This window comes from Burkholderia diffusa (genome assembly GCF_902499115.1).
In the GTDB taxonomy this organism is placed as follows: Bacteria; Pseudomonadota; Gammaproteobacteria; order Burkholderiales; family Burkholderiaceae; genus Burkholderia; species Burkholderia diffusa.
The window spans coordinates 1-115,343 of sequence record NZ_CABVPN010000018.1 but is presented as its reverse complement, the minus strand read 5'-3'; the positions used below and the strand labels follow the sequence as shown (position 1 = coordinate 115,343).

Below are 115,343 nucleotides of genomic sequence, written 5' to 3'. Positions count from 1 at the left end.
GCCACGGCCAAGTTCGCCGGCGACGTCGCGCAGACGATCGGCGACGACACGCACTTCGCGTCGCTTGTCAACGCGAGCGGCCACGGCCGATGCGTGATCACGCTCGACCCGGCCGAGAAGCTGCCGGGCCAGCAGCCGTACCAGGGCATCGTGCCGCTGAACGGCGTCGACGGTCCGCTCGAATCGGTGTCGCAAGTGCTCGAGCATTACATGCATCACTCGGAGCAGCTCGACACGCGGCTGTGGCTCGCGGCCGATCGCGACCGCGCGGTCGGCATGCTGCTGCAGAAGCTGCCGGGCGACGGCGGCATCGTGCCGCGCAACGCCGAGACCGACGCCGACACGTGGGAGCGCGTCTGCACGCTCGGCGGCACGCTGTCCGCGAAGGAATTGCTCGAGGTCGAACCGGAAGTCGTGTTCCGTCGGCTCTTCTGGCAGGAAAACGTGCAGCACTTCGACCCGGCCGGTACGCGCTTCCAGTGCTCGTGCTCGCGCGAGAAGGTCGGCGCGATGCTGCGCATGCTCGGGCGCGACGAAGTCGACAGCGTGATCGTCGAGCGCGGTCACGTCGAGATCCACTGCGAGTTCTGTAACCAGCGCTACGAGTTCGATCCCGTCGACGTCGCGCAGCTGTTCGCCGCGCCGGAACTCGCGACCGGCATCACGCCCGCGACCGATCAGCGTCACTGAGTGAGCGGCGCGCCCGTGCCGGCCATGCGCGGCGCGGGTGCATAATGACGCACGAGCGTCGCACGCACGGCCCAGGCGCCGGAGGTCCCGCCTTCGGCACAAACCGCTTTCCGCTGTCGGCGCGCTGCTGGAGAATCACATGAATCGCCCGTTCCGCACCCTCGTCCTGACCAGTGTCGCAGCCGGCACACTGGCCCTCGCCGGCTGCGCGGTGCAGCCGCCTTCGTCGACGATCCTGAGCCGTCTGCCCGAACCGGGCGCATCGGCCGGCCAGCCGCCCGCACTGTCGAGTGCGGAGCGCAAACGCTACGACGAGATCGACCGGCAAGTGCTGCGCGAGCAGAACGACGCGATGGCGGCGGAGGCCGCCGCGCGCGCGTGGGCGTATTACTCGCCGCCCCCCGTGACCGTCTACGGCGGCTATTACGGCGGCGGTTGGGGAAACCGGTGGGGCACCGGCATCGGATATGGCTACGGTTACCCGGGCTGGTGGTGGTGATGCGTGATCCGCGTCGACCGATTCGATTGACGACTGGCAGGAAATAAAAAAGCGCGGCATTTCCCGCGCTTTTTCAATGGTTCGGACTCCCGCGCTCAGTGATGCGCGGCCTTGCCCTTCTCGCCGCCATGATGCCGCGACGGCTTCGCGATCGACTGCGGGTTCGGCACGACACGCACGGGCGCGGCGGAAACGGTACCGCGCGTCGACATGCTCGAAGGCGTGTTGTTCAGCGGCGCCGCCGGCGCATTCGGCGACACGAACTGCACGAATACTTCGCCGTCCTTCACCATGCCCATCTCGTAGCGCGCGCGCTCCTCGATGGCAGCGGTACCGCCCTGCAGATCCTGCACTTCGCCCGCGATCCGCTCATTGCGCAGCTTCTCGTCCGCGTTCTTCTGCAGTTGATCGCCGAGCTGCTGGCGCAATTCATGCACCCGCAACCAGCCGCCGTGTCCCCACCATAGGGGGTACTGAATGAGCGCCAGCAAGGCAATCAGGACGACAGTGACAAGCCGCATGTAGAAGACGCAGATATAAGAAGCGCCGCTCCGCGCGACATGCACAGAGCGGCGTCGAGATGACGAACCCGATAGTAGCGCGTTAGCGCAGGTTATAGAAAGCCGATTTGCCCGGGTAGCTCGCGATATCGCCGAGGTCTTCCTCGATGCGCAGCAGCTGGTTGTACTTCGAGATGCGGTCGCTGCGCGACAGCGAACCCGTCTTGATCTGACCGGCGTTCAAGCCGACCGCGATGTCCGCGATCGTCGAATCTTCCGTTTCGCCCGAGCGGTGCGAGATCACGGCCGTGTAGCCCGCGCGCTTCGCCATTTCGATTGCCGCGAACGTTTCGGTCAGCGTACCGATCTGGTTGATCTTGATGAGGATCGAGTTCGCGATACCCTTCTCGATGCCTTCCTTCAGGATGCGCGTGTTCGTGACGAACAGGTCGTCACCGACGAGCTGCACCTTCTTGCCGAGGCGCTCGGTCAACAGCTTCCAGCCGTCCCAGTCGCCTTCGTGCATGCCGTCCTCGATCGACACGATCGGGAACTTGTCGGCGAGCGTCGCGAGGTAGTCGGTGAATTCGGCCGACGACAGTTGCAGGCCTTCGCCCGCGAGCTGGTACTTGCCATCGTGGTAGAACTCGGATGCCGCGCAGTCGAGCGCGAGCAGCACGTCTTCGCCCGCACGGTAGCCTGCCTTCTCGATCGCCTGCAGGATCGTCGACAGGCACTCGTCGTTGCTGCCGAAGTTCGGCGCGAAGCCGCCTTCGTCGCCGACTGCCGTGCTCATGCCGCGGTCGCTCAGGATCTTCTTCAGTGCGTGGAACACTTCCGCGCCGCAACGCAGAGCTTCACGGAACGTCGGCTGGCTCACCGGGACGATCATGAATTCCTGGATGTCGAGGCTGTTGTTCGCGTGCGCGCCGCCGTTGACGATGTTCATCATCGGGACGGGCAGCTGCATCGCGCCCGAGCCGCCGAAGTAGCGGTACAGCGGCAGGCCGGCTTCTTCAGCGGCTGCCTTCGCGACGGCCATCGACACGGCCAGCATCGCGTTCGCGCCGAGGCGCGACTTGTTGTCGGTGCCGTCCAGCTCGAGCAGCGTCTTGTCGAGGAACGCCTGTTCCGACGCGTCGAGGCCCATGATGGCTTCAGAGATTTCGGTGTTGATATGCTCGACTGCCTTCAGCACGCCCTTGCCGTTGTAGCGGCCGGCTTCGCCGTCGCGCAGTTCGATCGCTTCACGCGAGCCGGTGGACGCGCCCGACGGCACCGCCGCGCGGCCCATCGTGCCCGATTCGAGCAGCACGTCGCATTCGACGGTGGGGTTGCCGCGCGAATCCAGAATCTCGCGGCCGATGATATCTACGATTGCACTCATGGGTTTCCTCTGAGAATGACGATGGATTCTTCAAACTGCGACGGCGCGCGCGCCTGAACCGCTTTCGCTACTGACGCGCGAAGCCGTCGCAAGGTTCATTCGATCTTTAATTGAAATCGTTTTCCAGGAACGGATTGCGCTTCACCGCCTGATCGAGCGTGACGAGCGTCTCCAGCAGCGCACCCATCCGGTTCAGCGGCACCGCGTTCGGGCCGTCCGACTTCGCCTCGGCCGGATTCGGGTGCGTTTCCATGAAGAGGCCCGCGACGCCCGTCGCGACCGCCGCACGCGCGAGCACCGGCACGAATTCGCGCTGGCCGCCCGAGCTCGTGCCCTGCCCGCCCGGCAGCTGCACCGAGTGGGTCGCGTCGAACACGACCGGCGCGTTCGTCTCGCGCATGATCGCGAGCGAACGCATGTCGGACACAAGGTTGTTGTAGCCGAACGAGACGCCACGCTCGCACGCCATGAAGCGGTCTTCGGACAGACCGGCTTCACGCGCCGCGTCGCGCGCCTTGTCGATCACGTTCTTCATGTCGTGCGGCGCGAGGAACTGACCCTTCTTGATGTTGACGGGCTTGCCCGAGCGCGCGCACGCGTGGATGAAGTCGGTCTGGCGGCACAGGAACGCGGGCGTTTGCAGCACGTCGACGACCGACGCGACCTGCTCGATCTCTTCGATCGAATGCACGTCCGTCAGCACCGGCAGGCCGAGCTGACGCTTCACCTCGCCGAGGATTCGCAGCCCTTCGTCCATTCCGAGACCGCGAAACGACTTGCCCGAGCTGCGATTCGCCTTGTCGTAGGACGACTTGTAGATGAACGGAACGTTCAGCTTCTCGCAGATCTCCTTCAGGCGGCCCGCCGTGTCGATCGTCATTTGCTCCGATTCGACGACGCAGGTACCCGCGATCAGGAAGAAAGGCTGGTCGAGACCGACCTCGAAATCGCACAGCTTCATGCTTGCACTCCACGCGCTTGCTTGTTGGCGAGCGCGGCTTCGACGAACGACTTGAACAGGGGATGACCGTCACGCGGCGTGGACGTGAATTCCGGGTGGAACTGGACGCCGACGAACCACGGGTGCATCGAACGCGGCAGCTCCATCATTTCCGGCAGATCCTCGCTCGGGGTACGGGCGCTGATGATAAGGCCGCCGGCTTCGAGCTGGGGCACGAAGCGGTTATTGACTTCATAACGGTGGCGGTGACGCTCGTTCACGTCCTTGCCATAGATCTCTTCGGCCATCGTGCCGGGCTTGATCGGGCAACGTTGCGAGCCAAGGCGCATCGTGCCGCCGAGATCGGATTCCTCGGTGCGCGTCTCGACCTTGCCTTCGCGGTCGTACCACTCGGTAATCAGCGCGACCACGCGTTCCGGCGTATCCGGATCGAATTCCGTGCTGTTCGCCTGCTTCAGGCCGACGACGTCGCGTGCGAATTCGATCACCGCAAGCTGCATGCCGAGGCAGATGCCGAGGTACGGCACCTTCGACTCGCGCGCGTAGCGGATCGCCGCGATCTTGCCTTCCGTGCCACGACGGCCGAAACCGCCCGGCACCAGCACGGCGTCGAGATGCTTCAGGCTATCGACACCGTTCGTCTCGATCTCTTCCGAGTCGATGTACTCGATGTTGACCTTGGTCGACGTGTGCAGCGATGCGTGGCGCAGCGCCTCGATCAGCGACTTGTACGACTCGGTCAGGTCGACATACTTGCCGACCATGCCGATCGTGACTTCGTGCTTCGGGTTTTCCAGCTTCTCGACGAGCGCCGACCACATGCTCAGGTCGGCGTCCTTCGGCGACAGCTTCAGCTCTTCGCAGATGATCCGGTCGAGGCCCTGGTCGTGCAGCATCTGCGGAATCTTGTAGATGCTGTCGGCGTCCCACACCGAGATCACGGCGTCTTCCGGCACGTTCGAGAACATCGAGATCTTCTTCGATTCGTCGTCGGGGATGCGGCGATCCGCACGGCACAGCAGCACGTGCGGCAGGATGCCGATCTCGCGCAGCTTCTGCACGCTGTGCTGGGTCGGCTTCGTCTTCAGCTCGCCGGCCGTCGCGACGTACGGCACGAGCGTCAGGTGCACGAAGCACGCGCTGTTGCGGCCGAGGCGCAGGCTCATCTGGCGCGCGGCCTCGAGGAACGGCAGCGACTCGATGTCGCCGACCGTGCCGCCGATCTCGACGATCGCGACGTCCGGCTCGCCGCAGGTGGCAGATGCCGCCCCGCGCTCGATGAACGCCTGGATTTCGTTCGTGATGTGCGGAATCACCTGCACGGTCTTGCCGAGATAGTCGCCGCGGCGTTCCTTGCGGATCACCGATTCGTAGATCTGGCCGGTCGTGAAGTTGTTGGCCTTGCGCATCTTCGTGCTGATGAAGCGCTCATAGTGGCCGAGGTCGAGGTCGGTCTCCGCTCCGTCTTCCGTCACGAACACTTCGCCGTGCTGGAACGGGCTCATCGTGCCGGGGTCGACGTTGATGTAGGGATCGAGTTTGAGGAGGGTGACTTTCAGACCGCGCGATTCGAGGATCGCGGCGAGGGAGGCGGCGGCAATACCCTTGCCGAGGGAAGAAACTACGCCGCCGGTGACGAAAACATATTTGGTCATCGCTGAATGCTCGCGGGAAAAACGGATTATACCGTAAAGCCCGCCCTTCTCTCAGCAATTGACGCGATGATCCTGCCCTTTCGCGCTGTGCCGCGCCAACCGTGCGCGCCGGGGCGAACCGGCCGGCCGGTCGGTGCAACCGCGCACGCCGGCGCGGTGCACCGGACCGATGCGTCAGGCGCTTTTCGCGAGCGCCGCACTGTCGCGCGGCACGCCACCCTCCGCCATCTTCAGCGAACTCAGCATCCGCTGCAATGCGCGGGCCGTCTCGATCGGCCGCTCCATCGGGAACAGGTGGCTGCCCTCGAGCCATTCGATGCGCCCGCGCGCCGCACGACGCGTCGCATCGAGCCCGACCTGCCGCACTTCGCGCGAGCGCGTGCCGGCGAGAAAGCCTAGCGGCACCGGCGCGCCGTGCGCGAGCCGCGGGCCGAGCGTATGCGGCAGCGTCCGGTAGATCAGGTATTCGACCTGCCGGTCGAACGCGAGCACGCGTTCGCCGTCGGCGCCCGCCTGCGGAATGCCGTAGTCGATGTAGTCGGACAGCATCCGCTCGTCCCAGCGCGCGAACGCGGGTTTCTCGTGAAAATGCCGCCAGGCTTCGTCGCGGCTCACCCAGCGCGTACGCCGATTGCGCGTCGCGGCCGCCGGCGACAGCCGCTCGTCGAGCCCCGCCCACTGGCTCGCGCGCAATGCGCCGGCGCGCCATCCCGCGATGATCGGCGAATCGATCATCACCACGCCGCGCACCCAGTGCGGCTTCTTCAGCGCAGCCATCAGCGACAGGTAGCCGCCGAGCGAATGGCCGACGAGCCAGACCGGGCGCTCGTAGCGGCTGCCAATGTCGTCGAGCAGTTGCTCGACGAGATGCGGCCAGTCGCGCGTTACCGGGTAACGGCGGTCGTGACCGATGCGCTCGATGTAGCGCAGCTCGTAGTCGTCTGCCAGCTCGGCGAAGATCGTCCGGTACGTCGATGCCGGAAAACCGTTCGCATGCGAGAAATGGAGGATGTCCTTCAAACGCCGATGTCTCCTTTGCCGGCGGGAGTCAGTGCTTCAGCACTTCCTCCGGCCTCCTCATTCTTGACCCGCGCCATCGCGCCGCTCACCGGTCCATCCAGTACCGCCGCTGCGCATCGCGATGACGCTCAAACGCGAAACCGCCGCCCGTCGGGGCGACGTCGAACCTCACGGCCCCGTCGCGATCGGTGCGCGGCAGCGGAATCCCGCGCATTTCGTAGCGCGCAAGGACCGTCCGGTGCGGATGTCCGAATCGATTGCGATAGCCTACAGGAAATACCGCGACGCGCGGCCCGACCGAATCGAGGAAAGGCTCGACCGACGACGTGCGACTGCCGTGGTGCGGCACAACGAGGATCTGCGCGGCCAGCGCGTCGCGCGCATCGTCCACCAGCCGGCGCTCGGCGCGTGCCTCGATGTCGCCCGTCAGCAGCGCCGACGTGTCGCCCGCGTCGATGCGCAGCACGCATGATTGTGCGTTCGAGGAACCAGCGCCGGCACCACCCGGCGGCCACAACATCGTGAATACGACGCCGTCCCAGGTCCACCGCTGCCCGGCCGCGCACGGCAGCCGATCGGCCACGCCGGCCGCCCGCGCGTCACGCCACAGCCGGTGCTGCGGCGCAATGCCGGCGAGCAGCTGGCGGACCTCGGCGGCCGCATAGACGGCCGCCGCGCCGCCCGCGTGATCGGCGTCCGCATGACTCAGGACGAGCGAATCGACGGTACGGATTCGGCGGGCACGCAATGCCGGCGCGACGATCCGCGCACCGGCATGGGTCGACTCCGCCCCCGGCCCCGCATCGAACAGCAAGGTCCTGCGCGCGGTCTCCACCAGCACCGACGCGCCCTGCCCGACATCGAGCACGGTCAGCCGGAAGCCGCCAGGCGGCGGCGCATCGGGTGCCGGCGCGACCAGCGGCAGCCATGTCATCGGCGCCGCCCAGCGCAGCGGCCAGCCGCGCGGCATCAAGACCCATGCGACACCCACGCACGCAAGCGCCAGAACCGACCAGTCGGGCATGCGCAGCCAGAACACGCCAGCCGGCCAGTCGGCGAGGTGCCGGAGCAGCGCCATCATCGGTTCGAGCGCCGCATGCGCGAGCCGGAACGCATACGCGTCCAGCGGCGCGGGCAACCCGATCCCGGCGAGCACGATCGGCGTCACGACGGCGCTGACCCACGGGATCGCAAACGCATTGCCGAACGGGCCGGATACCGAGATCTGAGCGAACCACGCGGCCGTCAGCGGCGCAAGACCGATCGTCACCGCGTACTGCACGCGCGTCGCCTGTGCGACACGGTGCCCGGCACGCTTGCACCAAGCGCGCAGCCTGCGGCGGCGGTCGAGCGGGGCAGTACCGTCCGTCCCACGGTCGTCACCGCCGTCGAATTCGCGCACCGCGCCCCAGCCCGCCACGGACATCAGGATTACGGCGACCGCGCCAAAAGACAGCCAGAACCCGGCCGACACCACCGCCCACGGATCGACAAGCAGCACGCCGCCGAGCGCCGCGCACAACACGGCGGACGTCGGCACGCTGCGTCCGGCAAGACAGGCAGCCGCACCGGCCGCGATCATCCACCACGCGCGCTGCGCCGGCACGTTGAAGCCGGCAAGCGCCGCATAGCCGGCGGCGGCCGTCAGCGCCGCCATCGAAGCCGCATAGGGCGCCGGCATCACGAGCGCCGCGGCATGTCCACGCCAGCGCAGACGTCGCCAGACCCACGATACGATCCCGCCCGCGATCGCGCCGACGAGTCCGACGTGCAGGCCCGAAATCGCGACCAGATGACTCGTGCCCGTATTGCGCAGCACGCGCCACGCGTCGTCGCCGATGCCGGATTGATCGCCGACCGCGAGCGCGGTCACGATGCCGCGATGGCGCGCGTCGCTGCCGAGCGCGTCACCGATACCGTTGCGCAGCGCGTCGCGCAGCCGATCGATCGACGCGCGCCACCCCGATGCACGTGCGTCGAGCAGTTCCGCCCGCTCGGTCGCGACCACATAGCCGATCGCGCGAATGCCCGCGGCGAGCCACGCCGCCTCGCTGTCGCGCACGCCGGGATTCGCCTCGGCATGCGGGCGTTTCAGGCGCACGACGAGGCGCCAGCGCTGCGCGGCGCGCAAATCGGGCATCGCGTTGCGTGCGGCGGGCGCGCCGTACGTGCGCCACGACAACCGGATCAGCGGAGGGAAACGGGCCAGCCCCGCATCGTTCGATTCGACGGCCAACAGCAGTCGCGCGCCGGTGTCGTCGATCACCGGCAACCCGCTGATCACGCCCGTGACGACGATGTCGCGCCCTTCCCGCTCGACAGGCAGGCCGTCACGCAGCCGCCATTCGGCGCGTGCGGCCGCATAGCCGAATCCGATCGCGCAGGCGGCGCATGCGCACAGCATCCACCGGAGCGCGACGATCGAGCGGGTTCGACGGCGCCGTGCACACCATGCGAGCAGCGCACCGCAACCGGCAAGCACGACCGCGCCGCCTACCCAGCCGCCCATGCCCGGCAACGCCGCCTGCCGCTGCAGCACGACGACGCCGAGCGCAAACGCGATCCACCACACGCGCATCGCACCTCCTCGTCGACCTGGCGCCGCCGTCGATGCGGCACCCTCCAGCAACGATTATGCGGACGAAAGTGCGAGGCGCGGCAGCGCGGCGAGCGCGTTAGCCGTTGTGGATAGGGACAGCGCGTGCGCGTCGATCCCGCGCAGTTCGGCGAGCACGCCGCCGATGCGCGGCACCTGGTCGGGCGCGTTGCGGGACTTGTACGCCCACTCGGGCGCGATGTCGGGCGCATCCGTCTCGACGACGATCGCGTCGAGCGGCAACTGCGCGGCGAGCCGCCGGATCTGCAACGCCCGTCCGAACGTCACGTTGCCGCCGAAACCGAGATGCAGCCCCTGTGCGAGATACGCGTCGGCCTGCTGGAAACTGCCGTTGAACGCATGTGCGATGCCGCGCCGCACGCCGAAGCGGCGCAGCCCGGCGAGCACGCGGTCCTGCGACTTGCGCACGTGGCACAGCACCGGCAGGTCGAATTCGCGCGCGAGCTTGAGCTGCCCCTGATAGAAGAATTGCTGGCGGTCCTCGTCGAGCCCCGGCACGAAGTAGTCGAGACCGATCTCGCCGATCGCGACGAAGCGCGGATCATCGAGGCTCGCCTCGATCTCCATGCGCAGGCGGTCGAGATCCTCGTCGCGCGCGTGCGGCGTATACATCGGATGGATGCCGAGCGCATAGACCGCACCCGGCGTGCGCTGGGCCAGTTCGCGCACGGTCGTGAAATTGTCGCGCCCGACGCTTGGGATCACGATGCGCGACACGCCGGCCGCGCGCGCCGCATGCACGACGACGTCGCGGTCGGTGTCGAACTCGGCAGCATCGAGATGGCAATGCGTATCGATCCACATGGCGGCTTTCCTGCGCCCTCGCCGCCGTGCCGGGACTCGCCCGGCGGCACGGCGGGGCGTTCGTTCACACCGGCAGCGCCGGCTCCTCGTGCAGCACGCCGTCGCGCAGGCGCATGATGCGGTCGCAGCGCGCCGCGAGCTCGGGATCGTGCGTGACGATCACGAAGCTCGTTTCGAGCGTCTCGGACAGTTCGAGCATCAGGTTGAACACCGTGTCGGCGGTCGTGCCGTCGAGGTTGCCGGTCGGCTCGTCGGCGAGTACGCACGCGGGCTTCGTCACCAGCGCGCGCGCGATCGCCACGCGTTGCCGCTCGCCGCCCGACAGCTCGCCCGGCCGGTGCTTCGCACGCGGGCCGAGACCGACGCGTTCGAGCATCGCCTGTGCCTGCGCGCGCGCGTCCTCGGTCGTCATCCGGCGGATGCGCAGCGGCATCGCGACGTTGTCGAGCGCGGTGAATTCCGGCAGCAGGTGATGGAACTGGTAGACGAAGCCGAGCGCGCGATTGCGCAGCTCGTTGCGTTCGCGCTCGGCGAGTTGCGTAAACGGCTTGCCGAGCAGCGACACTTCGCCCGCGCTCGGTTCGTCGAGGCCGCCCAGCACGTGCAGCAGCGTGCTCTTGCCGGAGCCCGACGCGCCGACGATCGCGAGCTTCTCGCCGCGCCGCACCGTCAATTCGGCGTTGTTGAGCACCTGCACGTTGAAGCCGCCCTGCACGAACGCCTTTGTGATCCCGCGCGCCTGAAGCACGTATTCCTGCATACCTGCCGAATCCTGTCTGATGGGTTGTCGTGAATCCGCCAATGCGGTCGCGCGATCATTCATAGCGCAGCGCCTCCGCCGGCTTCACCTTTGCGCCGCGCCAGCTCGGATAGAGCGTGGCGACCGCCGACAGCACGAACGCGATCAGGCCGATCTTGATGACGTCGCCCGCGACGAGCTCCGACGGCAGCTCGCTGATGAAGTACACCGACGGCGGCAGGAACTGCACGCCGAACAGATGCTCGATCATCGGGATCAGCCACGGAATGCTCCACGCGATCAGGCAGCCGAGCGCGACGCCCGACGCGGTGCCGACGAAGCCGATCGTCACGCCCTGCACGACGAAGATCTTCATGATCGAGCCGGGCTGCGCGCCGAGCGTGCGCAGGATCGCGATGTCGGCCTGCTTGTTGGTCACCGTCATCACGAGCGACGACACGAGGTTGAATGCGGCCACCGCGATGATCAACGTGAGGATGATGAACATCATCCGCTTCTCGATCTGGACGGCCGAGAACCATGTCTTGTTCTGCTGGGTCCAGTCGCGAATGTACAGGCTGCCCGACAGCGTATGCGACAGCTCGACCGCGACCTGCGGCGCCTTCTGCATGTCGGTGAGCCGCAGCCGCACGCCGGTCGGCGCGGACATCCGGAACAGTGCCTCCGCGTCGCGGATGTTGATCATCGCGAGCGTGCTGTCGTATTCGTAGTGGCCCGACTCGAACACGCCGACCACCGTGAACTGCTTGAGTCGCGGCATCATCCCGGCCGGCGTGATCGTCCCTTCGGGCGCGACGAGCGTGACCTTGTCGCCGACCGTCACGCCGAGGTTGCCGGCGAGCGCGTCGCCGAGCACGATGCCGAACTGGCCGGGCACGAGCGCGGCGAGCTGGCCTGCCTTCATGTCCTTGCCGATGTCCGACACCTGCGGTTCGAGCGACGGCTCGACGCCGCGCAGCATCACGCCGCTCACCGCGTCCTGGCGCGTGAGCAGCGCCTGCGCGTCGACGTACGGCGCCGCGCCGACCACCGAAGTATTGCGCCGCGCTTCCTGCGCGGTCAGTTGCCAGTCGGGCATCGAGCCGGTCGGCGAGAACACCTCGACGTGCGCGAGCACCGACAGCATGCGGTCGCGCACTTCCTTCTGGAAGCCGTTCATCACGGACAGCACGACGATCAGCGCCGCGACGCCAAGCGCGATCCCGAGCATCGACACCAGTGCGATGAAGGAAATGAAGCCGTTGCCGGTCGTGCGTTTGCCGGCGCGCGTGTAGCGCCAGCCGATCTGCCATTCGTACGGAAGTTTCAAGCGAATCCTTTCTGCTGGTTACGGCGGGGATGGCGGCCCGTGGCCGGAGCGCCGTCCGGCGGCGGCCGGCCGCCCGGGCACGGCCGAAAAAACGGTCGCCGGACGCAATCGGGCCGTCCGCCGGCCCGATCACGCGCGCAGTTTGCCATACAATGCGCACCATCATGCACGACCGACGCCTCCATTTTCTCGTTCCGTTCGCGCTGCCGTCGGCGGCCGATGCGGCCTCGTCCCTGCACACGCTGGACAGCCCCGCGCTCGAAAAGTTGCTCGCCCGCGCCAACCTCGTCGAGCGCGTGGCAGGCGAGGACTTCCAGCGCACGCTGCCGCACGAGCGCTGGCTGGCCCGCCAGTTCGGCGCGACCCAGGGCAACGCCGCCGACGAGGCGCCGCTCGCACCCTACATGCTGCTGGCGGACGGCGGCGACCCGGGTACCCAGGCCTGGGCGTGCGTCGAGCCCGTCCATGTCGAAATCGCGCACGATCACCTCGTGCTCGTCGACCCGGCGAGCCTCGCGCTCGACGACGGCGACGCAGCCGCCTTGCTGGCAGTCGCGCGCCCGCTGATCGAGGAGCTCGGCGTGCGACTGGAGGCGCCGCAGCCAGCGCGCTGGTACCTGTCCAGCGAGCAGTTCGCCCGCCTCGCCGGCGCAGCGCCGCTGCGCGCGAGCGGCCGCAACATCGAGATCTGGCTGCCGCACGAAGCGCACACCGGCGAACGCTCGCGGATGTGGATGAAGCTGCAGAACGAAGTGCAGATGGCATGGTTCCAGCATCCGGTGAACGAAGCGCGCGAAGCGCGCGGGTTGCCCGCCGTCAATTCGATCTGGTTCCATGCGCAAGGCACGCTGAAGCCGGTCGGCAAGCCGTTCGCGCGCGTGCTGTCCGCGTCGCCCGCGGCGCTCGGCCTCGCGCGCGCGGCGCAAACCGAAGCCGGCGCCGTGCCGGCCGCATTCGACGCACTGCCCGCCGCCGCCGGCGCGTCGCTCGTCGAGCTGCCCACGCTGTCCGCCCCGTACATCGAGCAGGACTGGCCACGCTGGCACGATGCGCTCGCCGCGCTCGAGCGCGACTGGTTCGCGCCGTCCCTCGCCGCGCTGCAGAACGGCGAGCTGGCCGGCGTCGATTTCACGCTGTGCGGCGACACCAGCTCCGTGACGCTGCACGCGACGCGCGGCGACCTGCGCAAGTTCTGGCGCCGCCGCGCGCTGGCATCCCTGTTCGAATAACCCGACCTGTATGACCCGGATCGTTACCCGCCCCGTCGCGCCCGCCGACGCCGAAGCGCTCGCGCGCCACGGCCTGCATCCCGTCCTCGCGCGCCTGTATGCGTCGCGCGGCGTGCAGTCCCCGACCGACATCGAGACGGCCCTCGCGCGCCTCGTCCCGCCCACCGAACTGAAAGGCTGCGCGGACGCCGCGGCGCTGCTCGCCGACGCGATCGCCGACAAGCGGCGCCTGCTGGTCGTCGCCGACTACGACTGTGACGGCGCAACCGCCTGCGCAGTCGCGGTGCGCGGCCTGCGGATGTTCGGCGCGCAGATCGACTACCTGGTGCCGAACCGCTTCGAATACGGCTACGGGCTCACGCCCGAAATCGTCGAACTGGCGGCCGCGCGCAAGCCCGACCTGCTGATCACCGTCGACAACGGGATCGCGAGCGTCGCGGGTGTCGAAGCCGCGAACGCGCGCGGCATCGATGTGCTCGTCACCGACCACCATCTGCCCGGCGACGCGCTGCCCGCCGCGCGCGCGATCGTCAACCCGAACCAGCCCGGCTGCGCGTTCCCGAGCAAGCACATCGCCGGCGTCGGCGTGATGTTCTACGTGCTGCTCGCGCTGCGCGCCGAGCTGCGCCGCCGCGGCGCGTTCGCGAGCAAGGAGGCCGAACCCCGCCTCGACGGACTGCTCGACCTCGTCGCGCTCGGCACCGTCGCCGACGTGGTGCGGCTCGACGGCAACAACCGCGTGCTCGTCGCGCAGGGGCTGCAGCGCATCCGCAACGGCCGCATGCAGCCGGGCATCGCCGCGCTGTTCCGCGCGGCCGGCCGCGAGGCGCGCACCGCATCGGGCTTCGACCTCGGCTTCGGCCTCGGCCCGCGCCTGAACGCCGCCGGGCGGCTCTCGGACATGTCGCTCGGCATCGAGTGCCTGATCACCGACGACATCGGCCGCGCATGGGACCTCGCGCAACAGCTCGACACGATGAACCGCGAGCGCCGCGAGATCGAGGCCGGCATGCAGCAGCAGGCGCTCGCCGATCTCGCCGACGTCGATCCGGCCGACGCATGCACGATCACGCTGTTCAACCCCGAATGGCACCAGGGCGTGATCGGCATCGTCGCCGGGCGGCTCAAGGAGAAGTTCCATCGCCCGTCGTTCACGTTCGCGCATGCGGACGAAGCCGGCACGCGGGTCAAAGGTTCGGGCCGCTCGATTCCCGGCTTCCACCTGCGCGATGCACTCGACCTGGTGTCGAAGCGCGAACCCGACCTGATCGTCGCGTTCGGCGGCCACGCGATGGCGGCCGGCCTCACGCTCGACACCGGCAACGTGCCGCGCTTCGCGGCCGCGTTCGAGGCCGTCGCGCGCGAGTGGTTGTCCGACGACGCGCTGGCGCGCGTGATCGAGACCGACGGCGAACTCGAGGAAGCGTATTTCACGCCGCAGTTCGTCGGGCTGCTCGACGAAGCCGTCTGGGGCCAGGGTTTTCCGGCCCCGCTTTTCTCCGGGGAATTCGACGTCGTGTCGCAGTCGCTCGTGAAGGAAAAGCACCTGAAGCTGCAGTTGGCGCGCGGCCGCCAGCGCTTCAACGCGATCTGGTTCAATCACACCGAGCCGCTGCCGGCGAGCGCGCTGATCGCGTACCGCCTCGTGGCCGACACCTGGAACGGCGTGACGCGCGTCCAGCTGATCGTCGAACATGCGGCCGGCTGAACGCCGCCCGCCCGGCCAACCGGCCCGCGGCACTCGCGGGCCGCATGCGCGCCGCGCCGAACGCGCGGCTGCGGCGCACATGCAAGCACGTTCCGCGTCACCGGGAAACCCCGCCGATCGGCTATAATTCCGCTTTTTTACGAAGCAAGAATAGCGAACGATCATGGAAGCGGAACGTCTCAACGCGATCGAAAGCTCCCTGCTCGACCTGCGCACGCGCGCGGGCGAGCTTCGGGGGTATCTTTGACTACGACGCCAAATCTGCGCGTCTGACCGAAGTCAACAAGGAACTCGAAGACCCGAACGTCTGGAACGATTCGAAGAACGCCCAGGCACTCGGCCGCGAGAAGAAGCTGCTCGAAGGCGTCGTCACGACGCTGACGGCACTCGATAGCGACCTGCGCGATGCGCTCGACCTGTTCGAGCTGGCACGCGAGGAAGGCGACGAAGACACCCTCATCGCATCCGAAGACGACGCGAAGAAGCTCGAAGCGCGCGTCGGCGACATCGAATTCCGCCGGATGTTCTCGAACCCGGCCGACCCGAACAACTGCTTCATCGACATCCAGGCCGGCGCCGGCGGCACCGAGGCGTGCGACTGGGCTTCGATGCTGCTGCGCCAGTACCTGCGCTACTGCGAGCGCAAGGGCTTCAAGGCCGAAGTGCTCGAAGAATCCGACGGCGACGTCGCCGGCATCAAGAACGCGACGGTCAAGGTCACGGGCGAATACGCATACGGCTTCCTGCGCACCGAAACGGGCATTCACCGCCTCGTGCGCAAGTCGCCGTTCGACTCGTCGGGCGGCCGCCACACGTCGTTCTCGTCGGTGTTCGTGTATCCGGAAATCGACGACTCGATCGAAGTCGAAGTCAACCCGGCCGACCTGCGCATCGATACGTACCGCGCCTCGGGCGCCGGCGGCCAGCACATCAACAAGACCGACTCGGCCGTGCGGATCACGCACATGCCGACCGGCATCGTCGTGCAGTGCCAGAACGACCGCTCGCAGCACCGCAACCGTGCCGAAGCGATGGCCATGCTGAAGTCGCGCCTGTACGAAGCCGAAATGCGCAAGCGCCAGGCCGAGCAGGACAAGCTCGAATCGAGCAAGACCGATGTGGGCTGGGGCCACCAGATCCGCTCGTACGTGCTCGACCAGAGCCGCGTGAAGGACCTCCGTACGAACGTCGAAATGAGCAACACGCGAGCCGTGCTCGACGGCGATCTCGACGACTTCATCAGCGCGAGCCTCAAACAGGGCGTGTAAGCGCCGCGGCGCGGCCTCTCCGGTCGCGCCGCCCTTCCCGTTGCGTTGCCGCACCCACTCCGAATTCCGACCATCATGACCGAACCGACCCAAACGCAGCCCGCCGTCGCGGCGGACGAAAACCAGATCATCGCCGAGCGCCGCGAGAAGCTGCGCGCATTGCGCGAGCAAGGCGTCGCCTATCCGAACGATTTTCGGCCGACGCATCACGCCGCCGATCTCCAGGCGAAATTCGCCGACTCGGACAAGGCCGCGCTCGAGGCGAACCCGGTCGAGGTGTCGGTCGCCGGCCGCATGATGCTCAAGCGCGTGATGGGCAAGGCGAGCTTCGCGACGGTGCAGGACGGTTCGGGCCAGATCCAGTTCTTCGTGACACCGAACGACGTCGGCGCGGAAACCTACGACGCATTCAAGAAGTGGGACCTCGGCGACATCGTCGCCGCACGCGGCGTGCTGTTCCGCACCAACAAGGGCGAGCTGTCGGTCCAGTGCAAGGAGCTGCGCCTGCTGTCGAAGGCGCTGCGTCCGCTGCCGGACAAGTTCCACGGCCTCGCCGACCAGGAAATGCGCTACCGCCAGCGCTACGTCGACCTGATCGTCACGCCGGAAACGCGCGACACGTTCCGTGCGCGCACCAAGACCATTGCGTCGATCCGCAAGTTCATGGACAACGCCGACTTCATGGAAGTCGAAACGCCGATGCTGCACCCGATCCCGGGCGGTGCCGCGGCGAAGCCGTTCGTCACGCACCACAACGCGCTCGACATGCAGATGTTCCTGCGTATCGCGCCGGAGCTGTACCTGAAGCGCCTGATCGTCGGCGGCTTCGAGCGCGTGTTCGAGATCAACCGCAACTTCCGGAATGAAGGCGTGTCGCCGCGCCACAACCCGGAATTCACGATGATGGAGTTCTACGCCGCGTACACCGACTACCGCTGGCTGATGGACTTCACCGAGCAGCTGATCCGCCAGGCGGCGATCGATGCGCTCGGCACCGCGACGATCCAGTACCAGGGCCGCGAGCTCGACCTCGCGAAGCCGTTCCACCGCCTGACGATCACGCAGGCGATCCAGAAGTTCGCACCGCAGTACACCGACGGCCAGCTGTCGGACGACGCGTTCCTGCGCTCCGAACTGAAGCGCCTCGGCGTGGACGTGTCGCAGCCGGCCTTCCTGAACGCCGGCATCGGCGCGCTGCAGCTCGCGCTGTTCGAGGAAACGGCCGAATCGCAGCTGTGGGAGCCGACCTACATCATCGACTACCCGGTCGAGGTGTCGCCGCTCGCACGCGCATCGGATACGGTGCCGGGCATTACCGAGCGTTTCGAACTGTTCATGACCGGCCGCGAGATCGCGAACGGCTTCTCGGAGCTGAACGATCCGGAAGACCAGGCCGCGCGCTTCAAGAAGCAGGTCGAGCAGAAGGATGCAGGCGACGAGGAAGCGATGTTCTTCGACGCCGACTACATCCGCGCGCTCGAACACGGGATGCCGCCGACGGGTGGTTGCGGGATTGGCATCGACCGTCTCGTGATGCTGCTGACCGACAGCCCGACGATTCGCGACGTGCTGCTGTTCCCGCACCTGCGCCGCGAAGACTGACGGCCGAGCCCCCGCGTGCGCCGCGCCCCGCGGCGCACGCGTCAGCTTTGTAACCACGCGTAAATCCCGCTCGCCGGCGTTCGCCGGCTTTCGATCCTCCCCCGTTTTATCCCCTCGTCGCGACGGCCCTCTCCGGGTTTTCCCGATAAAGCCCGCCCGCTCCCCGCTGCAATTCGTTACACCTTGATACGGTGCGACCCTCGTCCGTGGACGACACTCCTGTTGCGTCACCACGCATGACCACGGGACCAGAACACGGCGCCGGAACGCCAAGTCTGCTCGCTCCCGAGCGTGGGATCCGGCCAGCGCCAACGTGCGAAGCCGGGTCGACACCGGAGAACAAAATGGACAACCAGAATCAAACCACCCCGCAAAAGCAACGCCTCCACCCGCTTATCGCGACCGCGGCAGGCGCCGTGATCGTCGCGAGCCTCGCGGCCACCGCAGCGATCACGGGCATCTTCCCGAAGGCCAACAGCAATAACGCGCAGAACGGCCAGACCCAGGCCGCGCTGATCGCGTCGCAGCCGGCCGTCGATACGGCCGCTGCAGCCAGCGCCGCGCTCGCCGCGCAGGCGCAGCAGCAGGCAGCCGAACAGGCCGCGCAGCAGAAGGCGGCTGCCGAGAAGGCCGCGGCAGCCCAGGTCGAACCGAAGCCCGCGCCGCGCCCGGCAGCCACGCACCGCCGCCATACGCCGGCGCCGCAACCGCCGCAATACGCGCAGCAGCCGTCCGCGCCCGCGCAGCCGGCCTATTGCCAGACCTGCGGCACGGTCGTCGCGATCACGCAGACGCGTACGCCGGGTCAGAGTTCGGGGATCGGTGCGGTCGGCGGCGCAGCGGCCGGTGGCCTGCTCGGCAACCAGTTCGGTCACGGCAACGGCCGCACCGCGATGACGATCATCGGCGCGCTCGGCGGCGGTCTCGCCGGCAATCAGGTCGAGAAGCAGGTGCGCGCGGAAACCGACTACCAGGTACAGGTCCAGATGGAAAGCGGCGCGACGCGCACGTTCACGTACCACAACCCGCCGCCGTTCGGCCAGGGCCAGCGCGTGCGGATCGAGAACGGGACGCTGGTCGGCGCCTGACGCCTGACGCATCGCCGGACAGCCCTTGCGCCGTGCCGGAAATGAAAAAGGCTCGTGAAGCATCACGAGCCTTTTCTTTTTGCGGGAGCCTTGCCGGAGCCACATGGCGCGGGGCGCCAGCGCGAACCTCAGTCTTCGTCGTCGAAGTCGGATTCATCGATCCAGTGGGCCTGGATCGCTTCGAGGATCTTCTCGCCCGAGTGCGCCGGGTCGTCGGTGAAGCCATCCAGATCGATGACCCATTGGCGCAGGTCGACGAAATTGATCTTCTGCGGATCGACGTCCGGATGCTTGTCTGCCAGCGCGATGGCAATTTCACGCGAATCGGTCCATTTCATGACTTGCTCTCCCGTGTACGCGGCGAGTCCGCCCCGCCGGTCCGTCAGTGATTTTCCTTCGCGTGGTTGATCGAGTACTTCGGGATCTCGACCACCAGGTCCGAATCTTCCTTCACGATTGCCTGGCACGACAGGCGCGACGTCGGCTCGAGGCCCCATGCCTTGTCGAGCAGGTCGTCTTCGTCCTCGTCGGACGGATCGAGATCGTTGAAGCCCTCGCGGATCACCACGTGGCAGGTCGTGCATGCGCACGACTTCTCGCATGCATGCTCGATCTCGATCCCGTTGTCGAGCAGGTTGTCGCAAATACTCTTGCCGGGCGTCGCGTCGATTACTGCGCCGTCCGGGCACAGTTCGACGTGAGGCAGCACCACCAGTTGAGGCATGTCCGTTCCGTCAGTCAGGGTGCGGCGGCTGGCGCCGCACGGTTCAATATCGCGCGGGCCGTCGCCGGCCCGCGTGCATTTCGTTCAGATCTCGTCGAGCCGTCGGCCCGACAGTGCGCGCTTGATGCTCTTGTCCATCCGGCGCGCCGCGAATTCGTCGGTGCCGTCGGCCAGCGTCTTGGTCGCGGTTTCGATCGCGTCCGTGTCGTCGCCCTGCGCGATCGTGCGCAGCGCCGCGACGAGCGCGTCGACCTGCGTGCGTTCGGCGTCATCGAGCAATTCGCCGTCGGTCGCCAGCGCCGCCTGCGTCGCCTCGATCATCCGCTCGGCCTCGACCTGCGCTTCGCGCAGCGCGCGCGCGCGCATGTCGATCTCGGCGGTCTTGAAGCTGTCTTCGAGCATCTTCGCGATGTCGTCGTCGGCGAGGCCGTACGACGGCTTCACGACGACCGACGCCTCGACGCCCGAATGTTGCTCGCGCGCGAACACCGACAGCAACCCGTCCGCATCGACCTGATAGGTCACACGGATGCGCGCCGCGCCGGCCGTCATCGGCGGGATGCCGCGCAGCTCGAAGCGCGCGAGCGACCGGCAGTCGGCGACGAGCTCGCGCTCGCCTTGCACGACGTGGATCGCCATCGCGGTCTGGCCATCCTTGAAGGTCGTGAATTCCTGCGCACGCGCGATCGGAATCGTCGAATTGCGCGGAATGATCTTCTCGACGAGACCGCCCATCGTCTCGACGCCGAGCGACAGCGGGATCACGTCGAGCAGCAGCCAGTCGTCGCCGCTGCCGCGATTGCCGGCGAGCAGGTCGGCCTGGATCGCCGCGCCGAGCGCGACGACCTGGTCGGGATCGAGATTGACGAGCGGCGGCTGGCCGAAATGCTTCGCGACCGCCTCGCGGATCACCGGCATGCGCGTCGCGCCGCCGACCAGCACGACACCCTTGATGTCGGCCGGCGTTACCTGCGCGTCGCGCAATGCCTTGCGGGTCGGCGTCAGCGTACGCTGCACGAGCGGCTCGACGAGGGCGGCGAACGTGTCGTGCGAGATCGTCTGCTCGAGCCGGGCACCGTTCGACAGCGTCACGTCGAGCGACGCCTGCGGCGCGGACGACAGCGCTTCCTTCAGCACGCGCACGCGATCGAGCAGCAGGCGCACGTCCTCGGGCGCAAGCGCCTTCGCATCGATCCCGGCATGCGCGAGCACGTGGCCGAACAGCGCGTGGTCGAAATCGTCGCCGCCGAGCGCGGAATCGCCGCCCGCGGCCAGCACTTCGAACACGCCCTTGGTCAGCTTCAGGATCGACAGGTCGAACGTGCCGCCGCCGAGGTCGTACACCGCGTAGAGGCCTTCGGCCGCGTTGTCGAGACCATAGGCGATCGCGGCCGCGGTCGGTTCGTTCAGCAGGCGCAGGACGTTGATGCCCGCGAGACGCGCGGCGTCCTTCGTCGCCTGGCGCTGAGCGTCATCGAAGTATGCGGGCACCGTGATCACCGCGCCGACCAGTTCGTCGCCGAGCGTGTCTTCCGCGCGGTAACGCAGCGTCGCGAGAATCTCGGCCGACACTTCGACCGGACTCTTCACGCCGTCGATCGTGCGGATCTGCACCATGCCCGGTGCATCGACGAATTCGTAAGGCGCGTTTGCCGCGCCTTCGACCTCGGCCTTGCCGCGGCCCATGAAGCGCTTGACCGACACGATCGTGTTGCGCGGATCGGTCGCGGCCTGCTCCTTCGCTTCGTGACCGATGCGGCGGCCGCCCTTCTCCAGATAACGGACCACCGACGGCAGCAGCACGCGGCCCGCCTCGTCCGGCAGCACTTCGGGCACGCTGTTGCGCACGGCCGCGACGAGCGAGTTCGTCGTGCCGAGATCGATCCCGACAGCGAGTCGCCGCTGGTGCGGCGCCGGCGCCATGCCCGGTTCGGAAATTTGCAGTAAAGCCATCTTGGTTCGTTCGGGCGCTCGGCCCGTTTGCTGCGCGTGCCGCGAGGCACGCGGTTAAGTTTCGAGGCGCTCGATCTGCGCGCCCACTTCCGACGCGACCCGTTCGATGAACATCAGCTGGCGCACGGCTTCGGCTGCGGCCTGGTCGGCTGCGCTATCGAGCAGCGTGCCGAGGCGCTCGAGGCGCACGCGCTTTTCGTCGCGCAATTCGGCGAGCAGCGCATCGAGCGCATCGACGTTGCGGGCGGCAGCGGCATCCTCGATGCCTTCGCGCCACTCCATCTGCTGCATCAGGAACGCGGGCTCCATCGCGGTGTTGTTTTCGGCACCGATGTCGACGCCGCGCAGCGACAGCAGATAGGTCGCGCGTTTCAGCGGATCGCGCAGCGTGCGGTAGGCTTCGTTCGCACGGGTCGCCCATTGCATCGCGATGCGCTTTTGCGCGTCGCCGGCCGCCGCGAAGCGGTCCGGGTGGACCTGCGTCTGCACGGTGCGATACGCGCTGTCGAGCGCAGCCTCGTCGAGCGCGAATTGCGCCGGCAGGTGAAACAGATCGAAGTGGCTGTCTTTCAGCGAAACCATCGTCGCGTTCAATTCCGGTTCGTCGCGCGGCAAACGCCGCACATTAAAAAGGCGGCTCGTGCCGCCTCTTGCCCGCATCGCGCGGATACCCGCGTCACACGCGGAACGATTCGCCGCAACCGCACTCGTCCTTCACGTTCGGGTTGTTGAACTTGAACCCTTCGTTCAGGCCTTCGCGTGCAAAGTCGAGCTCGGTGCCGTCGATGTACGCGAGGCTTTTCGGGTCGACGACGACCTTCACGCCATGGCTCTCGAACACCTGATCCTCGGGGGCCAGCTCGTCGACATACTCGAGCTTGTACGCGAGCCCCGAGCACCCGGTCGTGCGAACGCCAAGCCGCAGGCCCACACCCTTGCCGCGACGGACGAGGTATTTCTGGACGTGCTGTGCTGCTTTTTCGGTCAGTGTAATTGCCATGATGTCCTTGCCGCGGCGCGCCACCCGGGCCCGCCGCGTTCCTTCACAAGCCGCTCGATGGCGCTCAGGCCGCTGCCTGATCGCCTTCCTTCGTGTCGTGGCGCTTCTTGTAGTCGGCCACGGCTGCCTTGATCGCGTCTTCCGCGAGAATCGAGCAGTGAATCTTCACCGGCGGCAGGGCCAGCTCTTCGGCGATCTGCGTGTTCTTGATCGACAGCGCCTCGTCGAGGGTCTTGCCCTTCACCCATTCGGTCACGAGCGAGCTCGACGCGATCGCCGAACCGCAGCCGTACGTCTTGAACTTTGCGTCTTCGATCACGCCGTCCGCGCCGACGCGGATCTGCAGCTTCATCACGTCGCCGCAGGCCGGCGCGCCGACCATGCCCGTGCCGACCGCGTCGTCGTCTTTCGCGAACGAACCGACGTTACGCGGGTTTTCGTAGTGATCCAGAACCTTGTTGCTGTATGACATGACTCAGACTCCTTGACTCGTTACGTCTGCGTGCGCAAATCCGCCCGCGAATGTATTCAATGCGGTGTTCAGTGTGCAGCCCATTCGATCGTCGACAGATCGATGCCTTCCTGGTGCATTTCCCAGAGCGGCGACAGTTCGCGCAGCTTCGCGATCTTGCTGTTCAGCAGTGCGATCACGAAGTCGACTTCCTGCTCCGTCGTGAAGCGACCGACCGTGAAGCGGATCGAGCTGTGCGCGAGTTCGTCGTTGCGGCCGAGTGCACGCAGCACGTACGACGGCTCGAGCGACGCCGACGTGCACGCCGAGCCCGACGACACCGCGACGTCCTTGATCGCCATGATCAGTGACTCGCCTTCGACGAAGTTGAAACTGATGTTCAGGTTGTGCGGGACACGGTGCTCCATGTCGCCGTTCACGTACGTTTCCTCGATCTGCGACAGGCCGCGCAGCAGCTTGTCGCGCAGCATGCGGATGCGCTCGTTCTCGGTCGCCATTTCTTCACGCGCGATGCGGAACGCTTCACCCATGCCGACGATCTGGTGCGTCGCCAGCGTGCCCGAACGCATCCCGCGCTCGTGGCCGCCGCCGTGCATCTGCGCTTCGATGCGCACCCGCGGCTTGCGGCGCACGTACAGCGCGCCGATGCCCTTCGGGCCGTAGGTCTTGTGCGCCGAGAACGACATCAGGTCGACCTTCAGCTTCGCGAGGTCGATCTCGACCTTGCCGGTCGACTGTGCGGCGTCGACGTGGAACACGATGCCCTTCTCGCGGCAGATTTCACCGATCGTCTCGATGTCCTGGATCACGCCGATCTCGTTGTTCACGTGCATCACCGACACGAGGATCGTGTCCGGGCGCAGCGCGGCCTTGAACACGTCGAGGTCGATCAGACCGTCTTCCTTCACGTCGAGATAGGTGACTTCGAAGCCGTCGCGCTCGAGCTCGCGGCAGGTATCGAGCACGGCCTTGTGCTCGGTCTTCACCGTGATGATGTGCTTGCCCTTGCCCTTGTAGAAGTTCGCGGCACCCTTGATGGCGAGGTTGTCCGATTCCGTCGCGCCGGACGTCCAGATGATCTCGCGCGGATCCGCGTTCACGAGCGCAGCCACCTGCTCGCGCGCTTCCTCGACCGCGCGTTCCGCGTCCCAGCCGTATGCGTGGCTGCGCGACGCCGGGTTGCCGAACTGCTCGCGCAGGTACGGCACCATCTTGTCGACCACGCGCGGGTCGACCGGCGTCGTCGCGCTGTAATCCATGTAGATGGGCAGGTGGAGAGTCTCTTGGGTCATCTGTCGCTCCGGGAATTCTGTGCAGGGACTATGTGCGTTATGGGGTGTGCGGCGCGTTCGCGCTCACGAACTCGCGATGTTGAACACCGAATTGGGACCGAGCGGCATCGTGCGCACCGGTTCGGCCGGTGCCGCGACGGGCTCCGGCGTGCGCCGGTCGCGCAGCACCGCGGGTGCGCCCTCGCGTGCGCGCTGCTGATCGACGAGATCCTGCAGCGATACCGAATCGAGGTACTCGACCATTTTCTGGTTCAGGGTCGACCACAGCTCGTGCGTCATGCAATGGCCGTCGGGCTGCTTCGAGCCGTCGCACGTGCCTTTGCCGCCGCACTGCGTGGCGTCGAGCGGTTCATCGACCGCGATGATGATGTCGGCGACGGTGACGTCCTGCGCGCGGCGCGCGAGGTTGTAGCCGCCGCCCGGGCCGCGCACGGATTCGACGATTTCATGCCTGCGCAGCTTGCCGAACAGCTGTTCGAGATACGAGAGCGAAATCCGCTGGCGCTGGCTGATGCCTGCAAGCGTCACCGGGCCCTGCTCCTGGCGCAGTGCCAAGTCAATCATCGCCGTGACGGCGAAACGGCCTTTGGTGGTGAGTCTCATGGTGTCTAGGGGACTGCAATCTTGACGATTTTGGTCAAGTATAAATATTTGACGATTTTAGTCAAGTATCCATGTCTTCGACAGGGTATTCGCAGATCGCTGAATACCTCGCCGCGATCAGTGTGCGGCGCTGCTGCGGAGGGTATCGAGCAGGCCCGCGCACGCGCGCTCGACCTGGTCGAGCACCTGTTCGAAGCCCTGCGCGCCGCCGAAATAAGGATCCGCCACTTCGATCTCGGTCGCGCCCGGCGCGAATTCCATCAGGAGGCGCACCTTGTCGCGATGCTCGGGCGGGCAGCGCCGCCGCAATTCCGCGAAATTGGCCTCGTCCATCGCCAGCAGCAGATCGAACCGCTCGAAATCCACCGCGCTCACTTGCCGCGCCCGCAGCGCCGACAGGTCGTAGCCGCGCGTACGCGCCGCCGCCTGCGCGCGCGTGTCGGGCGGCTCGCCGACGTGCCAGTCGCCCGTCCCGGCCGAATCGATCGCGATCCGGTCGGCCAGCCCGGCCGCGTCGACCTGGTGGCGCATCACGCCTTCCGCCGTGGGCGAACGGCAGATGTTGCCGAGACAGACGAAACAGATCGCAACGCGGGACATCGCACTCTCGAAAAGCCGCGGTGAACCGCGTGGAAGAAGAACGCGCCATTATACAAAGGCGCCCGGAATCGCGCCGCCGCGCAAAGCGACGGCGGCGTGACTTACAGCGCCTTGGGTGCGGCGAGCGCGACGTCGCCGGATACGGCCGGCAACGGCTTCGCCGCGTCGCCGACCAGCCCGAACGACACCGCGCGCGCGAGTTCGGCCGATGCCTGATGAACGGCGATCGGGCCACGCGACGGCGCGTCGGCCATCGCGTGCAAATAAGCGACCGCGGCGAGCGGGACGACGATTGCCAGCGGCCAGTACATCGATATTGTCTTTCTCATGATGCGGCTCCTTGACCTCATGCCCCGAAACCCGATTCCGGGGACTACAGGCAGGATTCTATAGACCGCACCTATCGAGATAAATACATGAATAGCGAACGCACTGTTGTCGCTCGATGAACAGTGGTCAGCCGAGGTGGCTTTGGGATGCCGCGTACAGCTCGCGGAACGTGCGCCCGGTCGGCGTCGGCATGTCGCGCGTATCCATCCAGCCGCCCATCATTGGCAGGCGCCGCAGCGTGCCGCCATTGCCGCCCAGCCGCTCGAGGATGCGCACCGCGAGCTTGGTCGTCAGCGCATACAGCATCGGCCGGCGCGCGACGAAGCCCCACGCGGCGAGCGCGGCGCGCTCGCGCCACGGCCGCAGATGCCGCTCGACCTGTTTCTCGCGCAGCGTACGCAGCAAGTGCGACAACGGGATCCCGGCCGGGCACACGCTGTCGCATTCGCCGCACAGGGTCGCGGCCTGCGGCAAGTCGAGCGCTCGGTCGATCCCCACGTAGCTCGGTGTCAGCACCGAGCCCATCGGGCCCGGATAGACCCATCCGTACGCGTGCCCGCCGACCTTCTGATATACCGGGCAGTGGTTCATGCATGCGCCGCAGCGAATGCAACGCAGCATCTCCTGGAATTCGCCGCCGATCAGTCCCGTCCGACCCCCGTCGACGAGCACCACGTAGTTGTGCTCCGGGCCGTCCTCATCGCCGGGGCCGCGCGGCCCGGTGAGCAGCGAGAAGTAGTTCGAGGTCTTCTGCCCGGTCGCCGAGCGCGGCAGCAGACGCATCGCGGTCGCGAGATCCTCGAGCGTCGGCAGCACCTTCTCGATGCCCGTCACCGCGACATGCACGCGCGGCATCACCGTGCACATCCCTTCGTTGCCTTCGTTCGTGACGACCGCGACCGACCCCGTCTCGGCGATCACGAAGTTGCCGCCCGTCACCCCCATGTCGGCCGACAGGAAATGCGGGCGCAGCACCTCACGCGCCTCGCGCGTCATGTCGGGGATCTCGGTCAGCCGCTCGCGGTGGTGCGTGCGCGCGAACAGGTCCGCGATCTCGTCCTTGTCCTTGTGCACGACGGGCGCGATGATGTGGCTCGGCGGCTCGTTGTCGTTGATCTGCAGGATGTATTCGCCCAGGTCCGTCTCGATCGACTGCACACCCATCTCGGCGAGCACCGCGTTCAGGCGCATTTCCTCGGACACCATCGACTTCGTCTTGATGACCTTCTTCACGTCGTGGCGTCGCGCGATGTCGGCGACGAGCCGCGCGGCGTCGGCGGTTGTTTCCGCGAACAGCACCGTCGTGCCGCGCCGCGTCGCCTCGCGTTCGAACGCCTCGAGCCACACGTCGAGATTCTCCAGTGCACGGTTGCGGCGCGCCTTCAGCGCGGCGCGCGTCGCCTGGAAGTCGATCTCGGTCATCGCGTCGGCGCGTGCGGACACGAACTTCGTCGACAGCTTCTTCAGGTTCTGCTGCAGGCGCTGGTCGGCCAGCTTCTGGCCGGCACGGGCCTTGAAATGCATCGATTGGACTTGCATCGCGGTATCGGGGAAAAGTGAGCGGAACCGGGCGTCAGACGTCGCCCGCCAGCACCTGCGCGACGTGCAGCACGCGCGTGTCGCGGTCGCCCGTGCGGCGCAACCGCCCTTCGATGTTCAGCATGCAGCCGAGATCGCCGAGCACGACGGCGCCCGCGCCGGATGCGCGGACATTCGCGCATTTCTCGTCCGCGATGGCCGCCGAAATGTCGCCGTACTTGACCGCGAACGTGCCGCCGAAGCCGCAGCAGTGCTCGCAATCCTTCATCTCGGTGACGGCCACGCCGCGCTGCGCGAGCAGCGCGCGCGGCTGCGCCTTCACGCCGAGCTCGCGCAGGCCCGAGCACGAGTCGTGATAGGTGACCGGCCCCGTGAATTCGCCGGGCGCGAGCGTCACCTTCGCGACGTTCGCGAGGAAATCGGTCAGTTCATAGACTTTCTGCTGAAATCGCGCATAGCGCCCCATCAGTTCGGGGTCGTCGCGGAACAGGTCGCCGTAGTGCGTGCGGATCATGCCGCCGCACGAGCCCGACGGCGCGACGACGTAGTCGAACTGCTCGAACTCGCGCAGCGTCTTTTCGGCGAGATCGCGTGCGAGCGCGCGATCGCCCGAGTTGTAGGCCGGCTGGCCACAGCAGGTTTGCGCGGGCGGCACGAATACCTCGTAGCCGGCTTCGCGAATCAGTTTCAGCGCGGAAAAACCGATTTCCGGGCGCATCAGGTCGACCAGGCAGGTCACGAACAAACCGACTCGCATATGCGCTCCTTCGAGAAAACGGCTCTCATTATCCGCCGTTTGGCCGGCGAGACCAACGCCGGCGCGTAAGCAAGCGCGCACGGCCGGAAACGAGGACTTCCTCGAACGGCGTTCGCTTTTTTCACGATACGAGATACAATCGACGCAACACCGCTTGATGCGTCAACCGATTCCCCCCCCCCGACATGAGCCAACCCACCCCGGATTCCAAAACGTCGATCCAGGTGATCGAACGCATGATGCGGCTGCTGGACGCGCTCGCCGCGCACAGCGACCCCGTCAGCCTGAAGGAGCTTGCGCAGCGCACCGAACTTCATCCGTCGACCGCGCACCGTATCCTCAACGACATGGTGACCTGCCGCCTGGTCGACCGCTCCGACCCCGGCACCTACCGGCTCGGCATGAGGCTGCTCGAGCTCGGCAACCTCGTGAAGGCGCGCCTGTCGGTACGCGACGCCGCGCTGATGCCGATGCGCGAACTGCATCGCCTGACCGGCCAGACCGTGAACCTGTCGGTACGCCAGGGCGACGAAATCGTCTATATCGAGCGCGCGTATTCGGAGCGCTCGGGGATGCAGGTCGTCCGCGCGATCGGCGGCCGCGCGCCGCTGCACCTGACATCGGTCGGCAAGCTGTTTCTCGCGGTCGACGAAACGTCGCGCGTGCGCGCCTACGCGACGCGCACCGGGCTGTCCGGCCATACGCAGAACAGCATTACCGACATCGCGAAGCTCGAGCGCGAACTGACGCTCGTGCGCCAGCAATCGTGCGCGCGCGACAACGAGGAACTGGAGCTGGGCGTGCGCTGTATCGCGGCCGGCATCTACGACGACTCGGGCAAGCTCGTCGCGGGCCTGTCGCTGTCGGCACCGGCCGATCGCCTGCAGGACGCGTGGCTCGGCCAGTTGAGCCGCACCGCCCTCACCATTTCGGAATCGCTCGGCTACCGGCCGGAGCCCACGAAGGACGCCGAAGGGCTGCAACGGCACGCATGACTCGCACCGCCCGCCGTTAAGCGGCCGGACGAAAAAAAGCCCCGCGATTGCGGGGCTTTTTGTTTGCGGCGACGGCACGGCGGCGAACCGCCTTGGCGCGATCAGGTACCGCCGTTCGCCGTGTTGGCCGCCGTCAGGCGCTCGCCGCCGCCGGCGTCGAGCCAGTTGCGCAGGCGCGCCGCGTCGGCGAAGCGCGAGTACTTGCCGAACGAATCCAGCAACACCATCACCATCGGCCGGCCGTGGATAGTCGCCTGCATCACGAGACATTCGCCGGCCTCGTTGATGAAGCCCGTCTTCTGCAGGCCGATGTCCCACGAGCCGTTGCCGCGGATCAGCGCGTTCGTGCTGTTGTAGATCAGGTTGCGCTTGCCCGTATTGACTTCGTACGTGCGGTCGGTCGAGAACTGGCGAATCATCGGGTACTGGTACGCCGCATTGACCATCTTCACGAGGTCGCGCGCGCTCGACACGTTCGAGCTCGACAGGCCCGTCGAATTCTCGAAGTGCGTGTCGTTCATGCCGAGCGACTTCGCCTTCGCGTTCATCGCGGCGATGAACGCCGGACGGCCGCCCGGGTAGTAGCGCGACAGCGCGGCAGCGGCACGGTTTTCCGACGCCATCAGCGCGATGTGCAGCATGTCCTCGCGCGACAGGACCGAGCCGACCGACAGGCGCGAGCCCGTACCTTTCTCGTAGTCGCGGTCTTCGTCGGTGACTTCGATCTGGTCGGTCATCGGCGACTTCGAGTCGAGCACGACCATCGCCGTCATCAGCTTCGAGATCGACGCGATCGGCACGACGGCGTGCGAATTCTTGTCGAACAGCGGCTCGCCGGTGTTCTGGTCGACGACGTACGCGACGCTCGAGCGCAGCGCGAGCGCGTCCGGAGTGTCGTGCAGGCCAAATGCCTGGCCGACCGTGGGGCGACGCGGCTGGAACGCGACCTTGCGCACCGCACCACGGTGGCCGTGTACGTTCGACGCGAGCGTCGCGCGCTTGCGCGTGGCCTTCGGCGCATCGGCCGCGACGTTGGCGGATTTCGCGGAGGCGGCCTTCACCGTCTTCTTCTTCGCCGAGGAAGTGGAAGCGGCTTTCTTGGCGGCCTGATGGGTCTTCGCAGTGGCGGCAAAGGCGTCAGCGGGTGCGACGGACGCAGCGGTCGCCAGCAAGGCGACGGCGACCGACACAGCCGTGCCGAGCGTCATGCTCTGCAACAATCTGCGCGGTGAAAACGATTCGGCTTTCATTGGGGTCTGGACAAAGCGGGCGGGAGTTTCCGCAAGTGTAGTTAAAGCTGAAAAAAAGAGCAATATTAGGCACTTACCGATCGTCGTTAAACCGGAATGTAAGAGTTGACCAACGACGAGTCGATCAACCCTCCCGCTCCCATCGAAAAAATTGATGAGATGCGCTGCCCGACAGCACCCGTCTCCCGATTACCACGCGGTTAATTGAGATAACGTCACTTTGGCGACGAAATAAAGCGGGGAAAGTACGTATCCGGCGCTCGGTGTGCCAGCGGCACCGGTGTCGACCGCGGCGGCGGCACGTCGCCACGGCACGCGCATTGAAACGGCGCGCTTTTCGACAGGAGCAGAAGCATAACGTTCCACATGCCTGTCAGGTTTACCTGTGCATGATCATTGTGCGCCGCGCCTTCCCCAGCCAGGTGCGCACCATGTGGGAACACGCCTGAAACCGATTCCGAATCGTCATGATAACTCGTTGTTTTATCGATAATTTGTCGCAATTGTGCAACGCACAAAAAATACTTGACAAGCGTTTTCTCTGCCCTAAAATACGACTCATTGCTGCGTTGCACAAAGCACGCGGCTCCGAGGTTCCCCAGCGTAGTGCCCCTTACCCCTGCGATCGACGCGATCGCTTTTCAGGAGCTTGACATGTCCTTGCTGACCCCCGAGCAAATCGCCGCCGCACAGAAAGCCAACCTCGAAAGCCTGTTCGGTCTGACGACCAAGGCGTTCGAAGGCGTCGAAAAGCTGATCGAACTCAACCTGCAGGTCGTGAAGTCGTCGCTGGCGGAAAGCCAGGAAAACGCGCAGCGCCTGCTGTCGGTGAAGGACGCGCAGGAACTGATCGCGCTGCAAGCGAGCCTGTCGCAGCCGGTCGCGGAAAAGGTGCTCTCGTACAGCCGTCACCTGTATGAAATCGCCTCGTCGACGCAAGCCGAGTTCGCGAAGGTTGCCGAAGCGCAATTCGACGAGCAGAACAAGAAGGTCCAGGCACTCGTCGACAACGTCGCGAAGAACGCCCCGGCCGGTTCGGAAACGGCTGTCGCCGCACTGAAGTCGGCACTGAACGCAGCGAACACGACGTACGAAACGGTCCAGAAGGCTGCCAAGCAAGCCGTCGAGATCGCCGAAACGAACTTCAACGCGGCTGCCGCTGTCGCGACGAAGGCTGCGAGCGCTGCTGCATCGCGCCGTTCGAGCAAGCCGGCCGCGTAAGCGTCCCCTGCTCCTGAAAAAGCCGCGCAGTGCGCGGCTTTTTTCGTTTCCGGCGTCGGAACATCCGGTCATCCGGTCGTCGCAGTTGCGGTGGCGCATTTGCCGTCGGTTGCGGGCAAAAGAAAACGCCGCCGTCCGGATATCACGGGCGGCGGCGTTTTTCGTGGCCGGAACAAGGCCGGAACAAGGCCGACACAAGGCCGGCCATGCCGGTCGCGTTACTTCTTGCGTTGCGGCGGCAGGTCCGTGCAGACGCCTTCGTACAGCTCGGCGGCCATGCCGACCGATTCGCCGAGCGTCGGGTGCGGATGGATCGTCTTGCCGATGTCTTCCGCGTCCGCGCCCATCTCGACGGCGAGGCACACTTCGCTGATCAGGTCGCCCGCGTTCAGGCCGACGATGCCGCCGCCGATCACGCGATGGGTTTCCTCGTCGAAGATCAGCTTCGTGAAGCCTTCGTCGCGGCCGTTCGCGATCGCGCGACCCGATGCGGCCCACGGGAACACGGCCTTGCCGTACTTGATGCCTTCGGCCTTGCACTGGTCTTCCGTCTTGCCGGCCCAGGCCACCTCCGGATCCGTGTACGCCACCGACGGGATCTGCAGCGCATCGAAGTACGCCTTCTCGCCGTGCGCGGCTTCCGCTGCGACGTGGCCTTCATGCACGGCCTTGTGCGCGAGCATCGGCTGACCGACGATGTCGCCGATCGCGGAGATGTGCGGGACGTTCGTGCGCATCTGCTTGTCGACTTCGATGAAGCCGCGGTCGGTGACCGCGACGCCGGCCTTGTCGGCACCGATCTTCTTGCCGTTCGGGCTGCGGCCCACCGCGACGAGCACGAGGTCGTAGCGCTGCGCTTCCGCCGGCGCCTTCTCGCCCTCGAACTTGACGTAGATGCCGTCTTCCTTCGCTTCCGCGCCGACCGTCTTGGTCTTCAGCATCACGTTGCCGAAGCGCTTCGCGTTGTACTTTTCCCAGACCTTCACGAGATCGCGGTCCGCGCCCATCATCAGGCCGTCCATCATTTCGACCACATCGATCTCGGCGCCGAGCGTCGCGTACACCGTTGCCATTTCGAGGCCGATGATGCCGCCGCCGATCACGAGCATGCGCTTGGGCAGTTGGCGCAGTTCGAGCGCGCCCGTCGAATCGACGACGCGCGGGTCTTCCGGCATGAACGGCAGCTTCACTGCCTGCGAGCCGGCGGCGATGATCGCCTGCTTGAACTTGACGACCTTCTTGCCGTTTTCGCCCTGTACTTCCATGTGATACGGATCGACGAATGCGCCGACGCCCGTGACGACTTCGACCTTGCGCGCCTTCGCCATGCCGGCGAGGCCCGTCGTCAGCTTCTTGACGACGCCGCCCTTGAAGTCGCGCAGCTTGTCGAGATCGACCTCCGGCTTGCCGAACGTGATGCCGTGCGACGCCAGCGCCGCGGCTTCGTCGATGACGAGTGCCGTGTGCAGCAGCGCCTTCGACGGGATGCAACCGACGTTCAGGCACACGCCGCCGAGCGTCGAGTAGCGTTCGACCAGCACCGTCTTCATGCCGAGGTCGGCTGAGCGGAACGCGGCCGAGTAGCCGCCGGGGCCGGCGCCGAGCACGAGCATGTCGCACTCGATGTCGGCGGCACCTGCGTAGCTGCCGGCTTGCGGCGCGGGTGCAGGAGCGGCTGCGGGTGCAGCGGCCGGGGCCGGTGCTGCGGCCTTCGCGGGTTCGGCTGCTTTCGCGGGGGCGGCGGCGCCGGCCGTTGCTTCGACGATGGCGATAACCGTGCCTTGCGAGACTTTCTCGCCGGCCTTGACCTTGACTTCCTTGACCGTGCCGGCGACGTCGCTGGGCACTTCCATGGAGGCTTTGTCCGATTCGAGCGTGATGAGCGTTTGCTCTTTTTCGATCACGTCGCCCGGCTTCACGTTGACTTCGATGACATCGACGCCGCTGAAATCGCCGATATCCGGAACCTTGACTTCGATGAGACTCATTACTGTCCCCTTCTTGATTAGCTGCAGACAGAGAGGGAGCTGCTCGCGGAAGAACTACGGCCTGGCAAGAGAAGAGAACGCGCACGTGGGCAGGACCACCTTTGCCGTCCGCCCAAGGACGCGCCTTTCTTTTGGTTACTTTTCTTTGGAAGACAAAGAAAAGTGACCGCCGCCCCGCGCAGGGGCGACGCTAGCAGACCGTCAAGAAAGCCAGTTCAACGACAGGGCGTGGATCACCGAAAGAAAACCCACGCCCCGCGAGCAAACTCCCCGCTCATCAAAGAATGATGCGACGGAAATCGGCAAGCAACGCACCGAGATACGCATTGAACCGCGCGGCTTCCGCGCCATCGATGACACGATGGTCATACGACAGCGACAGCGGCAGCGTCAGACGCGGCACGAACTGCTTGCCGTCCCACACCGGCTTCATCTGGCCGCGCGACAACCCGAGGATCGCGACTTCCGGCGCGTTGATGATCGGCGTGAAGTTGGTGCCGCCGATCCCGCCGAGCGACGAGATCGAGAAGCAGCCGCCCTGCATCTGGTCCGGCTTGAGCTTGCCGTCGCGCGCGGCCTTCGACAGCTCGGCCATTTCCTTCGCGATGTCGACGAGGCCCTTTTTGTCCGCGTCGCGGATCACCGGCACGACGAGACCGTTCGGCGTGTCCGCGGCGAAACCGATGTGGTAGTACTGCTTGAACACCAGGTTGTCGCCGTCGAGGCTTGCGTTGAAGGTCGGGAACTTCTTCAGCGCGGCGACGACCGCCTTGATCACGAATGCGAGCATCGTGAATTTCACACCGGCCTTCTCGTGCTCCTTGTTCAGTTGCACGCGCAGCGCTTCGAGCTCGGTGATGTCCGCTTCGTCGTTGTTCGTGACGTGCGGGATCATCACCCAGTTGCGATGCAGGTTCGCGCCCGAGATCTTCTTGATGCGCGACAGCGGCTTCGCCTCGAACGGGCCGAACTTCGAGAAGTCGACCTTCGGCCACGGCAGCAGGTTCAGCTCGCCGCCGCCTGCCGGCGCGGCTGCTGCGCCCGGCGCTGCGCGCTGGCCCGTCATCACGCCCTTCACGAAGCCCGTGATGTCGTCCTTCGTGATACGGCCCTTCGGACCGCTACCCTGCACGCGTGCGACTTCGACGCCGAGTTCGCGCGCGAACTTGCGCACGGACGGCGATGCGTGGCTCGCGCGATACTCGCCCGACGGTGCGGCGGCCGGCGCGGCAGCAGCCGGAGCCGGCGCAGCCTTCGCGGGTGCCGGTGCGGCGGCGGGAGCCGGCGCGGCAGCGGCCGGTGCCGGCGCGCTCGCTTGCGGCGCGGCGGCAGGCGCTGCGCCGGCGGCGTCGAGCAGCACGATCAGCGTCCCTTCCGACACCGAATCGCCCACCTTGACCTTGATTTCCTTCACGACGCCGGCGGCCGGGCTCGGCACGTCCATCGTCGCCTTGTCCGATTCGAGCGTGACGAGCGACTGCTCCTTCTCGACCGTGTCGCCGACCTTCACGCCGATCTCGATCACCGGGACGTCCTTGTAGTCGCCGATGTCGGGTACCTTCACCTCGAGCGTGCCACCCGCAGCCGCGGGTGCAGCCGGCGCTGCTGCAGCCGGTGCCGGCGCTGCCGCCTGTGCGGGAGCTGCTGCCGGTGCGGCCGCGCCGTTCACCTGCGCCGCGGCACCGCCTTCGAGCAGGATGATCAACGAGCCTTCCGACACGGAATCGCCCACCTTGATCTTCACTTCCTTGACCGTGCCGGCTGCCGGGCTCGGGACGTCCATCGTCGCCTTGTCCGATTCGAGCGTGACGAGCGACTGCTCGGGCTCGACCGTGTCGCCCACCTTCACGAGCACCTCGATGACGGGCACGTCCTTGTAATCGCCGATATCCGGCACCTTCACTTCGATCGCTTGACTCATCTTTTTGTGTCTCCATGGCCGCGCGCGCCCCTCCCGGAAGCGGCGCGCGGCATCACACGGCGCGTGTGCGTTAAACGGTCATCGGGTTGGGCTTCGACGGATCGAGGTTGTACTTGGCAATCGCATCCGCGACCACCTTGCGCTCGATCGTGCCTTCGTCGGCCAGCGCGTTCAGCGCGGCGACGGTGACCCAGTGACGGTCGACTTCGAAGAAGTGACGCAGCTTCTCGCGGGTGTCCGAACGACCGAAACCGTCCGTGCCCAGCACGACGAAGCGGCGATCGACCTGACCGCGGATCTGGTCGACCAGCGCGCGCACGTAGTCGGTCGATGCGATGACCGGACCCTGCGTGTCCTTCAGGCACTTCTGCACGTGCGACAGGCGACGCTCCTCGGTCGGATGGAGCAGATTCCAGCGCTCGACTTCGTGGCCTTCACGCGCGAGTTCGGTGAAGCTCGGCACGCTCCACAGGTCGGCCGCGACGCCCCAGTCGTTCTTCAGCAGGTCGGCGGCAGCGATCACTTCGTTGAAGATCGTGCCTGCGCCAAGCAGCTGCACGCGCGGCGCCTTCTGGTCGGCGTCGGCCTTCTTGAACGCGTACATGCCCTTGATGATGTCGGCCGCCACGTGCTCGCCCTGCGGAATCGCCGGGTGCTCGTAGTTCTCGTTCATCACCGTGATGTAGTAGTACACGTCTTCCTGGTCCTGCACCATGCGGCGCAGACCGTCCTGGATGATCACCGCGAGTTCGTAGCCGAACGTCGGGTCGTAGCTCACGCAGTTCGGCACCGATGCCGCCCACAGGAGCGAGTGACCGTCTTCGTGCTGCAGGCCTTCGCCGTTCAGCGTCGTGCGGCCCGCGGTGCCACCGAGCAGGAAGCCGCGCGAGCGCATGTCGCCCGCCGCCCATGCCAGGTCGCCGATCCGCTGGAAGCCGAACATCGAATAGAAGATGTAGAACGGCACCATGATCTCGCCGTGCGTCGAATACGACGTCGCCGCCGCGATCCAGTCGCACATGCCGCCCGCTTCGTTGATGCCTTCCTGCAGGATCTGGCCGGTTTCCGATTCCTTGTAGAACATCAGCTGGTCGGAATCTTCCGGCACGTACTTCTGGCCTTCCTGGTTCCAGATACCGATCTGGCGGAACAGGCCTTCCATGCCGAACGTACGCGATTCGTCCGGGACGATCGGCACGACGCGCTTGCCCAGCGCCTTGTCCTTCAGCAGGATGTTCAGGATCCGCACGAACGCCATCGTCGTCGAGATCTCGCGGCCTTCGCCCGTGCCCTTCAGCAGCGGCTCGAATGCGTCGAGCGCCGGCACCGGCAGCGACGTCGCCTTCTCGCGGCGGTGCGGCAGGTAGCCGCCGAGGTCCATGCGCTTCTGGCGCATGTATTCGAGTTCCTTCGAGCCTTCCTCGAACTTCAGGTACGGCACGTCGGCGATCTGCTCGTCGGTGATCGGCAGGCGGAACTGGTCACGGAACTTCTTCAGTTGCTCGACCGGCAGCTTCTTCTGCTGGTGCGTGATGTTCATCGCCTGGCCCGACTCGCCCATCCCGTAGCCCTTGATGGTCTTCGCGAGGATGACGGTCGGCGCGCCCTTCGTGTTGCTGGCTTCGTGGAACGCCGCGTAGATCTTGTGCGGATCGTGGCCGCCGCGGTTCAGCGCCCAGATGTCGTCGTCCGACCAGTCGGCGACCAGCGCCTTCAGCTCGGGCGAGTTGAAGAAGTGCTCGCGAACGTACGCGCCCGACTCCGACTTGTACGTCTGGTATTCACCGTCGACGCATTCCATCATGCGGCGCATCAGCGCGCCCGTCTTGTCGCGTGCGAACAGCGCATCCCAGCGGCTGCCCCAGATGACCTTGATCACGTTCCAGCCGGCGCCGCGGAATTCCGATTCCAGTTCCTGGATGATCTTGCCGTTGCCGCGCACCGGGCCATCGAGACGCTGCAGGTTGCAGTTGATCACGAACACGAGGTTGTCGAGCTTCTCGCGGCTCGCCATGCCGATCGCGCCGAGCGATTCCGGCTCGTCCGTCTCGCCGTCGCCGAGGAACGCCCAGACCTTGCGGCCGGCGGTCTTCGCGATGCCGCGCGATTCCAGGTACTTCATGAAGCGCGCCTGGTAGATCGCCATGATCGGGCCGAGACCCATCGACACGGTCGGGAACTGCCAGAAGTCCGGCATCAGCCACGGGTGCGGGTACGACGAAATGCCGTTGCCGTCGACTTCCTGGCGGAAGTTGTCGAGCTGCTCTTCCTTCAGGCGGCCGAGCAGGAACGCGCGCGAATACACGCCCGGCGACGAGTGACCCTGAACGAACACGAGATCGCCGCCGTGCTGGTCGGACGCCGCGTGCCAGAAGTGGTTGTAGCCGACGTCATAGAGCGTCGCGGCCGACGCGAATGATGCGATGTGGCCGCCGACGTTCGTATCCTTGCCTGCGCGCAGCACCATCGCCAGCGCATTCCAGCGCGTGTACGAACGGATGCGGTGCTCGATATCCTGGTCGCCAGGAATCTTCGCCTGGGCTTCGACCGGGATCGTGTTGATGTACGGGGTGTTGGCAGAGAACGGGAGGTGTTCGCCGTGCATGCGGGCGAATTCGATCTGCTTTTCGATCAGGTAGTGCGCGCGGCCAGTGCCCACGGAGGAGATCACGCCGTCGAGCGACTCGAGCCATTCAACGGTTTCTTGCGGGTCGTCGTCACGATCGGCGGCGACATATTTCATCACTTCGTTCGGTACAGCGGACATTCTCGTCTCCTGGGTCCTGGAATGTGAGGATCGCTCTTGTGCAGACGCCGCGACGCGGCCGGCTGCGGGCAAGCTCCGACGGATTGTAATGAGCGTGTACGACCACGCGCAACAAAATTTTCGAATTATGAGATCTTTTCTCGTAATGCGGAATATTGCTGCGCTGCACCCTCGCTTCGGGCCTCTCCGGCACGCGTCGCAAGGACAAATCCGTTTCCGTTCAACATATCCGGTATGGGTTTTCCATGTATTGCGCTGCGCTACAATCCTGCCATGTTGACCGATCGGCTTTTCGCACGCTCGGCGCGACCGTCGGGCCCGCCGGCGGAGTCGCAGCCGTCCCGCTGGCACCACGGACCGTGGTGGTCCAACTCCTATTTGCTGACGCCGCTGCTGTCGATCCTCGTGTTCCTCGTGGTGATGAGCCTGATTCTATGGAGCCTCAATCGCCGCGAACAGCAGCAGCAGGAAGACACCCTGTTCCGTAACGTCGCGTGGGCGCAGCAGCAGATCCGCCTGTCGATGACGGGCGCGCAGGAGCAGTTGCAGGCGCTGTCGCGCGATCTCGCGTCCGGCCGCCTCGACCAGAATGCATTCCAGATGGCCGTCGCGGACGTGATGCAGACGCATCCGGAAATCCTCTACCTGAACTGGTACACCGCGCCCGGCGTGCAGCGCTGGCCGACCGTGCACCCGCCGCTGCTCGGCCAGCGGCTCGCGAAGCCCGGCGACGCGCAGATGCAGGACGCCGTGCGCGGCGCGTACGACGAAGCGCGCAGCACGCGCCGCCAGGCCTATTCGCCGCTGATCTACGACGACTTCGGCAACGGCTTCATCACGCTGCAGACGCCCGTGATGCGCGGCGACCGCGAATATCTCGGCTCGATCGCCGCGGTGTTCTCGGTCGAAGGGATCCTGAAGCACGACATCCCGCAGGAGCTGTCGTCGAAGTACAAGATCTCGATCACCGACTCGAACAACCGCGAGCTGTCGTCCACGTCGACGCGCCCGCGCCTGCCGCGCGACTCCCACTACGACCTGCCGCTCGATCCGCCCGGCCAGGGGCTCACCGTGCGCGTGTACGCATTCCCGCAGCTCACGAACCTGACCAACAATACGCTCGTGTGGCTCGTCGCGGGGTTGTCGTGCTTCGTGCTGTGGAGCCTCTGGAGCCTGTGGAAGCACACGCGCCAGCGTTTCGAGGCGCAGCAGGCGCTGTACGCGGAAGCGTTCTTCCGCCGCGCGATGGAAAACTCGGTGCTGATCGGCATGCGCGTGCTCGACATGCACGGCCGCATCACGCACGTGAACCCCGCGTTCTGCCGGATGACGGGCTGGGACGAAACCGACCTCGTCGGCAAGGTCGCGCCGTTCCCGTACTGGCCGCGCGACGCCTACCCGGAAATGCAGCGCCAGCTCGACATGACCCTGCGTGGCAAGGCACCGAGCTCGGGCTTCGAGTTGCGCGTGCGGCGCAAGAACGGCACGCTGTTCCATGCGCGCCTCTACGTGTCGCCGCTGATCGACAGCTCGGGCCGCCAGACCGGCTGGATGTCGTCGATGACCGACATCACCGAGCCGAAGCGCGCACGCGAGGAACTCGCGGCCGCGCACGAGCGCTTCACGACGGTGCTCGAAAGCCTCGACGCCGCCGTGTCGGTGCTCGCCGCCGACGAAGCCGAGCTGCTGTTCGCGAACCGCTACTACCGCCACCTGTTCGGCATCCGTCCGGACGGCCACCTCGAGCTGTCCGGCGGCGGCTTCGACCGCGCGCAGGCATCGTCCGACTCGATCGACATGGTCGACGCGTTCGCGGGCCTGCCGGCCGCCGCGCTGACGAGCAGCACGGCCGATGCGCAGGAGGTGTACGTCGAGAGCATCCAGAAGTGGTTCGAGGTGCGGCGCCAGTACATCCAGTGGGTGGACGGTCACCTCGCGCAGATGCAGATCGCGACCGACATCACGACCCGCAAGAAGGCGCAGGAACTCGCGCACCAGCAGGAGGAGAAGCTGCAGTTCACGAGCCGATTGATGACGATGGGTGAAATGGCGTCGTCGATTGCACACGAATTGAATCAGCCGCTCGCCGCGATCAACAACTACTGCTCGGGCACGCTCGCGCTCGTCAAGAGCGGCCGCGGCACGCCCGAGACGCTGCAGCCCGCGCTGGAAAAGACCGCACAGCAGGCGCTGCGCGCGGGGATGATCGTCAAGCGGATCCGCGAATTCGTGAAGCGCAGCGAGCCGAAGCGCCAGCCGGCGCGCGTCGCGGACATCGTCGCCGACGCCGTCGGGCTCGCCGAAATCGAGGCCAGGAAGCGCAGAATCCGGATCGTCACGGAAATCCTCGCAAGAATGCCTATTATTTATGTCGACCCCGTGCTGATCGAGCAGGTGCTGATGAACCTGCTGAAGAACGCGGCCGAGGCGATGGCCGACGTGAAGCCGGCGTCGGCGGACGGCGTGATCCGCGTGGTCGCCGACATCGACGCGGGTTTCGTCGACATCCGCGTGATCGACCAGGGCCCGGGCGTCGACGAAGCGACCGCCGAGCGCCTGTTCGAACCGTTTTACAGCACCAAGTCCGATGGCATGGGCATGGGGCTGAACATCTGCCGTTCGATCATCGAATCGCATCGGGGGCGTCTGTGGGTGGTCAACAACGTCGAGCCGGATGGCCGCATTTCCGGCGCGACGTTCCACTGCAGCCTGCCCATTGGGGAACCCGCTGATCTCGGCCAAGGGGGGCGCGAGGCATCGGCATCACATACCGTTACGGGAGAACTATGAATAGCCCTGTCACCACCACTCAGGAAACTGTCTTCGTCGTCGACGACGACGAAGCCGTACGGGACTCGCTGCGCTGGCTGCTGGAGGCGAACGGCTATCGCGTGCAATGCTTCTCGAGCGCGGAGCAGTTCCTCGATGCCTATCAGCCGGCGCAGCAGGCCGGCCAGATCGCCTGCCTGATCCTCGACGTGCGGATGTCGGGCATGAGCGGCCTCGAGCTGCAGGAGCGCCTGATCGCGGACAACGCCGCGCTGCCGATCATCTTCGTCACGGGCCACGGCGACGTGCCGATGGCGGTGTCGACGATGAAAAAGGGTGCGATGGACTTTATCGAGAAACCGTTCGACGAGGCCGAGCTGCGCAAGCTCGTCGAGCGGATGCTCGACAAGGCCCGAAGCGAAAGCAAGAGCGTCCAGGAACAGCGCGCCGCGAGCGAGCGCCTGTCGAAGCTGACCGCGCGCGAGCAGCAGGTGCTCGAGCGGATCATCGCCGGCCGGCTGAACAAGCAGATCGCCGACGATCTCGGGATCAGCATCAAGACGGTCGAAGCCCACCGCGCGAACATCATGGAAAAGCTCAACGTCAACACGGTCGCCGACCTGCTGCGCCTCGCCCTGTCGAAGAAGCAGGCCTGAACGTTGCGCGGCCGCGGGGCACCTGCCCCGCTGGCCGCACCACCGCACGACCGCGCCGCGCGATGCGGCCCGCTCGCACGGCACGTGCCCGGCGCCGCCTCCCGGAGCGCCGGCACTGCCGCCATGACGCTTTCCTTGTATTCGCTGTCGGACGACGGCAGGCGACCGGTATAATTGCGTGCTTTGCTGCGGCGTTTCGTGCGCCGCACGCCCGCATTCCAACTTCCCGGCAAAACCACCACCATGACAGCCCTCCTCATCGACGGCAACGCCCTTTCGAAGACCTTGCGCGCACAGGCCGCCGAACGCGCCGCCGCCCTGACCGCACGCGGCCACCAGCCTGGTCTCGCGGTGATCCTCGTCGGCGCGAACCCCGCGAGCGAAGTCTACGTGCGCAACAAGATCAAGGCGTGCGAGGACAACGGTTTCTTCTCGCAGAAGGATGCGTACCCGGACACCCTGTCGGAAGCCGACCTGCTCGCGCGCATCGACGAACTGAACCGCGACCCGAAGATCCACGGCATCCTGGTCCAGCTGCCGCTACCGAAACACATCGACAGCCACAAGGTGATCGAGGCGATCGCGCCGGAGAAGGACGTCGACGGCTTCCACGTCGCGAACGCCGGCGCGCTGATGACGGGCAAGCCGCTGTTCCGCCCGTGCACGCCGTACGGCGTGATGAAGATGTTCGAGGCGCATGACATCCCGCTGCAGGGCGCGAACGCGGTCGTGATCGGCCGCTCGAACATCGTCGGCAAGCCGATGGCGATGCTGCTGCTCGAAGCCGGCGCGACCGTGACGATCTGCCACAGCAAGACGCGCGACCTCGCCGCGCACACGCGCCAGGCCGACGTCGTGGTCGCCGCGGTCGGCAAGCGCAACATTCTGACCGCCGACATGGTCAAGCCCGGCGCGACCGTGATCGACGTCGGCATGAACCGCGACGATGCGGGCAAGCTGTGTGGCGACGTCGACTTCGCTGGTGTGAAGGAAGTTGCCGGTCACATCACGCCGGTGCCGGGCGGTGTCGGCCCGATGACCATCACGATGCTGCTGATCAACACGATCGAAGCCGCCGAGCGCGCTGCCGCGGCCGCCTGAGCGCCGCCCGATTGCTCTGCCCGCCCAGCCGGCGCGCATTCGCGCGCCGGCGTCTCGCCGGTCGCCCGCCGTGGCCGCGCCGTCGCACTGAATTCCCCCGTATCCGACCCCGTACCGAGCGCATCCAATCGCGTCGTTAGAAACTAACGATTGGAAAGCGCGCGATGCGCCCCAATAATGTCGGTATCGGGCGCCGCCGCATCGCGCCTCACCCTTTTCACCCCGGTTCATCCGGCAACAGACAGGGAGTCTTAATGTCCGCCAGCGCCAACACCAATCCGCTCCTCGATTTCTCCGGCCTGCCCCGCTTCGGCGAGATCCGTCCGGAACACGTGACGCCCGCGCTCGACACGCTGCTCGATGCCGCCAACCGCGCGGTCGACACCGCGAGCGCGCCAGCGACGCCGGCGACATGGGCCGCGATCGTCGAGACGGTCGAGCAGGCGACGGAGCCGCTCGGGCGTGCATGGGGCGTCGTCGGCCACCTGAACGCGGTCGCCGATACGCCGGAGCTGCGCGCCGCCTACGGCGAAAACCTGCCGCGCGTGACCGAGTTCTGGTCGAGCGTCGGCCAGAACCTCGCGCTGTACGAGAAGTACAAGGCGATCGCCGCGAGCGCCGAATACGCGACGCTGTCCGCCGAGCGCAAGAAGATCCTCGACAACGCGCTGCGCGATTTCCGCCTGTCGGGCGCCGAGTTGCCCGAGGACCAGAAGCCGCGCTTCGCGGAACTGCAGGAGCAGCAGGCCGCGCTGTCGAAGGCGTTCTCCGATCACGTGCTCGACGCAACCAACGCGTATGCGTATTTCGCGCACGACGAAGCCGAGCTGGCCGGCCTGCCGGGCGACGCGATCGAAGCGGCCCGCGAAGCCGCGCAGAAGGAAGGCAAGGAAGGCTGGAAGTTCACGCTGCACTTCCCGTCCTACTTCCCGGTACTGCAGTACGCCGAGAACCGCGCGATGCGCGAGACGCTGTACCGCGCGTATGCAACCCGCGCATCGGAACTTGGCCCGCAGTACGGCGGCGGCAAGGCCGAGTGGGACAACACGGCGATCGTCGCCGACGAACTGAAGCTGCGCCGCGAAGAAGCGCAGATGCTCGGCTACCGCAACTTCGCCGAAGTGTCGCTCGCGCCGAAGATGGCCGAATCGCCACAGCAGGTGATCGCGTTCCTCGAGGATCTCGCGACGCGCGCGCGACCGCACGCTGACAAGGACTGGGACGAACTGCGCGCGTTCGCCGCGAAGGAACTCGGTCTGGCCGAGCTCGCGCCGTGGGACGTCGCGTTCTCCGCCGAGCGGCTGCGCCAGCAGCGCTACGCGTTCTCGGAAAACGAGGTCAAGCAGTACTTCCCGGAACCGGCCGTGCTGAAGGGCCTTTTCACCGTCACCGAAACGCTGTTCGGCGTGCGGATCAAGCCGGACGACGCACCGGTGTGGCACAAGGACGTGCGCTTCTTCCGCGTGGAGAACCGCGACGGCTCGCTCGTCGCGCAGTTCTATCTCGACCTGTATGCACGCGAAGGCAAGCGCGGCGGCGCGTGGATGGACGATGCGCGTGCGCGCGCGAAGCGCGGCAACGCCGTGCAGACGCCGGTCGCGTACCTGACCTGCAACTTCTCGGCGCCGGTCGGCGGCAAGCCCGCATGCTTCACGCACGACGAAGTCATCACGCTGTTCCATGAATTCGGCCACGGGCTGCATCACATGCTCACGCGCGTCGACGAACTCGGCGTGTCGGGCATCCACGGCGTCGAATGGGATGCGGTCGAGCTGCCGTCGCAATTCATGGAAAACTTCTGCTGGGAATGGGACGTGCTGTCGTCGATGTCGTCGCACGTCGAGACGGGCGCCGCGCTGCCGCGCGAGCTGTTCGACAAGATGATCGCCGCGAAGAACTTCCAGAGCGGTCTCGGCACGCTCCGCCAGATCGTGTTCTCGATGTTTGACATGCTGCTGCACGTCGACTTCGACCCGGCCGGCACGACCGGCGTGAACGCGTTCGCGCGCGAGATCAACGAGCGTTACCACGTGATTCCGCAGGCGGCGTTCTCGCGCTGGCCGAATACGTTCAGCCACATCTTCGCGGGCGGCTATGCGGCCGGCTATTACAGCTACAAGTGGGCCGAGGTGCTGTCGGCCGACGCGTACGCGGCGTTCGAGGAAGCGGCTGCCGCGAGCGGCAGCGTGCTCGACGCGGCGACCGGCACGCGCTATCGCCGCGAGATCCTCGAAGTCGGCGGCAGCCGGCCGGCGATGGATTCGTTCAAGGCGTTCCGCGGCCGCGAGCCGGAAATCGACGCGCTGCTGCGCCACAACGGGATGGCGTCCCCCGCGCACTGAGCATGCCCTGCCCGGCTCGTCCGCCTGCATCGAAAGGCACCGCTTCGGCGGTGCTTTTTTCATCATGGTGCCGGCGTTTCGCCGCCTGCTTCGTCCGTGTTGTCGGTGTTGCGGTCGGCCTCGTCGTCGAACAGCGAAAACTGCCCGTGACGCTCGGCCGTGTCCTCGTCGATGCGCACGCCGACGCCGAGCAGCCGCACCGCCTGCGCGCGCCGCTGCAGCCCCTTCGCGAGCAGCGTGACGGCCGTCTGCGCATTCGTCGCGTCGGCCACGCACTCGACCGTCGTGCGCTGGAAATCCGCGAAGCGGATCTTCACGTACAGCTTGCGGATCGCGCGGGCCGCGCCCGCGCGCGCGATCCGCGCGTCGAGCTGCACGACCAGGCGACGAATCTCGTCCGCGCATTGCTCGAGCGTCGTCAGGTCGGTCACGTAGGTCGTCTCGACGCTGACCGACTTGCGCTCCTGGTCGGCCTGCACGGGCCGCTCGTCGATTCCGCGCGCGAGCTGATACAGCCGCCGGCCGAATGCGCCAAACTCGCGATGCAGATCGATCAGCGACCAGTCGCGCAGCTGAGCGCAGGTCTGGATGCCGAGCCGGTCGAGCCGCGTGGCCGTCACCTGCCCGACGCCGTGCAGCTTGCGCACCGGCAACGCCGCGACGAATGCGTCGACCTCATGCGGACGCACGACGAACAGGCCGTCGGGCTTGTTCCAGTCGGACGCGATCTTCGCGATGAACTTGTTCGGCGCGACGCCCGCCGACACCGTCACGCCGACCGTGTCGTACACGCGCCGGCGAATCTCCCGTGCAATCAGCGTCGCGCTGCCCTGGCACAGTTCGGAACCGCTGACGTCGAGGTACGCCTCGTCGAGCGACAGCGGCTCGACGTCACGCGTGTAGTCGCGATAGATCGCCATGATCTGTCGCGACGCCGCGCGGTACTTGTCCATCGCGGACGGCAGGATCAGCAGGTCCGGGCACTTGCGCATCGCCAGCGCCGACGACATCGCCGAATGCACGCCATAGCGCCGCGCCTCGTAGTTGCAGGTCGCGATCACGCCGCGCTGGTCGGGCCGGCCGCCGACCGCGAGCGGCCGGTTGCGCAGCGACGGGTCGTCGCGCATCTCGACCGATGCGTAAAAGCAGTCGCAGTCGCAATGGATGATCTTGCGCACGCGTGACGGTGCGTCGCCGGGTGGCGGCACGCGCGGATCGGCAGGCGGGATGATGGTCGGATTCACGGTGCCAACACTGTACAAAAACACAGTGCTCGTTTCAACTGTCGCGTGATGTCGCGTTCGGTCGCCTCCGCGCAGTTCCGGCACGTTCCGGCGGCACCGTACCGGTCCGCTTCGCGCGGATCGTACCGCCGCGCGCAAGGACCGCCCCCTATACTCGTCTGCCACAGTTCAAGAAACGCACGGGTGACGGATGAAGACGATCGGACTGATCGGCGGGATGAGCTGGGAATCGTCGGCGGAGTACTACCGGATGATCAATCGCCATTCGAAGGCGCTGCACGGCGGCCATCACAATGCGAAGAGCGTGCTGGTCACGGTGGATTTCGCGGAGATCGAAGCATTGCAGCGCGCGCAGGACTGGGCCGCGCTCGGTGAACGGATGGCCGATGCCGCGCGCCGGCTCGAAGCGGCCGGCGCCGATCTCGTCGTGTTGACGACCAACACGATGCACCGCGTGCACGACGCGATCGAGGCTGCGGTGGCGCTGCCATTCCTGCACATCGCCGATCCGACCGGCACCGCACTGCGAGCAGCGGGCGTCGAGCGCGTCGCGCTGCTCGGCACGCGCTACACGATGGAACTGCCGTTCTATACGGAGCGTCTGCGCGACAAATTCGGCCTCGACGTGCTGGTGCCGGACGAATCCGCGCGTAGCGACGTGCACCGGATCATCTACGACGAGCTGTGTCATGGCGTCATCGATGCCGAGTCGCGCGCGACCTACGTAGCGATCATCGACGAACTGGCGAAACGCGGCGCGCAGGCGGTGATACTCGGCTGTACGGAAATCACGCTGCTGATCGGCGCAGACGATTCGCCGCTGCCGGTGTTTGATACGACCGCGCTGCATGCGAAGGCGGCGGTCGAGTGGGCGGCGGGCTGAAAACAAAAAACCCGGCACGAGGCCGGGTTCCTGTCGACGAAGCGCGCATCGGTCACTTGCGCTGCACATCGTCTGGTGTGCTTGGTTGCGGGGGTAGGATTTGAACCTACGACCTTCGGGTTATGAGCCCGACGAGCTGCCAGACTGCTCCACCCCGCGTCAGAGAAATAAATTATAGGGTGATGAAGTACTCACGTCAACACTTTTGTCACAATTTCTTTGCAGGTCGTCGATCACGCAATGCATCGCCCCTGCTTCGCGTCGCGTGTCGCGCGCGTTCGCGCCCCTTGCTCGCGGTAAGATGGCGGCCTTCGCATTCACCCCGCACGCATTCCCGTTCATGAAAATCGCCACCTGGAACGTCAACTCGCTCAACGTCCGCAAGCAGCACGTGCTCGACTGGCTCGCGCAAAGCGGAACCGACGTGCTGTGCCTGCAGGAACTGAAGCTGCCCGACGAGAAGTATCCGCGCGCCGATCTCGAGGCTGCCGGCTACCGCAGCTGGTTCGCGGGCCAGAAGACCTACAACGGCGTCGCGATCCTCGTGCGCGACACGCTCGCCGTCGACGAATCGGACGTCGTGCGCAACATCCCCGGCTTCGACGATCCGCAGCAGCGCGTGATCGCCGTGACGGTCGACGGTGTGCGCATCGTGTCCGCCTATTTCCCGAACGGCCAGGCGCCCGACTCCGACAAGTTCGTCTACAAGATGCAGTGGCTCGACGCGCTGCATGCGTGGCTGGCCACCGAGATGCAGCGCTACCCGAAGCTCGCGCTGCTCGGCGACTACAACATCGCGCCGGAAGACCGCGACGTGCACGACCCGGCGAAATGGGAAGGCCAGAACCTCGTGTCGCCGCAGGAGCGCGCGCACTTCGCGAAGCTGATCGAACTCGGCTTCGTCGATGCATTCCGCCGTTTCGAGCAGCCGGAGAAGACCTTCACGTGGTGGGACTACCGGATGTTCGCGTTCCGCCGCAACGCGGGGCTGCGCATCGACCACGTCCTGCTGTCGCCGGCGCTCGCCGCCACCTGCACGTCGTGCGAAGTCGACCGCGTGCCGCGCACGTGGGACCAGCCGTCCGACCACACACCCGTCGTCGCGATCGTCGGCTGAGCCCCTGCCCACTCTCACGCGCGCGCTCAACCGCGCGCGGGCGCGGGCCCGAGATGGGCCCATAGGAAACCGAACTCCGCCGCATCCGATTCGGCGCGCTCCAGATCGTCGGCGCTGCCGTGGCCGCCGTCGGTGTTCTCCCAGTACCACACCCGTTCGTGGCCGAGCGCATGCATGCGCGCGGCCATCTTGCGCGCATGCGCCGGATGCACGCGGTCGTCGCGCGTCGACGTCGTCAGCAGCAGCGGCGGATACACGACACCTTCGCGCACGCGGTGATACGGCGAGTACGCGGCGAGCGCCGCGCCCTCGCGCGAATCGTCCGGATCGCCATACTCGTCGAGCCACGCGGCGCCCGCGTGCAGTTTCGGATAGCGCCGCATGTCGAGCAGCGGCACGCGGCACAGCACCGCGCCGAACAGTTCCGGACGCTGCACCATGCAGGCGCCCACCAGCAGCCCGCCGTTGCTGCCGCCCTCGATGCCGAGTTGCGCGGCCGTCGTCACGCCGGTGCGGATCAGGTCCTCGGCCACCGCGATGAAGTCGTCGAACGAGCGCTGTCGATGTTCGCGCTGCGCGTCGACGTGCCAGCCCGGCCCGAATTCGCCGCCACCACGGATGTGCGCGAACGCCGCGACACCGCCGCGTTCGAGCCACGCAATGCCGAGTGCATCGCTGTAGCCGGGCAGGTTCGGAATCGCGAAGCCGCCATAGCCTGATAGCAGGCACGGGCGCGCGACGCGGGCGCTGCCGTCGGCGCGATCCGGCGCATCGCGTGCATCGAGCGCGTCACGCGGCCCGATCAGCGTGTACGGCACCACCGTGCCGTCGCGCGAACGGGCATTCGCGCGACGCACGACGAGCCCGGCCGCATCGAACCGCACCGGCGGCCGATCGAGCAGCACGCGGCGCGACGGCGCATCGGCCGCGCGATCGGCCAGGTCGGCGAGCCAGCATTCGGGCGGATCGAGATAGGTATCGACGTCCACGTACACGTCGTCGTTCAGCGTCGACTCGACCGGCTCGACGTCGATCTGCGCATCGCCCGGCCAGTCGAACGGCCGCGCGTCCCACGTCCATGCGCCGTCCTCGCCCTGGCGCGGCTGCCACAGCATCGTGCGGTTGTGCACGTCGTCGAGCCAGCTCGCGATCAGCATCGTGCGCGTGTGCGTCCACGTGCAGGCGGACGTCGACGGCCGCGGCGCGAACAGCGTCGTGAGCTCGCGCGACCCTGCCAGGAACGCCTGCTCGCGGATCGCGAGCAGCGAGCCGCCCGCGTGATGCACGCCGCCGCAGTCCCAGTCGAGCCGCGGCTCCAGCACGAGCCAGCCTTCCCAGAAGCCGACCTCGACATGCGTCGGCACGTCGTAGCGCGCCCACTCGCCCGCGTCGGTCAGCCAGTACGCGTGTGCGTCGAAGAAGTCCACGCTGCGCCACGCGACGTGACGGCCATCGATCGGGTCGAACCACGCGCCGGCGCTGATGTCGTCGGGTTCGCCGCGAAATACAACCGGCGCATCGGCGAGCGGCGTGCCGCGTACCCAGCGGCGCGCTTCGTACGGATAGCCGGCCGCGGTCGCATGCGCTTCGCCGCGATCCCAGCTCACGTAGACGGTATCGCGGTCGATCCAGCCGACCGTGTGATGCCCCGGCTCGTCGATCGTGAAACCGCCGTCGACGAAACGACGCTGCACGAGATCGAACTCGCGCACGACGACGGCGTCGGCACCGCCCGGCGACAGCGACAGCAGCGCGCGGTCACCGTCGGGATACAGGATTGCGTCCTGCTCGAACACCCACGACTCGCCCTCTTGCGCGCCGAGCGCGTCGACGTCGAGCAGTGTTTCCCACTCGGGCCGGCCGGCGCGCCAGTCGTCCCAGCGCGCGCGGCGCCACAGTCCCTTCGGATGGAGATCGTCCTGCCACAGGTCGTACGCCCAGTCGCGCCAGCGGGTCGGAATCACCGGGCGTTCGCGCGGCAGATACGCTTGCGCGAGCCTCGCGGTGAGCGCGCGATACGCATCGTCGTCGCGCAGCGCGATACGCGTGCGCGCGTTCTGCTCGTCGACCCACGCGCGGGCGCGCTTGCTGTCGAGCGCTTCGAGAAAACGAAAGGGATCGGCCCCGGCGGGCCAGCGGAAGGAATCGGACATGACGGAACGCACCTGACGGCAAACCGCGATTATGTCCGATCGCGGCATGCGCGACACCCGCGCATGCCGCGATAGAGGCTTACGGCTCCAGATGCAGTTCCTGGATCTTGCGCGTGATGGTGTTGCGGCCGATGCCGAGCCGCTCCGCCGCCTCGACCTTGCGGCCGCGCGTGAAGTCGAGCGCCTCGCGAATCACGGCCGCCTCGAAGCGGCGCGCGAGCTCGTCCATCACGTCGGACGAATTCTCGCGCAGCAGCCGCGCGACTTCGGTGCGCAGCCCGCTTTCCCACATCGGATAGCCGGCCGGCGCACCGTTCGGCGCGGCCGCGACGGGCGCCGCCGTCAACGGCACGCCACCCGCCGCCAGCTGCGCGCGCGCCGCGTCGCCCGCAACGCCGCCGCTCACACCGCCGGGCGCATCCGCGCCATCGGCCATCGCGGTCACCGTTGCGCCTGCCGGCACGAGGTCGGGCGGCAAGTCCTTGATCTCGACCGTCTGCGCCGGCGCCATCACGGTCAGCCAGTTCGCGAGGTTCTCGAGCTGTCGCACATTGCCGGGAAACGGCAACGACGTCAGATACGCGAGCGCTTCGTCCGACACGCGCTTCGGCTCGACGCCGAGATCGCGCGCGCTCTTCTGCAGGAAGTGGCGCGTGAGGAGCGCGATGTCCTCGCTGCGTTCGCGCAGCGGCGGCAGCCGCAGCCGAATCACGTTGAGCCGGTGGTAAAGGTCCTCGCGGAACAGCCCCTGCCGCACGCGCGCCTCCAGATTCTGATGCGTCGCGGCGATCACGCGCACGTTCGCGCGCAGCGGGTTGTGGCCGCCGACGCGATAGAACTGGCCATCCGACAGCACGCGCAACAGGCGAGTCTGCAGATCGAACGGCATGTCGCCGATTTCGTCGAGGAACAGCGTGCCGTTCTCGGCCTGCTCGAAGCGGCCCTGGCGGGTCGTCTGCGCGCCGGTGAACGCGCCGCGCTCGTGGCCGAACAGTTCGGACTCCAGCAGGTCCTTCGGAATCGCCGCGGTGTTCAGCGCGATGAACGGGCCGTTCGCCCGCGGGCTGTGACGGTGCAGCGCCCGCGCGACGAGTTCCTTGCCGGTGCCCGATTCGCCGGTGATCAGCACGGTCGCGGCCGAATGCGACAGGCGGCCGATCGCGCGAAACATGTCCTGCATCGCGGGTGCCTGGCCGAGCATCTCGGGCGCCTCGGCGACGCGCTCGTCCTGCGGCGCACCGCCGCGCAGGCTCTCCTCGACCGCGCGGCGAATCAGCTCGACGGCCTTGTCGACGTCGAACGGCTTCGCGAGATATTCGAACGCGCCGCCCTGGAACGCCGCGACGGCGCTGTCGAGATCGGAGAACGCCGTCATGATGATGACGGGCAGGCCCGGCAAGCGCTCGTGCATCGCCTGCAACAACTCGAGGCCGGAGCCGCCCGGCATCCGGATGTCGGACACGAGCACCTGCGGCGTCTCGTGGTCGAGCGCGGCCAGCGCGTCGCGCACGTTCGCGAAGCTCTTCGTCGCGAAGCTGTCGCGGGCGAGTGCCTTTTCGAGCACCCAGCGGATCGATTGGTCGTCGTCTACTATCCAGATCGGCTTCATAGGTCGGTCAGGTATGGGTGAATCCGGTGAATCGCCATGCCGTCGCTCAGTGATCGAGCGGCAGCAGGATCTGAAATTCGGTACGGCCGGGCCGGCTCTCGACCTCGATCATCCCGTCGTGCTGCTGCACGAAGGTCTGCGCGAGCGTGAGGCCGAGGCCGCTGCCGTCGTCGCGCCCGGACACGAGCGGGTAGAAGATCCGGTCGCGGATCTCCTCCGGAATGCCGGGCCCGTTGTCGACGACGTGCAAGTCCAGTGCCAGCTTGTACAGGCGCTTCGCGATCGTCACCTTGCGCGCGACGCGCGTGCGCAGCTCGATCTTCGCGTCGCCCTGCGCGATCCGTTCGCGCAGCGCCTGCGCGGCGTTGCGCACGATGTTCAGCAGCGCCTGGATCAACTGCTCCTTGTCGCCGCGCAGGTCCGGCACGCTCACGTCGTAATCGCGCTCGATGGAGAGCCCGCGCGGAAATTCCGCGAGCATCACCGCGCGCACGCGTTCGCACACTTCATGAATGTTGACGTCGCCGACGATGTGCGGATGCCGATGCGGCTCCAGCAACCGGTCGACGAGCGTCTGCAGGCGGTCGGACTCCTTGATGATCACCTGCGTGTATTCGCGCAACTCGCCGCGCTCGCGCTCGCTCAGTTCGAATTCGAGCAGCTGGGCTGCGCCGCGAATGCCGCCGAGCGGGTTCTTGATTTCATGCGCGAGGTTGCGGATCAGTTGCTTGTTGACCGCGGTCAGGTCGTGGATGCGTTCCTCGCGATCGGTGCGCGACTGCCGTTCGTTCTCGAACAGCTCGACGAGCACGAAATCGGGCGCGGTCTCGAGGAAGCCGACGATCGCATGCACGTGCAGCGGTTCGCGGCCGGGCCGATCGAGCACGGTATCGAGATGCGTCGCGTGAAAGCGCTCCTCGCCGATCGCGGTGATCGTCGACGCGAGCTCGTTCGCGTTCGGGAAAATCTCGCCCCACGGCCGCTGCGCGAGCTGCCGGCGCGAGATGTCGAGCATCGCCTCCGCGGATGGGTTCGCGTACGCGACCCGCAGCGTCTTGCGGTCGAGCACGATCACGACCGTCGGCAGCGCTTCCAGCCCCGCAAGCAGGCCCGAGCGCGTGAGCCGCTCGTCTTCCGTCAGTCGCTCGGGCTGCCCCGTCTTCGCCTTGATCAGATTCTTCAGAGCCATCGTGCGTGTCGTCGCGCCTCACCGGGTCGAAAAATGGAAATGCTCGGAACAAAAAAGGGACGGCTGGACGCCGTCCCCTTTCAGACTCCGCGGTTCCCGCCGCAAGCCGCGCGACGGGAACGAACCGGCATGACGGCGCTGAATCGAAGCGCCATCGCCGATTACAGCGAGTAGTACATCTCGAACTCGATCGGATGCGTCGTCATGCGGAACTTCGCCAGCTCCTGCTCCTTCAGCGCGAGGTATGCATCGATCATGCCGTCGGTGAACACGCCACCGCGCGTCAGGAACTCGCGATCCTTGTCGAGCGCTTCCAGTGCCTGGTCGAGGCCTGCGCAGACGGTCGGGATCTTTGCATCCTCTTCCGGCGGCAGGTCGTACAGGTTCTTGTCCGCGGCTTCGCCCGGGTGGATCTTGTTCTGGATCCCGTCGAGGCCGGCCATCATCAGTGCCGTGAAGCACAGGTACGGGTTCGCCATCGGATCCGGGAAGCGCGTTTCGATACGGCGGCCCTTCGGGTTCGACACGTGCGGAATGCGGATCGATGCCGAACGGTTACGCGCCGAGTAAGCGAGCTTGACCGGTGCTTCGAAGTGCGGGACCAGACGCTTGTACGAGTTCGTCGTCGGGTTCGTGATCGCGTTCAGTGCACGGGCGTGCTTGATGATGCCGCCGATGTAGAACAGCGCCAGTTCCGACAGGCCGGCATAGCCGTTGCCCGCGAACAGGTTCTGGCCGTCCTTCCAGATCGACTGGTGAACGTGCATGCCCGAACCGTTGTCGCCGACGACCGGCTTCGGCATGAACGTCGCCGTCTTGCCGTACGAGTGCGCGACGTTATGGATGATGTACTTCGACCATTGCGTCCAGTCCGCGCGCTGCACCAGCGTCGAGAACTTCGTGCCGATTTCGTTCTGGCCCTGGCCCGCCACTTCGTGGTGGTGCACTTCGACCGGGATGCCGAGCTGTTCGAGCAGCAGGCACATTTCCGAACGCATGTCCTGGAACGTGTCGACCGGCGCGACCGGGAAGTAGCCGCCCTTCGTGCCCGGACGGTGGCCCGTGTTGCCGCCTTCGAATTCCTTGCCTGCCGACCACGGTGCTTCTTCCGAGTTGATCTTCACGAAGCAGCCCGACATGTCCGTGTTCCACTGGACCGAGTCGAAAATGAAGAATTCCGGTTCCGGACCGAAGTAGGCCGTGTCGCCGATGCCCGTGCTCTTCAGGTACGCTTCGCCGCGCTTCGCGAGCGAACGCGGATCGCGCTCGTAGCCCTTGCCGTCGGCCGGCTCGACCACGTCGCAGGTCAGCACGAGGGTCGACTCTTCGTAGAACGGGTCGATGAACGCAGCGCTCGGGTCCGGCATGAGCAGCATGTCCGACGCCTCGATGCCCTTCCAGCCGGCGATCGACGAGCCGTCGAATGCATGACCGCTTTCGAACTTGTCTTCGTCAAACGCCGAAACCGGCACCGACACGTGCTGTTCCTTGCCGCGCGTATCCGTGAAGCGGAAATCGACGAACTTGACGTCCTCGTCCTTCACGAGCTGCATGACGTCGGCGACGGTTTTACTCATAACCTCTTCTCCTGATTGAACAATTCCGGCGGACTGGGAACCGCCTCGTTTATCGAGCTGCCCGGAGTCTGGCTTTGGCGCAGCGCGCCCCGGGTCGACCGAATTCTATATAGCAGCAACCGTGCCAGCCATGCACAGAAGCGACATGAATCGCGCCAGCCCGCGCCACGGCAGGGCCCGGCTGCGCGATTCCGGGGCCGGGCGCCGCATCGGCGATCGCCTGACCGCACCTCCATGGTGCAAATGACGAAGCACGCCGATGCCATGGAATCATTCTGGTGCATGCGTGCCATTCTGCACTTTTTTGGTGAACACGTGGGCGGTGCATACCCTGCCGGACAAGCGGACATCCGCGCGGCGGCACCGCGCTAGAATGATCGTTTGACCGATACGGAGACCTCCTGCCATGAGTACGCTCGACCAGCTTTACGCGAAGGCCGAAGAACGCCGCGCCCAGGGCGCGCTCCCCTATGCCGGCGCACTGCTGCCGGTCGAGGCTTTCGAACTGCTGCAGCTCGACCCGTCGGCACGCCTCGTCGACGTGCGCACCCGCGCCGAGCTCGACTGGATCGGCCGCCCGCTCGTCGGCGACAGCCAGTACCTGCACCTCGAATGGACGCGCTACCCGGGCGGCGTGCCGAACGCCGAATTCGTCGATCAGCTGAAAGCGGCCCTCCCGGCCGATACGCCCATCCTGTTCCTGTGCCGCAGCGCCGCTCGCTCGAAGCTCGCCGCGGTCGCGTCGACGCAGGCCGGCTTCACGAAGGCCTTCGACCTGCTCGAAGGCTTCGAGGGCGGCAAGGATGCGGAAGGCCACCGCAAGACGGTCGACGGCTGGTGCTTCCGGAAACTGCCGTGGATCGGCGCCTGACGGCGCATCCGCCGAAGCACGCCCGATTGCGACATCGTCGAGGCGGGCGATGACATCCCGATGACGGGCCGCGTTGCGCGGCCCGTGGTTTTTGCGCGGCCTCTCCGCGGCCCGCATCGGTAACCGATGCGCGGCCCTCAGGCGCGCGGCACGTCCGGCTCGACCACGTCGCCACCGAGCAGGTGCACACCTTCGCGCAGCTTCACGAACGCGGCCGCGACCGCCTCCGGCTCGCCCTTCACGCCGAGATCGATATGCCGGCGCGCGTAGATCCCGCCGCGCTCGGCGTCGCCCACGCTTGGCAGGCTGAACACGCGCACGCCCGGAAAATCGCGCTCGATCCTCTCCATCAGCGGCGTGAGCGTCGATTCCGGCAGCTCGAACACGTACAGCGAGCGCTCCGCGTGCGGCGTCGCGTGATGGAGATGCCCGTACTTCGTGTCGAGCACCCATTCGATCATCGGCCACGCCATCACCGGGAAGCCCGGCACGAAATGGAGATCGCCGACCGAGAACCCGGGAATCCGGTTGTAGCCGTTCGGGATGATCGTCGCGCCCGCCGGGAACACGCCCATGTTGAAGCGATGCTGGTTTTCCGGCGATTCGAAATCGACCGGCCTGGCCGGATCGGTGTGCGTCTCGCGGATGCGCTCCGAGATCAGCGCCTTTGCTTCCGGGTGCAGCTCGAGCGGCACGCCGAGTGCGGCGGCCGCGCACTGGCGCGTGTGGTCGTCCGGCGTCGCGCCGATCCCGCCCGTGGAGAACACGATGTCGCCGGACGCGATCGCGCGAGCGAGCGTGGCGGTGATCCGCGCCGGATCGTCGCCGACGTATTCGGCCCAGTCGAGCGCGAGGCCGCGCGCGCCGAGGAGCTCGATGACCTTGGTCAGGTGCTTGTCCTGCCGGCGGCCCGAAAGGATTTCGTCGCCGATGATGATGATGCCGATGCTCATGCCTGCCCCATGTCGATTGCAGTGGCGCGCGAACTCGCGCGCAGGTCGTCCAGCGCGCGCAGGCAATAGTGCCCGAACCACAGCGCCGAGAAGACGAGGATGAAAGCGTAAACCCAGATCATGGCCGCCGCCACGAACGGAAACAGCACCATCATCCAGACCGACGACACCCACACGAAGGTGGGCACGGTACCGAGCAGCCCCGTCGCGACGCCGATGCCGATCAGCGGCCAACGATGCTGCCGCACCAGCGCACGGCGCTCGTCGCGGCTGGCGTGCTGCGCGAGCGCGTCGTAGGTCATCACGCGGTAGGTCAGCCAGCCCCAGATCACGGGCGGCAGCAGCGCGAAGAACGGCGGAATCAGCCACAGCGGGATCGTGACGACCAGCAGCACGACGCCGACGATGGCCGCGCCTAGCGAATTGAACACGCTGCCGAAGAACGTGCCGCCCCGCTTCGCCTCGAGCGTAGCGAACTGCCGGTTCGACAGGTGCTTGATCACGACCGGCATCGAGATCGTTGCGATCAGCAGCAGCACGGTCAGCACGATCAGTGGAATCGCGAGCGAGACGACGACGAACGGCGCGACGACCGCATGCAGCTGCGACATCCCGATCGCGTCGAACATGCGGTACAGCACGGCCGTGAGCACGAAGCCGTCGAGCGCGCCGCGCGCGGCATCGATCAGCGTCTGCCACGAGAACCACAGCACGACGCCCCACAGCAGCGCCGAGACGACGAACGGCATCAGGGTGAGCCACAGCATGCGCGGGTGCAGCGCGCTGACGAAGGCCCGGACGAAGGAGCGCAGCAAGTCGTTCATGCGAACCTGTATCGACGATGAAAAACGGGGAAAGGATAAACCACACGGCCCGCATGCGCCAAAGCGCATGCGGGCCGTGCAGGAGAGCCGTTCAACGGGAAAGCGACGAGGTCAGGCCGACGCCGCGCCGCGCTTCGCGGGAACGAGGCGCCGGAAGATGCGCACGAACGCGAGGCCGTGCTGCGCCCAGAAGCCGTCGCCGTAGGACACGCCTTCGACCTGCTCGCGGATGCCGGTCGGCTCGACCGTGCGGTTCCACGACGCGGTGCCGAACATCATGTCCCACCACGGGAACAGCACGCCGAAGTTGCACCCGTACTTGGTGCCTTCGTGGCCGTAGCCGACCGCGTGGTGGCGCCGGTGGAAGGTCGGGCTCACGAGCAGGCGCTCGCCGAGCCAGCCGAACGGCAGCCGCGCATTCGTATGCTGGATGCTCTGCATGAAGTTCGTGACGGCGGTCAACACGACGAACTGCGACGGCGTCACGCCGATCACGAGCGCGATCGCCGCGAAGAAGCACGACTGGATCACGTTGTCGAGAAGGTGGTTGCGGTCGTCGCACCACAGCGACATCTGCCGCTGGCTGTGATGTACCGCGTGCAGTTCCCACCAGATGCCGAATTTGTGCTGCCAGCGGTGATACCAGTAGCCGGCGAAGTCGAGCACGACGAGGTAGATCGCGAACGCGACGATCGGCCGCGAGGTCACGCCCGGCCACAGATAGTCGAGGTTGACGTTCGCGACGCCGTGCAGGCGCAGCCATGCCTGGAAGCTGTCGAACACCGGCTGCAGCGCGAAGAAGAAGAACAGCGTATAGATGCCGAGCTTCGAGATCGCCGTATAGATCACGTCGACCCGCACCGCGCGGCGGTTCTGCCAGCGCTCGACCGGCAGCAGCGCCTCGAGCGGGCGCAGCAGCGCGAACATCAGCACCATCTGCAGCGCGCCGATGATCACCCAGTACAGCGCGTCGTAGGTGTCCTCGTCATAGCCCATCAGGTTGAACTTGAAGAGGAGCGGCTGCACGACATCGACGTACAGCCAGGTCTGGATGTCCGACACGAACGCATCGATCAGGTGCAGCATCGCTCGCCTCCGCCCGTCACGCGCCGTTCGCAGCCTTCCACGGCGCGCGGTCGTAGAAGTAGATCCCGTGCGGCGAACGGCCGACGGCGATCGTCTGCACCAGCTTGCGCGATGCGAGATCGATGATACCGACCTTCTTCGCGAAACGGAACGTCACCCACAGCGTCTTCTTGTCGGCGGACAATTCCATGTCGTCCGGCCCCGGCAGCAGGCCGGTGATGTCGCCGACGTTGGTCAGCGTGTTCTCGTCGATGATGCTGATCGTGTTCGCGACCCGGTTGGTGACCGCGACGTGCGTGCCGTCGGCAAGCGAGCGGAAGTTGTGCGCGCCGTTGCCCGTATGGATCTGCTTGACGACCTTCTGGTTGCGCCAGTCGACCACCGCGACGTAATCCGCGCCGGTCATCCCGACCAGCAGGAACTTGTCGTCCGGCGTGAGCCACAGGCCCGCCGGCACCTTGCCGACCTTCATCTTCCACTTGACCGTCTGCGTCGGCAGATCGATCGCCGCGATCTCGCCGGACACCTGCAGCGACACGAGCAGCGTCTTGCTGTCCTTCGTGAATGCGAGGTGGCTCGGCATCACCGCGAGCGGCACGCGCTTCGCGAGATGCACGTCGTGGCCGTCGTAGCTGTAGATGTCGACGCGGTCGAGCCGCAACCCCGCCGCCGCGAACCACTTGCGGTCGGGCGAGAAGCCGAGCTGGTACGGATCGTCGATCCCCTCGACGGTGCGCTGCAGCTTGCCCGTCTTCGGATCGAGGAACATCAGGCTGTTCGAGACCGAATTCGCGACGATCAGCGACGAATTGTCCGGCGTCGCCATCAGATGGTGCGGTTCCTTGCCGGTCGGCAGCGTGGAAACGACTTCGCGGGTCTGCTGGTCGATCAGGGAAAGCGTCGCTTCGGCCGAATTGAGGATGATCACGTTATTCGCGTGTGCGGCGGGCGCCAGCACGGCGGCGGCCAGCGCAAGCGTGCGGCCGAAGGAAAGGAAAGTGCGCATGAAGACTCACGTCGTGGAACAGCAGTCATTGTAGAACGCTCGGCAGGCCCCACCGGTTGACCTGAGGCGGCATTGCGCCACTTCGACGCAGGTCGCGGCTGCCATGCGGCCGGCGCCTTGGAGCGGCCGGGACCTGCAACCGGTGCGGGCCCGGCCGATCGCCGTTGCACTAGCGCTGCATCGACTCCCACACCTTGTGCAGACGCTTGACAGAGACAGGCATCGGCGTGCGCAGTTCCTGCGCGAACAGCGAAATTCGCAGCTCCTCCAGCAGCCAGCGGAATTCCGCGAGGCGCGGATCGGCGACGCCGCCGCGCTGCGACACCGCGCGCTGATACTGCTGGACGAGCGGCAGCAGCTCGCCGGACTGCTTCGCGTCGCGCGCCGGGTCGGCCTTCAGCTTGTCGATCCGCAGCGCGATGCCCTTCAGGTAGCGCGGGAAGTGTGCAAGCTGCACGTAAGGCGTGTCGATCACGAAGCGCTTGCCGACCAGCGCAGCGAGCTGCTGCTGCAGATCGGCGTGAGCCTGCGCGAACGGCTTCGCCTGCGCGAGCTTCTTCGCAAGCCCCGCATACTCGGCGAGGATCTGCCCGACGAGCCGCGCGATCTCCTGCGCGAGCAGGTTCAGGCGGCTCCGGCCCTCGTCGCGGCGCGCGTGGAAGCTCGCGTCGTCGTCGGGCAGCGGATCCTGCAGGCACGCGCGGTCGAGCGCCGTGTCGATCAGCTGGTCGCGCAGCTCGTCCTGCGTGCCGAGCGACATGTACTGCATCGCCATCTCGCGCAGCCCCGGCAGGTTCTTCTCGAGGAACTTGATCGGCTCCTTCAGCTGCAGCGCGAACAGTCGCCGCAAACCGGCCCGGTGGATCCGCGCGGCCTCCTCCGGCGAGTCGAACACCTCGACGTCGCAATGCGTGCCGCGATCGACGAGCGCGGGATAGCCGTACAGTGTCTGGCCACGGCGGCGGATCTCCAGCAGCTCGGGGAGCTTGCCGAAGTTCCACGTCGTCAGGTTCTCGTACAGCGCGGTCGCGCCGGCTTCCGCCGGGGCGGCCGTGTGCGGCGCCGCGCCCTTGCCCGGCTTGCCGCCCTTCGCCGCCGAACCCGCCACCGCGGCGAGCGCCGGCGCGTCACCCGCATCGCCGTCGCCCGCTTCGCCGCCCGGCGCGATCGTCGATGCCGCCGCGATCTTCTGGAACTGCTGCTGCGCCTGCGCGCCGAGCTCTTGGCGCAGTTGCGCGAGATTGCGCCCCATCGCGAGCTGGCGGCCATGCTCGTCGATCACCTTGAAGTTCATGAACAGGTGCGCGGGCAACGTCTCGAGCTTGAAGTCGGCCGTCTTCATCGCGACCTGGGTCTCGCCGCGCACGTCGGCGATCAGCGCCTCGACGAGGCCGCCCGCGCCGAAGCGCTCGCGGCCCGTCCGCTCGACGAAGCCGGCCGCGTATTCGGGCAGCGGCACACAGTGCCGGCGCAGCTTCTGCGGCAGCGACTTCAGGAGCAACTGCACCTTTTCCTTCAGCATCCCCGGCACAAGCCATTCGCAGCGGCGCGCGTCGACCTGGTTCAGTGCGTACAGCGGCACCGCGAGCGTCACGCCGTCGCGCGGCGTGCCGGGCTCGAAATGATACGTGAGCGCCATCTCGACACCGGCCATCGTCGCGCGCTTCGGGAACAGCTCGGTCGTCACGCCGGCCGCCTCGTGGCGCATCAGGTCGTCGCGCGACAGGTACAGCAGGCGCTGCTTCTCCTCTGCCTGACCGCCCTTCTTCGCCTCGTCGCGATACCAGCGCTCGAACGCGGCGCCCGTGTGGATTCCCTCCGGAATCGCCTGGTCGTAGTACGCGTAGATCAGCTCGTCGTCGACCAGCACGTCCTGGCGGCGCGACTTGTGCTCGAGCTGCTCGATGTCGGCGAGCAGCTTGCGGTTGTGCGCGAAGAACGGCAGCTTCGTGTCGAACTCGCCCTCGACCAGCGCGCCGCGGATGAACAGCTCTCGCGCCCGCGCCGGATCCTGCTTGCCGAACGCGACGCGGCGGCGGTGGTAGATCGGCAGCCCGTACAGCGTCGCGCGCTCGAACGCGCTGACCTGCGCGGGACGCTTTTCCCAGTGCGGCTCCGACAGCGATTTCTTCAAGAGGTGCGCGCCGATCTTCTCGACCCACTCCGGCTCGATCTTCGCGAGACAGCGCGCATACAGCCGGCTCGTCTCGACGAGTTCGGCCGCCATCACCCAGCGGCCGGCCTTCTTCGCGAGCGCCGAACCCGGCCACAGGTAGAACTTGATCCCGCGCGCACCGAGGTAGTGCGGATCGTCGTCGGCCTTCATGCCGAGGTTGCCGAGCAGGCCCGTCAACAGGGCCAGATGGACCTGTTCATAGGTCGCTTCGACCTCGTTGAGCCGCCAGCCGTGCTCACGCACGACCGTCAGCAGCTGCGAATGGACATCGCGCCATTCGCGCAGCCGCAGGTGCGACAGGAAGTTCTGCCGGCACGCGTCGACCAGCTGGCGGTTCGACTTCTTGTGCGCGACGGCTTCTTCGAACCACGCCCAGATCTTCAGCCACTGGAGGAATTCGGAGCGCTCGTCGGCGAACCGGCGGTGCGCCTGGTCGGCCTGCTCCTGCGCCTCGATCGGACGGTCGCGCGGGTCCTGCACGGACAGCGCGCTCGCGATGATCAGCACCTCGCGCAGCGACTGCTGGTCGCGCGCGGCGAGAATCATCCGGCCGACGCGCGGATCGAGCGGCAGCCGCGCGAGTTCGCGGCCGAGCGGCGTCAGCGCGTTGTCGTCGTCGACCGCGCCGAGTTCGTTGAGCAGCTGGTAGCCGTCCGCGATCGCGCGGCCGGGCGGCGGCTCGAGGAACGGGAACGATTCGATCGCCGTCAGGTGCAGCGACTTCATCCGCAGGATCACCGACGCGAGCGACGAGCGCAGGATTTCCGGATCGGTGAAACGCGCGCGCGCCTGGTAGTCGCTTTCCTCGTACAAGCGGATGCAGACGCCGTCGGCCACCCGGCCGCAGCGGCCCGCGCGCTGGTTCGCGGCGGCCTGCGAGATCGACTCCACCTGCAGCTGCTCGACCTTGTTCCGGTACGAATAGCGCTTCACCCGCGCGAGACCGGTGTCGACGACGTAGCGGATGCCCGGCACCGTCAGCGACGTTTCGGCCACGTTGGTCGCGAGCACGATGCGGCGTGCGTTCGACGCCTTGAACACCTTGTCCTGGTCGGCCGCCGACAGCCGCGCGAACAGCGGCAGGATCTCGGTATGCGGCGGATGATGCTTGCGCAGCGCCTCGGCCGCCTCGCGGATCTCGCGCTCGCCGGGCAGGAACACCAGCACGTCGCCGGGGCCTTCGCGGCACAGTTCGTCGACCGCGTCGACGATCGCGTCCATCAGGTCGCGTTCGGCCTCGCGCGCGGTCTTCACGCGATCGCGGCCGCCCGTGCCTTCGGCGTTCTTCACGGCCGGGCGATCCTCGGCCACCGGCCGGTAGCGCATCTCGACCGGATACAGCCGCCCGCTCACCTCGATCACGGGCGCCGGGCGCTCGTCGGTGCCGAAATGGCGCGCGAAGCGGTCGGCGTCGATCGTCGCGGACGTGACGATCAGCTTCAGGTCCGGCCGCCTCGGCAGGATTTCCTTCAGGTAGCCGAGCAGGAAGTCGATGTTCAGGCTGCGCTCGTGCGCCTCGTCGATGATCAGCGTGTCGTACGCCTTCAGCAGCGGATCGGTCTGCGTCTCGGCGAGCAGGATCCCGTCCGTCATCAGCTTGACGGACGCGCCCGGCGCGAGATTGTCGGTGAAGCGCACCTTGTAGCCGACCACCTCGCCGAACGGCGTGCCGAGCTCCTCGGCGATCCGCCGGCCGGTCGACGACGCGGCCAGGCGCCGCGGCTGCGTATGGCCGATCAGGCCGGTGCCGCCGGCGCCGAGGCCGCGGCCGAGATCGAGACAGATCTTCGGCAACTGGGTGGTCTTGCCCGAACCCGTTTCACCGCAAACGATGACGACCTGATGACCGGCGATCGCGCGCGCGATTTCGTCGCGCTTGCCCGACACGGGCAGGCTTTCGGGGTAGGTGATCAGCGGAACGGGATTGGGCGCGACGGCTGCGCGCGGCGGACGTTCGCGGCGCGGCGCGCGCTCGCCGGCGGCCTGTGGTGCGCCCTGCGCGGCCGGCTGGCCCGGTTCGCGGCGCCGCTCGTCGCCGCGCGGCGGCTGACCCGCCCGCTGTTGCTGCTGGCGCGCCGGCTGGCCCTGCTGCTGACGCGCATCGGCCGCACCCTCCGGGTGCCGGGCCGACGGCGCTTTGGCCCGCGTCGGCGCGGGACTTTTAGGTACATTCGACATGGGGGCGCATTATAATCCCGCCCATGAATTCCCAAACCGACCTCCCACCCGCCCAGACCGGCGCCGCGACGCCGCCGGCCGCCGACGATTCGGCCGCCAGCCACGCGCAGTTCGTCGACTGGATGCGCTCCGTCGCGCCCTATATCCACAAGTTCCGCAACAGCACGTTCGTCGTGGGGTTCGGCGGCGAGGTGGTGCAGCAGGGGCTGCTGAATGCGCTCGTGTCCGACATCGCGCTCTTGCAGGCGATGGGCATCCAGATCGTGCTCGTGCACGGCTCGCGGCCGCAGGTCGAGGAGCAGCTGAGCCTGCACGGTGTCGAATCCGAGTTTTCGCACGGGCTGCGCATCACCGATGCGCGCGCGCTCGAATCCGCGAAGGAAGCGGCCGGCGAAGTGCGTCTCGACATCGAGGCAGCGATCAGCCAGGGTCTGCCGAACTCGCCGATGGCGCACGCGCACATCAGCGTCGTGTCCGGCAACTTCGTGACCGCACGGCCAGTGGGGATTCTCGACGGGGTCGATTTCGCGCACACGGGCATCGTGCGCAAGATCGACGCCGAATCGATCCGTCATTCGCTCGCGAGCCGCAAGCTCGTGCTGCTGTCGCCGCTCGGCTTCTCGCCGACCGGCGAGGCGTTCAACCTGTCGATGGAAGACGTCGCGTCGGCCGCCGCGATCGCGCTGCGCGCCGACAAGATCATCTTCCTGACCGAAGCGCCCGGCATCGTCGACGACGAAGGCGGGCTGATCCGCGAAATGTCGCTCGACGCGGCCGCCGAGCTGCTCGATTCCGGCAACATCCAGGGCGACGATGCGTTCTTCCTGAAGCACTCGATCCGCGCATGCCGCGGCGGCGTGACCCGCGCCCACCTGATTCCGCAGTCGCTCGACGGCAGCATGCTGCTCGAACTGTTCCTGCACGACGGCGTCGGCACGATGATCTCGTACGAGAACCTCGAGAGCCTCCGCGAAGCGACGCCGGACGACGTCGGCGGCATCCTGTCGCTGATCGAGCCGCTCGAGTCGGACGGCACGCTGGTGCGGCGCGGCCGCCACCAGATCGAACGCGACATCGACCACTTCTCGGTGATCGAGCACGATGGCGTGCTGTTCGGCTGCGCGGCGCTGTACCCGTACCAGCAGGAAAAGATCGGCGAGATGGCGTGCCTGACGGTCGCGCCGGAAGCACAGGGCTCGGGCGACGGCGAACGCCTGCTCAAGCGCATCGAGCAGCGCGCCCGCGCGCGCGGCCTCACGCACATCTTCGTGCTCACGACGCGCACCGAGCACTGGTTCCTCAAGCGCGGCTTCGTCAAGGTCAGCGTCGACGACCTGCCGGAAGACCGTCGCAAACTCTATAACTGGCAGCGCAAGTCGCTCGTGCTGATGAAGCAGCTCTGAGCGCAGGCACGACTGCCCTTCCCCCCAGACACCGATTACAGGAGAAGTACACGATGGCTCGAATGATCCAATGCGCGAAGCTCGGCAAGGAAGCCGAAGGCCTCGATTTCCCGCCGCTGCCGGGCGAACTCGGCAAGCGCATTTACGAGAGCGTCTCGAAGGAAGCGTGGCAAGGCTGGCTGAAGCAGCAGACGATGCTGATCAACGAAAACCGCCTGAACATGGCCGACCCGCGTGCGCGCCAGTACCTGATGAAGCAGACCGAGAAGTACTTCTTCGGCGACGGCGCGGACCAGGCATCCGGCTACGTGCCGCCGACGGAAGGCTGAAGCACCGCGAATCGCGCACGCCGGTCGCACCGGCAGCGACGAGAAGCCAAGCAAACGGCACCGTGTATCGCACGGTGCCGTTTGCTTTTGGGAGGGCGGAATCGGGTCGATGCGATCCGGCCGGCGCGTTCGCTGCCGCCGAATCGGCACGTCACGCCGGCCCGGCGGATTCAACCCGCCGGTTTCAACGCACCGCGGTCGCCCGCCTGCGCGGTCTCGCCGGCCGGACTTTCAGCGCTCGCGCCTTCGGTGCCCCATTCGGCCGCATCGCTGCGCTCGGCGCTCGACAGCTCGTCCGCGCGATACCCGGTGCGATTCAGCAGCGCCAGCATGCACGCGAGCGACACGAGCGCGTACAGCCCCGATGCGATCGCGACGCCGACGATGCTGCCCGTCGCATTGAGGATCGCCTGCGCGAGCACCGGCGTGCCGCCGCCGACGACGAGCGCGCTCAACTGATACGCGAGAGACAGGCCCGTATAGCGGATGTTGGCCGGAAACACGCGCGCGAGCACGCCGCCGACCGCGCCGTAGAACATCGCCGACGGAATCGTCGAGATGCACATGCCCGCGACGGCGACCCAGTACGAACGCGTCGCGAGCGCATGGAACATCACGGGCATCAGCACGATCTCGGGAATCAGGATCCAGCACATCGCGCGCCGCATGTCGACCTTCGACACGAACCACGCGCCGACCGGCTGCATCAGGAACTGCACGACGAGCGAGATCGACAGGATGCCGAGGAACGTGCCCTGCGCGTAGCCGAGCTCCTTCGTCGCCCACGACAGTGCGAACGTGCTGCGGAAATACGTGACGTTGATCACCGGCAGCGTGCCGGCCGCGAGCAGCACGACGGGCCAGTGGTCGCGCACGACGTCGCGCAGCGGCCGCTTCACCGTGCGCTTGCGTGCGAGCACGCGCTGCATGTCGATCGACTCCTCGAGCCGCAGCCGGATCACCATGCCGATGATCACGAGCACGGCCGACAGCAGGAACGGAATGCGCCAGCCCCACATCAGGAACGACGGCGTCGGCAGCGTGCTGAGCGCGAAGAACGCGGCGGTGGCGAGTAGGTTGCCGGTGGGCGAGCCCTGCTGCGCGAACGCCGCATAGAGGATGCTGCGATGCTTCGGCGCATTCTCGCTCGCGATCAGCACCGCGCCGCCCCACTCGCCGCCGACCGCGATGCCCTGCAGCACGCGCAGCACGACGAGGCCCGCGGGCGCCCACACGCCGATCGACGCATAGCCGGGCAACAGGCCGATGCCCGTCGTCGCGAGCCCCATCATCACCAGCGTGATCACGAGCGCCGTCTTGCGGCCGACGCGGTCGCCGAGATGCCCGAACACGATGCCGCCGAGCGGCCGCGCGGCGAAGCCGGCCCAGAACGTGACGAACGCGAGCAGCGTCGCGACGCCCGGATCCATCGTGCGGGAAAAGAACACCTTGCCGAACACGAGCGCCGCGGCCGTGCCGTAGATGTAGAAGTCGTACCACTCGATCGTGGTGCCGACGAACGCCGCGAGGGCGGCACGGCCAGGCCGCGGCTGCGCGGCGGATGGGGATTGCGGACGGCTCATCGATGTCTCCATGTTCGTGATCGGCGGCGCGACTGTCGCGCGCCTTGCCGGATGGCCGGCCTTGCGCCGCCGGCTGGCGGTGGTGCTTTACTGCGCTTTGAGTTGCCTTGCGTTGCGCTGCTTTTCCCTGCGATGCGTCGGCCGAGGATGCTCGCGTGCGAGCGCCACCCGGCCGGTCACGCCGGGTCCGGCGCGACCTTCAGCACGCCGGCGTCGAGCAGTTGCTGCTGGAGCGCGGGATCGACGCCGAGGCGGTCGAGCACCGCGCGCGTGTCGCGGCCGAGCGCGGGTGGCGGCGAACGATAGGTCGCCGGCGTGCGCGACAGCTTCACCGGCGAGGCGGTGCCGCGATATGCGCCGATCTCGACGAACAACGCGCGGTGCAGCGCATGCGGGTCGCGCGCGACATCGGCGACCGTGCGCACCGGCCCGCACGGTACGCCCGCCGCCATCAGGTCGCGCGCCAGCGGCTCGCACGGATGGGCGGCGAGCCGTGCCTCGAGCTCGACCTTCAGCTCGAGCCGGTGCGCGCAGCGGCTGCGGTTGTCGGCGAAGCGCGGATCGCCCGCGAGCGCCGGCGCGCCGAGATACGCGACAAGACGCGCGAACTGCCGGTCGTTGCCGACCGCGAGAAAGATCGGCGCCGTCGCCGTGCGGTAGCTGTCGTACGGCGCGATGTTCGGATGCGCGTTGCCGCTGCGCTCGGGCACGCGCCCCGATCCGAAGAAGTTCGGCAGGTGCGGATGCAGCAGCGACACGCCGCAGTCGTACAGCGCGATGTCGATCGACTGCCCCAGCCCGCTCTTCTCGCGCTCCGCGAGCGCCAGCAGGATGCCGGCAAGCGCGTTGAGCCCCGTGACCATGTCGACGATCGGCAACCCGATGCGCATCGCGTCGCCGTCGCGCTCGCCATTGACGCTCATCAGCCCGGCCATCGCCTGGATCACCGCGTCGTAGCCGGGCAACCCGCCGAGCGGCCCATCCTCGCCGAAGCCCGTCACCGCGCAGTGGATCAGGCGCGGGAAACGCGGCTGCAGGTCGCGCGCATAGTCCATCCCCCAGCGCGCGAGCGTGCCTGGCTTGAAGTTCTCGACGAGCACGTCGGCGTCCTCCAGCAGGCGCCACAGGATCGCGCGCCCTTCGTCGCGGGACAGGTCGAGCGCGAGCCCTTCCTTGTTGCGGTTCACGCCCATGAAGTACCACGCGGTGTCGCCGAGGAAAGGCGGCCCCCAGCCGCGCGTCTCGTCGCCGCCCGGCGGCTCGATCTTGATCACCGTCGCGCCGTGATCGGCGAGCGCCTGCGTGCAGTACGGACCGCCGAGCACGCGGCTCAAGTCGACTATCTTCAGGCCGTCAAGTGTGCCGCGCGGCGCGTTCATCGCTTCCGTCGCGCTCATCGTTCGACCTCCGGCAGCAGGTCGAGCGCCATGTCGAGCGGCACCGTCGTGCCGCGCAGCAGCGCGTCGAACGCCGCCGCTTCGTCGTCGCGCGACGCCGGTGCGAGCGGGTCGACCGGCAGCAGCTTGTGACGCACGATCAAGTGCGCGAGCGCGAGGCGCCGGTAATCGGGTGCGAGCTCTGCGCCCTCGCACGCCATCAGCACGGCCGCGCTCGCGTAGTAAAGCGCCGACGCAGCCTGCCGCACGCGCGCGTCGTCGCCTTCAGCCGCAACCCGTGCGAGCGCATCGCACGCGCGCACGAGAATGCGCCGCAGCGCCGCGCGGCTCGCGTCGGGCAGCGGCGCCGCGCCGAGCCGGTCGCCGAGGAACGTGCGCAGCGCGTCGAGCGCCTGCTCGCGCTGCGCGGCGCGCGCGACGTCGAGCGCCACGATGTTGCTGGTGCCTTCCCAGATCGAGCCGAGATGCGCGTCGCGCACGAGACGCGCATCGCCCCATTCCTCGATGTAGCCGGTGCCGCCGCGCACCTCCATCGCGTCGCCCGTCACGCGACGCGCATCGCGGCACGCGCGGAACTTGATCAGCGGCGTCAGGATGCGCACGCAGCGTGCAGCCTGCTCGTTGCCCGCGTCGGCCTGAGGCAGCAGCATCGCGATCTGCATGAACATCGCGCGCGCGGCCTCGGCGGGCAGCAGCATCTTCATCAGCTGACGCTGCATCAGCGGCATCTCGATCAGCTTGCGGCCGAACGCCTCGCGATGCGCGGCGACGTGCAGGGCCTCGTTCAGCGCGCGCCGCATCAGTCCGGCCGCGCGCACGCCGTTCGACAGCCGCGACATGTTGATCATGTCGGCCATCTGGTGGAAACCGCGACCGATCTCGCCGATCAGGTAAGCCTGCGCGCCTTCGAGCGCGATCTCGCCGCTCGCCATCGAACGGCTGCCGAGCTTGTCCTTCAGTCGTACGATCCGGTAGCGGTTGCGCGTGCCGTCCCGCAGCGTCTTCGGCAACAGGAACAGCGCGAGGCCCTTGATGCCGTCCGGCGCGCCGTCGGGGCGCGCGAGCACCATCGCCAGGTCGGCGTCCGCGTTCGAGCAGAACCACTTGTCGCCGTACAGGCGCCACACCGCCCCGCCCTGCGCGTCGGTTTCGCGCACCGCGCGCGTCGCGATGCGGCCGACGTCGGAACCGGCCGCCTGCTCGGTCATGAACATCGCGCCCTGGAACAGCGTGTCGAAATCGCGCGACGCGAGCATCGGCAGATACTGCTCGACGAGCGCCCGATCCCCGAAACGGCGCAGCGTGCGCGTCAGCGAATCGGTCATGCTGACCGGGCAGCACAGCCCGAATTCCGCCTGGACGAACAGGAACGTCAGCGCGTACTTGACGAGCGGCGCCACCGCCTCGGGCTGGTGGCTCAGCGCCGCGAGCCCGAGTTCCGAATAGGCGACCCGTTCGAGCGCGACATACGCGGGATCCTTGTCGATCCGCTGCACGGCTTCGCCGCGCCGGTTGCGATGCTCGAGCACGGGCGGATGCTTGTCCGCGCGCGACGCCCACGCGTCGAGTTCGCCCGCCACGCGCGCGCCGAGCGCGTGCAGCTGCGGTTCGAGTTCCGCGTATCGGGTCGCACCGAGATGCAGCTTCAGCAACGCGCCGAGGTCGGGATCGGCCGTGAAGAAATTGATGCCCCGGCTATCGGGGATGTTGTTGGCCGCGCCGGTGTCCGGCGTGCGAGCGATGTCGTTCATGCATGCGTCTCCATGGTGGCCCGGCTGCCGGCCGGTGCCCGCGCCGTGGCGGCGCGGCCGGCGGGTGCCAGACGTTCAGCAGAGCGTAGGCGCGCGATCGATAAGCGTCCAATACAGGATTTATCCGGTACGATAGACGACGCTTATCGATGCCGATGCGGGGAGGAGACACCATGGAACTGAGGCAGTTGCGCTACTTCGTGGCGGTCGCCGAGGAACTGCATTTCGGGCGCGCGGCGAAGCGCCTGTTCATCTCGCAGCCGGCGCTGAGCTTCGACATCCGCAAGTTCGAGGATGCGCTCGGCGTGCAGCTTTTTTCCCGCACCAACAAGACGGTCGCACTGACCAACGCGGGCGCCGTGCTGCTCGGCGAAGCGCGCCGGCTGCTGCTGCAGGCGGCCGAGGCCGAGCGTCTCACGGTGCGCTCGGCGTCCGGTCTCGCCGGCCGGCTGCGGATCGGCTTCGTCCATTCGATGCTGTATCGCGGGCTGCCCGATGCCGTGCGGCGCTTCGAGGCCGACTATCCGAGCGTCGAGATCGTGCTGAGCGAGATGAACACGCAGGCGCAGGTGCAGGCGATCCAGCGCGGCCAGATCGATCTCGGCTACGCGCACTGGGGCCACTGCCCGCCCGAGGTCGAATCGGCGCCCGTCTACGCCGAACCGTTCGTGTGCTGCCTGCCGGCCGCGCATCCGCTCGCGCGGCGCCGGCAGGTCACACTCGCCGCGCTGGCCGCGGAACCGTTCATCCTGTTTCCGCGCGACGCGGCGCCGCACTATCACGACCTGATCATCGCGCAATGCGTGAACGCGGGATTCAGCCCGCTGATCCGTCATGAGGCGCGGCTGTGGCAGACGATCCTGTCGATGATCGAATTCGGGATGGGCATCGCGCTCGTGCCGCGCGTGCTGCAGCAGGTGAAGAGCGACCGGCTCGTGTTCCGGCCGCTGAAGGATGCGTCGCTCGAATCGCGCACGCTGGAGTTGAAGCGCAGCGGCACCGCCGAACCGGTCGCGCTGCGCTTCGCCGACTACGTGCGCGCGTCGATCGACGCGCTGCCCGCGCTCGCGGGCTGATCGGGCGCCGGCACTTCTCCGCTACTTCGCTTCCGGCTGCAGCACCGGCTGCGCGCGCCGATACCACACCGCGTACACGACGGACAGCGCGAAAAGGAACGGAATGCCGAAGATCAGCGTCATGTGGAACTCGGCCGTGAAGTACGTCGTCACCATCACCGCGAGCATCAGCACCGCGCCGAGCAGCGTCAGCAGCGGAAAGCCGCGCATCCGGAACGCGGGCGCCGGCAGGCCAAGCGCCGCGCGACGCCGCCGGAAGCAGTAATGCGTGACGAAGATCATCATCCACGTGAACAGCGCGCCGAACATCGACACCGACATCATGATCGTGAACGACGCGTCCGGATACAGCACGCTCAGGACCGTCGCGAGCGCGATGCCAAGCGTCGAAAGCATCAGCGCGCCGAACGGCACGCCGCGCGCGTTCACCTCGCCGAGCGCCTTCGGCGCGTGACCCGCGCGCGACAGGCTGAACATCATCCGCGTCGTGATGTAGAGCTGGCTGTTCATCGCGGACAGCGCGGCGATCAGTACGACGAAGTTGATCAGCCCGGCCGCTCCCGGCAGGTGGATCGCCTCCATCACCTTCACGAACGGGCTCTCGTCGCGCCCCGCCGCCGTCCACGGCACGATCGCGAGCATCAGCGCGAGCGTGACGAGGTAGAACAGCACGAGCCGCACGATCGTCGAGCGGAACGCGCGCGTCACCGCGCGCTCGGGATCTTCCGCCTCGCCCGCCGCGACCGCGATCATCTCGATGCTCAGGTAGCTGAAGATCGACACGATCACCGCGACCCACATTCCCCACATCCCCTTCGGGAAGAAGCCGCCATGCTCGGTGTAATGGTGGAAGCCCGCGCCGGCCGCGCCGTCGCCGACCAGCGCCGGATTACCGAACACGACGCAAGCGCCCAGCACGATGAAGCCGACGATCGCCGCGATCTTCACGACCGAGAAGCCGTATTCGACCGCGCCGAACACGTCGACGCTGCGCGCGTTGACGAACACGAGCAGCGCCGAGAAGCCGACGATCCACAGCCAGCCCGGTACGCCCGGGAACCAGTACTTCATGTACAGCGCGATCGCGGTGACTTCGGTGCCGACCGCAAGCACGATGCACGCCCAGTACGCATAGCGCACGAGGAACCCGGCCCACGGGCTCACGTAATGTTCGGCGTACGCGCCGAACGACCCGGAGGTCGGGTGCGCGACCGTCATCTCCGCGAGACAGCCCATCAGCAACAGCGAGATGAACGCGCCGATCGCGTAGCTGACGAGCACGCTCGGGCCGGCAAAGCCGATCGCGAACCCGCTGCCGAGAAAGAGACCCGTGCCGATCGCACCGCCGATCGCGATCATCGCCATCTGCCGTGCGGAAAGCGTGCGGCGCAGACCCTGCTCGCGCGCCGCGATGTGCTGGAATTGCCCTTCTGGTTGCATCGAATGACCTCGTTCGAAAGCGTGTGTCCGGTCGAAACGTCGACGGCGCACGGACCGGTGCCGGACCGCACCGGCCACCGCGCGCCGCGTGCTCAGAACATGTGGCGCAAGCCGGCCGCGATACCCGTCTGGTTGCCGCGTCCGGGCATTTCGGTGAACGCGCCGCCGGTCACGCGGTTGTAGTCGACCGTCGCGTAGACCTGCGTTGCCTTCGACAGAGCGTACTCGGCCTCGAGCACGCCCGTATAGCGCTTGCCGCCGTTACCTGCGATGCCGTTGACGTTGCGGATGTCGTCGTAGTACGCGACGCCGGTCACCGACACCGCTGGCGTGACCTTCACGCTCGCACCGGTATAGAAGATCGCGTCGCGGCGCGGATTGTCTGCGAACGAACCGTAGGTCACGTCGCGGCCCGGCGCGTTCAGCAGTTGCCGGTCGAGCATGCCCGTGCGATCGATGCCGCCGAGATAGCCCGCGTACAGCGTCGCCGCGCCGAACGCGTAGCGCGCGCCCGCGCCCCATGCCTGCTGCGCACGGCTGTTCAGGTCGCGCACCTGCTGGTAGGTCGCGCCGACCATGAGCCCGCCGAGCGTGTACGACACGTGCGTACCCCAGTACGCATTCGCGCCGAGGCTGCCCGCGACGCCGCCGAAGCCGTAACTCGCGCCGACGTTCAGCCCGCCGAACATGCCGTCGTAGCTGACCACGTTGCTCGCACGGCCCTGCGTGAGGAAGTACGGCCACATGTTGGCCGTGTAGTTGCCGACCGTCAGCGGATCGAGATCGCCGAACAGGTTGAACGCCTCGGTCGCCTGCCGGCCGAGCCTCACGGTGCCCCAGTCGCTCGCCAGGCCGACATACGCATAGCGGCCGAACAGCGCGCCGTCGAGTTGCCCGTTCTGCGGCTCGAAGCCGCTCTCGAGCTGGAAGATCGCCTTCAGCCCGCCGCCGAGCGCTTCGCTGCCCTTCAGGCCCCAGCGGCTGTTGGTGATCGCGCCGTTGGTCATCTGAACGCTCGCGTCGTTCGACGCGTTCGCATGCGTCGTGTAGCGAATGCTCTGATCGACGATGCCGTACAGCGTCACGCTGCTCTGCGCCATCGCGCCGCTTGCGGCGAGCAGGCCCGCTATCGTCGGTAGTGCGAATCGAGTGATACTCATCTTCTTCGTCTCCATCCTTGTCTGAATATTTGATGTTTGTCGGGGGGGGTGGTGCTTGTCGGTAATCGTGGGTGCTGCAATCGTCGCGAAGTCGTGTGCCGGCTAGCCGCGTGCCGCCGGCAGCGCGACATACGCGACGAGTTCGACGCGCATGTCAGGGTGCGCGAAGCCCTGCACGCCCACGCACGTGCGGTTCGGATACGGCTCGCGGAAATGACGCCGGTATTCGGCATCGAATTCGGGCATCGCCTTCACGTCGGACAGGTAGACGAGCACCTGCGCGACGTCGTCCATCGTCGCGCCCGCCGCCGCGACGGCCTTCGCGAGATTGCCGAGCGTGATGCGCGCCTGCTCGGCCATCGTGTCGCCGGCGATCGCGCCGGACGCATCGACCGGCCCATGGCCGGTAAACATCAGCCCGCCTGCGCGGGTCGCCCACGAGAACGGCTGCGCGAGCTGGGGCAAGTCGACCGGGATGGTGTCTGCCATCGTGTCCTCCTTCGGTTCGGGATCGGCCGCTCAAGCGGCCTGGCGCGACGTGCCGCCGAGCACGTCGGCGATCGCGTTCGCGACGTGGTCGACGTTCGCGTCGTTCAGGCCCGCGATGCACATGCGGCCCGAGCGCAGCAAGTAGACGCCGTGTGACGCGCGCAGCCGGTCCACGTCGCTCGCGGCGATGCCCGTGTAGCTGAACATGCCGCGCTGCGTGACGAGCGCATCGAACGCGGGCGCCGGCAGGCGCGCGTCGAGCCGCGCCTTCAGCGCGCCGCGCATCCGCTTGATGCGCGTGCGCACCTGGGCCACCTCGTCTTCCCAGCACGCACGCAGGACGTCGTCGTTCAGCACGACCGACACGAGCTGCGCGCCGAACAGCGGCGGGCTCGAATAGGTGCGGCGCACGCCGGCCTGCAACTGGCTCAGCACCGTCGCCGCTTCGTCCGCGCTCGCGCAGACGATCGACAGCCCCCCGACGCGCTCGCCGTACAGCGAGAAGTTCTTCGAGAACGAGTTGCTGACGATCGCCGGCAGTCCCGCCTCGACGATCGCGCGCACGGCCCATGCGTCGTCGTCGAGCCCGTCGCCGAAGCCCTGGTACGCCATGTCGAGGAACGGAATCAGTCCGCGGCGCGCGAGCACATCGATCACCCCGTTCCACGCGTCGCGGCCGAGATCGAGGCCCGTCGGGTTGTGGCAGCACGGCTGCAGCAGCACGATGCTGCGCGCGGGCAGCGCGTCGAGCGCCGCGAGCATCGCGTCGACGCGCAGGTCGTTGCGCGCTGCGTCGTAATACGGATACGTGTGCACGTCGAGGCCGGCCGCCGCGAAGATCACGCGATGGTTGTCCCACGTCGGATCGCTGACCCAGATCGCGCTGTCGGGGAAATAGCGCTTCACGAATTCCGCGCCGAGCCGCAGCGCGCCCGAGCCGCCGAGCGTCTGCAGCGTCGCGACGCGCCCTTGCGCGAGCGCCGCGCAGTCGGCGCCGAACACGAGGTGCTGCACGCCCTGCCGATACGCGGCAAGCCCTTCCATCGGCAGGTAGGTATGCGGCGCACCAGCTTCGCGCACGCGCTCGGCCGCGAGACGCGTGCTCTCCAGCACGGGGATGCGGCCCGCGTCGTCGTAGTAGAGACCGATGCTGAGGTTGACCTTGTGCGGATGGGCATCCTGCTGGAACGCCTGGAACAGCGACAGGATCGGGTCGCCCGGATAGGCGGGAATGTGTTCGTACATGACGCAATGACGGTAGGAGTTGAAGGCGGCGATACGGCCGGCGGCGTGACAGCGCGTCAGGCCGTGCGGTCGAGGCATGGGGCGCATGTTATCGAGGACGAAATAGAATGAGCTTCACTTTTCGATGACGAATCGCCGCCTTTTCAGTAGAGTCTGCGCTTGTCATCTCAAAAGTTACGGGATTCTGCGAAATGAATCTGGATCGAACCGACATGCGGATCCTGCGGCATCTCGAGCGGGACGGACGCATCAGCAATCAGGACCTCGCGAACGCGGTCGCGCTGTCGCCGTCGGCGTGCCTGCGGCGCGTGAAGTTGCTCGAGGAACGCGGCGTCATTTCGGGCTACCGCTGCACGATCGAGCCGAAGAAGGTCGGCGTCGCATTCGAGGCGCTCGTGCATGTGTCGATGCGGCCGGACGTACCCGAATGGCACGACCGGTTCGTGGAGGCGATCCAGGAGTGGCCGGAAGTCATCGCCGCGCAGATCGTGACGGGCGGCTCGAACTACGTGCTGACGGTTCGGACGCGCGACCTCGACCACTACTCCGACTTCGTGATCAACCGCCTGCACCGCGCGACAGGTGTGATGTCGATCAATTCGAGCATCGTGCTCGCGACACTCAAGCGCGACGGCTCGATCCTCGATCTCGTCGAGCCGTCGACGGCCGGCTGACGAACTGTTTGCACCGGCCTGAAAAATATTTGAAGAAAGTGCTTTACGAACCCGAAAAGCTCTGACATAATTTCAGCTTCTTTGGGCGGTTAGCTCAGCGGTAGAGCACTGCCTTCACACGGCAGGGGTCACTGGTTCGATCCCAGTACCGCCCACCAAAGAATTCAAGGGCCTGCGTCTCACGACGCAGGCCCTTTTCGTTTTGCGCCCGCCTTTCTGCTGCGGCGCGCCTCCCCTGCACGCTTCCTTGCGCTCGCGAACAAGTTCGACGGGCAGCGACGCTTCGGCCACATGCAATCGAAGCGTCGCGACGACTGACTACCCTGCCCGCCTCACCCGCTGCGCCGTCGCATCGAACGCGCGCTTCGCCTTGTCGACGATTTCGTCGACCTCCGCCTCCCGGATCACGAGCGGCGGCGACAGCAGCATCCGGTCGCCGGTCGCACGCATGATCAGATTGCCGTTGAAGCAGAAGTCCCGGCAGATCGTGCCGACGTCGACGCTGGCGTCGAACCGCTCGCGCCGCTCACGATCGCGCGCGAGCTGGACACCCGCGACCAGCCCCACCCCCGCGATCTCGCCGACGATCGGATGATCGCCGAGCGCTTCCCGCAGCCGACGCTGGAAATACGGCCCGATGTCACGCTTGACGCGCTCGACGATCCCTTCGTCGCGCAGCAGCTTCAGGTTCGCGACCGCCACCGCCGCCGCGACCGGATGGCCCGAGTACGTGAGGCCGTGATTGAATTCGCCGTTGTCGATGATCGGGCGCGCGATGCGTTCGTGGATGCCCACCGCGCCCATCGGCACGTAACCCGACGTCAGGCCCTTGGCCATCGTGATCAGGTCCGGCTCGAAGCCGAAGTGCTGATGCGCGAACCATTCGCCGGTGCGGCCGAAGCCGCCGATCACTTCGTCGGCGACGAGCAGGATGTCGTACTTGCGGCAGATCCGCTGGATTTCCGGCCAGTACGTCGACGGCGGGAAGATCACGCCGCCCGCGCCCTGGAACGGCTCGCCGATGAACGCCGCGACGTTCTCCGCGCCGAGTTCGAGGATCTTCGCCTCGAGCTGCTGCGCGCGTGCGAGGCCGAATGCCTCGGGCGTCTCGCCGGCCTGCGCTTCGCCGAAGAAATACGGCTGGTCGATGTGCACGATGTGCTCGACCTTCGACGGCATCTGCTCGTGCATGTAGCCCATCCCGCCGAGCGTGCCGCCCGCGATCGTCGAGCCGTGGTAGCCGTTCTTGCGCGAGATCACGTATTTCTTCTGCGGCTTGCCCTGCACGCGCCAGTACTGATGCACGAGGCGCAGCACGGTGTCGTTGCCTTCCGAGCCGCTGTTGCAATAGAAGAAGTGGTTGAAACCAGCGGGCGTCACTTCCGCGAGCATCGCGGAAAGCTCGATCACCGGCGGGTGCGTCGTCTTGAAGAACGTGTTGTAGAACGGCAGTTCCTGGAGCTGGCGATACGCGGCGTCGGCGAGTTCCTTGCGGCCGTAGCCGACGTTGACGCACCAGAGGCCGGCCATCCCGTCGATGACCTTGTTGCCGTCCGAGTCCCACAGATAGACGCCGTCGGCCTTCACGATCACGCGGCTGCCCGCGCGGTTGAGTGCGCCCATGTCCGAGAACGGGTGGATGTGGTGCGCGGCGTCGAGCGCGCGGTATTCGGCGGTCGAGGGTGCGGCGACGGCTTCGCTGCGTTCTGTCATGTTGCCTCCGCTGGTCGATGCCGCACGCTCACACGTGCAGCAGGAGATGACGGCGTTCCCACGAACTGATCACGCGGAAGAACGCTTCGTATTCGGTTTCCTTCAGCGCCAGGTACGCCTTCACGAACTTGTTGCCGAGAATGTCGGCAAGCGGCGTGCACGCGGCCATCAGCGAGATGCCCTCCTCGAGATTGCGGGGCAGCTGGTACGGCAGGTCGTAGCCGTCGGACGCGATCGGTTCGGTCGGCGCGAGCTGCTGCGTGAGACCGAGATACCCGGCCGCGAGCGTCGCCGCGAATGCGAGGTACGGGTTGCAGTCGACGCCCGGAATCCGGTTTTCGATGCGCCGCGCGACCGGCGTCGACTGCGGGATGCGGAAGCCGACCGTGCGATTGTCGTAGCCCCACTGCACGTTGATCGGCGCGGCCATGAAGCGCGACAGTCGGCGGTACGAGTTGATGTACGGCGCGAAGATCGGCATCAGCGCGGGCGTGTACTTCTGCAGCCCCGCGAGATAGCTGTGGAACATCGGCGATACGACGCCGCCCTCGTCGGCGAACAGGTTGTGGCCGGTGCGCGCATCGGCAAGGCTCTGGTGGATATGCATCGCGGAGCCCGGCTCGCCCTCCATCGGCTTGGCCATGAACGTCGCGTACATGTTGTGGCGCAACGCCGCCTCGCGCACCGTGCGCTTGAACAGGAACACCTGGTCGGCGAGCGACAGCGCGTCGCCGTGCACGAAGTTGATCTCCATCTGCGCGGCGCCGACTTCGTGGATCAGCGTCTCGATGTCGAGGCCCTGCATCTCGCAGTATTCGTAGATGTCCTCGAACAGCGGATCGAACTCGTTGACCGCCTCGATCGAATACGACTGACGGCCCGTCTCCGCGCGGCCCGTGCGCCCGACCGGCGGCCGCAACGGCAGGTCCGGGTCGGCGTTCATGTCGACCAGATAGAACTCCAGTTCGGGCGCGACGACGGGCTTCCAGCCTTTCGCCTTGTACAGGTCGAGCACGCGGCGCAGCACGTAGCGCGGCGAGATCTCGACGGGCGAGCCGTCGAAATGCACGCAGTCGTGAATCACCTGCGCGGTCGGATCGACGGCCCACGGAATCAGGCAGATGGTCGACGGATCGGGTACGCACACCATGTCGGGATCGGTCACGCCGGTCAGCGACCCGTCTTCCGGATAGTCGCCCGTGACGGTCTGCACCATCACCGCCTGCGGCAGGCGCATCGACTCGCCGGACTCGAACTTGTTGCGCGGAATGATCTTGCCGCGCGCGATGCCGGCCATGTCGGGAATGATCGCCTCGACTTCGGTGATGCGGTGCTGACGCAGGAATTCGCTCAGTTCGGGTTGCATGATCGGCCTCGTTCAGTCGATGTCGGATGCGGCCGGCGACGGCACGGTGCCGCCGGCCGCGTGCATGCGGTGTGTCATGCGCGCGCGGCACGCCGCGCCGAATGCCGCGAAGATGTCGCGCGCCAGCGGCTGTTCCGCGAAGCGCCATTCGGGATGCCACTGCACGCCGAGCGCGAACGCGCGCGCGCCGCGCACGCTGACGGCCTCGATCAGCCCGTCGGGCGCGCTCGCTTCAACCGCGAGCCCCGCACCGAGCCGAGCGATGCCCTGGTCGTGCAGCGAATTGACCATCGCGTCGCGCGCGCCGCGCGCGACCCGTTGCAACAGGCCGCCCGGCGCGAGCTGCACGCGGTGCGCGGGGCCGTACTGCCGTTCGAGCGGATCGCCGTCGCGCTCGCGATGATCGTGGAAGCCCGCGCTCGCATGCAGCCGCTGATGCAGCGTGCCGCCATACGCGACGTTCAGCTCCTGCATACCGCGGCAGATTGCGAGCACGGGCACGCCCGCGTCGATCGCCGCGCGGATCAGCGGCAGCGCGGTTGCATCGCGCGAAGGATCGTGCAGCGTGTCGGGCGGGCTCGCCGGGCCACCGTAGTGATGCGGCTCGACGTTCGAATAGCTGCCGGTCAGCAGCAGCCCGTCGATGGACGCGACGATCGCGTCGACCGGCTGGCGCGTGCCGAGCGCGGGCAGCACGAAGGCGAGCGCGCCGGCACCGTCGACCAGCGCGACGAGATACTTCTCGCCGGCCGTATGGTTCGGATGGGCGCCGCGCATCACGCGGTCGGCGGTGACGGCTACGAGCGGGCGCGGTCGCATGATCGCCTCCACGATGAAAATGCGACGCGTGCATGGGCGCGAGACGATGGCAACGCGCGGTCGCGCCGCACGCGCCCAAGCGCGATCCTGCCGCGCGAACGGCGCGGCAACGGACGGTGCGACCCGATGCGAAGGCGGAAACGGACGCTAGGGCAACAATGAAGCGCTGCCGTCGCACTGCACCGCGCTGAAGACGCGCGCGGTCACGAGATTGAAGCGGCGCAGGCTGCAATGGGACACAGCGAAGAGACGAGGCTCGCGTATGAGGGCGGCGCGCGTGCCGCGATCAGCATGCCGGATCGGCCCGGCCTGAGGCGACGCGCCCGCCGACGGACTTCGGGTCCGGCATATCGAAGGGCTGGCGGCTTTCACGATCGTACTCGACTGACTGATGAAGACAGGACACGTGTCGCGATGAAGCGGAGGCGGCAATGCCGCGCGGCGACACGTCGGCAAGTGTTTCGCAGCGGATTCCGGCGCGGTGCGGCGCTGATCGACGCGGTCGCGGCCGGCGCGCGTGACGACTTCCTGACATTCAGCTTATATCACCTAAAAATTGCGTCAAATTTTCAGGTATCGATCCCGACATCGATCAGACGAAAAAAACGGCATCGACCGGCCGGGTCGATGCCGTTTTGTGCGCTGCGTCGGCGCGTGCGGTGTTCGCTGGCAGGCCGCGGCGCGCGGTAGCGCCGCGCCGCCGCACGCAACGCGGGCCGGCGGCTCAGCGATGCGCGAGCGCGGTTTCGACGAGCGTCTGCAGCAGCGGCACGATCCGCGCGGCGCGCGCTTCGTCGTACGCATACGGACGCGTCTCCTCCATGTAGGTGATCTGCGACAGCTCGAGCTGCACGGCTTCGACGCCGGTGGCGGGCACGCCGTAGTGACGCGTGATGTAGCCGCCCTTGAAACGCCCGTTCGCGACGGCCGTATAGCCGCCGTGAGCGCTCACGCACGCCGCCAGCGCCTCGGCGAGGCCGGGCGCGGCGCTCGCGCCATTCGACGTGCCGAAGTTGAAGTCCGGCAGGCGGCCTTCGAAGAAGCGCGGCACATGCGAGCGGATCGAATGCGCTTCCCACACGAGCACGCGGCCGTGCTCGCGCTTCAGGCGCGCGATCTCGCCCTGCAGTGCGTCGTGATACGGGCGCCAGTAGCGGTCGCGACGGCGCATGATCTCGTCGTTGCCGGGCAGCGCGTTCGCCGGATACAGCGGCGCCTTGTCGAACGTGTCGACCGGCACGAGCCCGGTCGTGTCCTGCCCCGGGTACAGGTTCTCGTTGTCGGGCGGACGGTTCAGGTCGACGACGTAACGCGCGTGCGACGGCACGAGGATCGACGCGCCGAGCGTCGCCGCGAACCCGTACAGCCGCTCGAGGTGCCAGTCGCAATCGTCGACGAAGCGCGCGTCGGGCGTCATCGTCGCGGCGATGTCGTCGGGAATGTGGGTGCCTGCGTGCGGAATCGAGATCAGCAGCGGCAGCGTGCCCTGCTTCAGCGTGAAAACAGCCGGTTGTTCAGTCATGTCGCATCACCGTAAGAGTCTGCCGGCGCACGCTCGCGGCGCGCGCCGGGTGCCGCGCGTTCAGCGCAGCAGTTGCGCCAGCGCGGCGCGGTAGTCGGCATACGCGACGGCTTCGTCGCGATGGCGGCGGCCACTTACGACGCGTTCACCGCCGGTGTAGACGTCGAGCACGGGCGTCTCGCCGTGCTCGGCGAACACCGCGCCCGACAGCCACGACGCGCTGCCGTGTTCGGCGATCGCCGGATGATCGGGATCGAGCACGAGCCAGTCGGCGCGGCAGCCTTCACGCAGCGCGCCGATGCGCCGCCCGCTGGCCTGCGCGCCGCCCGCGAGCGACGCGTCGAACAGCCGGTCGGCGACATGCGCCTGCGTGTCGCTCGCGAGCACGTTGCGCGCGCGATGCACGAGCCGCTGCCCGTATTCGAGCAGGCGCAGTTCCGAGCGCCAGTCGACCGACGCATGGCTGTCCGAGCCGACGCCGATCACGCCGCCCTGCGCGAGATAGTCGACGGCCGGGAACACGCCGTCGCCAAGGTTCGCCTCGGTGGTCAGGCACAGGCCGGCCACCGCATGACGCTTCGCGAGCGCGGCCGTTTCGGCCGCATCGACGTGCGTCGCGTGCACGAGGCACCAGCGCGCATCGACATCGAAGCGATCGAGCAGCCATTGCACGGGACGCGCGCCGTAAGCGCGCACGCAATCGTCGACTTCGGCCGTCTGTTCGGCGATATGGATATGCACGGGCGCATCGTCGGGCAGGCCGTCGAGCAGCACGCGCAATCCGCTCTCGGACACCGCGCGCAGCGAGTGCGGCGCGACGCCGTAGCGCAGCCCGCCGTGCTCGGGCGCGACGCGGCGCATCGCGTCGAGCAGTTCGAGCAGCCCGTCCGGCGTGTTGATGAAGCGGCGCTGGTCGTCGCGCGCCGGCTTGTTGCCGAACCCGGCGAACTGGTACGACACGGGCAGCATCGTGATGCCGATGCCGGCCGAGCCGGCCGCGTCGATCACGCGCGTGCCGAGTTCCGCGATCTGCGGATAGCGCGAGCCGTCCTGCGCATGATGCACGTAGTGGAATTCGCACACCGACGTATAGCCGCATTTCAGCATCTCGACGTACAGCCAGCGCGCGATCGCTGCGAGCGCGTCGGGCGTGATCTTCAGCGCGAAGCGGTACATCAGGTCGCGCCAGCTCCAGAAGCTGTCGGCGGGATTCGCGCGGTATTCGGTGAGACCCGCCATCGCGCGCTGGAACGCATGCGAATGCAGGTTCGGCATGCCGGGCAGCACGGGCCCTGCCGCGCGGGCGACGCCGGCCGGCGCGTCGGCATCGGGCGTCACGTCGGTCAGCGTGCCGGCCGCGTCCCAGCGCAGCAGCACGTTGCGGCGCCAGCCATCGGGCAGCCAGGCATGGTCCGCGAACAGCGTCATTTCGGTCATCGTGAGTCTCGTCTGTTGCAAGGCTAGCCGTTCATCCGGCGAAACACGGTCGTACCGCCGCGCACGACCTGCTCGCACAGCGGCCGGCCGATCCAGTACGCGAGCTCCGACAGCGAGCCGACCGACCAGGCCGCGAAATCGGCCTGGCGACCGATCTCGAGCGCGCCGTGACGATCCGCGCGGCCGAGTGCCGCGGCCGCATGGCGCGTGACGCCCTGCAGCACCTCGGGCACCGTCATGCGGAACAGCGTGCAGCCCATGTTCATCGTCAGCAGCAACGATTCGAGCGGCGATGTGCCGGGGTTGTGATCGGTCGCGAGCGCGATCGGCACGCCATGCTTGCGCAGCAGCGCGATCGGCGGCAATTGCGTTTCGCGAATGAAGTAATACGCGCCGGGCAACAGCACGGCGACCGTGCCGGCCGCCTTCATCGCCTCGATGCCGGCTTCGTCGAGAAATTCGAGGTGATCGGCGGACAGCGCGCGATAACGCGCGGCGAGCGCGGTACCACCCGCGTTCGACAACTGCTCCGCGTGCAGCTTCACCGGCAGGCCGCGCCGCGTCGCGGCCTCGAACACGCGCTCGGTCTGCGCGAGCGAGAAGCCGATGCGCTCGCAGAACACGTCGACGGCGTCGACGAGGCCTTCGTCGGCGAGTGCCGGCAGCATCCGTCCACACACTTCGTCGATGTATTCATCCGGGCGGCCCGCGTATTCCGGCGGCAGCGCGTGCGCGCCGAGGAACGTGGTGTAGACCGTGACCGGAAAGCGCTCGCCGAGCTGGCGCGCGACGCGCAGCATCTTGCGCTCGCTCGCGAGGTCGAGCCCGTAGCCCGACTTGATCTCGATCGCGGTCACGCCTTCGGCGAGCAGCGGCTGCAGGCGTGCGGCCGCCTGCACGAACAGCGTCGTCTCGTCGGCCGCGCGCGTCGCGCGCACCGTCGACACGATCCCGCCACCCTGCTGCGCGATCTCCTCGTAGCTGACGCCGGCGAGACGCTGCGCGAATTCGTCGGCGCGCGTGCCGCCGTACACGAGGTGCGTATGGCAGTCGACGAGGCCCGGCGTCACCCACGCGCCGTGCAGGTCTTCCCGCTGCCAGTGCGCATAACCGTGCGGCAGCGCGGAAAACGCGCCGAGCCACACGATCGTGCCGGTTTCGTCGACGGCGATCGCCGCGTCGTCGATCGTTTCGTCGGGATGGCCGTGCGGACACAGCCTCAGGTGATGCCAGACAATCGGTTTCATGCGTTCAGTCTCGTTCGCCGACGGCGAGCGACACGGCGAGCAGCGCGCCGCCTCCGCTCACGACGACGTCAAACGCACGCTGCGGCCCGTCGAGCCGCAGCGTGTCCATTTCCTGCAGTGCGTAGTGCGCGCCGTCGATCTCGATGCCGACCGCGCCGGTCGCGCAGAACAGCAGCACGGTATCGGCGCGCTCGACGCGGTGCGTGCCTTCGGGCCACACGTCGACCGTCCCGCGCGCGGCCGAACGGCGCGTCATCAGGTTGAAGTCGCGCGTCGCGCCGTCGTGCAGCGTCGCGTCGATCGCCGTTTCGCCGGCAAAATCCGCGCGGGCGAGCGGCGCGTCGAGCACGTGAAGTGCGCCGCCCGCTTCCGCGAGCGTCATGCCCGCGCCGGACAGCAACACGAGCGTGCGGTCGACGCCGTCGAAACGCGAGAACGGCCCGGCCGCGCCGACGTCCGCGACGCTCACGCGCCAGGCGAACGCGTCGAGCGCGGCGCCCGGCGGGAACGCACCGATTTCGCGCGTCACGCCGCCGCCGTTCTTCCACGGCGACGCAACGAGATCCGCCGCGCGGATCATCGTTGCGTGCACCGGCGCCTGGTCGAGCGCCGTCATGCTCAACGGCCGAGCATCGGCAGCTTCAGGCCGGCTTCGCGGGCCGTCTGCTGCGCGAGTTCGTAGCCGGCATCCGCATGACGCATCACGCCCGTCGCCGGATCGTTCAGCAGCACGCGACCGAGACGCTCGTGCGCGTCAGCCGTGCCGTCGGCGACGATCACGACGCCCGAGTGCTGCGAGAAGCCCATCCCGACGCCGCCGCCGTGATGCAGCGACACCCACGATGCGCCGCCGGCGGTGTTCAGCAGTGCGTTCAGCAGCGGCCAGTCGCTCACGGCGTCCGAGCCGTCCTTCATCGATTCCGTCTCGCGGTTCGGGCTCGCGACCGAACCGGTGTCGAGGTGGTCGCGGCCGATCACGATCGGGGCCTTCAGTTCGCCGTTCTTCACCATCTCGTTGAACGCCTGGCCGAGGCGATAGCGATCCTTCACGCCGACCCAGCAGATCCGTGCGGGCAGGCCCTGGAACGCGATGCGCTCGCGTGCCATGTCGAGCCAGTTGTGCAGGTGCGGATCGTCGGGGATCAGCTCCTTCACCTTCTGGTCGGTCTTGTAGATGTCTTCCGGATCGCCCGACAGCGCGACCCAGCGGAACGGGCCCTTGCCTTCGCAGAACAGCGGGCGGATATAGGCCGGCACGAAGCCCGGGAAGTCGAACGCGTTCTCGACACCCATTTCCAGCGCCATCTGGCGGATGTTGTTGCCGTAGTCGAGCGTGGCCGCGCCGCGCTCCTGCAGCGTCAGCATCGCGCGCACCTGCACTGCCATCGACTGCTTCGCCGGATGGACGATGCCTTCCGGATCGACCTTCTGCGTCTCGCGCCATTGCGCGACGCTCCAGCCTTGCGGCAGGTAGCCGTTGATCGGGTCGTGCGCGCTCGTCTGGTCGGTCACGCAGTCCGGCGTGATGCCGCGCTCGACGCACTCCGTGAACACGTCGGCCGCGTTGCCGAGCAGGCCGATCGACACCGGCTTGCCGGTGCGCTTCGCTTCCTCGATCATGCCGAGCGCCTCGTCGAGCGTCGTCGCCTTCTTGTCGACGTAGCGCGTCTTCAGGCGGAAGTCGATGCGCGTCTCGTCGCACTCGACCGCGATCATCGAGAAGCCGGCCATCGTCGCCGCCAGCGGCTGCGCGCCGCCCATGCCGCCGAGACCGCCCGTCAGGATCCAGCGGCCCGACGGGTCGCCGTTGAAATGCTGGTTCGCGACCGAGAAGAACGTTTCATAGGTGCCCTGCACGATGCCCTGGCTGCCGATATAGATCCAGCTGCCGGCCGTCATCTGGCCGTACATCATCAGGCCCTTGCGGTCGAGCTCGTTGAAGTGCTCCCAGGTCGCCCAGTGCGGCACCAGGTTCGAGTTCGCGAGCAGCACGCGCGGCGCATCCTTGTGCGTGCGGAACACGCCGACCGGCTTGCCCGATTGCACGAGCAGCGTCTCGTCTTCGCCGAGATCCTTCAGCGACGCGAGGATCTGGTCGAAGCATTCCCAGTTGCGCGCCGCGCGGCCGATGCCGCCGTACACGACGAGCGCGTGCGGATGCTCGGCGACTTCCGGATCCAGGTTGTTCTGGATCATCCGGTAAGCCGCTTCGGCCAGCCAGGTCTTGCAGACCTTCTCGCTGCCGCGCGGCGCGCGGATCGTACGCGTCGGATCGAGACGGGGATCGATGTGTTTCGGATGGTTCATGACGACTGCTCCCGAGGGAAAGTGAATATCAAATAGGAATCAGAAATGCCCGGTGAAGCGATAACGGCTGCCGGGGTGCCACAGATTCGCCACCGAGGCGACGACGCCCTGCGACCAGGTGCGCCTATGTAAAACGAGACACGGCTCGACGTCGTCCATTCGCAGCTGCTCGCGCCGCTCGGGCGCCGGGGCCGCCGCTTCGATCCGGTACTCGACGCGCTGCAGCGGGGCCGCGCGCATCAGGTACAGGTTCGGCGTCGTGTTCGTGAAATCCTGCTCGGCATAATCCGGCGCGACCGCCGGATTCACCCACCGTTCTTCGAGCTGGACGGGTTCGTCATTCTCGAAGTGCAACACCTGCGAATAAAACAGCTTCGCGCGCACGGTCATCTGCATCTCGTCGGCGAGCGCCTCGTCGGCGCGGATCGTCTCGAGGCCGAGCACGCTGGCGCGGTACGCATGCCCGCGCGCGTCGACCTCCTCCGAGATGCTGCGAATCGCGACGAGCGTCGACTCGTACTTCGGCCGCGCGACGTAGGTGCCGGCGCCCTTCATGCGCGTGAGCACCTGCTCGGCCGTCAACTCGCGCAACGCGCGGTTGACGGTCATGCGCGCGACCTTGAACTCGCGGGCCAGTTCGTTCTCGGAGGGCACCTGGTCGCCCTCCGCCCACTCGCCGGCGTGAATGCGGCCCAGGATGAAATCCTTGATCTCCTGGTAGACCGGCGCGCTCATGGGCTTACTGTTCCGATGCGAACGAGAACGGCGCGATCTTCGCGAATGCGCGCTCGTCGACGAGCTTCGCGACCGCTGCGATGTCCGGTGCGAAGTAGTGGTCGAGCTCGTAGTGCGCAACCTTGCCGCGGATCGTTTCCATCACGGGCGCGAGCTTCGGGCTCGTGTGGTACGGCGCGCGCAGGTCGACGCCTTGAGCGGCGGCCAGCAGTTCGATCGCGAGGATGTGCTTCGTGTTTTCCGCGATGTCGGCGAGCTTGCGCGCGGCGAACGTCGCCATCGACACGTGGTCTTCCTGGTTTGCCGAGGTCGGCAGCGAGTCGACCGACGCCGGGTGCGCGAGCGTCTTGTTTTCCGATGCCAGGGCGGCTGCCGTCACGTGGGCGATCATGAAGCCCGAGTTCACGCCGCCGTCCTTCACGAGGAACGGGGGCAGGCCCGACAGCGTCGCGTCGATCAGCAGTGCGATGCGGCGCTCGGCCAGCGCGCCGATTTCCGATGCGGCGAGCGCCAGGTTGTCGGCCGCGAATGCGACGGGTTCGGCGTGGAAGTTGCCGCCCGACAGCACTTCGCCGGTATCCGGGAAGATCAGCGGGTTGTCCGACACGGCGTTCGCTTCGACCAGCAGCACGTCGGCCGCGTGGCGCATCTGGTCCAGGCACGCGCCCATCACCTGCGGCTGGCAGCGCAGGCTGTACGGATCCTGCACCTTGTCGCAGTCGCGGTGCGACTGGTTGATCGGCGAACCTTCGAGCAGGTCGCGGTACGACGCGGCCGCGTCGATCTGGCCTTGATGGCCGCGCAGTTCGTGGATGCGGGCATCGAACGGCTTCACCGAGCCGGCCGCCGCGTCGACCGACAGCGCACCCGCGACGAGCGCGGTGCGGTACAGGTCTTCGATCGCGAACATGTTGTCGAGCGCCAGCGCCGTCGAGGCTTGCGTGCCGTTCAGCAGCGCGAGGCCTTCCTTCGCCTGGAGCGTGAGCGGCGCGAGGCCCGCGACGCGCAGACCGTCGAGCGCGCTGGCGCGCTCGCCGCGGATGAACACTTCACCGACGCCGAGCAGCACGGCCGACATGTGCGCGAGCGGCGCGAGGTCGCCCGATGCGCCGACCGAGCCCTTCACCGGGATCAGCGGCAGCACGTCGGCGTTGAACAGCGTGATCAGCGCGTCCATCACCTCGCGGCGGATGCCCGAGTGGCCGCGGCCGAGGCTCGACAGCTTCAGCGCCATCAGCAGACGCACCGACGAGCGTGCCATCGGCTCGCCCACGCCGACCGCGTGCGACAGCACCAGGTTCTTCTGCAGCAGCTCGAGCTGGTCGTGCGGGATGTGTGTGCTGGCCAGGCGGCCGAAGCCCGTGTTGATGCCGTATGCCGGCTCGCCCTTTGCCGCGATGTCGGCGACGGCCTTCGCGCCTGCGTCGATCTTCGCGAAGCTCGCCGGGTCGAGCGTGAGCTGCACGGATTCGCGAGCGATCTTGCGCAGTTGCGGGAGGGTCAGGTGGCCGGGGGTCAACGTAATCATGTGATCAATCCTGTCTAGACAAGTTCGTGATGGATTGCAGTGTAGCCATCGCAACTTGTCTAGACAACCCCGTTTTTCACGATTTCGACTCGGGAGTTTCCCTGATATCCGGGGCGGCCCGCCGGAGTGGCCCGACAGCCCCGGCAATTAACATCCGTTGCAGTTTATTTTTCGTTGGCAACGTACGAATTGGCGCTTCCTCGCGATCCGTCCACGCAGACTTGCCATGACCATCCCGCCCCGGTTGACCGCCCTCCTCGGCCGCAGCCCGCTCACACGCACGAGCCCGGGCATCGGCGACTTCCCCGATCTCGCCGGCAAGACGGTCGTGACGAACCAGGGCACGACGTCCGAACGCGTGCTGCGAAAGATGAACGAGGAGAAGAAGATGACACGTGGTTCATGAAGCCGGTGCCGCCGAAAGCGCGCGCGTTCGACTGCCCGATGAGCGACGTGATCAGGGCGCGCTACGCGACGCCGAACGACGTGCCGCTCGAGTGAGCGTCGCGTGCTGAAACGGGTTCAACGCGTCCACGCGACGCACGCCGCGTAGCCGGGCGCCGCGTCGAGCCAGCCCGCATCGAACGCGGCCACGCCGGCGGCGGGCGCGGCCGGCTCGACGATCGTCGTCGCGGGTGTCGCCGCATCGCGCGGCGGCACGACCGCGAACTCGCGCAGCCCGCCGACGATGCCGGTGCCGAGCGCCTTCAGCAACGCCTCCTTCGCGGACCACACGCGCATGAACGCGTCGGCACGCGCGGCCAGCGGCAGGCCGTCGAGATACGCGGCCTCGGCGGTCGCGCACACTTCGCGCGTCAGCGCACGCCAGTCGGTCGAACGGTTGCAGCTTTCGATATCGACGCCGACACGTCCCGTCCCTGTCCATGCGATCAGCGCGTGATCGCCCGCATGCGACACGTTGAAATCGAGCGATGCGCGATGCGCGGGGTCGAGCGACGGCCGTCCCGATGCGTCGACGACGATCACGATGTCCTTTGCCGCCACGTCGAGCGCCGCGCCGAGCACGTCGCGCAGCGCGGCGCGCGTCGCGGCACTGCGCACCGCATCCTCGTGCCGCAGGTAGCGCCCGGCACGCGCGCGCTCGGCGTCGCTCAGTGCCGCATAGGCCGGCGACGCGAGCGGCACATGCCAGTCGAAATCGATGCGCGCGACCTGCACGCCGGCCCGCGACGCGGCTGGCGGCACGTCGAGCAGGTGCATGCGCCACGCGCGGGACGGGTCGGCGGGAATCCCGGAATCGGGCGGAATGTACGTCGGCACGGGGCAGCCAGTCGAATGAAACGTCCGATGTTAATCGATCGCGCGGCGCGGCCGCGATCGTCGGCAGTGGCGGCAGGCGCGGCCGCCGCATCGACGCGACGGCCTGGCCGCCCTCGCGTGCGCGATCACCCGTGCGCGACGGCACCCGGCATGCCGCTTCCCGCCAGCCGCGCACGCTGCGCCGGATGGCGCGCGTGGACGCGGCCCGGTGCGTCGGCCGGCAGCACGCCGTGTTGCAGCCAGTACAGCGCCACGGGCCACAACGTGTCGGTGAAGCGGCTGTGGAAGAACGCGAAGTGGCCGATCGCGTCGACGCCGATGTCGCGCGGCGCGATCCGCAGATGCGTGACGTCGCTGCCCGTGTAGTAGCCGACCAGTCGCTCGATCGCGTCGACCGTGCCGAACCCGTCGTCGTCGAGGCCGATCGCGAGCATCGGCGCCGGCAGCCGCGCGAAGCGGGCCGGCAGCGCGGCGCGGCTCGCCGCGGGTTCGGCGAGCGGGCCGTGTGTGTAGGCATCCTCGAAACGCGGCTGGGAACGCACCCACGACAGCGCGACGCCGCGCGGCGTATCCTCCATCCAGCCAAGCCGTTTCGCGGGCACGTAGCCGAACACGGCCGCAAGCGCCGGCATCGCGACGTGCCACTTCCACCACATGCGCCGCCGCTCTGCCGGCCGATAGTCATGCCAGTACGCATACTGCGCGCCGACGGTCACCGCATGACGCACGTACGCGTTCGACGCCGCGAGCCCGAGCACGCAGCCGCCGATGCTGTGCGCGACGACGTCGAGCGGCTGGCCGGGAAACGCGTCGCGCGCGTACTGCAGCGCGGCCTCGCAATCGAGCCGCCCCCAGTCGAGCCAGTTCGCGCGCAGCTTCGCGAGCCGCGCGGGGCGCGATCCGCCGATCCCGCGATAGTCGTAGACGAGTACGTCACGCCCCTGCGCGAACAGCCAGGCCGCGAAGCGGAAGTAATAGTCGCAGCGCACCGACGTCGCGCAATTGACGACCGTCACGGGCCGCGCGGCGCCGCCGCCGCGATGCCGCCACACGTAGCCGCGCAGCACGTAACCGTCGGCCGCGGTCAGCGTCACGGCCTGCGGCGGCAACGCGCCCGCCGCGCGCCCGGCCGCCTGATCCGCCCCGGCTGCTTCGTTCGAAATCGTCATCCTGTCTCCTGTGCGGCACCGCATCACGCCGCGCTCGCCCGATCGGCCAGCCTCCATTGAACTTGACGCGCCCGGCGTTCTCAACCAATCTTGCTGCTCCGTTCGCATGAGCCCTACGCATGTCAACGCCGCTCGTCCGTCTCCCGTCGCTCGACCTCGTGCGCGGCTTCGTCGCCGTCGGCCGCCGCATGAGCATCACGCTCGCCGCGCAGGACCTGTGCGTCACGCAGTCGGCGGTCAGCCGCCAGGTGCACGCGCTCGAGGCGCATCTCGGCGTCGCGCTGCTGCAGCGCGGCTATCGCAAGATCGCGTTCACGCCGGAAGGCGAGCGGCTGTTTCGCGCCGCCGACGCGGCGCTGCTCAGCCTGCAGGACACCGTCGCGTCGCTCGCCGCCGCGCGCGAGCGCCAGCCCGTCACGATCACCGCGAGCATCGGCGTCACCGCGCTGTGGCTGCTGCCGCGGCTCGGGCGCCTGCAGGCGCGCCTGCCCGACGTCGACTTGCGCGTGGCCGCGAACGACAAGGTACTCGATTTGCGCACGGAAGGCATCGACCTCGGCATCCGCTACTGCCCGCGCGAGCGCGCGCCGGCCGGCGCGCTGCACCTGTTCGACGAGGTCGTCGTGCCGGTCGCGCACCCGGCGCTGGCCACGCGGCCCGTCACCGACGCGGCCGCGATCGCCGACCACGTGCTGCTCGAATTCGACGGGCCGCCGCAAACGCAACTGCAGTGGCGTGCGCACCTGCACGCGGCCGGACTCGGCGACGCGCGCCCGAAGGGCGTGCTGCGCTTCAACCAGTACGACCAGGTGATCCACGCCGCGATCGCCGGCCAGGGCGTCGCGCTCGGGCGGCTCGCGCTCGTCGCGCCGATGCTCGCGGACGGCCGGCTCGCGGTGCTTGGCCCGCACTCGCAGGCGTTGTCGGATACGTACGGCTACTGGCTGTTCCGGCACGATCCCGCACCGCGCCGCGAAGTCGCCGCCGTGCGCGACTGGATTCTCGCGGAAGCGGCCGAATGCGACGCGGCGATGCGCGCGTACGACGTGGCGCAACGGTAAGCCGCGAGCGAGTTGCCTCATCGAGCCGATGCCGGCGCGGCGTTGCGCACGGAATGCGCGCAGCCGCGGGCGATGCACTGACGCCCCGACTACGCTGCATCGGCCACGCATCACGCTGGCTGCATGCGTCGCAGCGGCGCCACGCATCCGGCCCCCGGCATCGCGTCCGAACCCCGCCTCACATTCCCCACGCGCATGCGAACGCGACCGAATGATCGCTTGAGCGCGCGGCGACCGGATCGTCTAATCGAATCCAACGCGGCGCCGCGCCGCACGCATTCATCCGGAGACCCGCATGACCCCGATCGAACAAGACACCCGGCGCCGCTGGCTGCCGGTGCTCGCGGGCGGCCTGATCATGGGCGCCGCGCTCGGCATCCGCCACGTGCAGGGGCTGTTCCTCGCCCCCGTCACGCTCGACCACGGCTGGTCGCGCGAAGCGTTCGGCCTCGCGCTCGCGCTGCAGAACCTGATCTGGGGCATCGCGCAGCCGTTCACCGGCATGATCGCCGACCGCTTCGGGTCGGTGCGCGTGATCGTCGCCGGCATGCTGCTGTATGCGGCCGGGCTCGTCACGATGGCGTTTGCCGCGTCGGCCGGCGTGTTCACGGTCGGCACCGGGCTCGTGATCGGCATCGCGCTGTCGGGGTCGGCCTTCGCGTCGATCTACGGCGCGCTGAGCCGGCTGTTTCCGCCGGACCGGCGCGGCTGGGCGCTCGGTGTCGCCGGCGCGATCGGCGGGCTCGGCCAGTTCTGCATGGTGCCGGTCGCGCAGGTGCTGATCGGCGACATCGGCTGGCAACGTGCGTTCGTCGCGCTCGCGCTCGTCGCCGGGCTGCTCGCACCGCTCGCCGTGCTGGTGCGCGACCGGGCCGCGCAAGCCGCGAGTCGCGCGGACGGCCCCGACCAGTCCATCGGCGCGGCGGTGCGCGAAGCGTTCGCGCATCGCGGCTTCTGGCTGCTGAACGCGGGGTTCTTCGCGTGCGGGTTCCAGCTCGCGTTCATCGCGACCCACCTGCCCGCCTACCTCCTCGATCACGGCCTGCCGGCGCGCCATGCCAGCGTCGCGCTCGCGCTGATCGCGTTGACCAACGTGGCCGGCACCTACGCATGCGGCCATCTCGGCGGCCTGCTGCGGCGCAAGTATGTGCTGTCCGTGCTGTATCTCGTCCGCGCGCTGGCGATGGCCGCGTTCGTCGCGGCGCCGTTGTCGCCCGCGAGCGTCTACGTGTTCGCGGCCGTGATGGGCTTCACGTGGCTCGGCACCGTGCCGCTGACCAACGGCGTGATCTCGCAGGTGTTCGGCGTGCGCTACATCGCGACGCTGTTCGGCTTCGTCTTCTTCGGGCACCAGCTCGGCAGCTTCTTCGGTGTATGGCTCGGCGCGCTCGTATACGACGCGACGCATTCGTATCTGCCGCTGTGGATCGGCTCGATCGCGCTCGGCGTGCTGGCCGCGCTGCTGCACCTGCCGATCGACGACGCACGCATCGCGCGCCCGGTGCCGGGCAAGGCCGCGTGGGCATGATGCGCGCGGCGCTGGCCGTCGGCGTGCTCGCGTTCGTCGCGTGGTGCGGCGCGGCGTACTTCAATTCGGGCGTCGCGCTTGCGCTGCTCGAGCACGCGGCATTCTGCAACTGACATGGCAAGCCGCACCGCGCGCACGGAGCGTCGGCTGCGCCCCGCGACGCCTAGTGCCGCTTCGGCAACGTGGCCAGCGCATCGAGCGCACGCCGCCGCGCGCCGTCGTGATCGACGATCGGCGCCGGATAGTCGTTGCCGAGCCGCACGCCGGCCGCCGCGAGTTCCACCGGCGACGCCTCCCACGGCGCATGGATCGTCGCGGCGTCGAGGCCCGCGAGTTCCGGCACCCAGCGGCGCACGTATGCGCCCTGCGGATCGAATTTCCGGCCCTGCGTCACCGGATTGAAGATGCGGAAATACGGCGCGGCGTCGGCGCCGCAGCCCGCGACCCATTGCCAGTTCGCCGGATTGTTCGCGACGTCCGCGTCGACGAGCGTGTCGTAAAACCAGCGCTCGCCGGCCCGCCAGTCGATCAACAGATGCTTGACAAGAAACGACGCGACGACCATTCGCACACGGTTGTGCATCCAGCCGGTCGCCCACAGCTCGCGCATCCCCGCATCGACGAGCGGATAGCCGGTCAGCCCGCGCTGCCAGGCGCGCAGCGCGGCGGGATCGTCGCGCCACGGCATCGCGTCGAACTGCGCGCGGAAGTTGTCGGTCGCGAGCGCCGGGAAGTGATACAGCAGCACGTGGCTGAATTCGCGCCAGCCGAGCTCGCTCAGGAATTTCTCGGCGCCGGCCGAGCAGGCCGTGCCGCCCGCCTGTGCGGCACCCTGCACCGCATGCCACACCTGGCGCGGCGACACGTTGCCGAAGCGCAGGAACGGCGACAGCCGGCTCGTCGCCGACCGGTCGGGCCGGTCGCGCGTATCGGCATAGCCGGCCAGCGACTCGACTGAAAACGCGTCGAGCCGCGCATGCGCGCCGGCCTCGTCGGGTGTCGGCCACGCGTCGCGCAGGCCGCCCGCCCAGTCCGGCGCACTCGGACGCAATGCGAGCGCGTCGAGCGCCAGCGCACGTTCGCGCACGCCGGCCGGCCACGGGTGAAACGCGATCCGTTCGGGTTCCGGCAGCGGCACCGCCACCGTGCGATCTCGCCGCACCGCGCGCCAGTATGCGGTGAACACCTGGAATGGCGTGCCGGCGCCTGTCAGCACCTCCCACGGTTCGTTCAGCAGGCTGCCGTTGCTGCTCTCGACCTCAATGCCGCGCGCCTTCAGCGACGCCTTCAACGCCGCATCGGCATCGCGCTGCGGCAGCGCATAGCGGCGGTTCCAGTACACGGCCGCAGCGCCCGTGTCGTGCACGACGCGTTCGATCTCGCGCGGCGCGTCACCGCGCAGCAGCAGCAGGCGGCCGCCATGACGCACGAGCGCCGCGTCGAGTCCGGCGAGCGCCCCGTGCAGCCACCAGCGCGCCGCGCCGCCGAGCGCGCGCCCTGCGCCTTCGCCCGTGTCGTCGACGTACACGCACACGAGCGGCCGGCCCGACGCGACCGCGCGCGTCAGCGCGGGCTGGTCGGTCACGCGCAGATCGTCGCGGAACCACACGACGGCAGGAGCAACGGACGACTTCGCTGGCACGGGCACCTCGATCGGGAAACGAAAAAGTGACCGGTATTGTCGCGGCACGGACGCGCGATGTCGATGTCCGGCACACGTGCGGCGCCCGCCAACGCGTCGCGTACCGACGACGCCACCCGGCCGGATCGCGCGCCCGGTGAAACGCCTTAGTCCATTCCGACGATTCTTCACCTGCCGCACCGGCCTACGCTCGATGTCGGGTTCAACGCGATGCGCGGCACGCACCGGCCGCCGGTCGGCCACGCGCATCGCGCGACGCATCCGTCAGGTCCGCCGCCGCGCGCGCGGACCGTTCCGGCCGTCGCGGCGCGCACCCGCCCGGGCGCGCCCGCGGTCTCGCCCTCATCGTCAATCTCACCCGATACCCGCTATGACCAAACCAGCCAATCTCGTCACCTCGATCACCGTCGCGATCGACGCCCCCGCTTCCGTCGTCTGGGAAGTGCTGACCGACTTCCCGCGCTACGGCGAATGGAACACGTTCTGCGTCGGCCTCGAAACGACCGGCCGAATCGGCGACTTCGTGTACATGCAGGTGCGCATTCCGGGCACGGAGACGGTCATTCCCGTCAACGAAATCCTCGTCGCGTGCGAGCCCGAGCGTCTGCTGTCGTGGGAGCAGCGCCCGATCGACGACAACAAGGACGCCGCGCGCCGCGACCAGTACGTCGAAGCCGACGGCGCCGAACGATGCCGTTACCTCACGACCGACCAGTTTCTCGGCATCAACGCGGAAACGATCATGCGCGAGCACGGCGGCTGGGTGAAACAGGGATTCGACCAGTGCGCGCGCGACGTGAAGCGGCGCGCGGAAGCGCTGCATGCGTCCCGCCGGCGTGAAAGCGCGTGACGGAGAACGCCCGATGCCCGATCTGCAGGCCCTCTCCGATCATCACGACATCCGCGAGCTGATCGTCGCGTACTCGAGCGCGATCGATGCGCGCGACTTCGACGCGCTCGATGCGGTGTTCACGCGCGACGCGACGATCGACTATCGCGCGATGGGCGGCATCGCCGGCATCTATCCGGACGTCAAGGCGTGGCTGCGCACCGTGCTGCCGCGGTTCCCGCAATACCAGCACATGGTCGGCAACCTGTCGATCACGCTCGACGGCGACACCGCGCGCGGCCGCACGATCTGCTTCAATCCGATGGAAGTCGCGCTGCCGGACGGCGGCACGCAGGTGATGTTCCTCGGGCTGTGGTACGTCGACCGGTTCGTGCGCACCGCGCAGGGTTGGCGCATCGCGCAGCGCGTCGAGGAGCGCTGCTACGGCCACAACGTGCCGGCCGTGCTCGCGCACGCGACCGGCTGATGCGGCACGGCGCGCGCCGTGACAACGTTGCACGGCGCGCGCGTCGCGGGCGCCCGGTTTCAGTCGAGACGGAAGGCCGCCTCGAAACGTTCGGCGAACGCGTCGAACTCGGTTTCCGGCAGATGGTTGATGCCGCCCGCGCGCTTGCGCCCGCCGCCGGTCGGGAAACCGCGGCAGAATTCGTCGGCGCCGAGCGGCCGGCCGTCGGGCACGCGCACGCTGACGACAAGCCCGCCCTGCGCACGCGGCGACAGCACCGCGAGCGCCGCATGCGGCGCATTGCGCATCCGCTCGTTCGCGAGCATCCCCGTCGCGCGCCGCGCCCACGGATGATCCGGCATCCTGATCAGCGTCGCGCCCGGCACGTCGCGCAGCGGCGCGAGCGCGCATGCCCGCGCCATATCGTCGCGATAGCCGTCGCGCAGCGCGGCGAACACCGGCGTGTCGCGCACGAAGTCGAGCGGATCCGCGCACGGCAGCATCGCATCGGCGAGCACCGCCGGATCGAAATGCAGATCGTCGACGCAATCGCCGTAGGCGTTGTAGTTCAGGTAGAGCCCGAGCTCGGCGAGCGTGCCGCGTTCAGCCTCGTCGAGCCCGTATTCGCGCGCGAGCGCGTCGCCGAGCGCCGGCAGTTCGTCGCCGAACGCCGCGACGATTGCCCAGCGCACGTGGCGGCCGCCGAGATGGCGGTTCACGAGCGCGCTCGTGCAGACGTCGGCGGCCGTGTCGATATACGCGTCGAAACGCGGATCGCCCGGCAGCTCGCCCGCGAAGTGATGGTCGAAGTAGCGAATCGCCGCGCCTGCGCACAGCAGCCGCGCGCAGGCGTCACGGTTCTGGTCGTGCGACACGTCGAGCACGGTCACGCGGTCGCCGGCCCGCGCGTCGATTCGCTCGAGCAGCCTGATGTCGCGCTTCACGCCGGTCACGAGCGTGCCGCGTCCGCCCTCCGCGAGCCGCAGTTGCTGCAGCGCACACAGGCCGTCCGCATCACCGTTGAACGCGAAGAAATGTCGTCCCCGGTGGGGTTGCCGTTCCCGCATCATCCGTCGCTCCGTCCTCATGGCATGAAGTCGCCGCCGTTCGCGTCCAGCGTCGCGCCGGTCACCGCGTTCGCGTAATCCGACGCGAGGAACAGCGCCGCGCGCGCGCAGTCGTCGTCGGTCGGCAGCTTCGCGAGCGCGATGTTCGACGCGATCGGCGCGATGATCTCCTCCTCCGTCATTCCATACTCGGCTGCCGCCTGCCGGAAATACGTCTGCGTCGGCACGCCCCACATCCAGCCCATGTGGATGCTGTTCGCGCGGATCCCGTGCACGCCGAGCTCGCGTGCCAGGTATTTTGCCGCAACCGCGAGCGCGCCCTTCGATACAGCGTAGCCCGATTCCCCTGCAAACGGCTTGCGGGTGGCCTGCGTGTTGATCATCACGATCGCGCCGCGCTTCTGCCGCTTCATGTGCGGGACGATTTCCTGCGTGAGCGTCATCGTGCCGAACACGTTGGTGTCGAACACCGCGCGCCAGCCGTCGAGATCGGCTTCCTCGACCGCCTCCGGAAACGTGCCGTGCACGAACGCGCTGTTCACGAGCGCGTCGATCCGGCCGAAGCGCTCGACCGCCTGATTCGCGAGCTGCCGGCACTGCGCGCGATCGGCGATGTCGGTTTGCACCTTCAGAACGTCGCATGCGACGCCGAGTGCGCTGATCCGCGCCTGCGCGTCGTCGAGTTTTTCCATCGTGCGTGCCGCGACGACCACGCCGCGCGCGCCCTCGCGTGCCGCCTCGACGGCGAGCTTCACACCGAGCCCCGGCCCGATTCCGGAAATCACGACGATCTTGTCCTTCAGCAACATGGGTTGTCTCCTGGTTATCGTTGGTTTCGCGGGCGCGCCGTCAGCCGGCCGGCCGCAGGTGCCGCGCGCGATACGCGGCGAAGTCGTGCGCCAGTTGCGCATCGGTGAAGCCGAAGCGCGCGATCGAGTAATCGTGCGCGGCGCGCTTGTCGCGGCCGTTGCGCGTCATCCAGTCCGTCATCGCCGCGCGCTGCCGTGCATCGAGCGGCATGCCGGCGAAGCGGTACACGGCTTCTGCAACGCCGAGCGGATTCGACACGGTGTCCTCGAAACGCACGTCGAGAAACCGCTCGGCCGGCAACGCGTCGCGCGCCGTCATCGCCGCGCGGATCGCGCGGGCCATTCCCGCGTGCCACTGCGCGCCGACCGTGCGCGGATCCGGGTCGTCCGCGTACATCTGCCACAGCGTGTGCGCCATGCTCGCCATCGACGGAATCGTCTGCGCCGGTTCGCGGTGCGTGAGCACCACCTGCGCGTGCGGAAACACGCGGCACAGCACGTCGAGCGCATGCAGGTGCTGCGGCGTCTTCAGCAGCCAGCGCTCGGCCGGCGCGACGCCGCGCTGCATCTTCTGCCACTGCAGGAACTGCAGCATGCGCTTCAGGTACGTATAGACGGGCGTCAGGTCCTGCTGCTCGCGCCACGCCGTATAGCCCGGCACGTTCGCGTACGAATCCATCGCGCACACGAACGAGTGCTCCATCAGCATGAACTCCTCGTCGACGAGCATCGCGTCGAGCGGATGAATCGCGAGGATCTGCGGAATGCAGTCGATCATGGTCGCGACCTCTGCCTGCGCGCGCGCGATGCGCACGGTCGGCGCGTCGAGCGTCTCGCCGGCGAGCGGCGCCGGATAGCGCGTTTCCCACCACGCGGCCGAATGAAAGCGCGGGTCGACCGCGAGCAGCCGCTGCAGCAGCGTCGTGCCGGTGCGCGGCAGCCCGACGATCACGAGCGGATCGTCGATCTCGATATCGACGATCTCCGGATAACGCCGGCAGTAATCCTCGACGACGAGCCGATTCACGAGCTGGCCGACGAGCTTCTCGCGCATCATCTCCGCGCCGCGCGCGGACAGCTTCGCTTCATCGATCAGCGATGCGCACATCACGTCGAGCGCCTCGCGATACGGGCCGTCGCCGAACGCGGCAAGGCCGCCCGTGCGCGACACGGCTTCGGCGATCAACCCGTCGGCATCGAGCAGCGTGCGGATCCGGTCGAGCGGCGCGTTCATGCGGCCTCCTTCAGCGCGGCGAGCTTGACGACGCGCGTGCGCGGATGCATCGGCCGCGCGGCGCCGACCCAGCGCCAGCAGATCGTGCCGCTGCGATGTCCGGCCGTATCGAGCCAGTTCGCGTCGCCCGGCCGCGACGCGGCGACCACCACCGTCACGCCGCCGTCGGCATTCAGGCGCGCGCTGTGCTTGTTCACGCAGATGTCGAAGTGTCGGTAGTCGAGCGACTCCATCCAGTGGTTGTTGAGCTGCACGTTCCAGAAATCGCAGTCGGGCACCGTGTCGACGTCGATCACGAGCGCCTCGTCATCGGCCAGCGACCAGCACGAGTGGTAGTAGTAGATGTTCGGATCGCCGCCGACCGACTGGCACAGCGCCTGGTCCGCGGGCGGCAGCGCGTTGACGTGCGCCCCGTAGCTCCCGGCCCAGTCGGCGAACAGCTTCGACGTCCGCTCGACGAACTGCGCGGCGCGCATGAGGCCGCCCTGCAGCACGAGCGGGTCGAGCGGCGCCGGGCGGTCGTGCGCGCCGATGCGCTCGATCTTCAGTTGCGCGGGCGTCTCCGCGCGCCGGTCGAGGAAGGTCTGGCGCACCAGCAGCGCGTTCGTGCCCGGCTCCATGCGTACCCAGTTGCCCGCGCGCGGCGTCGCGCTCAGCACGATCTCGAAGCTGCCGTCCGGCGCGACCTCGAGTTGCTTCGCATCGAGAAACCCCGTCTGCAGCATCTTGCCGTCAGTTTCGTAGCCGCCCTTCTGCGTGCCGAAGCTCAGGTACGCGACCGTGCCGCGCCGCCCCGTCACGCGATATTCGCAGCGGCCGTCGAGGCGCGCGTACTGGTACAGGTTGTCGGGATTGTCGGCGCCGATCTTCGCGGTCTCGTGCGACGGCGAGAAGAAGCCGGGCCACGCGCCGTCCGCGAACTCGACGTGCATTTCGAGCGCGATGCGCATCAGCCGGCTCAGGTAGCGGAACCCTTCCGCGCGCGTGAGCGGATCGCCGGGCGCGTCGGCGCGCAGGATCTGCTGTCCGCTGCGCTTCAGGGTGTCGCAGAAATCGGCCCAGGTCTGGCCCGAAAGCAATTGCGTGGCACGTGTGTCGTCCGTCATGTGTCGTCTCCGCCGGTGGTCGAGCGCTCACCTTAAGCGAGCGCTCCACGCGCCACTTCGTCCGGGTGGACTAAGGAAAGATCCGCTGCGCCGCCGTGCCGGGCTGGCCTGTTCCGGCCGATAACGCACGCTCCCCCGAACAAGAAAATTCGTGGGGCTGGCGCAAGCCCGTTGTTGGCCGGAACAGGCCCTAGTCCACCCGGACGAAGAACGGCACTGCCCTCGCTCGATACCGTTGGCGTCATGCACGAAACGCCGCACATGTCGCGCGGCGCCGGCATGCAACAAGGAGACGAACGATGTTGACCCACTTGGAGCGACTGGAGGCCGAGAGCATCCACATCATGCGCGAGGTGGTCGCGGAAAGCGAAAACCCGGTGATGCTCTATTCGATCGGCAAGGACAGCTCGGTCATGCTGCATCTCGCCATGAAGGCGTTCTACCCGGCGAAGCCGCCCTTTCCGCTGCTGCACGTCGATACGACGTGGAAGTTCCGCGAGATGATCGCGTTTCGCGACGAGACGGCCGAGCGCCTCGGCCTCGACCTGCGCGTTCACGTGAACCCCGACGGCGTCGCGAACGACATCAATCCGTTCACGCACGGATCGGCCGTTCACACCGACGTGTGGAAGACGCAAGGGCTCAAGCAGGCGCTCGACCATTACGGCTTCGACGCCGCGTTCGGCGGCGCACGCCGCGACGAGGAGAAATCGCGCGCGAAGGAGCGCATCGTGTCGCTGCGTTCGACGCAGCACCGCTGGGATCCGAAGCGCCAGCGGCCCGAACTCTGGTCGCTGTACAACGCGCGCAAGCGCAAGGGCGAAAGCCTGCGCGTGTTTCCGATCTCCAACTGGACCGAGTTCGACATCTGGCAATACATCCGGCTGCATGACATTCCGATCGTTCCGCTCTACTACGCGAAGGAGCGGCCCGTGGTCGAGCGGGACGGCGCGCTGATCATGGTCGACGACGAGCGCCTGCCGCTGCGCGACGGCGAAGTGCCGCAGATGCGCAAGGTGCGCTTTCGCACGCTCGGCTGCTATCCGCTGACGGGCGCGATCGACAGCAACGCGAGCTCGCTCGACGACATCCTGCAGGAGATGCGCGACACGCGCACGTCCGAGCGCCAGGGACGGCTGATCGACAGCGATTCGGCCGGTTCGATGGAAAAGAAGAAACAGGAGGGATATTTCTGATGGCACCCGTTCTCACCGCACCCGAGGCACCCGGTATGCGCGCCGACGATGGGCAGACGAAGGACCTGCTGCGCTTCATCACGTGCGGCAGCGTCGACGACGGCAAGAGCACGCTGATCGGCCGCATGCTCTACGAATCGAACATGTTGTTCGACGACCAGCTGACCCAGCTCGAAGCCGATTCGAAGAAGGTCGGCACGCAAGGCGGCGACCTCGATTTCGCGCTGCTCGTCGACGGCCTGTCGGCCGAACGCGAACAGGGGATCACGATCGACGTCGCGTACCGCTTCTTCGCGACCGCGCGACGCAAGTTCATCGTCGCCGATACGCCCGGCCACGAGCAATTCACCCGCAACATGATCACCGGCGCATCGACTGCCGATCTCGCGGTGATCCTGATCGACGCGCGCAAGGGCGTGCTCACGCAGACACGCCGCCACAGCCATCTCGTCGCGCTGATCGGCATCAGGCGCGTCGTGCTCGCGATCAACAAAATGGATCTGGTCGACTACGACCGAGCGGTGTTCGAGCGCATCGACGCCGACTATCGCGCGTTCGCGGCCGAGCTCGGCCTCCAGGAGATCGTCAGCATTCCGATGTCCGCACTGCGCGGCGACAACGTGATCGCGTCGAGCCCGCGCATGCCGTGGTACGCGGGCCCGCCGCTGATGCAGCATCTCGACACGCTGCCGCTCGTCGCGCGCGTGACGCGCGACGAACCGTTCCGCCTGCCCGTGCAATGGGTCAACCGCCCGCATCTGAACTTCCGCGGCTATGCCGGCAGCATCGCGTCCGGCGAAGTGCGCGTCGGCGAACGCGTGCGCGTGCTGCCGTCGGGCAAGGAAAGCCGCATCGCGTCAGTGATCACGCCGGCGGGCGAAGCCCACGTCGCGCGCGCCGGCGAAGCGGTGACGCTCACGCTCGCCGACGAAATCGACATCAGCCGCGGCGACATGATCGCGCACGCCGACGCGCCGCCGGAGGTGGCCGATCAGTTCGAGGCGACGCTCGTGTGGATGCACGACGAACCGCTGCTGCCGGGCCGGCCGTATCTCGTGAAGCTGGGCACGCAGACGGTCGGCGCGACCTGCGCGACGCCGAAGTACAAGATCGACGTGAACACGCGCGAGCATCTCGCCGCGCGCACGCTCGCGCTGAACGAGATCGGCGTGTGCAACCTGAGCTTCGACCGGCCCGTCGCGTTCGATCCGTACGACCAGAATCGTCATACCGGCGGCTTCATCGTGATCGACCGCTTCACCAACGACACGGTCGGCGCCGGGATGCTGCACTTCGCGTTGCGCCGCGCGCACAACGTGCACTGGCAGGCCGTCGACGTCGACCGTGACGCGCGCGCGGCGCAGAAGGCGCAGACGCCGCGCATCGTGTGGCTGACCGGGTTGTCCGGCGCGGGCAAGTCGACGATCGCGAACCTCGTCGAGCAGCGGCTGCATGCGCTCGGCAAGCATACGTACCTGCTCGACGGCGACAACGTGCGGCACGGGCTCAACCGCGATCTCGGCTTCACCGAGGCCGATCGCGTGGAGAACATCCGGCGCGTGGCCGAAGTCGCGCGACTGATGCTCGATGCCGGGCTCATCACGCTCGTATCGTTCATCTCGCCGTTCCGCGCGGAACGCGACATGGCGCGTGCGCTGGCCGGCCCCGACGAGTTCGTCGAAGTGTTCGTCGACACGCCGCTCGCGGTGGCCGAGGAACGCGATCCGAAGGGGCTGTACAAGAAGGCGCGCAAGGGCGAACTGAAGCACTTCACGGGCATCGACTCGCCATACGAGCCGCCCGCGCAGCCGGAACTGCGCATCGACACGGTGGCCGAGTCGCCGGAAGCGGCGGCCGATCGCATCGTCGCGTACCTGCTGCGCGAGCGCGTCGCCTGACCCTCGCCGGCCGCGTCGCACGGGCACTGCCCGCGTCGTCTACTCCGTTCGGATGACGCGGGCCGCCGGACGGCCGGTATGCTCGTTCGGAAGCATTCACCCCGCCCCAGGAGAACACGAGCATGCGGATCGCGCTGGCGCCCGACGACACGGCCGCGCACGACGGTTTCGACGACGCCGCGTGGACGGCCCGCGAACTCAGCGCGTGGCTCGGGCTCGTCTACCAGGGCCTGTCCGAAACGACGCCGTGGGCGCGCTTTCTCGAAGCGATCCGCGTGCGGCTCGATGCGCGCTTCACGACGCTCGTGCTGCGCAACCCCGGCGGCTCGCGGCGCGGGCTCATCATCAACGCGTCGGCCCACGGCCCGCTGCTGCCCGGCGAGCCGTCGTACAGCGAGCAGTTCTATGCGCTGTGCCCGTTTCTCGACCAGCCGCCCGGCCAGGTGTTCACGGCAGACAAACTGTTCGGCGCCGCCCGCTGGTGCGCGCACGATTTCTACCGGCAGTACCTGCAGCCGCTCGACCTGCGCTTCATCCTCGGCGCGAACCTGCGCGGCGAGCGCGGCGTCGAGTGCGCGTTCTTCGTGAGCCGCGCGCATCATGCCCGGGACTTCGACGCGGCCGAACGCGCGCAGGTCGCGACGCTGTTGCCCCACCTGCAGCGCGCGGTCGAGCTGCATGCGGCGCTCGACGTGCTCGACGCCGAGCGCGCGCTGTACGCGGGCACCGTCGACCGGCTCGACGTCGGCACCGCGATCCTCGACGAGGATGGCCGCGTGATCAAGCACAACCGCATCGCCGAACGGCTGCTCGCGCAGCAGGACGGCCTGTGCCTGCGCCAGGAGCGGCTCCATGCGTCGTGCCCGCTCGACGAGCGCCGGCTGCAGAAGGCGTTGCAGGCCACGCTCGAGCATTTCCGCGCGGGCGCGCTGGGGCGCATCGAGGCCACCACGCTGTCGCGCCCCGGCGGCGCGATGCCGTTGAACGTGCTGCTGCGCCCGCTCGCGCCCTATCACGGCGCGGAGGACCGCCAGCACCGGCCGGCCGTCGCGGTGTTCGTCCGCGATCCGGCGTCGTCGCCCCAGACCTCGCGCGACATGCTGCACCGGCTGTTTCGCCTCACGCCGATGGAAACCGAGATCGCACTGCTGCTCGTCGACGGCCTGACGCTCGACGAAGCAGCCGCCGCCACCGGCATCACGAAGAACACCGCCCGCGCACACCTGCGCGGCATCTTCGCGAAGACGGGCGCAACGCGCCAGGCCGTGCTCGTGAAGATGCTGCTGAACAGCGTCGTGTCGATGGCGTAGCGGGCGGCGCCCACCCGGGGGCAACGCCCATCGCAGTGCAGAGCGGGCCGCCGAGGATACGGTTGCCGTCGAGCTGCCGAATCACGTCATACGTCATCAGACGTGATGGCGCCTAGTGATCTCCCGCTGCGATGTCTCATTATTTGGCCGAATTTCGGGTAAACCCGCGACGTCATGCCGGAATCTGAGGCGTACCATGTCGTACGACAACATACTACTTAACTCACCACCCGACGCCGACGCGGGCCGCCGCCCCGTCCGCCGCCCGACCGGAGACTCCATTGACCACGCCTGCCCTGCCCGGCCGCGACCCGCTCGCGTCCGCCGTCTCGAAAGTGAAATGGCATGTGCTGCCGCTCGTGCTGATCATGTTCATCGCGAACTACATCGACCGCGTCAACGTCGGCTTCGTCGATCGCCACCTCGAAGCGTCGATCGGTATCGGCGCGGCGGCGTACGGGCTCGGTGCCGGCCTGTTCTTCGTCGGCTACGCGCTGTTCGAAGTGCCTTCCAACCTGCTGATGCAGCGCTACGGCGCACGCATCTGGCTCGCGCGAATCATGGCGACGTGGGGCATCGTCGCCGCCGCGATGGCGTTCGTCTGGAACGACACGTCGTTCTACGTGCTGCGCTTCCTGCTCGGCGCAGCCGAGGCCGGCTTCTTCCCCGGCGTCGTGCTGTACCTGTCGCAATGGCTGCCGCCGCAGGAGCGCGGCAAGGCGATGGCGATCTTCCTCGGCGGCTCCGCGTTCGCGTCGGTGCTGTCCGGGCCCGTGACCGGCGCGCTGCTGTCGATCCACGGCTTCGGCCTGCAAGGCTGGCAGTGGATGTTCCTGATCGAAGGGATGTTCTCGGTCGCGCTGTGCGGCGCGAGCTGGCTGCTTCTGAAGTCGCATATCCGCGACGCGACGTGGCTCACCGCCGACGAACGCGCGGCGCTCCAGAACGCGCTCGATGAAGAACGCGCGACCCGCGACGTGCGCTCGAAGGTGCACGTATCGGCCGCCACGCTGCTGCGCGACCCGCAGATCATGCTGTTCTGCTTCCTGTATTTCGCGATCCAGCTCACGATCTACGCGGCCACCTTCTGGCTGCCGACCATCATCCGCAAGATGGGCGGCCTCACCGACTTCCAGGTCGGCCTCTACAACACGATTCCGTGGATGATCGCGATCGGCGCGATGTACGCCTTCGCGGTGCTGTCCGCGAAGTGGAAACATCCGCAGCGCTGGCTGTCGTTCGCGCTCGTGCTCGCCGCGTGCGGGCTGTTCGCGTCGACGTCGCACGATCCCGTCTGGTCGTTCGCGTCGATCTGCTTCGCCGCACTCGGCTTCAAGGCCGCGTCGTCGCTGTTCTGGCCGATCCCGCAGGGCTACCTCGACACGCGCGTGGCCGCGGCCGTGATCGCGCTGATCAACTCGATCGGCAACCTCGGAGGCTTCGTCGCGCCGACGGCCTTCGGCTATCTGAAGCAACATACGGGTTCGATCACGGGCGGCCTGTATGCGCTCGCGATCGCATCCCTCGTCGCCGCGGTCGCCGCGCTGTTCGCCCGCACGCACCGGCGCAGCGATCCGCCGAAGGGCCTGCCGGCCGACGAGTCCTTCACGAACACCGCACTGCTCCGCCATGCCGAACACTGACCGCCTGACCGTCGTCGTCTCGAATGCCGTCGACGGCGACCTCGCCACGTTCTCGCTCACCTCCGACGGCGCGCTCGCCCCGCTCGCCCGCTACCCGGCCGGCGACGTCGCGATGCCGGTCGCCGTGCAGCCCGATCGCGGGCGGCTGTACGTCGCGACGCGCGGCGCAGAGCCAACGATCGTCGCATTCCGCATCGCAGCCGGCACCGGCGCGCTCGCCCGCATCGGCGCAACCGCGATCGACGCGAGCCACGCGTACCTGTCGCTCGATCGCAGCGGCCGCTGGCTGCTCGGCGCGTCGTACGGCGGCAACTCGCTGAGCCTCTACGACGCCGCGCGCGTGCGCGACGGCGACGGCGCGCCGCTGCAGGTCGCGCACGGCATCGCGAACGCGCATGCCGTCGTCGTGTCGCCGGACAATCGATTCGCGTACGTGAGCTCGCTCGGCTCGGACCGGATCTTTACGTTCGCGCTGGTCGAGGATGCAGGCGGCCTGCGCGCCGTCGAGCACGGCGAAACGCGCGTGCCGGGCGGCTTCGGGCCGCGTCACCTGCGCTTCGCGCGCGACGGCCACACGCTCGTCGCGGTCAGCGAATTCCAGGCCACGCTCGCGACCTTCTCGCGCGACGTCGACAGCGGCCGGCTCGGCAACGCACAAGTCAGCGCGCGTCACCCGGCCGTCATCGACCTCGCGCAAGGCCATGCGCGCCCGCCCGCGCCGACCGAACCCGCCGTGTGGGCCGCCGATCTCCACCTGACGCCCGACGAGCGCTTCGCGTATGTCAGCGAACGCACGTCGAGCCAATTGCTTTGCTATCGCCAGCATGCGGACGGCACCTTCGAACCCGCTCATGCGACGGCCACCGAAACGCAGCCGCGCGGCTTCGCGATCGATCCGTCGGGACACTGGCTCGTCGCATGCGGCGAGCAATCGGAATACGTGTCGGTCTATGCGGTCGAGCCAAGCGACGGCACGCTGTCGTTGCACGCGCGCGTGCCGGGCGGTCGCGGGGCGAACTGGGTTGCGATCGTCTGACGGGCCGATTGATCCATGGTCGATTGATCGATGCAGGGCGCACCCACCGACACCGGCCGCGCCGCCCGCCGCGCCGTCAGCGCCGCTCGCTCGGCGCGACGCCGGTCCAGCGCTTGAATGCACGCGTGAAATTGGCGCGGTCGGTATAGCCAACCCGCGCCGCGATCTCGTCGACCGGCAGGCGTGTGCCCTCGAGCAACCTGAGCGCATCGCGCAGCCGGATCTCGTCGAGTAGCGCGGAATAGGTCGCGCCGAATTCCGCGAGCTTGCGTTTCAGCGTGCGCGCCGACACGTGCAGCTCGCGCGCGACTTCGTCCACCGACGGATAACCGGCGTCGCCGCAGATCAGCAGGTTGCGCACGCGCTCGACGATGCTTTCCGCATAGCCGAGCCGCGCGAGCTCGGCCTCGCATTGCTGGACGATCATCTGCGCGGTCTGCGCGTTCGCGGTGCCGATCGGCTCGTCGAGCAGCGCCGCGTCGCAGCGGATGCGGTTCGCGCTCGCGTCGAAATGACAGCGCGGCAGCCGCTCGCGATAGCGCTCGAACCACGGCGGTTCGGGCCATTCGAAATGCAGCTCCGCGCGCGACCTCAGCGTGCGACCGGGCGCGGGATCGAGCAGCGAGTTGAACAGGATCGCCGTCTCGACCAGGAAGTTCTCCACCGCGAACTGGCGCAGCCGGCCAAGCGGAAATGCCTCGAGCACGTCGATGTCGACAATCCCGTCGAGCTGCGCGAGCCGCACCGAAAAGAACGGCACGCGCGTCGGCAGGTAGCGGATACCGAGCGCGATCGCCTCGCCGAGCGTCGCGCAGCTCATCAGCCCGAAGCCGATCAGGCCGGATTTCGTGAGACTGCTGCGCAGGCCGATCTCGATCGCGATCGACGGATCGTCCGTCGCCTCGAGCAGGTTGAACACGATCGCCGCCTGCTGCAGCGGCGTGATGCGCGCGTCGGGCTGGGCGAGCCGGTCGCGCTCGACACCCGACCCGGCGAGAATTCGGCCGCCATCGATGCCGCGCTCCTCGGCGAGCATCAGCATGAACAGCGCATACGCGGACGATACCGTCGCCTTGTTCAGCTGGCGCGCGGCATCCGGGACGGACAGGGCCATACGGCGGACTCCGGAGCGGTTTTCGGCGGATTGTAGCGTCGCTGGCCCGCAATGACACCGCGTCGGCACTCTAGCCGCATGACGCCGCATCGCAACCCGGCCGTGGGCCAACGTGGCCCGAAATGACACCATCATTGGCACCGGCGGCCCTCGCGTGCGCCACGAGGCGCACCTATGCTTGTCACATCGGCATTGCGCCCCACTCTCTCTGCTCGGATTCCGGTCGATGAGCCAATCTGCACGAACCGTCTTTCGTCACGACGCCGACAAGGTCGCGTACGTCCGCCGCGAGGTCAACGCCGCGAGCGACGCGATCCGCGCGCGCTTTCCGCTGCTCGACAACCAGAACCTCGTCGGCGCGACCGTGATGGCCGTGTCGGTGAGCGCGATGCTCGCGATCGCCTGGCTGTATGCGCGCGGCGCGATCGCGTGGTACGTCGCGCTGCCGCTCGTCGCGTTCGTCACATCGCTGATCCACGAACTCGAGCACGACCTGATCCACCTGATGTACTTCAAGAAGACACCGTGGGCCTATCACCTGATGATGGCGCTGTGCTGGCTCACGCGGCCGGGCACGATCAACCCGTGGACGCGCCGGCGCATGCACCTGCATCACCACAAGGTGTCGGGCGGCGAATCGGATCTCGAGGAATTCGGCATCACCAACGGCGAACGCTGGGGCGTGAAGCGGCTGCTGATGATCGCGGACGGGATGCTCGCCGTCGTGCTGCGGCCGGAGGCGATGCGCCGCAAGGTCAAGCAGTACGTGGCCGCGCAACCGGTGCAGGATGCGGCCGAACGCGCGCAATTGCGCATCGAGCAGGTGTCGTCATACATGCCGATCGGTCATGCGTACTACGCGCTGTGGCACGCGTTCATCGTCTATCACACCGGCCTGTTCGCGCTGCATGCGTTCGGCTATGCGGTGACCGTGCCGACCGTCGTCGAGCGCGTGATGCACGTCGTCGATTTCCTCGCGGTCGTGTGGCTCGGGCCGAACTTCGTGCGCAGCTTCTGCATCAACTTCGTCAGCTCGAACATGCATTACTTCGGCGACATCGATTCGCGCAACGTGATCCAGCAGACTCAGGTGCTCAACCCGTGGTGGATGCTGCCGTTCCAGCTGTTCTGCTTCAACTTCGGCAGCACGCATGCGATCCATCACTTCGTGGTGCGCGATCCGTTCTACATCCGGCAGCTGACCGCACGCACCGCGCATAAGGCACTGCGTGAAGTCGGCGTGCGGTTCAACGACGTCGGCACGTTCAAGCGTTCGAATCGCTGGGGTGCGTATCGTCCGGTTCGCGGTGTGCGCGGCACGCGGCGGGCCGACGCTTGACGGCAGCGCGCGGGGTTGCTCGCCGCGCCGGTGTCGCGTTAGTCCGTCAGTCGCCGATCGGCGGCATCGGCCCCTGCCCGCGGATCCACGCCCAGTTCGCGAGTTCGGCCATTTCCTTGTCGCCGCGGCTGTCGCCGTAGGCGAACAGTTTCGCGGGCAGCCGATTGCCCCACCAGCCGCGCAAGCGCACGACCTTCTGCGGGCCCCAGCAGTTCTCTCCGTTCAACCGCCCGGTGAACGTGCCGCGCTCGAACGCGAGGCGCGTCGCGAGCACCGTGTCGATGCCGGCCGTCTTCGCCCACTTCTCCAGATACAGCGACGGCGATGCGCTCACCAGCACGACTTCATGCCCGCGCGCCTGATGCTCGCGCACCCGCTCCAGCATGTCCGGACGCACGAGGTTCGGCAGGTAGCCGTCGACGAAGCTGCGCGCCAATACGTCGAGCGCGTCCTCGCGGATCGGCCCGAGCGCAAACCACGCGAACTTCGCCTTCGCATCGCCGCGCGACAACAGTCCCGCCTTCATCGCGACGATCCACGGCAGCGCGCGCAGCCCGGCCCATGCGAATCGCGGCGTGCCGACCGCGTAGCGGACGAAATGACGGAAGCTGTCGGTGGTCGTGATGGTGCCGTCGAAATCGAATGCGGCGACGATGCGGTCGGTCATGGAGAGGCAGGAAAGCGATGAGATGCCCGGGAAGATAGCAGACTCGCGCGGCCATGCGGCCGGGCCCGGGCGTAACTGGGGGCATGGCCCTTCTGCGCGGCCGGATTCGATACGAAGCAGGCCGCCGCGCGACCCGCGGAAGGCGGCTTTCCGGCCGATTTCGGCGGATCGCCCAAGGGGGTGGCGACCATCCGCCAGAGTTTGCTATACTCTCGGTCTTCCGGAGAGATGGATGAGTGGTTTAAGTCGCACGCCTGGAAAGCGTGTATAGGTTAATCGCCTATCGGGGGTTCGAATCCCCCTCTCTCCGCCAAATGATTTAAAAAGCCCCGCAAAATCAATGATTTGCGGGGCTTTTTGTTTTGTGGCTATCAAACCAACTATCAAACGCCGCCACCGGACTTCACCTCGGCACCGCGGCCGACAGACGTGGGAAACGACGAAGCGCAAAGCACCAGGGACGGGCACGCCTGACGCATGTCCACCGAATAGCTATCCGCGCTCGAGCGTCCTGGTCGAATGCTTATCTGGCGCTGGGCATTCGTGCCAACGGTCGCAAGGAAGTGCTGAGTCTGTGGATCGAGCAAACCGAGGGCGCAAAGTTCTGGATGAAGGTCTTCAACGAACTGAAGTACCGGGGCTTGCACGACATCCTGATCGCGGTGGTCGACAGTTTGCGCGGCTTCCCCGAAGCGATCGAGGCGGGCTCTCCGGCCGCCCAAATCCAGACCTGCATCGTGCATCCGATCCGCAATTCGCTGAATCTGGCGAGCTGAAAGGACCGCAAGCCGCTGACTGCCGCGATCAAGCCGGTCTCCAGGCCGAGGCGGCAGCAGCGGCGCTCGACACCGAGCGACGAAGCGGCTGGCAAACTGCTGTATCTGGCCTTGCGCCACATCGAAAGCTTCTTCCCGCCGCGATGTCCCGCGTCCAGCGCCTCAGCGTCACGGATGCCGAATGTAATCCACCAGCGCCCTCGTGTATTCATCCGGCTGCCGATCGAGCAGACTCACCACGATCGCCACCGCGAACCCCGCCGGCACGCCGAACACACCTGAACTGATCGGCTCGATCCCGAACCACGTCCGCCCAGCGAACCCCGTCAGCTGCGTGAAGTACGGATACGTCGACACGATGTAGTACACGCATACCGCGAGCCCCGTCAGCATCCCGGCGATCGCACCGCGCGTCGTCGTGCGTTTCCAGAACACTCCGAGCACGAGCACCGGAAAGAAACTGGACGCCGCAAGCGAAAACGCCGCCCCGACCAGAAACAGAATCTTCCCCGTACTGAGCGACGCGACGTACGACGCGAACAGCGCGACGCCAAGCAGCAAGACCTTCGAGATCGTCACGCGCCGCTGCCTCGACGCGTCCGGCGCGACCATGCAGTAATAGACGTCGTGCGACAGCGCATTCGCGATCGTCAGCAGCAACCCGTCCGCGGTCGACAGCGCCGCGGCCAGCGCACCGGCCGCGATCAGCCCCGACACGACATACGGCAACCCCGCGATCTCCGGCGCGGCCAGCACGACCATGTCTGGCTGCATCTGGATCTCCGACCAGTGCACGATGCCGTCGCGAATCACCTCGACGACGCTGATCAGGTCCGGTTCAAAGTGATGCCACTGCGTGACCCACGCGGGCAGCTCGGCGATCGGCCGCCCGACGAGGCTGGTGAGAATCTCGTACTTGATCATCACCGCGAGCACCGGCACGCTCAGGTAGAACAGCGCGATGAAGAATAACGTCCAGCCGACCGAACGCCGGGCCGATGCGACCGACGTCGTCGTGTTGTAGCGCGTGAGGATGTGCGGCAGGCTCGCGGTGCCGAGCGACAGGCACAACAGCAACGCGAGGAAATTCCGCTTGCGCGGCTTGCGGTCGTCGTCGTTCGCCGCGGGAAACGGCTCGTGCATCGGCACGGGTGGCTCGGCGCGTGCCAGCAGATCGTCGCGCGTCTGGGTCCAGGTCACGCGCGCCGCCGTCGGGTCGCGCGGAAAGTCCGCCAGTTCGCGCTCGCGCTGGTTGATCTCGCGCAGCGGCCCGTTGTGGCGCCGCAGATCCGCAAGCTGGTCGACGAGTTGCTGGCGAGCGTCCGCATACGATGCAGGCAAGCGGTCGAGCTGCGCCTGCACTACCGCGGCCTGCCGGCGATACGCATCGCGCACCTGCTGCTCCGGGGCGGCATCGCGCACCTGCGCCTCGCGCGCCGCCACGCGTTCCATCAACTTGCCGTAATTGAACTGCGGCACCGGCCCGAGGCCGTTCTTCATCGCGATCAGCGATACGGGAATCAGGATCGCGCTGATCAGGATGATGTACTGCGCGACCTGCGTCCACGTGACCGCGCGCATCCCGCCGAGAAACGAGCACACGAGAATGCCCGCGAGCCCGCAGAAGATCCCGATCGCGAAGTCGACGCCGATGAAGCGCGTCGCGATCAGCCCGATCCCCTGGATCTGCGCGACCAGATAGACGAACGAGCATAGGATCGCGGCGCCGGCCGCGAGCGCGCGCACGGCGGTGCTGGAAAAGCGCGTGCCGAGAAAATCGGGAATCGTGTAGCGCGCCAGCTTGCGCACGTATGGCGCGAGCAGGAACGCGACGAGGCAGAACCCGCCGGTCCACCCCATCACGTACGCGAGCGCATCGTAGCCGGTTGCGTAGAGCGAGCCGGCCAGACCGATGAACGACGCCGCCGACAGCCAGTCGGCCGCCGTCGCCATCCCGTTGAACGCGGACGGCACGCGCCGCCCGGCCACGTAGTATTCGACGAGATCGGACGTGCGCGACAGCAGCCCGATCACCGCATACACGGCAATCGGCACGAACAGGAACACGTAGCCGATCCACACGCCGGAACCGGTCGCGCGCTCGATCCGCCACAGCAGCAGCACGAACCCGAGAAAGCCGAGGGTGTAAAGCGCGTACGCGCGAATCAGTCGATGCGTCAGCATGGATCAGCGGGCATGGTGCGCATTGCCCGCGTGCGACGCATGTTCGTCGTACGCGCGCCGCAGCAGGCGGTCCGCGCGCTGCATCAGGCCGATGTAGACGACGATCAGCACGAGATACACGAGAATCGCGCCCTGCGCGCCGACATAGAACGGCAGGCTGAAACCGGCAAAGCGGATGCCTGCGAGCGCGGGCGCGAAGAACGGCACGACGAACGACACCGTGAAGCCGATCGCCATCAGTACCACGATCAACACGACGTTGAAACGCCAATAGCGCGCATGGGCACGCGCGAGCGGCTCGGGAACGGGTGGCGGCGCGGCAGGCGCCGGACGGGACGAATCGGTCATGCCGTTATTTAGCAAAAAGCCCCTGCGCGGGCAATCGGGATTGCCGCGCAGGGGCTCGTGTGCGCAACGTGCACAACAGGCGCGATCAGCGCACTTCGGCGAGCTGCTCGAGGATCGCGGGGTTCTCGAGCGTGGACGTGTCCTGCGTGATCGCCTCGCCCTTCGCGAGCGAGCGC

93 protein-coding genes, 3 tRNA genes and 3 pseudogenes (1 of these 99 running past the window's edge) are annotated in these 115,343 nt (G+C 67.4%); 35 read left to right on the top strand and 64 right to left on the bottom strand.

Features of this window, described 5'->3' with window-relative positions; genetic code table 11:
- A protein-coding gene (gene hslO / locus BTE28158_RS19465) for an Hsp33 family molecular chaperone HslO (RefSeq protein ID WP_059535822.1) crosses the window boundary here: on the top strand, positions 1-690 show its 3' portion. It extends 261 nt beyond the left edge of the window; 690 of the gene's 951 nt are visible here — the last part of the coding sequence; its start codon lies beyond the left edge, outside the window; the stop codon is at positions 688-690.
- 139 nt (positions 691-829) lie between these two features.
- Complete coding sequence (locus BTE28158_RS19460) at positions 830-1,189, top strand: hypothetical protein (RefSeq protein ID WP_151051050.1); 360 nt, start codon at positions 830-832, stop codon at positions 1,187-1,189.
- A gap of 95 nt (positions 1,190-1,284) precedes the next feature.
- On the opposite strand, the gene ftsB is transcribed toward BTE28158_RS19460, so the two are convergent.
- The 9 genes from ftsB to BTE28158_RS19415 all read right to left on the bottom strand — a co-directional run bounded on the left by ftsB (position 1,285) and on the right by BTE28158_RS19415 (position 12,202).
- Positions 1,285-1,710, bottom strand: coding sequence for a cell division protein FtsB (gene ftsB / locus BTE28158_RS19455; protein WP_059608395.1), 426 nt, complete (start codon positions 1,708-1,710; stop codon positions 1,285-1,287).
- A gap of 82 nt (positions 1,711-1,792) precedes the next feature.
- Complete coding sequence (gene eno / locus BTE28158_RS19450) at positions 1,793-3,076, bottom strand: phosphopyruvate hydratase (protein WP_011885396.1); 1,284 nt, start codon at positions 3,074-3,076, stop codon at positions 1,793-1,795.
- Positions 3,077-3,182: 106 nt separating this feature from the next.
- The gene (gene kdsA, locus BTE28158_RS19445; protein ID WP_044848177.1) at positions 3,183-4,037 is read right to left on the bottom strand and encodes a 3-deoxy-8-phosphooctulonate synthase; all 855 of its coding nucleotides are present in this window, start codon (positions 4,035-4,037) and stop codon (positions 3,183-3,185) included.
- Entirely contained in the window at positions 4,034-5,692 is a 1,659-nt protein-coding gene (pyrG, locus tag BTE28158_RS19440) for a CTP synthase (protein WP_059464180.1), read from the bottom strand. The genes kdsA and pyrG overlap by 4 nt, the downstream gene beginning before the upstream one ends.
- Positions 5,693-5,866: 174 nt before the next feature.
- On the bottom strand, positions 5,867-6,712 hold the full coding sequence (locus BTE28158_RS19435) for an alpha/beta fold hydrolase (protein WP_124622334.1): 846 nt from the start codon (positions 6,710-6,712) through the stop codon (positions 5,867-5,869).
- A gap of 85 nt (positions 6,713-6,797) precedes the next feature.
- On the bottom strand, positions 6,798-9,290 hold the full coding sequence (locus BTE28158_RS19430) for a DNA internalization-related competence protein ComEC/Rec2 (protein WP_151051052.1): 2,493 nt from the start codon (positions 9,288-9,290) through the stop codon (positions 6,798-6,800).
- Positions 9,291-9,344: 54 nt separating this feature from the next.
- Positions 9,345-10,133: a TatD family hydrolase gene (locus tag BTE28158_RS19425; RefSeq protein ID WP_059608398.1), complete on the bottom strand. Its 789-nt coding sequence runs from the start codon at positions 10,131-10,133 to the stop codon at positions 9,345-9,347.
- A gap of 64 nt (positions 10,134-10,197) precedes the next feature.
- The gene (gene lolD, locus BTE28158_RS19420; protein ID WP_059608399.1) at positions 10,198-10,893 is read right to left on the bottom strand and encodes a lipoprotein-releasing ABC transporter ATP-binding protein LolD; all 696 of its coding nucleotides are present in this window, start codon (positions 10,891-10,893) and stop codon (positions 10,198-10,200) included.
- A 55-nt stretch (positions 10,894-10,948) separates the two neighbouring features.
- Positions 10,949-12,202 carry a lipoprotein-releasing ABC transporter permease subunit gene (locus BTE28158_RS19415; protein WP_059608400.1) on the bottom strand — a complete coding sequence of 418 codons (1,254 nt, stop codon included), beginning with the start codon at positions 12,200-12,202 and terminating at the stop codon, positions 10,949-10,951.
- A 152-nt stretch (positions 12,203-12,354) separates the two neighbouring features.
- Here BTE28158_RS19415 and BTE28158_RS19410 point away from each other — a divergent pair, with 152 nt between their 5' ends.
- From BTE28158_RS19410 to BTE28158_RS19390, 5 genes are all read left to right on the top strand, one after another.
- On the top strand, positions 12,355-13,431 hold the full coding sequence (locus BTE28158_RS19410; RefSeq protein WP_174920027.1) for a regulator: 1,077 nt from the start codon (positions 12,355-12,357) through the stop codon (positions 13,429-13,431).
- A gap of 10 nt (positions 13,432-13,441) precedes the next feature.
- The gene (gene recJ, locus BTE28158_RS19405) at positions 13,442-15,139 is read left to right on the top strand and encodes a single-stranded-DNA-specific exonuclease RecJ (RefSeq protein ID WP_059608402.1); all 1,698 of its coding nucleotides are present in this window, start codon (positions 13,442-13,444) and stop codon (positions 15,137-15,139) included.
- A gap of 163 nt (positions 15,140-15,302) precedes the next feature.
- Positions 15,303-16,407 (top strand): peptide chain release factor 2 gene (gene prfB, locus BTE28158_RS19400; protein ID WP_105787638.1). Its coding sequence is split into 2 segments (ribosomal slippage): positions 15,303-15,383 and positions 15,385-16,407, totalling 1,104 coding nucleotides; the frame shifts between segments, so codons are not numbered across the junction.
- A gap of 75 nt (positions 16,408-16,482) precedes the next feature.
- Positions 16,483-18,009: a lysine--tRNA ligase gene (gene lysS / locus BTE28158_RS19395; RefSeq protein ID WP_151050308.1), complete on the top strand. Its 1,527-nt coding sequence runs from the start codon at positions 16,483-16,485 to the stop codon at positions 18,007-18,009.
- Positions 18,010-18,353: 344 nt separating this feature from the next.
- Complete coding sequence (locus BTE28158_RS19390) at positions 18,354-19,097, top strand: glycine zipper 2TM domain-containing protein (RefSeq protein ID WP_124622326.1); 744 nt, start codon at positions 18,354-18,356, stop codon at positions 19,095-19,097.
- A 128-nt stretch (positions 19,098-19,225) separates the two neighbouring features.
- Here BTE28158_RS19390 and iscX read toward each other — a convergent pair whose 3' ends face one another.
- The 12 genes from iscX to BTE28158_RS19330 form a co-directional block, all read right to left on the bottom strand.
- Complete coding sequence (gene iscX, locus BTE28158_RS19385; RefSeq protein ID WP_059608404.1) at positions 19,226-19,435, bottom strand: Fe-S cluster assembly protein IscX; 210 nt, start codon at positions 19,433-19,435, stop codon at positions 19,226-19,228.
- A gap of 44 nt (positions 19,436-19,479) precedes the next feature.
- Complete coding sequence (fdx, locus tag BTE28158_RS19380) at positions 19,480-19,821, bottom strand: ISC system 2Fe-2S type ferredoxin (RefSeq protein WP_059464189.1); 342 nt, start codon at positions 19,819-19,821, stop codon at positions 19,480-19,482.
- Positions 19,822-19,905: 84 nt separating this feature from the next.
- Positions 19,906-21,774 carry a Fe-S protein assembly chaperone HscA gene (hscA, locus tag BTE28158_RS19375; RefSeq protein WP_124903495.1) on the bottom strand — a complete coding sequence of 623 codons (1,869 nt, stop codon included), beginning with the start codon at positions 21,772-21,774 and terminating at the stop codon, positions 19,906-19,908.
- Between the two features lie 54 nt (positions 21,775-21,828).
- Positions 21,829-22,356, bottom strand: a complete 528-nt coding sequence (hscB, locus tag BTE28158_RS19370) for a Fe-S protein assembly co-chaperone HscB (protein ID WP_034176899.1) — start codon at positions 22,354-22,356, stop codon at positions 21,829-21,831.
- Positions 22,357-22,450: 94 nt separating this feature from the next.
- Entirely contained in the window at positions 22,451-22,774 is a 324-nt protein-coding gene (iscA, locus tag BTE28158_RS19365; RefSeq protein WP_011885413.1) for an iron-sulfur cluster assembly protein IscA, read from the bottom strand.
- 64 nt (positions 22,775-22,838) lie between these two features.
- The gene (gene iscU / locus BTE28158_RS19360; RefSeq protein ID WP_009691729.1) at positions 22,839-23,246 is read right to left on the bottom strand and encodes a Fe-S cluster assembly scaffold IscU; all 408 of its coding nucleotides are present in this window, start codon (positions 23,244-23,246) and stop codon (positions 22,839-22,841) included.
- Positions 23,247-23,314: 68 nt separating this feature from the next.
- Complete coding sequence (locus BTE28158_RS19355; RefSeq protein ID WP_124622322.1) at positions 23,315-24,538, bottom strand: IscS subfamily cysteine desulfurase; 1,224 nt, start codon at positions 24,536-24,538, stop codon at positions 23,315-23,317.
- A 63-nt stretch (positions 24,539-24,601) separates the two neighbouring features.
- Positions 24,602-25,141, bottom strand: coding sequence for a Fe-S cluster assembly transcriptional regulator IscR (gene iscR, locus BTE28158_RS19350; protein ID WP_009691731.1), 540 nt, complete (start codon positions 25,139-25,141; stop codon positions 24,602-24,604).
- A gap of 117 nt (positions 25,142-25,258) precedes the next feature.
- Positions 25,259-25,741, bottom strand: coding sequence for a low molecular weight protein-tyrosine-phosphatase (locus BTE28158_RS19345; RefSeq protein ID WP_124903497.1), 483 nt, complete (start codon positions 25,739-25,741; stop codon positions 25,259-25,261).
- 101 nt (positions 25,742-25,842) lie between these two features.
- Complete coding sequence (locus BTE28158_RS19340; RefSeq protein ID WP_059608408.1) at positions 25,843-26,070, bottom strand: hypothetical protein; 228 nt, start codon at positions 26,068-26,070, stop codon at positions 25,843-25,845.
- A gap of 127 nt (positions 26,071-26,197) precedes the next feature.
- A complete protein-coding gene (locus tag BTE28158_RS19335; RefSeq protein WP_124622318.1) occupies positions 26,198-27,610 on the bottom strand; it encodes a lactate utilization protein B in 1,413 nt (470 codons plus the stop codon).
- A 34-nt stretch (positions 27,611-27,644) separates the two neighbouring features.
- Complete coding sequence (locus BTE28158_RS19330; protein WP_059535864.1) at positions 27,645-28,367, bottom strand: (Fe-S)-binding protein; 723 nt, start codon at positions 28,365-28,367, stop codon at positions 27,645-27,647.
- 185 nt (positions 28,368-28,552) lie between these two features.
- On the opposite strand from BTE28158_RS19330, the gene BTE28158_RS19325 reads away from it, so the two are divergent.
- The gene (locus BTE28158_RS19325) at positions 28,553-29,362 is read left to right on the top strand and encodes an IclR family transcriptional regulator (RefSeq protein WP_059608410.1); all 810 of its coding nucleotides are present in this window, start codon (positions 28,553-28,555) and stop codon (positions 29,360-29,362) included.
- A gap of 101 nt (positions 29,363-29,463) precedes the next feature.
- Here BTE28158_RS19325 and pbpG read toward each other — a convergent pair whose 3' ends face one another.
- Positions 29,464-30,612 carry a D-alanyl-D-alanine endopeptidase gene (pbpG, locus tag BTE28158_RS19320; RefSeq protein ID WP_059608411.1) on the bottom strand — a complete coding sequence of 383 codons (1,149 nt, stop codon included), beginning with the start codon at positions 30,610-30,612 and terminating at the stop codon, positions 29,464-29,466.
- A gap of 654 nt (positions 30,613-31,266) precedes the next feature.
- On the opposite strand from pbpG, the gene BTE28158_RS19315 reads away from it, so the two are divergent.
- The gene (locus tag BTE28158_RS19315) at positions 31,267-31,833 is read left to right on the top strand and encodes a phasin family protein (protein WP_059608412.1); all 567 of its coding nucleotides are present in this window, start codon (positions 31,267-31,269) and stop codon (positions 31,831-31,833) included.
- A 218-nt stretch (positions 31,834-32,051) separates the two neighbouring features.
- Here BTE28158_RS19315 and lpdA read toward each other — a convergent pair whose 3' ends face one another.
- The 3 genes from lpdA to aceE all read right to left on the bottom strand — a co-directional run bounded on the left by lpdA (position 32,052) and on the right by aceE (position 38,509).
- Positions 32,052-33,821, bottom strand: a complete 1,770-nt coding sequence (gene lpdA, locus BTE28158_RS19310; RefSeq protein ID WP_151050310.1) for a dihydrolipoyl dehydrogenase — start codon at positions 33,819-33,821, stop codon at positions 32,052-32,054.
- Positions 33,822-34,098: 277 nt separating this feature from the next.
- A complete protein-coding gene (gene aceF, locus BTE28158_RS19305; protein WP_174920025.1) occupies positions 34,099-35,742 on the bottom strand; it encodes a dihydrolipoyllysine-residue acetyltransferase in 1,644 nt (547 codons plus the stop codon).
- A gap of 70 nt (positions 35,743-35,812) precedes the next feature.
- Positions 35,813-38,509: a pyruvate dehydrogenase (acetyl-transferring), homodimeric type gene (gene aceE, locus BTE28158_RS19300; protein WP_151051006.1), complete on the bottom strand. Its 2,697-nt coding sequence runs from the start codon at positions 38,507-38,509 to the stop codon at positions 35,813-35,815.
- Positions 38,510-38,782: 273 nt separating this feature from the next.
- On the opposite strand from aceE, the gene fixL reads away from it, so the two are divergent.
- The 4 genes from fixL to BTE28158_RS19280 all read left to right on the top strand — a co-directional run bounded on the left by fixL (position 38,783) and on the right by BTE28158_RS19280 (position 45,377).
- The gene (gene fixL, locus BTE28158_RS19295; RefSeq protein WP_124903507.1) at positions 38,783-41,299 is read left to right on the top strand and encodes an oxygen sensor histidine kinase FixL; all 2,517 of its coding nucleotides are present in this window, start codon (positions 38,783-38,785) and stop codon (positions 41,297-41,299) included.
- On the top strand, positions 41,296-41,934 hold the full coding sequence (gene fixJ, locus BTE28158_RS19290) for an oxygen response regulator transcription factor FixJ (protein ID WP_006493245.1): 639 nt from the start codon (positions 41,296-41,298) through the stop codon (positions 41,932-41,934). Before fixL ends, fixJ begins: the two co-directional genes overlap by 4 nt.
- Positions 41,935-42,177: 243 nt before the next feature.
- Positions 42,178-43,035 carry a bifunctional methylenetetrahydrofolate dehydrogenase/methenyltetrahydrofolate cyclohydrolase FolD gene (gene folD / locus BTE28158_RS19285; protein WP_124903509.1) on the top strand — a complete coding sequence of 286 codons (858 nt, stop codon included), beginning with the start codon at positions 42,178-42,180 and terminating at the stop codon, positions 43,033-43,035.
- A gap of 254 nt (positions 43,036-43,289) precedes the next feature.
- Positions 43,290-45,377, top strand: coding sequence for a M3 family metallopeptidase (locus BTE28158_RS19280; protein WP_151051008.1), 2,088 nt, complete (start codon positions 43,290-43,292; stop codon positions 45,375-45,377).
- 62 nt (positions 45,378-45,439) lie between these two features.
- On the opposite strand, the gene dinB is transcribed toward BTE28158_RS19280, so the two are convergent.
- The gene (dinB, locus tag BTE28158_RS19275) at positions 45,440-46,645 is read right to left on the bottom strand and encodes a DNA polymerase IV (protein WP_151051010.1); all 1,206 of its coding nucleotides are present in this window, start codon (positions 46,643-46,645) and stop codon (positions 45,440-45,442) included.
- Between the two features lie 166 nt (positions 46,646-46,811).
- Between dinB and BTE28158_RS19270 the strand changes: the two genes are divergently transcribed.
- Positions 46,812-47,504 (top strand): aspartate/glutamate racemase family protein, encoded by a 693-nt coding sequence (locus tag BTE28158_RS19270; protein WP_059608420.1) that lies wholly within the window; start codon positions 46,812-46,814, stop codon positions 47,502-47,504.
- Positions 47,505-47,586: 82 nt separating this feature from the next.
- On the opposite strand, the gene BTE28158_RS19265 is transcribed toward BTE28158_RS19270, so the two are convergent.
- Positions 47,587-47,663 (bottom strand) — tRNA-Met (locus tag BTE28158_RS19265).
- Between the two features lie 181 nt (positions 47,664-47,844).
- Here BTE28158_RS19265 and xth point away from each other — a divergent pair.
- Positions 47,845-48,621: an exodeoxyribonuclease III gene (gene xth, locus BTE28158_RS19260; protein WP_203249536.1), complete on the top strand. Its 777-nt coding sequence runs from the start codon at positions 47,845-47,847 to the stop codon at positions 48,619-48,621.
- A gap of 26 nt (positions 48,622-48,647) precedes the next feature.
- Here xth and BTE28158_RS19255 read toward each other — a convergent pair whose 3' ends face one another.
- The 4 genes from BTE28158_RS19255 to glnA form a co-directional block, all read right to left on the bottom strand.
- A complete protein-coding gene (locus BTE28158_RS19255) occupies positions 48,648-50,774 on the bottom strand; it encodes a prolyl oligopeptidase family serine peptidase (RefSeq protein WP_151051012.1) in 2,127 nt (708 codons plus the stop codon).
- Positions 50,775-50,853: 79 nt separating this feature from the next.
- Positions 50,854-52,383, bottom strand: coding sequence for a nitrogen regulation protein NR(I) (ntrC, locus tag BTE28158_RS19250; protein WP_124903517.1), 1,530 nt, complete (start codon positions 52,381-52,383; stop codon positions 50,854-50,856).
- A 46-nt stretch (positions 52,384-52,429) separates the two neighbouring features.
- A complete protein-coding gene (glnL, locus tag BTE28158_RS19245; protein WP_059608424.1) occupies positions 52,430-53,572 on the bottom strand; it encodes a nitrogen regulation protein NR(II) in 1,143 nt (380 codons plus the stop codon).
- 161 nt (positions 53,573-53,733) lie between these two features.
- A complete protein-coding gene (gene glnA / locus BTE28158_RS19240) occupies positions 53,734-55,149 on the bottom strand; it encodes a type I glutamate--ammonia ligase (RefSeq protein WP_059678739.1) in 1,416 nt (471 codons plus the stop codon).
- A 406-nt stretch (positions 55,150-55,555) separates the two neighbouring features.
- Here glnA and BTE28158_RS19235 point away from each other — a divergent pair, with 406 nt between their 5' ends.
- Complete coding sequence (locus tag BTE28158_RS19235) at positions 55,556-56,020, top strand: rhodanese-like domain-containing protein (RefSeq protein WP_151051748.1); 465 nt, start codon at positions 55,556-55,558, stop codon at positions 56,018-56,020.
- A 137-nt stretch (positions 56,021-56,157) separates the two neighbouring features.
- On the opposite strand, the gene BTE28158_RS19230 is transcribed toward BTE28158_RS19235, so the two are convergent.
- The 5 genes from BTE28158_RS19230 to hrpA form a co-directional block, all read right to left on the bottom strand.
- Positions 56,158-56,973, bottom strand: a complete 816-nt coding sequence (locus BTE28158_RS19230; RefSeq protein WP_124622291.1) for a competence/damage-inducible protein A — start codon at positions 56,971-56,973, stop codon at positions 56,158-56,160.
- The gene (locus tag BTE28158_RS19225; RefSeq protein ID WP_151051750.1) at positions 56,970-57,797 is read right to left on the bottom strand and encodes an EI24 domain-containing protein; all 828 of its coding nucleotides are present in this window, start codon (positions 57,795-57,797) and stop codon (positions 56,970-56,972) included. The genes BTE28158_RS19230 and BTE28158_RS19225 overlap by 4 nt, the downstream gene beginning before the upstream one ends.
- A 111-nt stretch (positions 57,798-57,908) precedes the next feature.
- The gene (locus BTE28158_RS19220) at positions 57,909-58,883 is read right to left on the bottom strand and encodes a sterol desaturase family protein (protein ID WP_151051752.1); all 975 of its coding nucleotides are present in this window, start codon (positions 58,881-58,883) and stop codon (positions 57,909-57,911) included.
- A gap of 16 nt (positions 58,884-58,899) precedes the next feature.
- Entirely contained in the window at positions 58,900-59,889 is a 990-nt protein-coding gene (locus BTE28158_RS19215) for a YVTN family beta-propeller repeat protein (protein ID WP_059608430.1), read from the bottom strand.
- 169 nt (positions 59,890-60,058) lie between these two features.
- The gene (hrpA, locus tag BTE28158_RS19210; protein ID WP_174920023.1) at positions 60,059-64,243 is read right to left on the bottom strand and encodes an ATP-dependent RNA helicase HrpA; all 4,185 of its coding nucleotides are present in this window, start codon (positions 64,241-64,243) and stop codon (positions 60,059-60,061) included.
- A 23-nt stretch (positions 64,244-64,266) separates the two neighbouring features.
- Between hrpA and argA the strand changes: the two genes are divergently transcribed.
- Together argA and BTE28158_RS19200 are read left to right on the top strand one after the other, a co-directional pair.
- On the top strand, positions 64,267-65,646 hold the full coding sequence (gene argA, locus BTE28158_RS19205) for an amino-acid N-acetyltransferase (protein WP_044847668.1): 1,380 nt from the start codon (positions 64,267-64,269) through the stop codon (positions 65,644-65,646).
- A gap of 53 nt (positions 65,647-65,699) precedes the next feature.
- Complete coding sequence (locus BTE28158_RS19200) at positions 65,700-65,975, top strand: oxidative damage protection protein (protein ID WP_006478357.1); 276 nt, start codon at positions 65,700-65,702, stop codon at positions 65,973-65,975.
- A gap of 170 nt (positions 65,976-66,145) precedes the next feature.
- Here BTE28158_RS19200 and BTE28158_RS19195 read toward each other — a convergent pair whose 3' ends face one another.
- The 3 genes from BTE28158_RS19195 to BTE28158_RS19185 all read right to left on the bottom strand — a co-directional run bounded on the left by BTE28158_RS19195 (position 66,146) and on the right by BTE28158_RS19185 (position 70,706).
- Entirely contained in the window at positions 66,146-67,558 is a 1,413-nt protein-coding gene (locus tag BTE28158_RS19195; protein ID WP_151052368.1) for an MFS transporter, read from the bottom strand.
- A 176-nt stretch (positions 67,559-67,734) separates the two neighbouring features.
- On the bottom strand, positions 67,735-68,937 hold the full coding sequence (locus BTE28158_RS19190; RefSeq protein WP_151052370.1) for a CaiB/BaiF CoA transferase family protein: 1,203 nt from the start codon (positions 68,935-68,937) through the stop codon (positions 67,735-67,737).
- 14 nt (positions 68,938-68,951) lie between these two features.
- Positions 68,952-70,706 (bottom strand): acyl-CoA dehydrogenase family protein, encoded by a 1,755-nt coding sequence (locus BTE28158_RS19185; protein WP_174920021.1) that lies wholly within the window; start codon positions 70,704-70,706, stop codon positions 68,952-68,954.
- A gap of 173 nt (positions 70,707-70,879) precedes the next feature.
- On the opposite strand from BTE28158_RS19185, the gene BTE28158_RS19180 reads away from it, so the two are divergent.
- Entirely contained in the window at positions 70,880-71,782 is a 903-nt protein-coding gene (locus tag BTE28158_RS19180) for a LysR family transcriptional regulator (protein ID WP_059608433.1), read from the top strand.
- Between the two features lie 21 nt (positions 71,783-71,803).
- On the opposite strand, the gene BTE28158_RS19175 is transcribed toward BTE28158_RS19180, so the two are convergent.
- The 4 genes from BTE28158_RS19175 to BTE28158_RS19160 all read right to left on the bottom strand — a co-directional run bounded on the left by BTE28158_RS19175 (position 71,804) and on the right by BTE28158_RS19160 (position 76,116).
- On the bottom strand, positions 71,804-73,222 hold the full coding sequence (locus tag BTE28158_RS19175) for an amino acid permease (RefSeq protein ID WP_151052010.1): 1,419 nt from the start codon (positions 73,220-73,222) through the stop codon (positions 71,804-71,806).
- Positions 73,223-73,314: 92 nt separating this feature from the next.
- Complete coding sequence (locus BTE28158_RS19170) at positions 73,315-74,382, bottom strand: porin (protein ID WP_275404648.1); 1,068 nt, start codon at positions 74,380-74,382, stop codon at positions 73,315-73,317.
- A gap of 102 nt (positions 74,383-74,484) precedes the next feature.
- Positions 74,485-74,871, bottom strand: a complete 387-nt coding sequence (locus BTE28158_RS19165; RefSeq protein ID WP_059608436.1) for a RidA family protein — start codon at positions 74,869-74,871, stop codon at positions 74,485-74,487.
- A gap of 30 nt (positions 74,872-74,901) precedes the next feature.
- Positions 74,902-76,116, bottom strand: coding sequence for an amino acid aminotransferase (locus BTE28158_RS19160; protein WP_151052018.1), 1,215 nt, complete (start codon positions 76,114-76,116; stop codon positions 74,902-74,904).
- A gap of 191 nt (positions 76,117-76,307) precedes the next feature.
- Here BTE28158_RS19160 and BTE28158_RS19155 point away from each other — a divergent pair, with 191 nt between their 5' ends.
- Positions 76,308-76,790 carry an Lrp/AsnC family transcriptional regulator gene (locus BTE28158_RS19155; RefSeq protein WP_151052014.1) on the top strand — a complete coding sequence of 161 codons (483 nt, stop codon included), beginning with the start codon at positions 76,308-76,310 and terminating at the stop codon, positions 76,788-76,790.
- A gap of 83 nt (positions 76,791-76,873) precedes the next feature.
- Positions 76,874-76,948, top strand: a tRNA-Val gene (locus BTE28158_RS19150).
- Positions 76,949-77,108: 160 nt separating this feature from the next.
- Here BTE28158_RS19150 and BTE28158_RS19145 read toward each other — a convergent pair.
- From BTE28158_RS19145 to hutH, 10 genes are all read right to left on the bottom strand, one after another.
- On the bottom strand, positions 77,109-78,503 hold the full coding sequence (locus BTE28158_RS19145) for an aspartate aminotransferase family protein (RefSeq protein ID WP_174920019.1): 1,395 nt from the start codon (positions 78,501-78,503) through the stop codon (positions 77,109-77,111).
- Positions 78,504-78,531: 28 nt separating this feature from the next.
- Positions 78,532-79,869, bottom strand: a complete 1,338-nt coding sequence (locus BTE28158_RS19140; RefSeq protein ID WP_059599064.1) for a glutamine synthetase family protein — start codon at positions 79,867-79,869, stop codon at positions 78,532-78,534.
- A 12-nt stretch (positions 79,870-79,881) separates the two neighbouring features.
- On the bottom strand, positions 79,882-80,688 hold the full coding sequence (locus BTE28158_RS19135) for a gamma-glutamyl-gamma-aminobutyrate hydrolase family protein (protein WP_151051517.1): 807 nt from the start codon (positions 80,686-80,688) through the stop codon (positions 79,882-79,884).
- A 724-nt stretch (positions 80,689-81,412) separates the two neighbouring features.
- The gene (gene hutG / locus BTE28158_RS19130; RefSeq protein WP_059678634.1) at positions 81,413-82,210 is read right to left on the bottom strand and encodes an N-formylglutamate deformylase; all 798 of its coding nucleotides are present in this window, start codon (positions 82,208-82,210) and stop codon (positions 81,413-81,415) included.
- Between the two features lie 60 nt (positions 82,211-82,270).
- Positions 82,271-83,647: a formimidoylglutamate deiminase gene (locus BTE28158_RS19125; RefSeq protein ID WP_151051515.1), complete on the bottom strand. Its 1,377-nt coding sequence runs from the start codon at positions 83,645-83,647 to the stop codon at positions 82,271-82,273.
- Between the two features lie 23 nt (positions 83,648-83,670).
- A complete protein-coding gene (hutI, locus tag BTE28158_RS19120) occupies positions 83,671-84,894 on the bottom strand; it encodes an imidazolonepropionase (protein WP_124629727.1) in 1,224 nt (407 codons plus the stop codon).
- Between the two features lie 4 nt (positions 84,895-84,898).
- Positions 84,899-85,510 carry a HutD/Ves family protein gene (locus BTE28158_RS19115; RefSeq protein ID WP_151051513.1) on the bottom strand — a complete coding sequence of 204 codons (612 nt, stop codon included), beginning with the start codon at positions 85,508-85,510 and terminating at the stop codon, positions 84,899-84,901.
- Positions 85,511-85,512: 2 nt separating this feature from the next.
- On the bottom strand, positions 85,513-87,201 hold the full coding sequence (hutU, locus tag BTE28158_RS19110; protein WP_059599061.1) for a urocanate hydratase: 1,689 nt from the start codon (positions 87,199-87,201) through the stop codon (positions 85,513-85,515).
- 39 nt (positions 87,202-87,240) lie between these two features.
- Positions 87,241-87,936: a histidine utilization transcriptional repressor HutC gene (gene hutC, locus BTE28158_RS19105; RefSeq protein ID WP_059599060.1), complete on the bottom strand. Its 696-nt coding sequence runs from the start codon at positions 87,934-87,936 to the stop codon at positions 87,241-87,243.
- Between the two features lie 4 nt (positions 87,937-87,940).
- The gene (gene hutH, locus BTE28158_RS19100) at positions 87,941-89,464 is read right to left on the bottom strand and encodes a histidine ammonia-lyase (RefSeq protein WP_059599059.1); all 1,524 of its coding nucleotides are present in this window, start codon (positions 89,462-89,464) and stop codon (positions 87,941-87,943) included.
- Positions 89,465-89,753: 289 nt separating this feature from the next.
- Between hutH and BTE28158_RS33190 the strand changes: the two are divergent.
- A pseudogene (locus BTE28158_RS33190) lies at positions 89,754-89,855 on the top strand (amino acid ABC transporter substrate-binding protein); the annotation flags it as partial.
- Between the two features lie 131 nt (positions 89,856-89,986).
- Here the strand turns inward: BTE28158_RS33190 and BTE28158_RS19090 are convergent.
- Positions 89,987-90,685 (bottom strand): 4'-phosphopantetheinyl transferase family protein, encoded by a 699-nt coding sequence (locus BTE28158_RS19090; protein WP_174920038.1) that lies wholly within the window; start codon positions 90,683-90,685, stop codon positions 89,987-89,989.
- 185 nt (positions 90,686-90,870) lie between these two features.
- Entirely contained in the window at positions 90,871-91,914 is a 1,044-nt protein-coding gene (locus BTE28158_RS19085; protein ID WP_151052388.1) for an alpha/beta hydrolase family protein, read from the bottom strand.
- 119 nt (positions 91,915-92,033) lie between these two features.
- Between BTE28158_RS19085 and BTE28158_RS19080 the strand changes: the two genes are divergently transcribed.
- The 3 genes from BTE28158_RS19080 to BTE28158_RS32805 all read left to right on the top strand — a co-directional run bounded on the left by BTE28158_RS19080 (position 92,034) and on the right by BTE28158_RS32805 (position 94,616).
- Entirely contained in the window at positions 92,034-92,975 is a 942-nt protein-coding gene (locus BTE28158_RS19080; RefSeq protein WP_151052386.1) for a LysR substrate-binding domain-containing protein, read from the top strand.
- 295 nt (positions 92,976-93,270) lie between these two features.
- Entirely contained in the window at positions 93,271-94,503 is a 1,233-nt protein-coding gene (locus BTE28158_RS19075) for an MFS transporter (protein ID WP_239007310.1), read from the top strand.
- Positions 94,494-94,616, top strand: a complete 123-nt coding sequence (locus BTE28158_RS32805; RefSeq protein ID WP_264160566.1) for a hypothetical protein — start codon at positions 94,494-94,496, stop codon at positions 94,614-94,616. The genes BTE28158_RS19075 and BTE28158_RS32805 overlap by 10 nt, the downstream gene beginning before the upstream one ends.
- A gap of 50 nt (positions 94,617-94,666) precedes the next feature.
- Here BTE28158_RS32805 and BTE28158_RS19070 read toward each other — a convergent pair whose 3' ends face one another.
- Complete coding sequence (locus BTE28158_RS19070; RefSeq protein ID WP_174920016.1) at positions 94,667-96,145, bottom strand: cryptochrome/photolyase family protein; 1,479 nt, start codon at positions 96,143-96,145, stop codon at positions 94,667-94,669.
- 370 nt (positions 96,146-96,515) lie between these two features.
- Here BTE28158_RS19070 and BTE28158_RS19065 point away from each other — a divergent pair, with 370 nt between their 5' ends.
- Together BTE28158_RS19065 and BTE28158_RS19060 are read left to right on the top strand one after the other, a co-directional pair.
- Positions 96,516-96,995 (top strand): SRPBCC domain-containing protein, encoded by a 480-nt coding sequence (locus BTE28158_RS19065; protein ID WP_151050685.1) that lies wholly within the window; start codon positions 96,516-96,518, stop codon positions 96,993-96,995.
- 13 nt (positions 96,996-97,008) lie between these two features.
- Positions 97,009-97,461, top strand: coding sequence for a nuclear transport factor 2 family protein (locus BTE28158_RS19060; protein ID WP_151050687.1), 453 nt, complete (start codon positions 97,009-97,011; stop codon positions 97,459-97,461).
- 59 nt (positions 97,462-97,520) lie between these two features.
- Here BTE28158_RS19060 and BTE28158_RS19055 read toward each other — a convergent pair whose 3' ends face one another.
- The 4 genes from BTE28158_RS19055 to BTE28158_RS19040 are packed head-to-tail and all read right to left on the bottom strand — an operon-like array spanning position 97,521 to position 101,656.
- Positions 97,521-98,510: an acetyltransferase gene (locus BTE28158_RS19055; RefSeq protein WP_239007309.1), complete on the bottom strand. Its 990-nt coding sequence runs from the start codon at positions 98,508-98,510 to the stop codon at positions 97,521-97,523.
- Between the two features lie 14 nt (positions 98,511-98,524).
- Positions 98,525-99,316, bottom strand: coding sequence for an SDR family oxidoreductase (locus tag BTE28158_RS19050; RefSeq protein ID WP_151050689.1), 792 nt, complete (start codon positions 99,314-99,316; stop codon positions 98,525-98,527).
- A 40-nt stretch (positions 99,317-99,356) separates the two neighbouring features.
- Positions 99,357-100,550, bottom strand: coding sequence for a sulfotransferase family protein (locus BTE28158_RS19045; RefSeq protein ID WP_151050691.1), 1,194 nt, complete (start codon positions 100,548-100,550; stop codon positions 99,357-99,359).
- On the bottom strand, positions 100,547-101,656 hold the full coding sequence (locus BTE28158_RS19040; protein ID WP_151050693.1) for a DUF1214 domain-containing protein: 1,110 nt from the start codon (positions 101,654-101,656) through the stop codon (positions 100,547-100,549). The genes BTE28158_RS19045 and BTE28158_RS19040 overlap by 4 nt, the downstream gene beginning before the upstream one ends.
- A gap of 275 nt (positions 101,657-101,931) precedes the next feature.
- Between BTE28158_RS19040 and cysD the strand changes: the two are divergent.
- The 5 genes and pseudogenes from cysD to BTE28158_RS19015 form a co-directional block, all read left to right on the top strand.
- A pseudogene (gene cysD / locus BTE28158_RS19035) lies at positions 101,932-102,852 on the top strand (sulfate adenylyltransferase subunit CysD); the annotation flags it as partial.
- Positions 102,852-104,750 (top strand): sulfate adenylyltransferase subunit CysN, encoded by a 1,899-nt coding sequence (gene cysN, locus BTE28158_RS19030; protein ID WP_151050697.1) that lies wholly within the window; start codon positions 102,852-102,854, stop codon positions 104,748-104,750. The pseudogene cysD and the gene cysN, both read left to right, overlap by 1 nt.
- A 122-nt stretch (positions 104,751-104,872) precedes the next feature.
- Complete coding sequence (locus tag BTE28158_RS19025) at positions 104,873-106,060, top strand: helix-turn-helix transcriptional regulator (protein ID WP_151050698.1); 1,188 nt, start codon at positions 104,873-104,875, stop codon at positions 106,058-106,060.
- A gap of 281 nt (positions 106,061-106,341) precedes the next feature.
- Complete coding sequence (locus BTE28158_RS19020) at positions 106,342-107,703, top strand: MFS transporter (protein ID WP_151050699.1); 1,362 nt, start codon at positions 106,342-106,344, stop codon at positions 107,701-107,703.
- Positions 107,690-108,739, top strand: coding sequence for a lactonase family protein (locus BTE28158_RS19015; RefSeq protein WP_151050700.1), 1,050 nt, complete (start codon positions 107,690-107,692; stop codon positions 108,737-108,739). The genes BTE28158_RS19020 and BTE28158_RS19015 overlap by 14 nt, the downstream gene beginning before the upstream one ends.
- Before the next feature lie 76 nt (positions 108,740-108,815).
- Here the strand turns inward: BTE28158_RS19015 and BTE28158_RS19010 are convergent, their stop codons facing one another.
- On the bottom strand, positions 108,816-109,853 hold the full coding sequence (locus tag BTE28158_RS19010) for an AraC family transcriptional regulator (RefSeq protein WP_059599044.1): 1,038 nt from the start codon (positions 109,851-109,853) through the stop codon (positions 108,816-108,818).
- A gap of 226 nt (positions 109,854-110,079) precedes the next feature.
- On the opposite strand from BTE28158_RS19010, the gene BTE28158_RS19005 reads away from it, so the two are divergent.
- Positions 110,080-111,192, top strand: coding sequence for a fatty acid desaturase (locus BTE28158_RS19005; RefSeq protein WP_151050701.1), 1,113 nt, complete (start codon positions 110,080-110,082; stop codon positions 111,190-111,192).
- Between the two features lie 46 nt (positions 111,193-111,238).
- Here the strand turns inward: BTE28158_RS19005 and BTE28158_RS19000 are convergent, their stop codons facing one another.
- Positions 111,239-111,859 (bottom strand): HAD family hydrolase, encoded by a 621-nt coding sequence (locus BTE28158_RS19000; protein ID WP_124905626.1) that lies wholly within the window; start codon positions 111,857-111,859, stop codon positions 111,239-111,241.
- A gap of 222 nt (positions 111,860-112,081) precedes the next feature.
- Here BTE28158_RS19000 and BTE28158_RS18995 point away from each other — a divergent pair.
- Positions 112,082-112,172 (top strand) — tRNA-Ser (locus BTE28158_RS18995).
- A gap of 172 nt (positions 112,173-112,344) precedes the next feature.
- Positions 112,345-112,632: pseudogene (locus tag BTE28158_RS18990) on the top strand (transposase); the annotation flags it as partial.
- Positions 112,633-112,803: 171 nt separating this feature from the next.
- On the opposite strand, the gene BTE28158_RS18985 reads toward BTE28158_RS18990, so the two are convergent.
- Together BTE28158_RS18985 and BTE28158_RS18980 are read right to left on the bottom strand one after the other, a co-directional pair.
- A complete protein-coding gene (locus tag BTE28158_RS18985) occupies positions 112,804-114,819 on the bottom strand; it encodes a sodium:solute symporter family protein (RefSeq protein WP_151050702.1) in 2,016 nt (671 codons plus the stop codon).
- A gap of 3 nt (positions 114,820-114,822) precedes the next feature.
- Positions 114,823-115,167 (bottom strand): DUF4212 domain-containing protein, encoded by a 345-nt coding sequence (locus tag BTE28158_RS18980; protein WP_151050703.1) that lies wholly within the window; start codon positions 115,165-115,167, stop codon positions 114,823-114,825.
- Between the last annotated feature and the right edge of the window lie 176 nt (positions 115,168-115,343).

Coding starts and splice junctions, on each gene's coding strand:
- BTE28158_RS19390 (WP_124622326.1), top strand. CDS start 18,354: ATGGACAACCAGAATCAAACCACCCCGCAAAAGCAACGCCTCCACCCG.
- hutU (WP_059599061.1), bottom strand. CDS start 87,201: ATGAACCATCCGAAACACATCGATCCCCGTCTCGATCCGACGCGTACG.
- BTE28158_RS19185 (WP_174920021.1), bottom strand. CDS start 70,706: ATGAACGACATCGCTCGCACGCCGGACACCGGCGCGGCCAACAACATC.
- BTE28158_RS19325 (WP_059608410.1), top strand. CDS start 28,553: ATGAGCCAACCCACCCCGGATTCCAAAACGTCGATCCAGGTGATCGAA.
- BTE28158_RS19280 (WP_151051008.1), top strand. CDS start 43,290: ATGTCCGCCAGCGCCAACACCAATCCGCTCCTCGATTTCTCCGGCCTG.
- BTE28158_RS19175 (WP_151052010.1), bottom strand. CDS start 73,222: ATGCAACCAGAAGGGCAATTCCAGCACATCGCGGCGCGCGAGCAGGGT.
- BTE28158_RS19040 (WP_151050693.1), bottom strand. CDS start 101,656: ATGACGGACGACACACGTGCCACGCAATTGCTTTCGGGCCAGACCTGG.
- BTE28158_RS19155 (WP_151052014.1), top strand. CDS start 76,308: ATGAATCTGGATCGAACCGACATGCGGATCCTGCGGCATCTCGAGCGG.
- BTE28158_RS19430 (WP_151051052.1), bottom strand. CDS start 9,290: ATGCGCGTGTGGTGGATCGCGTTTGCGCTCGGCGTCGTCGTGCTGCAG.
- BTE28158_RS19410 (WP_174920027.1), top strand. CDS start 12,355: ATGCGCACCATCATGCACGACCGACGCCTCCATTTTCTCGTTCCGTTC.
- BTE28158_RS19010 (WP_059599044.1), bottom strand. CDS start 109,853: ATGGCCCTGTCCGTCCCGGATGCCGCGCGCCAGCTGAACAAGGCGACG.
- hutG (WP_059678634.1), bottom strand. CDS start 82,210: ATGACTGAACAACCGGCTGTTTTCACGCTGAAGCAGGGCACGCTGCCG.
- BTE28158_RS19315 (WP_059608412.1), top strand. CDS start 31,267: ATGTCCTTGCTGACCCCCGAGCAAATCGCCGCCGCACAGAAAGCCAAC.
- BTE28158_RS18985 (WP_151050702.1), bottom strand. CDS start 114,819: ATGCTGACGCATCGACTGATTCGCGCGTACGCGCTTTACACCCTCGGC.
- BTE28158_RS19225 (WP_151051750.1), bottom strand. CDS start 57,797: ATGAACGACTTGCTGCGCTCCTTCGTCCGGGCCTTCGTCAGCGCGCTG.
- BTE28158_RS19045 (WP_151050691.1), bottom strand. CDS start 100,550: ATGAACGCGCCGCTCGACCGGATCCGCACGCTGCTCGATGCCGACGGG.
- hscB (WP_034176899.1), bottom strand. CDS start 22,356: ATGGTTTCGCTGAAAGACAGCCACTTCGATCTGTTTCACCTGCCGGCG.
- BTE28158_RS19135 (WP_151051517.1), bottom strand. CDS start 80,688: ATGCGACCGCGCCCGCTCGTAGCCGTCACCGCCGACCGCGTGATGCGC.
- BTE28158_RS19460 (WP_151051050.1), top strand. CDS start 830: ATGAATCGCCCGTTCCGCACCCTCGTCCTGACCAGTGTCGCAGCCGGC.
- BTE28158_RS19270 (WP_059608420.1), top strand. CDS start 46,812: ATGAAGACGATCGGACTGATCGGCGGGATGAGCTGGGAATCGTCGGCG.
- ftsB (WP_059608395.1), bottom strand. CDS start 1,710: ATGCGGCTTGTCACTGTCGTCCTGATTGCCTTGCTGGCGCTCATTCAG.
- ntrC (WP_124903517.1), bottom strand. CDS start 52,383: ATGAAGCCGATCTGGATAGTAGACGACGACCAATCGATCCGCTGGGTG.
- iscR (WP_009691731.1), bottom strand. CDS start 25,141: ATGAGACTCACCACCAAAGGCCGTTTCGCCGTCACGGCGATGATTGAC.
- hutI (WP_124629727.1), bottom strand. CDS start 84,894: ATGAAACCGATTGTCTGGCATCACCTGAGGCTGTGTCCGCACGGCCAT.
- BTE28158_RS19015 (WP_151050700.1), top strand. CDS start 107,690: ATGCCGAACACTGACCGCCTGACCGTCGTCGTCTCGAATGCCGTCGAC.
- BTE28158_RS19345 (WP_124903497.1), bottom strand. CDS start 25,741: ATGTCCCGCGTTGCGATCTGTTTCGTCTGTCTCGGCAACATCTGCCGT.
- BTE28158_RS19335 (WP_124622318.1), bottom strand. CDS start 27,610: ATGCAAGTCCAATCGATGCATTTCAAGGCCCGTGCCGGCCAGAAGCTG.
- iscA (WP_011885413.1), bottom strand. CDS start 22,774: ATGGCAATTACACTGACCGAAAAAGCAGCACAGCACGTCCAGAAATAC.
- aceE (WP_151051006.1), bottom strand. CDS start 38,509: ATGTCCGCTGTACCGAACGAAGTGATGAAATATGTCGCCGCCGATCGT.
- hutH (WP_059599059.1), bottom strand. CDS start 89,464: ATGATTACGTTGACCCCCGGCCACCTGACCCTCCCGCAACTGCGCAAG.
- lolD (WP_059608399.1), bottom strand. CDS start 10,893: ATGCAGGAATACGTGCTTCAGGCGCGCGGGATCACAAAGGCGTTCGTG.
- fdx (WP_059464189.1), bottom strand. CDS start 19,821: ATGCCTCAACTGGTGGTGCTGCCTCACGTCGAACTGTGCCCGGACGGC.
- BTE28158_RS19075 (WP_239007310.1), top strand. CDS start 93,271: ATGACCCCGATCGAACAAGACACCCGGCGCCGCTGGCTGCCGGTGCTC.
- BTE28158_RS19180 (WP_059608433.1), top strand. CDS start 70,880: ATGGAACTGAGGCAGTTGCGCTACTTCGTGGCGGTCGCCGAGGAACTG.
- BTE28158_RS19235 (WP_151051748.1), top strand. CDS start 55,556: ATGAGTACGCTCGACCAGCTTTACGCGAAGGCCGAAGAACGCCGCGCC.
- BTE28158_RS19090 (WP_174920038.1), bottom strand. CDS start 90,685: ATGCACCTGCTCGACGTGCCGCCAGCCGCGTCGCGGGCCGGCGTGCAG.
- BTE28158_RS19190 (WP_151052370.1), bottom strand. CDS start 68,937: ATGAACGCGCCGCGCGGCACACTTGACGGCCTGAAGATAGTCGACTTG.
- folD (WP_124903509.1), top strand. CDS start 42,178: ATGACAGCCCTCCTCATCGACGGCAACGCCCTTTCGAAGACCTTGCGC.
- lpdA (WP_151050310.1), bottom strand. CDS start 33,821: ATGAGTCTCATCGAAGTCAAGGTTCCGGATATCGGCGATTTCAGCGGC.
- xth (WP_203249536.1), top strand. CDS start 47,845: ATGAAAATCGCCACCTGGAACGTCAACTCGCTCAACGTCCGCAAGCAG.
- BTE28158_RS19145 (WP_174920019.1), bottom strand. CDS start 78,503: ATGACAGAACGCAGCGAAGCCGTCGCCGCACCCTCGACCGCCGAATAC.
- BTE28158_RS19115 (WP_151051513.1), bottom strand. CDS start 85,510: ATGACGGCGCTCGACCAGGCGCCGGTGCACGCAACGATGATCCGCGCG.
- BTE28158_RS19160 (WP_151052018.1), bottom strand. CDS start 76,116: ATGTACGAACACATTCCCGCCTATCCGGGCGACCCGATCCTGTCGCTG.
- BTE28158_RS19255 (WP_151051012.1), bottom strand. CDS start 50,774: ATGTCCGATTCCTTCCGCTGGCCCGCCGGGGCCGATCCCTTTCGTTTT.
- fixL (WP_124903507.1), top strand. CDS start 38,783: ATGTTGACCGATCGGCTTTTCGCACGCTCGGCGCGACCGTCGGGCCCG.
- BTE28158_RS19230 (WP_124622291.1), bottom strand. CDS start 56,973: ATGAGCATCGGCATCATCATCATCGGCGACGAAATCCTTTCGGGCCGC.
- BTE28158_RS19000 (WP_124905626.1), bottom strand. CDS start 111,859: ATGACCGACCGCATCGTCGCCGCATTCGATTTCGACGGCACCATCACG.
- BTE28158_RS19125 (WP_151051515.1), bottom strand. CDS start 83,647: ATGACCGAAATGACGCTGTTCGCGGACCATGCCTGGCTGCCCGATGGC.
- cysN (WP_151050697.1), top strand. CDS start 102,852: ATGGCACCCGTTCTCACCGCACCCGAGGCACCCGGTATGCGCGCCGAC.
- pyrG (WP_059464180.1), bottom strand. CDS start 5,692: ATGACCAAATATGTTTTCGTCACCGGCGGCGTAGTTTCTTCCCTCGGC.
- eno (WP_011885396.1), bottom strand. CDS start 3,076: ATGAGTGCAATCGTAGATATCATCGGCCGCGAGATTCTGGATTCGCGC.
- glnL (WP_059608424.1), bottom strand. CDS start 53,572: ATGGCTCTGAAGAATCTGATCAAGGCGAAGACGGGGCAGCCCGAGCGA.
- BTE28158_RS19005 (WP_151050701.1), top strand. CDS start 110,080: ATGAGCCAATCTGCACGAACCGTCTTTCGTCACGACGCCGACAAGGTC.
- BTE28158_RS19085 (WP_151052388.1), bottom strand. CDS start 91,914: ATGACGATTTCGAACGAAGCAGCCGGGGCGGATCAGGCGGCCGGGCGC.
- BTE28158_RS19355 (WP_124622322.1), bottom strand. CDS start 24,538: ATGACCCAAGAGACTCTCCACCTGCCCATCTACATGGATTACAGCGCG.
- iscU (WP_009691729.1), bottom strand. CDS start 23,246: ATGTCATACAGCAACAAGGTTCTGGATCACTACGAAAACCCGCGTAAC.
- BTE28158_RS19170 (WP_275404648.1), bottom strand. CDS start 74,382: ATGAGTATCACTCGATTCGCACTACCGACGATAGCGGGCCTGCTCGCC.
- BTE28158_RS19425 (WP_059608398.1), bottom strand. CDS start 10,133: ATGTGGATCGATACGCATTGCCATCTCGATGCTGCCGAGTTCGACACC.
- BTE28158_RS19195 (WP_151052368.1), bottom strand. CDS start 67,558: ATGAGCCGTCCGCAATCCCCATCCGCCGCGCAGCCGCGGCCTGGCCGT.
- BTE28158_RS19220 (WP_151051752.1), bottom strand. CDS start 58,883: ATGCTGCACCTGATCGATGCGTTCGTGTCGGACATCCAGACCTGGCTG.
- lysS (WP_151050308.1), top strand. CDS start 16,483: ATGACCGAACCGACCCAAACGCAGCCCGCCGTCGCGGCGGACGAAAAC.
- BTE28158_RS19065 (WP_151050685.1), top strand. CDS start 96,516: ATGACCAAACCAGCCAATCTCGTCACCTCGATCACCGTCGCGATCGAC.
- hscA (WP_124903495.1), bottom strand. CDS start 21,774: ATGGCTTTACTGCAAATTTCCGAACCGGGCATGGCGCCGGCGCCGCAC.
- fixJ (WP_006493245.1), top strand. CDS start 41,296: ATGAATAGCCCTGTCACCACCACTCAGGAAACTGTCTTCGTCGTCGAC.
- pbpG (WP_059608411.1), bottom strand. CDS start 30,612: ATGAAAGCCGAATCGTTTTCACCGCGCAGATTGTTGCAGAGCATGACG.
- BTE28158_RS19080 (WP_151052386.1), top strand. CDS start 92,034: ATGTCAACGCCGCTCGTCCGTCTCCCGTCGCTCGACCTCGTGCGCGGC.
- BTE28158_RS19165 (WP_059608436.1), bottom strand. CDS start 74,871: ATGGCAGACACCATCCCGGTCGACTTGCCCCAGCTCGCGCAGCCGTTC.
- BTE28158_RS19215 (WP_059608430.1), bottom strand. CDS start 59,889: ATGCGCACTTTCCTTTCCTTCGGCCGCACGCTTGCGCTGGCCGCCGCC.
- hutC (WP_059599060.1), bottom strand. CDS start 87,936: ATGAGCGCGCCGGTCTACCAGGAGATCAAGGATTTCATCCTGGGCCGC.
- kdsA (WP_044848177.1), bottom strand. CDS start 4,037: ATGAAGCTGTGCGATTTCGAGGTCGGTCTCGACCAGCCTTTCTTCCTG.
- aceF (WP_174920025.1), bottom strand. CDS start 35,742: ATGAGTCAAGCGATCGAAGTGAAGGTGCCGGATATCGGCGATTACAAG.
- BTE28158_RS19050 (WP_151050689.1), bottom strand. CDS start 99,316: ATGTTGCTGAAGGACAAGATCGTCGTGATTTCCGGAATCGGGCCGGGG.
- BTE28158_RS19025 (WP_151050698.1), top strand. CDS start 104,873: ATGCGGATCGCGCTGGCGCCCGACGACACGGCCGCGCACGACGGTTTC.
- BTE28158_RS19060 (WP_151050687.1), top strand. CDS start 97,009: ATGCCCGATCTGCAGGCCCTCTCCGATCATCACGACATCCGCGAGCTG.
- argA (WP_044847668.1), top strand. CDS start 64,267: ATGAATTCCCAAACCGACCTCCCACCCGCCCAGACCGGCGCCGCGACG.
- glnA (WP_059678739.1), bottom strand. CDS start 55,149: ATGAGTAAAACCGTCGCCGACGTCATGCAGCTCGTGAAGGACGAGGAC.
- hrpA (WP_174920023.1), bottom strand. CDS start 64,243: ATGTCGAATGTACCTAAAAGTCCCGCGCCGACGCGGGCCAAAGCGCCG.
- BTE28158_RS19330 (WP_059535864.1), bottom strand. CDS start 28,367: ATGCGAGTCGGTTTGTTCGTGACCTGCCTGGTCGACCTGATGCGCCCG.
- BTE28158_RS19140 (WP_059599064.1), bottom strand. CDS start 79,869: ATGCAACCCGAACTGAGCGAATTCCTGCGTCAGCACCGCATCACCGAA.
- BTE28158_RS18980 (WP_151050703.1), bottom strand. CDS start 115,167: ATGACCGATTCGTCCCGTCCGGCGCCTGCCGCGCCGCCACCCGTTCCC.
- BTE28158_RS19200 (WP_006478357.1), top strand. CDS start 65,700: ATGGCTCGAATGATCCAATGCGCGAAGCTCGGCAAGGAAGCCGAAGGC.
- recJ (WP_059608402.1), top strand. CDS start 13,442: ATGACCCGGATCGTTACCCGCCCCGTCGCGCCCGCCGACGCCGAAGCG.
- BTE28158_RS19340 (WP_059608408.1), bottom strand. CDS start 26,070: ATGAGAAAGACAATATCGATGTACTGGCCGCTGGCAATCGTCGTCCCG.
- iscX (WP_059608404.1), bottom strand. CDS start 19,435: ATGAAATGGACCGATTCGCGTGAAATTGCCATCGCGCTGGCAGACAAG.
- BTE28158_RS19055 (WP_239007309.1), bottom strand. CDS start 98,510: ATGATGCGGGAACGGCAACCCCACCGGGGACGACATTTCTTCGCGTTC.